Raw genomic sequence first — 115,343 nt, 5'->3', positions numbered from 1 at the left:
TCGCCCACAATGCGTCTTTCGGCCATCGCCTGGAAGAACTGCTCGTCATAGCTGTCTTCGCTGTCTGGATCGTATGAAACAAAATGGTATCTGTCATTGAATTGCGCTTTTTTGAGCTCGTCATCCGTAAACGACCTTTTGAAATACTCCCAGAAACTGATCCCTTCCTCGCCGGACAGGTATTCCATGTTTTGCTGCATGGACTTGATGGGGTGAAAAATGATCCAATTGAGAACGCCTACGTCCGTCTGGGCATATTGCAGGCGATGTGCGTCCGTCACCTCTTCATCGCTTCCAAGATTCAGCTTCTTGCGCACCGCCTCATCCCCGCGTTTATACGCGTAGGCGATCATCTCCTCCTGAAGCCTTTTCTCGGCCGCGACCTCCTCCGGCCACTTTTTTTCAAAGCCCGCCGCGTCCATGGCCGCGTTGATCTCCTGCACGCGCGCCGTATCCCCGCTTTGCAGCGCAATTTCCCGATCGTAGAGCATTTTCAGCCAGCTGGAATCCGCCGTGCTGCGGTAAAACCGCGTTTCGCCGTCATGGGGCTGATGCGCCAGCACCACCGTACTTTGCAGGTTCAATTCCTTCTGCCGGCGCCCCAACTCCGTCTGCGCCGCGTATTTCGCGCTCTCCGGGTCGTCCTTCACCGCGTCCCACAGCTCTTCATCCTCGATGAACGCGCGGTAATCTCCCGCATCAAACTGCGCTTGCAGCGTCTCCCACTGCTCCTGTATGGACTGAACCAGCTCTTCCGCGACCGTCCATTTGCCCACGCCCCGCGCGCGGTCGCTCCGTAATTGCTTCTGGCTCTCTACGAGCTGTTCGCGCTCAGCACTCAGCGCCTCGTTCGGACCTTCTGCGAGCTCCCCATCGATCGCGGCGATCCGCTCGCGTATCTCCTTTAGCTGCGTGTCGATCCCCGCTACGTAATCTGTGTTTGCGCTCCACAAATCTATTTCTTCCGCCGCGTCGTCTGGCTCCGTTTCCTGCTCAGCCGCGGATACCCCGTCTTCGAGGGCTGGCGTCGCCTGCTGCAATGTCGCGCTCTCTTCAAGCGGCTGTTCCGCTGCCAGTTCGGGTGTCGGCTCCTCCGTGGATTCCGTCCGCGTGCCCTGTTCGGGTTCCGGCGTCGGGCCGGGCGTTGGGCCCGGCATGGGCTGAGGCCTCGGCTCTTCCGTCGGCTCTTCCGTCGGGCCGGGCGTCGGCTCAGGTGTCGGGCCGGGCGTCGGCTGAGGCATCGGCTCTTCCGTCAGCTCTTCCGTCAGCGCAGGTGTCGGGCCGTTTTCCTCCGTTTCCGCCTCCGCGTTCGCCCCTTCGACCCTGTCAAGCGCCGCCTCCACAAGCCCCACCTCGTCCGGCTCCTGCGCGGCATCCCCCTGCCCGTCCACGGTTTCAACCGGCTGCACATCTCCGCCGTTCGTCTGGGCAAACAGGGGAGCGGCCGCCGTCTCCTTCGCGCCGCTTCCCGGCGGCGGCAGGGTATCCACCCACGCGGCAAAGGCCTGCGGGCCCCGCAGCCGCGCCTGAATAAAGCTGTCCACAAACTGCCCGTCCATCTCCGGGTCGTGGCGCAAGCCCTCCGGCGGCTGCGGGCCGTATGGCTCCGTCGTTTGCGTTTCTTTTTCCCCGTTGGCGGCGATGCCCGCCGCCTTGGTAGATGTGCCGGTGCTTACCGCCTTTGCCTGCGCGTCCGCGGTTTCGGGGCGCTTGACCCCCTGGGCCGCCGCCTCCAGCGCGGCGTTCGTGTCTTCCTGCCCCGTCGTCGCCCGCGGCGCGTCCGGGCGCGCGCTCGTCTTATGCGCGCCCTTCGCCTTGTTTTCCGCCTGCCGTCTGCGCTTGAGCTCTTCTCCCCTGCGCTTCTTCTCTTCCTCCGTCATCCCGCGCTCTCCCCCTTTTTCCCTCGTGCTGTTAAACCCCGCCCCTGGTGTATGCCCTCCGCTCTTCCTTTCCGTTCCACGCCTCGCAGCACGTTCGCCGCTTACCGTCCAAACACACAATGCGAATATAAGTTCGCATAAGTTTATTATACTACATTTTTTCTGACGACGCGTCACGCAATTTTGCGAAAACCCATTGGACCATAAAGAAGTACCGCTGCCTTAGGTAAACTATCACAGCATTGACCAGCTCGATCATAAAACACCGCGCCAGTCTCCGCCCGTCTTTCAACTCCTTGTCCAAAATCCGCTTTACCTTCGGCACATCAGTGCCCGCTCGTGTGCTCCCGGTGCTTCCCCCAAACTCCTCGAACAGCAAAAGCCGCTGCTTCAAAATCACCTCGTCCTTTGTCTTCGGGGCCTGCGCTTCCAATACTCAACCCTTTCGTCCTCTATAAAATTAAAAAGGGCGACACCGAGGCAGAAATTGCCTTGGTGTAGCCCTTCTACGCTTCTTATTTGGAACCCAATTAGATGGTCTATCTGCTCCTTGACATGTACGGGAATTAACTGCTATGATGATGCCGTAGGCAGGAAGGTCTTACAGGGTAAGTCGCCCCGCCTGCTACGCACGTGGGGTACGGCCCGGCAATTTTTCAAATTGCGCGGGCCTAGTCGGGCTTTGCCCTCCCTGCGGTTTCCCTCCGCAACGCGCTGTACAGAAGCGGAGGTGGTGCAGATGACAAACATCGAGTTGCTCGCGTTTTTCATCTCTATCGCCGGTTTAATGCTTAGCGCTTACGCGCTCGGCAAATCGAACAGACGATAAATTAAAAACCGCCTTGCAGTTTGCCCCTGCTGGCGGTTTTCGTGGCTCTAAACCCTTAAGTCGTTCGGTGGTGTTACCACCCTGAAGGATGCACCCTTCCTGCCTACATTGTACAGCACGCCCGCGCCCTTCGTCAAGAGGGGCGCGGTTCTTTTGTTCACGAAGGCGCAACGGGTTCCCGCCGACTTTGTCAGCCGACGGACTGGATTCCTACCTTGGTGTCGCCTTCAATAGCTTTTTTCTCATGCTAAAGCGAATTCATCATCTAGTTCTTGGATAAAAAATCACTTACAGCTTTATCAAATATCTGTCGATGCTCTTCAACATATTTGTCAACAAGTTTATTGCTTTCCAAACAATATTGATAATTCAACAGATTAGTAATATTGTCTTCCATATAGCTAAGTAAAATTTTAATTCTTTTTAATCTTTTTATATTTGGATCTATTTTGTTTCGTACAAAGGCAATCCAATTTACACTAAATACCTGATTCGTATCAGTGTATCGAATTGTTATGTCGCTCTCATCTATACACGGCGGGAAAGCTACACATATTGATATGTTATCAGAAGTATAATTTATCATGTACTCATAGTTCGTTCGCCTAAACCCTATTTTCTCCAAAAAAGACCCTTGCTTAATAATTTCTTGTTTCTCTAAGTCCAAAATCGCCATCCTTATTCCTCCTCTTTTTTCACCATTTTCCCATTGACAAGTTCATAACCATGAGAACACAAATACTGATATTCTCTTCCATAACCTGTAATTTCTCCAGAGATAAGGTACATTGAGCTATTATTAATAGGTGTCGTCATTACAATATCGTCGCCTCTTTCTATTGCAGCATCAAGAAATGGTTTATTGTATTCCTGCCAAAATTGTTCGCCGGTAATGTAAAAATCATCTGGAACATTTAGTACATTGAAACCTCCCTTTTTTTCTCCGAAATCTGTATTTTTTTCGATATTAAGCTCCTCGATTATCCATTTTATATCAGTTTGATACCTGCCTAAAATAGTTGTGGTTTTATCAGGATTATTAGCAATTGGAATCCCTGAAGTTGGCAAGAATTTAATTACTACTTGCTCTTCATTCGGTTTCTCTATATCATTTTCGCTAGCGCTCTGATCTGTTATTTCTTCTTCTGCCGTCAAATCTGCGAACGTATTTTCGCCTTTATCCTCCTCCATTATATCACCGTCTGCGTCCGTTGTCTCCTGCAAATCACCCGTTTCTTCTGAAATATTCTGAGATTCCGTTTTTTCTGCTTCAACCTCCGCAGCCGCCTTCCGCGCCTCCTGCACGGCCTCCAAGGTAGCCGCCGTGCCCTCGTCTATGCCGAGCGCTTCCACGTTCTTCTGCCACAGCTCGCGCAGGCCCGCCTGCTGCTCCTGCGGCAGCGCGGCAATTCCATCCTGCACCCCGCGGATCGATTCCTCCAGCTTTACCTTATCCTGCTGCGACGTCTTGTAATCCGCATCCGCCTGCTCCTTCTAGCCGTTTACCGCTCGCTGCTGCGCGATCACCTCCTGCTGCGCGCGTTCCAACTGCTGCTGCGCCGCCCTGTGATCCGCCTGCGCCTTTTGGTATGCCTTCAGGTTTTCCGGCGTCGGGTTTTCCTTCAGCGCCTTCTTCATCCCGAGCAGCCACTGCTCCTGCTTCTGTACGTTCGCCTCCGCAATGCTTCTTTTCCCTATCTTTTCCTTCAGCCCGTCTTGCGCCTTCCCCAGTTCCTCGCGCGATTTGGCGGCCTTTCCGCCCGTCGCCTTCGCCGCTATGTCCTCTGTCCGCGCGTCCTCCAGCGCCTTCATCATGTATTCCGGCGCGTCCCCGTTTTCGGTCACCGAATCCAGCACCTTCGTCGCTATGTTCTGCGTCTTCTGGCTGCTGTTCTCGTCTCCTAGCGCCGCAGCGGCTTTTGCCGCTGATTCAATCGCCTTTGTATTTGGATTGCCGGTTTCAACATCCACGCCTCCCTGCGCCTGTATCTGCGCACGGCGCGCTGAAATGCCGCCAAGGCCGCCCAGAATCAGACCGCCGATGCCGCTGATTCTCGCCGCTTCATTCGAGCGCTCCGGGTCGAAGACGCCGTCCTTGCCGTACCACGGCTTGTCCGGGTCGTACAGGATCTTCTGCGCCAGCGCCTGCAGCGGATCCTCGATTCGCGATTCAACGCGCTCCCCTAAGAAGCTGTCGGCCATGCTTTCTACCCATTTCCACTTCTCTCCGCGCCCTTCGAAGTACTTCATCAAGCCCTGGGTGGCGCTGTCCGCGCTTCCCCAATATCGCCCGCCAAGGTCATCGATGCGCTCTACCGCGGCGCTAATGGATGCGCCGACCACGCCGTACCAAAATGCCTCTTCCTGCGTCGCCCCAGCCACAAGCGCCTCCTGCACGCAGCTCTTGTAACCGGTCATCCAAAATCCAACATCCTGCGTTACAAGGCGCACTGTCGTGAACAGCTTGCCTGCCTGCGGTATCGTATGGGCAAAGTTGGACACGAGCAAATTTGCGACTCCGCGGCTCAGCTCATAAATTCTAAGGTTCTGCGCCACCGTATAGGATACGCCCTCCGCCATTCCGACCCACTTGCTGCGCGCCGACACATCCACGTCCATAGAATCCATCACATCGGACGAAAAGTCTCTAACCATGCACATCACGTTGAAGAACCAGTCGTCCATCCGCATCTGTTCCCACGATTCTTCCGTACCCAGTCGATTCTTGTTCACCTGGTAATACATTTCGGTGATGACGAAGGGGAGGGCGTCCGCGATGCTGAGAACGCCCTGTATAGCTCCTCCGCTTACGGAAGGCACCACACTCAAAATGTCCTTTGCGTTTTTTGTCTGTGCGTAGCTTGCGCCATCACCTATAATTATTTGAACCGCCTGATTCAACCGATCTTCATAGCCCTCTTTTGATTTTTCCGTATAGCTGAACAGACCTCCAAAGATGCCATTTTTCCCAATCTCTTCAAACAGATTCACATCGCCGCTAAGAGAGAAAAAATCTGCGATCGCTTTTGGATCATGCCAAAGATTGAACATTGTAAAGTCCCCGTCGATTTGTGCCGCCCGCAGGTAGTCTTCGTCCGTCAGCTTTCGATCTGCCGCGTACCCGAGCTTTTGGCGCGTTACCTCGTCGCCCTGCTCCCGCTGATAGGCGATCATCTCCTCCTGAAGCCTTTTCTCGGCCGCGACCTCCTCCGGCCACTTTTTTTCAAAGCCCGCCGCGTCCATGGCCGCGTTGATCTCCTGCACGCGCGCCGTATCCCCGCTTTGCAGCGCAATTTCCCGATCGTAGAGCATTTTCAGCCAGCTGGAATCCGCCGTGCTGCGGTAAAACCGCGTTTCGTCGTCATGGGGCTGATGCGCCAGCACCACCGTACTTTGCAGGTTCAATTCCTTCTGCCGGCGCCCCAACTCCGTCTGCGCCGCGTATTTCGCGCTCTCCGGGTCGTCCTTCACCGCGTCCCACAGCTCTTCATCCTCGATAAACGCGCGGTAATCTCCCGCATCAAACTGCGCTTGCAGCGTCTCCCACTGCTCCTGTATGGACTGAACCAGCTCTTCCGCGACCGTCCATTTGCCCACGCCCCGCGCGCGGTCGCTCCTTAATTGCTTCTGGCTCTCTACGAGCTGTTCGCGCTCAGCGCTCAGCGCCTCGTTCGGACCTTCTGCGAGCTCCCCATCGATCGCGGCGATCCGCTCGCGTATCTCCTTTAGCTGCGTGTCGATCCCCGCTACGTAATCTGTGTTTGCGCTCCACAAATCTATTTCTTCCGCCGCGTCGTCTGGCTCCGTTTCCTGCTCAGCCGCGGATACCCCGTCTTCGAGGGCTGGCGTCGCCTGCTGCAATGTCGCGCTCTCTTCAAGCGGCTGTTCCGCTGCCAGTTCGGGTGTCGGCTCCTCCGTGGATTCCGTCTGCGTGCCCTGTTCGGGTTCCGGCGTCGGGCCGGGCGTTGGGCCCGGCATGGGCTGAGGCCTCGGCTCTTCCGTCGGCTCTTCCGTCGGGCCGGGCGTCGGCTCAGGTGTCGGGCCGGGCGTCGGCTGAGGCATCGGCTCTTCCGTCGGCTCTTCCGTCAGCGCAGGTGTCGGGCCGTTTTCCTCCGTTTCCGCCTCCGCGTTCGCCCCTTCGACCCTGTCAAGCGCCGCCTCCACGAGCCCCACCTCGTCCGGCTCCTGCGCGGCATCCCCCTGCCCGTCCACGGTTTCAACCGGCTGCACATCTCCGCCGTTCGTCTGGGCAAACAGGGGAGCGGCCGCCGTCTCCTTCGCGCCGCTTCCCGGCAGCGGCAGGGTATCCACCCACGCGGCAAAGGCCTGCGGGCCCCGCAGCCGCGCCTGAATAAAGCTGTCCACAAACTGCCCGTCCATCTCCGGGTCGTGGCGCAAGCCCTCCGGCAGCTGCGGGCCGTATTGCTCCGTCGTTTGCGTTTCTTTTTCCCCGTTGGCGGCGATGCCCGCCGCCTTAGCGGATGTGCCGGTGCTTACTGCCGCCGGGTCGGGGACGCTGGGCTGGCTCTTCTTCTGCCTTTCCTCCTCTGCCTTTGCCCGCGCGCCCTGCGCGGCCATCTGGTCATTGATCTTCTCTTGACTTTTTTAAAGAACTACGTTATACTAATTATGTCAGGAGAAGCATTTGCGTTTCGGACGTTGTGGCCAAGGCCTCGGCATGAGCCGTTTGCGTAACTGACGATGCTCTGTGCTTGCACAGGGCATTTATTTTTTGATATAAGCTGACAAGAGCCAAAGTTTTCGCCAAGCATTAGACCCGACAGCTTCTACCACATAGGCTACACCATCAATCTGCTTTGAGTACTGTATAAGCAAATCAGGTTTTGCATTTTTATCTACATAGGCAATAGTTGTTGTAGGTGTTCCATCATTTTCAACAAGAAGCTTTACATCATCATAATTATTTATGACGTATGTCGCTCTCGCTACGTCGTTTAAATCCGCCATACTTCTATCCTGCTGCCCGTCCGGCCCGTGTCTGCGTTCTACATGCTCAAAGAAGTTACGGTCCACCGCATGTACGTATCCCGACACATCTACACCGGTCAGCGACAGAATGTCCTTCGCCTCGTGTTCGCTCACCTCCGAAATTGTCAAACGCTTGAATTTTGCGTGCTTATCCTCCCTGTACATCTGTGCCATCTCCAGAATGCGGGGATCGACCGCGTTTTTGTAATTCCACATGCGTTCGATTTGCTCCGGCGTGTGCTTCTCGGTCGATTTGTCGATGTAGCTGCTGGGCAGCTTCTTCAACCCCTCTTCCGTTTTTTCCATCGGGGCTTCCGTCTCCGCGGCCTGCTCCATCAGGTTTTCTTCCCCGCCGGTTTCCGTCCGCGCTGTCGCATCGTTTCCATCCTGCGGATTGCCCGTTTCTTCGGGCATTTCTCTGTTTTCCAGGCTTCTGTCTTCCGTCAGCGCATTTGCACTTTCGTCCTCCGTTCCTCCCTCCGCGCCCTGCTCAACAGAAAATTGCTTCCCGGATGCATCTTTTCCGCCGTCCTGCGTAGACTGTGTAGGTTTGTCAAACATCTTGGACAGTGAAAGCAAGAAGGAACTCTCTAGGCGAAGCCCAAAGGAGAGGGCGCATCGGTCTGTTGTTGGTGCGAGCTTGGTGGGCAGCTAGCTGCCCACCAAAGTCATCGAGCGAGAAGAAAGAGTGGGTATTGTAGAATAGCTTTTGGTCTTCTCTGTGACTGCGTTCAACCTTACCGTTGTGGCGAGGTGTGTATGGTTTTATGAGCTTATGACGAATTCCCAGATCAGCAGCCGTTTTCTCAAACAGAGTTACCTGATTGCGTTTGCTGTTGGAAAAGCGGTTGGTGAATTCAAAGCCGTTGTCGGTCTGGACACACTCTACCCGGATACCCCGGCGGGCATACCACTTGAACAGCCTTTTGAGAAAGTCAGCGGAAGAATAAGTAGACTGCTCAGGGTAAGCGGCCAGGAAGCGCAGTCGGGTAAACTCATCCATGGCAGTGTACTGAAACAGGCGCAGCTCCGGGTCCGCGATACAGCGGCGGGGCACCACCTTCACATCCACCTGAACGCGCTGTCCAGGATAGGTCATCTGCTCATAAGGCTTGGGCCTATAAGCCGGCTTCTTCTCTACTTGTGGGAATAACCCTAGTTTCCGCATTACGCGGAAGAGGCTCTCCGGGCGGCGGGTATATCCCCGCCGACGTAAGCGGTGCCACAGTTCCACCATACCTAGTTTGGGATCTCTGCGGCGCATATCCCGGATCAGCTTCAGCTCTGCTTCGGTATGCTGGTTGGGATGACTGTGGGGACGTCGGGACTGGCAGGCCAGGGAGGCCATGCTCCCATCCCAGCGAGCTTTCCAGAAGTAGATATACGACCGGCTCTTGTTGTATTTCCGGCTGGCCCGGCTCACGCCGTATTTCACCGCATACTTCATCAGGGATTGCCGATATGCCATGTCCTGTGTTATACTCTTGCTCATGAAGGATGTGGCCCCCTCTCGTATAGTTGTTGTCCGCAACTCCAACTATAACCGATGAGGCCATATCCTTCATCCTTTTTTTCTTCTACTGTCCAATATGTATTGTACTCCTACACTTTTCCGCCGTCCTGCGTAGACTGGTTATTGACATCCGAAGATATTTGTGGTATCATACGGATGTAGCCGTTCTTAGGTATGGCACCGAGCGATTGGAGCTCGGCTTCCCAGCCGAAGGAGCGGCATTTTTTTGCGTCTACGTAGTAGATTTCATTGTCCGCTATGGCCTGCATAAACATGTTTTCCGCGTGGCTCTTGCCGTAGGCGCTCGCCGCGACGTGCGCATCCACGTACTCTCCGCCCAGGCGCCCCTTTGTATTCAGCTCAATCGGCACGACAATGCTGTTTCCTTTTGCATCCGGCAGCGACGTCATGACGATGATTCTTCCCGGCACGCTCTTCGACCCGATCACGGCCAGCGGCTGCTCCATCGCCTTGGGCAGTTGGCCCAGCTGCCTGATGGTCAGGCCGTGCTGGTTCTTGCCGTCGACGCGCCCTTCCTTGCCCATGACGAGCTTCAGCTTATCGGGCGACATGAGAATCGGCAGCTCCTTCACGCCGAGGACGCGCAGCACTTCGTTTGTATTTGAAATGTAAACCTGATCGTAACGCGGGAACGTGCCCTTCTGCACCTCGTCGATCTGCTGGTAAAAGCTCTTCTCGATCGTATACTGAATTTCGGGCAGGTTCCCGTCTGCTCCCTCGCCGCCGGCGAGGGTTTTCTTTTCGTTCAGCGTGTTTTCAAACAGCTTCTGCGCCTTGCGGATGTCCGCGTACTGCGGGTCGTTCCTGTCCACGCCGAGGCCCTTCACGAAGTCCTTGATTCCGTCGTAGATTCGCTGCGCCGCGTTCCGGTCCGTCCGCACCAGCCGGTCCACCGCCGCGCTGTCCGCGTAGATTACCTCCCGCGTCGCCTGCGCCACCAGCTCCCGCCTCGCGCCGTCCTCGTCCAGCTCGATCCCCGCGCGCGCATACGCTTCCGTCGTCTGCGCTATCGCCTCCGAAAGCGCCGCCTCGTCCGAACCGTACCGGCTTTCCAGCACGAACGCCGCGTACTCGTCGTAGCCCGCCGTCCCTTCCAGGTGGTGCGTCAATTCGTGCACGCTCACCGCCTTCACCGCCGACGCGCCGTCCAGCTTGCTGGAAAGCACCATGCGCCCGTTCTCACGGTCGTAGTACCCTTCGATCCCCGGCCCCAGCTTCTCAAACGTCACCTCCACGCCCGTGCGCCGCGTGAAGTCCCCGATGTACCGCTTCACCTTCCGGTCTTTCGTGTCGAGCCCCTCGTACGCCGCCGCCACGCCGCCCGCGCGCGCTGCCGCCTGCATCTGGATCGTTTCCATCGACAGCACGTTGTTCGCGACCGCCTGTGACAGGCTCTGCCTGCGCAGCTCGTTCATTCCCTGCTGCATCAGATCGTTGAGCTGCGTCTGCGCCTCTTGCGCCAGGCCCCGGTGCTCCTGCTCCTGCGCCCGCAGTCCATCCGCTTTCCCCTGCGCCTCGTCCCGCGCCTCCGCTTCCTTCTGAATCTTTTCGCCCAGCGCTTTCGAATCGCCCTCGCCGCTCAGAAGCTGCTCCGTCGCCTCCTGTACCTGCCGGTCGTGCTGCGCCGCCGTGCTTTCGTACTCCGCCGCCTGCGCCGCCAGCTTGTCCGCCGTCTCCGTCTCCTGCTTGTTCGTCTTCTGCGCAGACAGCACTTCCTCTGTCACCAGGCGCTGCAACGGAAGCAAACAAAAAAGCCCGGCATCTCGGCAAAAGCTTGCCTTGACGTCGGGCCCTGTTTCTTCGTTCTATGCTGCTGGGATTTTCCTTGACACGCGCAGTGGATGCCTGTTAAAATCGTTATGTAGGCAGGAAGGTCTTACAGGGTGGTTCCCCTCCGCAACGTGCTGTACAGAAGCGGAGGTGGTATAGATGACAAACATCGAGTTACTCGCGTTTCTCATCTCTATCGCCGGTTTAATGCTCAGCGCTTACGCGCTCGGCAAATCGAACAGACGATAAATTAAAAACCGCCTTGCAGTTTGCGCCTGCTGGCGGTTTTCGTGGCTCTAAACCCTTAAGCCGTTCGGTGGTGTTACCACCCTGAAGGTTGCACCCTTCCTGCCTACATTGTACAGCACACCCGCGCCCCTCGTCAAGAGGGGCGCGGTTCTTTTGTTCATGAAGGTGCAGCGGGTTGCCGCCGCCATCTTCGGGGCGGCGAGAACCTCCTTTGCCTTCAATCTTCCTTTTTGATAATCACGTCGGGATATTTAACGACGTCGTTGGGGTCATACTGGTCTTTCTTGAGCGACTCCCTATAATGTTCTACAGCAGGTTCTCCTTTGCCTAAGACTTCAAACATTCCGGCAGGGAACATATAGTATTCTTCCGATTCATCGCAGATTGCATACCATTTTGGATGTCTAACCATCGCGTTGTACTCTTTACCTTTTATCAGCGATACCTTGTAGTAATCTCCGATATATCGAACGCGCAGCCATTCATAATCCTCAAGTCTCTTTTTTTGTTTCTTTTCCATAAAACTATTCCTCCGAAATTAGAATTGATTTCACCGACAATTAAACTTCACCATGCTTTAATGTATTCCTGAGTTTCTCAATTTTGTTTTTTAACTTCTCTTCGTCGAGACAAAAAGTCTCAGCCTCCCTGATTGCCGGGCACTTCTCGTACAAGTCACAAGCATAATTCATATCGGAAAGAATATCGTATTGATCTCGCGGCAGCTCTTTATATAACTCATCGTTAAAATCAAAAAACATATCCATAAATAGTTCTGAAAACGCTTCACTCTCTTTCGCATCGTTTTTTTTGTGTAAAAACTCGTCTACAATATTAATAATATTCTTGTATGCGTTCATTTAACTTCCTCCCAAGTATCTTTAATTTTTGCTTTCCCTATTACCGTTGTAATTATCCCGTCTTCAGTTATATGTATAGATATTTCATTCTTATACATAACATAGCCACCATATTCAGGATCCCAATACTTAGTTCCTGTCTGTAATGTATCAATTACATCCTGTAGAGAATCAAATTTCCCTTGTTTCATCCTCCCTAGTATTCTATTCAAACTATGTTCTGTTGGTTTATAACCTAACGGTATGATCTGTTCATATACATTTTGTAACTTATTTTGATATGTTTCAGAATAATTTCCTTTGAGTACAACTGCTTTTGGCAGCACATCATTTGATTCATCGGTGCCTCCCGAAACGTCGGAGGCTCCAGCTTCCATATTCACGAACGTATTTTCGCCTTTATCCACCTCCATTATATCACCGTTTGCGTCCGTTGTCTCCTGCAAATTGCCCGCCTCGTCCATGGTTTCCGGAACGCCATTTTCATCCTCCGCGCCCTGCTCAACAGAAAATTGCTTCCCGGATGCATCTTTTCCGCCGTCCTGCGTAGACTGGTTATTGACATCCGAAGATATTTGTGGTACCATACGGATGTAGCTGTTCTTAGGTATGGCCCCGAGCGATTGGAGCTCGGCATCCCAGCCGAAGGAGCGGCATTTTTTTGCGTCTACCAGGAAGGTCTTACAGGGTAAGTCGCCCCGCCTGCTACGCACGCCGGGTACGGCCCGGCAATTTTTCAAATTGCGCGGGCCTAGTCGGGCTTTGCTCTCCCTGCGGTTTCCCTCCGCAACGTCCTGTACAGAAGCGGAGATGGTATAGATGACAAACATCGAGTTACTCGCGTTTCTCATCTCTATCGCCGGTTTAATGCTCAGCGCTTACGCGCTCGGCAAATCGAACAGACGATAAATTAAAAACCGCCTTGCAGTTTTGAACTGCACCCCCAATGTTAGACAGTATGGTATACTGAAAACGTTGGGGGTGCTTTTTATGCCCAAAGGGAAACCAAACAAGCGATACACGCCAGAGTTTAAGACGATAGTGGTAGAAACAATGCAACAGGAAAGGTTGAGTTACAAGGAAGCAGCGCGACAATTCGAGGTTGGAGACGACAAGCGGGTCGCGGCGTGGGAGCGTATTTACCTAACAGAAGGTCCGGAAGGCTTTTGCGTGGAGCGTCGTGGACGCGGGAGTAAGGGACGCCCACCAAGGCTACCTGAAAAAACAGAAGAAGACTTGCTTGCAGAAGTGCAGCGGCTACGAGCGGAGAATGCGTACCTAAAAAACTTGCAAGCCTTGGTTTTGGAAGACGAGCGACGCCAGCACAAAAAACACTGGTGATTCAAAAACTGAGGCAAGATTTTCGGCTGGATCTGCTCCTTTCCATCGCTCAACTCCCGCGTGCCACTTACTATTACCACATAAAGCGACAGGCCGCGCCAGACAAATACGAATTGGAAAAAGAGTTGATATCGGCCATCTATCATGAGCACAGAGGTCGCTACGGCTACCGCCGTATCACAGACGAATTGCGTGACAAAGGTTTTGTCCTCAACCACAAGACGGTACAGCGACTGATGCGTGACCTGAAACTCATTTGCCGCGTCCGGATGAAAAAATATCATTCCTACAAAGGAGAAATTGGCAAAATCGCTCCAAATCTGCTGGAGCGCAAATTTGAAGCAGAGAAGCCGAATCAAAAGTGGGTGACCGATGTCACAGAGTTCAGTCTCTTGGGGCAAAAACTCTACCTGTCGCCAATCCTCGACCTGTGCAGCCGGGATATCGTCAGCTACACCATTTCGGACAGGCCAGCGCTGTCTATGGTGACAACTATGCTGAACAATGCCTTTGCAAAAATTCCGGATGGAACAAATCTTATCCTACATTCCGACCAAGGCTGGCAGTATCAGCACAAGCAGTACCAAAGAATGCTCAAAGAAAAAGGAATTTATCAGAGCATGAGTCGCAAAGGCAACTGTTTGGACAACGCGGTGATTGAAAGCTTCTTTGGCCTGCTCAAGAGTGAGCTGCTGTATTTGCAGACGTTTCATTCCATGGAACATTTTAAGAATGAACTGACTGACTATCTTGATTACTACAACAACCGTCGTCGCAAGGCAAAGACAATGGGCTTGCCACCTGCGATGCACAGACAGCAAGCCCTTGCGGCTGCTTAATTAAACTATTTGTCTAACTTTTGGGGGTCACTTCATTTGCCCCTGCTGGCGGTTTTATGGTCCTAGTGCTATAGGCCGTTCGGTGGTGTTACCACCCTGAAGGTTGCACCCTTCCTGCCTACATTGTACAGCACGCCCGCGCCCCTCGTCAAGAGGGGCGCGGTTCTTTTGTAGTAGAAGGTGAAGCAGTTTCCTGCCGACCTTTCTAGGTCGGCAGACTGGGTTACATACGCGGGGTACGGCCCGGCAATTTTTCAAATTGCGCGGGCCTAGTCGGGCTTCACACTCCCTGCGGTTTCTCTTTAGTTTTAAATGCTATTGTAAATTTCCACAGGCCAGTTCAATTTATCAATTTCTTCTTGAGTCGGGTCTTCTACCGGACCAATTTCAAGTTTAAACCTAGAATAATTTTTCATCTCAAGTGCATCTATAGGATCTGTCCATTCTGCCATGCATTCGTCACAGATAATAAAAATTTTTCCAGTCTCTTTCTCTTTAAGAAGTTCTAGCACACCCTGCTTACATAATTTACAAGCCCCAAGATTATACATATATTTACTTTCTATCCTTTCTTTTATAGTCTCCGAATGAAGGAAATGCAGATACAATATTTTCTGTATCTTTTTTCACAATAATTGTAACGTAATTCATCGCTCTTCCAGTATTTGTATATCCGCTTTCATAGCCAGCATTATAAAGAGGAATGTTATAGATCATACAGGTATCTTCATCAAAAGTGGCTGTTCCAGTGTGACGACGCTTCCATGCTTCGTTTACAATTTTCTCAGCATCCCCATTAAACACCCCATGACTTTCTTTGTTATTATTAGGTTGCATATGAAGATTAATATGATCCCTTCGGGTTTGCCCCTTACGGCTAACAATCTTATCCCAGTTCAAGTCACCTAGACCATCTTTGGCGTTTGCCCCTACATCGAACGTACTTTCGCCTTTATCCTCCTCCATTATATCACCGTTTGCGTCCGTTGTCTCCTGCAAATTGCCCGCCTCGTCCATGGTTTCCGGAACGCCATTTTCATCCTCCGCGCCCTGCTCAACAGAAAATTGCTTCCCGGATGCATCTTTTCCGCCGTCCTGCGTAGACTGGTTATTGACATCCGAAGATATTTGTGGTATCATACGGATGTAGCCGTTCTTAGGTATGGCCCCGAGCGATTGCAGCTCGGCATCCCAGCCGAAGGAGCGGCATTTTTTTGCGTCCACGTAGTAGATTTCATTGTCCGCTATGGCCTGCATAAACATGTTTTCCGCGTGGCTCTTGCCGTAGGCGCTCGTCGCGACGTGCGCATCCACGTACTCTCCGCCCAGGTGTCCCTTTGTATTCAGCTCAATCGGCACGACAATGCTGTTTCCTTTTGCATCCGGCAGCGACGTCATGACGACGATTCTTCCCGGCACGCTCTTCGACCCGATCACGGCCAGCGGCTGCTCCATCGCCTTGGGCAGTTGGCCCAGCTGCCTGATGGTCAGGCCGTGCTGGTTCTTGCCGTCGACGCGCCCTTCCTTGCCCATGACGAGCTTCAGCTTATCGGGCGACATGAGAATCGGCAGCTCCTTCACGCCGAGGACGCGCAGCACTTCGTTTGTATTTGAAATGTAAACCTGATCGTAACGCGGGAACGTGCCCTTCTGCACCTCGTCGATCTGCTGGTAAAAGCTCTTCTCGATCGTATACTGAATTTCGGGCAGGTTCCCGTCTGCTCCCTCGCCGCCGGCGAGGGTTTTCTTTTCGTTCAGCGTGTTTTCAAACAGCTTCTGCGCCTTGCGGATGTCCGCGTACTGCGGGTCGTTCCTGTCCACGCCGAGGCCCTTCACGAAGTCCTTGATTCCGTCGTAGATTCGCTGCGCCGCGTTCCGGTCCGTCCGCACCAGCCGGTCCACCGCCGCGCTGTCCGCGTAGATTACCTCCCGCGTCGCCTGCGCCACCAGCTCCCGCCTCGCGCCGTCCTCGTCCAGCTCGATCCCCAGCCGCGCCTACGCTTCCGCCGTCTGCGCTATCGCCTCCGCAAGCGCCGCCTCGTCCGAACCGTACCGGCTTTCCAGCACGAACGCCGCGTACTCGTCGTAGCCCGCCGTCCCTTCCAGGTGGTGCGTCAATTCGTGCACGCTCACCGCCTTCACCGCCGACGCGCCGTCCAGCTTGCTGGAAAGCACCATGCGCCCGTTCTCACGGTCGTAGTACCCTTCGATCCCCGGCCCCAGCTTCTCAAACGTCACCTCCACGCCCGTGCGCCGCGTGAAGTCCCCGATGTACCGCTTCACCTTCCGGTCCTTCGTGTCGAGCCCCTCGTACGCCGCCGCCACGCCGCCCGCGCGCGCTGCCGCCTGCATCTGGATCGTTTCCATCGACAGCACGTTGTTCGCGACCGCCTGCGACAGGCTCTGCCTGCGCAGCTCGTTCATTCCCTGCTGCATCAGATCGTTGAGCTGCGTCTGCGCCTCTTGCGCCAGGCCCCGGTGCTCCTGCTCCTGCGCCCGCAGTCCATCCGCTTTCCCCTGCGCCTCGTCCCGCGCCTCCGCTTCCTTCTGAATCTTTTCGCCCAGCGCTTTCGAATCGCCCTCGCCGCTCAGAAGCTGCTCCGTCGCCTCCTGTACCTGCCGGTCGTGCTGCGCCGCCGTGCTTTCGTACTCCGCCGCCTGCGCCGCCAGCTTGTCCGCCGTCTCCGTCTCCTGCTTGTTCGTCTTCTGCGCAGACAGCACTTCCTCTGTCACCAGGCGCTGCAACGGGCGCAAACAAAAAAGGCCCGCATCTCGGCAAAAGCTTGCCTTGACGTCGGGCCCTGTTTCTTCGTTCTATGCTGTTGGGTTTCTCGCTTGACACGCGCGGGGGATAGCTGCTAAAATCGTTATGTAGGCAGGAAGGTCTTACAGGGTGGTTTCCCTCCGCAACGTGCTGTACAGAAGCGGAGGTGGTATAGATGACAAACATCGAGTTACTCGCGTTTCTCATCTCTATCGCCGGTTTAATGCTTAGCGCTTACGCGCTCGGCAAATCGAACAGACGATAAATTAAAAACCGCCTTGCAGTTGCAACCTGCTGGCGGTTTTATGGCCCTAAAGGCATAGGCCGTTTCGGTGGAGCATCCACCCTGAAAGGGAGCACCCTTCCTGCCTACATTGTACAGCACGCCCGCGCCCCTCGTCAAGAGGGGCGCGGTTCTTTTGTTCATGAACGCGCGCGCACTGAACGAAAGCTTTTACTTCTTGACATCCATTTGATTCTGATATATACTTATTAAGCCGATAGAAGCAAAAGCGTTTCGGACGTGCAGGAGGCGGGTTTCGGCATGCACCGTTTGCGTAATCGGCTGGCTCTGTGCTTTGCACAGGGTCATTTTTGCATATATGCTGTAACAAGCCAAAGTTTTTTATAACGGCTTTCACCGACAGCTTCTACTACGTAAATGGTGCCGTCAATTCTTTTCGAATACATAATCAGCCTGTCTGGTTGCCCATATTTGTCTAAATAGCCATATGTCATCTTCTCTTCATCTTTCACATCATGAACTAGTTCTATATTGTCGTAGTTTTTAATCACATATTCTACGCGTGCCACATCGTTTAGGTCGCTCATCGTTCTGTCGTGCTCACCGTTCGATCCATGGCGCCGTTCAACATGTTTAAAGAAGTTTGCATCGACCGCATGAACATATCCTGTATAGTCATCTCCCGTCAATTCTTTAATGTCATTGATCTCTTTTTCCAATACGGGTGAGATCGTAAGCCTTCCAAACTTCGCGTTCTTATCTGCGCGGTACATCTGCGCCATCTCCAGAATGCGGGGATCGACCGCGTTTTTGTAATTCCACATGCGTTCGATTTGCTCCGGCGTGTGCTTCTCGGTCGATTTGTCGATGTAGCTGCTGGGCAGCTTCTTCAACCCCTCTTCCGTTTTTTCCATCGGGGCTTCCGTCTCCGCGGCCTGCTCCATCAGGTTTTCTTCCCCGCCGGTTTCCGTCCGCGCTGTCGCATCGTTTCCATCCTGCGGATTGCCCGTTTCTTCGGGCATTTCTCTGTTTTCCAGGCTTCTGTCTTCCGTCAGCGCATTTGCACTTTCGTCCTCCGTTCCTCCCTCCGCGTCCTGCTCAACAGAAAATTGCTTCCCGGATGCATCTTTTCCGCCGTCCTGCGTAGACTGGTTATTGACATCCGAAGATATTTGTGGTATCATACGGATGTAGCCGTTCTTAGGTATGGACCCGAGCGATTGGAGCTCGGCATCCCAGCCGAAGGAGCGGCATTTTTTTGCGTCTACGTAGTAGATTTCATTGTCCGCTATGGCCTGCATAAACATGTTTTCCGCGTGGCTCTTGCCGTAGGCGCTCGTCGCGACGTGCGCATCCACGTACTCTCCGCCCAGGTGTCCCTTTGTATTCAGCTCAATCGGCACGACAATGCTGTTTCCTTTTGCATCCGGCAGCGACGTCATGACGACGATTCTTCCCGGCACGCTCTTCGACCCGATCACGGCCAGCGGCTGCTCCATCGCCTTGGGCAGTTGGCCCAGCTGCCTGATGGTCAGGCCGTGCTGGTTCTTGCCGTCGACGCGCCCTTCCTTGCCCATGACGAGCTTCAGCTTATCGGGCGACATGAGAATCGGCAGCTCCTTCACGCCGAGGACGCGCAGCACTTCGTTTGTATTTGAAATGTAAACCTGATCGTAACGCGGGAACGTGCCCTTCTGCACCTCGTCGATCTGCTGGTAAAAGCTCTTCTCGATCGTATACTGAATTTCGGGCAGGTTCCCGTCTGCTCCCTCGCCGCCGGCGAGGGTTTTCTTTTCGTTCAGCGTGTTTTCAAACAGCTTCTGCGCCTTGCGGATGTCCGCGTACTGCGGGTCGTTCCTGTCCACGCCGAGGCCCTTCACGAAGTCCTTGATTCCGTCGTAGATTCGCTGCGCCGCGTTCCGGTCCGTCCGCACCAGCCGGTCCACCGCCGCGCTGTCCGCGTAGATTACCTCCCGCGTCGCCTGCGCCACCAGCTCCCGCCTCGCGCCGTCCTCGTCCAGCTCGATCCCCGCGCGCGCATACGCTTCCGTCGTCTGCGCTATCGCCTCCGAAAGCGCCGCCTCGTCCGAACCGTACCGGCTTTCCAGCACGAACGCCGCGTACTCGTCGTAGCCCGCCGTCCCTTCCAGGTGGTGCGTCAATTCGTGCACGCTCACCGCCTTCACCGCCGACGCGCCGTCCAGCTTGCTGGAAAGCACCATGCGCCCGTTCTCACGGTCGTAGTACCCTTCGATCCCCGGCCCCAGCTTCTCAAACGTCACCTCCACGCCCGTGCGCCGCGTGAAGTCCCCGATGTACCGCTTCACCTTCCGGTCTTTCGTGTCGAGCCCCTCGTACGCCGCCGCCACGCCGCCCGCGCGCGCTGCCGCCTGCATCTGGATCGTTTCCATCGACAGCACGTTGTTCGCGACCGCCTGTGACAGGCTCTGCCTGCGCAGCTCGTTCATTCCCTGCTGCATCAGATCGTTGAGCTGCGTCTGCGCCTCTTGCGCCAGGCCCCGGTGCTCCTGCTCCTGCGCCCGCAGTCCATCCGCTTTCCCCTGCGCCTCGTCCCGCGCCTCCGCTTCCTTCTGAATCTTTTCGCCCAGCGCTTTCGAATCGCCCTCGCCGCTCAGAAGCTGCTCCGTCGCCTCCTGTACCTGCCGGTCGTGCTGCGCCGCCGTGCTTTCGTACTCCGCCGCCTGCGCCGCCAGCTTGTCCGCCGTCTCCGTCTCCTGCTTGTTCGTCTTCTGCGCAGACAGCACCTCGTCGGTGATGAGCTGGCCGCTTTGCACTCCCTGCACCGTCAGCGCGTCCGCTTCCGCCTGTACGCTCGCCTTCGACAGTTCTAAAAAGAAGACCTTGTCCACGTTCGGCGCTGCGCTGTCTGTGCTGGTCGCCGCAATCCCGGTTTCGGCCGGCGCGATGCCTGTCCCCGTGACCTCCGTTCCTGACATCACCGCGTCCTTACCCGTTACGTCGAAGTTCACAAACGGCATTCCGGTATTCCTGTTCGGCACCGCCATATTCGCGCCCGAGATTGCGATATCCGTTCCCGCGCTCGCTTCCGCACGCCACTCCGTCATCACGTTAGTGTACATATCCCGCGTGATGGGCTGACCGCTGCGCAGGATTTGTCCCGCAAGGCTTTGGGCTTTCCCGGAGCCCCTCATATAGATTGCCAGCACCGGCATAATGAGCGCCCCCATACAGCTTTCCCGCAGCGCCTGATCGAATATTTCTCCCGGATCTATCTCCTCCCCCAGCAGGTACGCGTCCAGTGTCTGCATCGTCGTCGACTCCACGAACTTAACCCCGCCCCCGGCACCCACCGCGAGCCCTGCGTATCCCAATGTTTTGCCGATCGTGCGCACCGCCGGCGCACCGATGTCGCTCACAGCCTTGTATCCGCCAATCCTCGACAAATCCTTTAGCTGCATCAGCCCCTTATAGCCCTCATAGTACAGCGTATCTGTCACCGCGGTTACGATCGCGTTCGCCACGCCTACCGATTGGCTGAGCTTCCAGTCGTGCGTCTCTCTGTAGACGCTGCCCGTACTCCGCCCGTATTCTATTACCCCGGGAACGCCAGCCGTTCCCGCGATCGTGGAACCCGTGACCGCTATTGTCCCTTTAATTAATGTCAGACACTCTATGCCCTCCGTCACGCCCTGCGCCACCGTATAGCCGAGGTATTCTGTCGGCGTCGCGTTTTCCATCATGTAATAGGAGCTGAGCTTCACTTCGTTTCGCAAATCCCCGCTCTTGTTTCGTATCTTTTCGCCCAGCCAGTTCATGTCCAGCCCCACGTCCGAGATGTCCCGCGCGGTTTCCACTTGATGGGTCCAATAAGCACGCTCGTCCTCGTCCGACATCCTGGCGATGATACTCAACATGTCCTCCCGCAAGTATTCCCGCCACCGCGTTCCGAATTTTCGGCGATATTTGTCCGTGTTGATGCCCGCGTTCTCTTCCGCTGCGCGCCCCCAGGCGCCGAAATAAATCGCATCCAGCACGCTTGCGCCCAAATTCAGCGTGCCGTCCTTTATGCCCCTTGTCATCGTCGTCCACAGTCCGACGCCCTCGTTGTCGCTCGTCTCGCGCACCACGTCCTCGCCCAGCAGGAAGTTCAACGCCGCGATCCCCAGCGTCACCGCGTTCCCGTCAGGCGGCGTATTCCACTTCACCTCCAGCCTTTGCCGCGCCGCCTCGTCGTACTGCGCGATGTTCTGCGCCGCATCCGGGTACGTTTCCCAGTACTCGTCCAGCTTCATCCCCATCGCCGAAGCGTAGCGTTCCTGCTCCTCGATCACCGCGCGCATTTCGTCATAAACCTGCGGATCGTTCATGGCGACGGAGGAAATCTGGTTCATCATGTCGTCGAAGACCTCGTCGCCCATCCCCATGCCGACGGGCTGCGCGTTGACGAAATCCAGCACCTGCTGGTCCTCTTCAGTCGCCATGTCCAGTGCCGTCCGGTGCAGTGCCCCCTCAACCATGGCCCTGAGGTTCGCCTTTTGTTCTTCCAGCAAGCGCTGCCGCTCGCGTTCCTCGTCGGCCTTGTTTTGCGCGGCCAGGTCGATGTAGGGCGTGTAGGCGTCAAGCGCCTCGGGGACCGCCTTGTAGTACGCGTCCAGGTTCTTAAAGCCGCCCTCACGCGCGCGATCCTGATCCTCGCCCATTTGCAGGAGCAGGCGCATCGCGTCTTCTTCGGGCAGGTAGGGATCGTTCGCAAAGTCACGCAGCTTCGCCGCGCCCTCGCCCAAGACATAGATCCCATTGTCATAAAGCTCAACGCCCACCCCATCGTCCTCCCGCAAGGCGATGACTCCGTCGACGAGGTCACGATGGTTTTCATACCATTGCGCGGCCCAGGCGTAGCTGTTGTCGTCCAGCATGTAGGCGCGCCCCTGCGTGTAGAGGAGCAGCGCCTGCTCGTCGGTGTATTCGCGCTCCTCGGGGCCCGCATGCGGGTTGCCCTCCCCGATCCGCCCGGTCTCGCGCTTCTCTTCGATAAACTTATTGGTGTTCTCCCATTCCTCCTTCGCCTTCGCGTTCTTCTCGTCCCGCTCATTTTCCAGCTCGTAGATCCGTTCGTTGATTACGTTCTGGGGTAGCCCCTGCGCGTACAGGGCGTCGATCGCTTCCGTACAGTCCCGTATGTTCTGCTGGCAGGTCTCGTAATAATTTTTATCGTTGTCGGCCTCCATCTCGTCCATAAGATCTTTAAAGGCACTCGGGGGGACACCAAACTTGCTAGAGCTGCCGCGCTCACCCTCCGGCGTCTCCCCGTCGGTTCCCATCTGCGCCGTCCCCGTGCCCGGGCTTGTCATCAGGCTCACCGGCGGCCCCGCGGGCGTGTCGTACATCTTCCCCGGCTTGTACGTGAAAACCGTCCCTTCATCGCCGGTCGCCGCCTGTTCAGTGGCGTCGGACAGGTTCTCCGTCTGCCCGGCTTCTTCCGCTTTCGCGTCGGCGATGTCCGCCGCCTTTGGGAGCACGCCTGCGTCCTCGGCGGATATGCCGCTGTTTCCCGCTGTCTTTGGCGCGCCCGCATTCTTCGGGCGCTTGCCCCCTTGGGCCGCCGCCTCCAGCGCGGCGTTCGTGTCCTCCTGCCCCGTCGTCGCCCGCGGCGCGTCCAGGCGCGCGCTCGTCTTATGCGCGCCCTTCGCCTTGTTTTCCGCCTGCCGTCTGCGCTTGAGCTCTTCTCCCCTGCGCTTCTTCTCTTCCTCCGTCATCCCGCGCTCTCCCCCTTTTTCGCTCGTGCTGTTAAACCCCGCCCCTGCTCTCCGCAGGGGCGGTCTTCGCATCCCTTCGCGCTTCCCTTACGCCTGCCCGGCCTGCATGCTTCCGAGCATCTGCGCCAGCGCCTGCATCTTCGCGTCCGCCTCCTGTTCCGGGCCCGCCGCGTCTCCCTGCGGCGCGGCTTCCGGCATCGGCTGCATTCCCGCTTCCTGCGGTGCGACCTCCGGCGGCTGCATTCCTGCGTCCTGCGGCACGGCCCCCGGTGTCGACTGCCTCCCCGCCGCTTCACCTCGCGGTGGGAGCTCCCCCTCTGGAGCGGCAACATCCTGTCGCCCTGCGGCAGCTTTGTTCTGGGCAGGCTTGATCATATCTTTTTGGGACATGAGCGCCCTCTTCAATCTTTCCGTCTTTTGGGCTTCCTGTTCGAGCATTCCCTGAAGCTGCTCGACGGCTCCCTGCAACTGCTGCATCTGCGTGCGCGTCTGGTCGGCCTCGCGCAGCGCCGAAAGCACCTCCTGCTTGTTGTCGATGCCCTGCAACAGCGACACCACCGCCAGCGGCGGCAGCGGCTGACCCGCCTGACCGCAAATCTGCGCCACCTGCAACACGAACTCGTTGTTCGCCTGAATCTGCAGCGGGCTCCTGCGCTGTATCTGCACGCGCACGTTGTACGGCGGCCGCTCGATCGCGCGCCCCGTGCCCATCGCGGCCATGCCAGCCTCCGCGCCGCCGAGCGCACTTTGCAGCGCCGCCGCAATGTCGGCCTCTGCTCCGTCGCCGTTCAGGCCAGCCAGCGCGCCCATCGCGCCGTCCTGTCCCGCGCCCATCGCGGGCATCGCCTGACCCGGCATCCCGGCCTCCGCGCCGTCCTGTCCCGCGCCCATCGCGGGCATCGCCTGTCCCGGCATCCCGGCCTCCGGCAGGCTCGGCCGCGCGGGCAGCAGCTTCACGTGCCGCGGCCGCAGCGTCCCCGCGCTGTCCTGCCCCGCCACCATGATGACCCGCTCCTCCGTGATCCTGTCCGACAGCACGTAGATCATCTGCTCCACCGCCTGGCGGAAGCTCTCCATGTACCCCGCCGTGTGCAGCCGCGTGATCTTTCCTCCGGCCTCCTGCAAGGCCTGTATCGCGCTCGCCGCCGTCACGCCCAGCCCCGCCTCGCCGCGCGAAAACTGGTTCTGCCCGCTGTCCTGCTTCATCGTGTCCACCAGGTACGCCATGAAGTTCATGATCTGCGGGTTCAGCGGCGCCGCCTGGAAGCTCCGCAGCGCACCCTCGTCGATCGCTCCCCGCGCCCCGATGAAGTCCCGGCTCCAGTCCGCCAGCGCCTTCCCGTCCAGACCGCTGTCCTCCCGGTAGATGAACCGCTGCCGGCTCGACGCCCGCGCGTTCTCGTCGATGTACCCCGCGTACCGGCACGTCGCGCGCCACTGATCCGCGTAGTCGTCCATCAGGCCGATTCCGAACGCCGACTCCTGCTGGCGGCGGTACCGGACCAGCACGACCGGGTAACGCCCGTGGCTGTACACGCTCTCATGGCTCCGGTACAGCAGCGCCCCGCCCGCGATCTGCGCCATGTGCACGCTGTAGCGCTTCGCACGCTTGTCGTACGTCCGCCACCAGTACTCGATCAGCAGGATCGGCGCCCCGCCCTCCGGCGTGTACCCCGCGCGCGGCTCCCAGTACGTGTCGCCCCCGATGTACCGCGCCTTCTCCGGGTAGTGCTGCTCGTACCACTCCCGCGGGTAGAACGCCGTCTTGAACACCGCCCGCCCCTCCTGTATGTCCGAAAACATCGGGTCCGGGTAGAAGCTCTCCATGTCCCACCGCTCGCATCGCGCCATGCCCCGCCCGTCGTCCAATTCTTCGTCCCAGAAGATTTGCAAGACCCCAGAGCCCGTCACCGCGCAGTCCTCCATCAACTGCGCGTACTGCTCGTCAAACGCGCTCTGGTACAGCGCGTAGCGCACCACGTCCGTCAGGATGTCCGCGCTCTCCTGCAATTCCGGGCGCTCCGGCATCATCTTCGCCTCCGGCAGGTTGTCCATCTGATCCGCCACCACGTTGTCCACCGTCGCGTTCAGCGTGTTCAGCCGCGGCGTCTCCCGCGGCGCAACGGCCAAAACAAAAAAACGTCGGGGCATTTTCTGCCTCGACGCCGCTGATGTATGGGGACAAAGTAGAACCGCGTCCCTCTTGATGAAGGGCGCGGTTCTTTTGTAGAAGAAGGTGAAGCGGGTTGCCGCCGCCATCTTCGGGGCGGCGGCAACCCTGCCTTTGTCTCACGAAATCCTTTAGAAGAGGTCTTTTCCCTTCCCATCATCAAATGGATGGTCTTTCAAAACCACCTTGATCTCCTTTAGGTACTTCGCGGCAAAATCCGGGTTAACGACTTCCAGCAGCTCCAGCTGTTTTTTCAAAAATAGCCGTCTAAAGTCCACATCGTCGCTGAAATATTTTTTTTCGGAAGCAACCGACATCGGCCATACGATGTCCTTAAACACCGGATATAGAATATCATTCACATCCGTGCTCTCATATTGTTCACCCGTCCGGCCATGATCCTGTACTACGTAATGATACTTGTTGTTAGCAATATAGACAGTACCTCCTTCGCCAAAAGGAACTGCACGTTTGCTGAACATTGGATATAGCTTTGAATCATCCTCCAAACCGATCTTCCTGCCCAACGTGAAGACGAGCTCCTTTAGCTCTTCAAAACTCAGCATCATCGTTCCTCCTTATAAGCATATCCAATAATATTCAATGTCAAAAGTTGTGATACGTTATACTCCGAAAGGTATTGGGTTCCCCCGCCAGGCTGCCCGAACCAAGGGCAAATCTCCCCCATCTTTATGCGCAGCGGCTCCTTTACGATAAATCTCGCATAGGGAGCCCCTTCCATAAATGGCGGCAGCGCTCTGGCTTCAAACGACGTACCTACCGGAGAAAAATAACTTCCCTTTTCACCGCCATATCTGTCGATGATCGTGCCCGGCTTCAACACCACTTCCACGTATTTGCCGTTGGTAAAGCCGTCGGTATTGGGGTCGCCCCGCTGACCCGGATAAATGGCATCGCCTGTCTCCTGCTCGAAGTACTTCGGGTCGTCGTAAACCGCCTTGTATTTCAGGTATAGCTCGTCGCTGGGCTTATAACCCCAGTTGCTTATCTTCGTCCGGTCGGCCTCGCTGATAACCGGCTTGCCGCCGCCATCATCCCCCTCCGCCGTCTCTGTCGCCTCTGTCGCCTCTGTCGCCTCTGTCGCCTCTTCCGGGTTCTCCCTCTCTTCGGAATCAGCGAACGTATTTTCGTCTTTTTCCATCTCGATTATATCATCTTTTACATTGTTTGTCTCTAGCCTTTCTTCGGAATCGGCAATATTTTTTTCGACGCCGGTTTCCTGCACGTCCTGCGCTTCCAGCGCCTGCACCGTACGCTTGGTTCCCTCTTCCAGACCGTATTGTGCGATATTCTGCCCCCACAGCTCGGTCATCGCCTCGCGCGCCTCCGGCTGAAGCTCCCTCAATTTGTGGTTAACATCCAAAACGGTGGGCAATGTCTTTTCTACTTCTGCCTTCGCCTCCTTATCCTTTTGATCCGCCGTATGATGCTGTTTATTCGCCTCACTCTCCAGCGATCCGGCTAACGCTTCGGCGCTCGCCTGTTCCTGAAGATTGCCCTTCAGCTCTATGATCGCCTGCACGTACCCATCCACGTTGTCATCCGTCGGATTTTGAAGCATCTCGTTCAGCCAGGCGTCCACATTGTCCGATGCCTTAATCGTTTCCTCCGCCAGAGCATCCGCTCGTTTGCGGGCGCTCTGCGCCGCGCCATCCGCTTCCTGTGCGATCGTGTGGCTCGCCTCTGCCTCTCCGTACATCGTAGCTTTCACGAAGTCTTCCAGCTGCGCGTCGTCTAGCGCTATGCGCATCCACTTTGTCGAACCGTCGTCACCTTCTACCACGGAGTCGATCAGCCCGACCGCCATATCATTCGTCTTCGGGCTCGCCTGATCGTTTCCCAGCGCCGCGGCAGCAGCCGCTATGTCCTCGGCCTTCTGTGAACTGCCTTCGTCTATCGGCTTGTCTATCGACTTGCTATTCCCTTTGAGGTATCCGATCGACTCCACGATCAAGCTGCTAAAGGCACCTTCTACGAAGTCATCCCACATCCGCTGTACATCGACGACGCCGCCCTCTCCAACCAATGGACGATCTGGGTCATAAATCAGCTTCTGCTGTAAGGATTGCAGCACAGGCTCTGCAAACTGCTCTACGGTTCCACCCAAGAGCGACACCAGTACCGCCCCTTCGGACTTTATGTTTTTGCCCTTGCTGGTGAAATATTTTATGAGGCCCTGGACTGCGTCTTTCGGCTCAACGCCCGTAAGCCTAGCGCCGGCATCAAAGATTCTCCTTACTACCGGTGAAATAATTCCAGCTACAGCTCCAGACAGTACAGCCTCATCGTAGGACGCGTTCGCCTCCAGCGCCAGCTCCACGCCATTCTTGTATTCAATCACGCCAAACCCGACGTCCTGCACGGCAAGGCGTCCTATCTGTGCCAGCCTTTCTGCCCCCGGCAATGAGTTTGAAAATGTATTGGCAAGAAACTTGCCGAATTTGCTGCCAGTCATAGCCAAAAGTGCCTGCGTCGTTAGATTCTGCGCAATACTCTTTAACGTCTGAACCGCCTTTCCACGTTCGCTTAGGTCTACATCCAGCGCCTCCTGAACGTTGCCTATCACATCGCTCGTAGAGCATATCCTGTCAAAGACGACGTCGAGCGCCCGCATTTGTTCCCACGTGATCGATCCGCCGTACTTGTCCTTGTTCGCCATATAATACAGGCTTGCCGTCGTGTAGGCCAAAGCGTTAACGGGCTCGACTGCCCCCTGTATCGCTCCGGAGGGAGCAGCCACCAACCCGCCCAAAACGTCTTTTACACTTTCCGTCTGATCATAGCCCGCGTCTTTTCCAATGATGGCTCTGGCGTAGAGATCGAGCACCTCCTCCGAGTCTATCGAGGGGAACTCCGGGTTGGTAATCCCCTGTATGATAAACTGTGAAAGTATCTGCTGATTCATTTGGGTGTTCTGAAAACTGTCGAAGTAATCGAACACCGCCCAATCCCAGAAACTTTTGTTCGTTTCCGCCGCTTTCAGATAATCTGCGTCGGTCAGTTCCCGCCCATCTGTAATGTTAAGGATTTCCCGCACCGTGTCGTCGCCGTGCTCCTTTGACAGCTCGATCATCGCTGCGGCCTCTTCCGGCCAGCGCGTCACATATCCAGCTTTCTCCATCCGCTCGTTCAGTTCCTGAACGAGTTCATCGTTCCCGTCTCTTTTTGCGGCTTCGCGTTCATAAAGCAGATCGAGCCATGCGTTGTCTGCGGTATTTCGCGCGTTCAGCGCATCCTGCGTTCGAGGCATGTGCGCCGTGTACAGCGCGCGCTCGCGGTTAATCTCCATGATCTTTTCGTTCAATTCCTCAAACAGGCTGTCTGCCTGCGCCGATAGCTCCCAATACTCGCGCCCTGAACCCCCCGTCCTGTACATTTTCTCGTTCAATTCGTCTATGTTTTGTTGGTACGTTTCGCGTAGGGCGTCTTCCTCCTTTTGCAGAGTATCCAGCTTTTCCCCTTCGTAAGTCCATATGACATACTCCTGCGTTTCCTCTTCCGGGAATGCCAGCACGGCCATTTCCCGCATTAACGAATCGCGCTCGGAGCGCATTTGGTCGATCTCGTTGCCCAGTTTTTTTCTATTTTTCCCGGAAGCACCCCGATACTCTTTTGTAACCTCCTGCAGGTCCGCGTTCAGTTCTTCAAGCGCTTGGTTCATCTCGACGATCTGCTCGCGTACTTGAACGTCCTCGACAAACGAGTAATCTCCCGCCCTGAATGCTTCGCGATTTGCATATCGCTTTTTCTGTTCTTCCACCTCTGAAAGCGGTTCCTCTTTCACGACCAACGAATCCGTCTCTGCGACCGGCAATTCCGCACTTTGATCGTCCTGTGTTTCTATTGGCTGCGTTTCGCTCCACTCCGCGTCCTCTGACGACGCTTCTGTATCGTCCGCTGCCGCGTTCGGGTCGGTCGTTGCCTGGGGCGTCGTGAGTGTTTCCAGCGTAGCCGCTTCCATCGTTTCAAGCGGCTTCGGCAAATCCGACTCGCCCTGGACTTCTTCCTCGCCGGGAACGCTGTCCTCTTCCAACCTTTGGGACGCTTCCTGCTGCTTCATGAGGAAATCCGGCAGCGTCTTCACGTCCGCCTCGCTCGTTGCGTCCGTTGCCTCCGTCGTTTCGCCTTGTCCATCCGCCCAACGCTTCTGCGTGGCGGTCGCCTCCGTCTGCGCAGGCTTCGTCAGCGCGCCGACCCACTCCGCCACCGCCTGCGGGCCCCGCAGCCGCGCCTGAATAAGGCTGTCCACAAACTGCTCGTCCATCTCCGGGTCGTGGCGCAAGCCCTCCGGCGGCTGCGGGCCGTATGGCTCCGTCGTTTGCGTTTCCTTTTCCCCGTTGGCGGCGATGCCCGTTGCCTTAGCGGATGTGCCGGTGCTTCCCGCTGTCTTTGGCGCGCCCGCATTCTTCGGGCGCTTGCCCCCTTGGGCCGCCGCCTCCAGCGCGGCGTTCGTGTCCTCCTGCCCCGTCGTCGCCCGCGGCGCGTCCAGGCGCGCGCTCGTCTTATGCGCGCCCTTCGCCTTGTTTTCCGCCTGCCGTCTGCGCTTGAGCTCTTCTCCCCTGCGCTTCTTCTCTTCCTCCGTCATCCCGCGCTCTCCCCCTTTTTCGCTCGTGCTGTTAAACCCCGCCCCTGCTCTCCGCAGGGGCGGTCTTCGCATCCCTTCGCGCTTCCCTTACGCCTGCCCGGCCTGCATGCTTCCGAGCATCTGCGCCAGCGCCTGCATCTTCGCGTCCGCCTCCTGTTCCGGGCCCGCCGCGTCTCCCTGCGGCGCGGCTTCCGGCATCGGCTGCATTCCCGCTTCCTGCGGTGCGACCTCCGGCGGCTGCATTCCTGCGTCCTGCGGCACGGCCCCCGGTGTCGACTGCCTCCCCGCCGCTTCACCTCGCGGTGGGAGCTCCCCCTCTGGAGCGGCAACATCCTGTCGCCCTGCGGCAGCTTTGTTCTGGGCAGGCTTGATCATATCTTTTTGGGACATGAGCGCCCTCTTCAATCTTTCCGTCTTTTGGGCTTCCTGTTCGAGCATTCCCTGAAGCTGCTCGACGGCTCCCTGCAACTGCTGCATCTGCGTGCGCGTCTGGTCGGCCTCGCGCAGCGCCGAAAGCACCTCCTGCTTGTTGTCGATGCCCTGCAACAGCGACACCACCGCCAGCGGCGGCAGCGGCTGACCCGCCTGACCGCAAATCTGCGCCACCTGCAACACGAACTCGTTGTTCGCCTGAATCTGCAGCGGGCTCCTGCGCTGTATCTGCACGCGCACGTTGTACGGCGGCCGCTCGATCGCGCGCCCCGTGCCCATCGCGGCCATGCCAGCCTCCGCGCCGCCGAGCGCACTTTGCAGCGCCGCCGCAATGTCGGCCTCTGCTCCGTCGCCGTTCAGGCCAGCCAGCGCGCCCATCGCGCCGTCCTGTCCCGCGCCCATCGCGGGCATCGCCTGACCCGGCATCCCGGCCTCCGCGCCGTCCTGTCCCGCGCCCATCGCGGGCATCGCCTGTCCCGGCATCCCGGCCTCCGGCAGGCTCGGCCGCGCGGGCAGCAGCTTCACGTGCCGCGGCCGCAGCGTCCCCGCGCTGTCCTGCCCCGCCACCATGATGACCCGCTCCTCCGTGATCCTGTCCGACAGCACGTAGATCATCTGCTCCACCGCCTGGCGGAAGCTCTCCATGTACCCCGCCGTGTGCAGCCGCGTGATCTTTCCTCCGGCCTCCTGCAAGGCCTGTATCGCGCTCGCCGCCGTCACGCCCAGCCCCGCCTCGCCGCGCGAAAACTGGTTCTGCCCGCTGTCCTGCTTCATCGTGTCCACCAGGTACGCCATGAAGTTCATGATCTGCGGGTTCAGCGGCGCCGCCTGGAAGCTCCGCAGCGCACCCTCGTCGATCGCTCCCCGCGCCCCGATGAAGTCCCGGCTCCAGTCCGCCAGCGCCTTCCCGTCCAGACCGCTGTCCTCCCGGTAGATGAACCGCTGCCGGCTCGACGCCCGCGCGTTCTCGTCGATGTACCCCGCGTACCGGCACGTCGCCCGCCACTGGTCCGCGTAGTCGTCCATCAGCCCGATCCCGAACGCCGACTCCTGCTGGCGGCGATACCGGAACAGCACGAACGGGTAACGCCCGTGGCTGTACACGCTCTCATGGCTCCGGTACAGCAGCGCCCCGCCCGCGATCTGCGCCATGTGCACGCTGTAGCGCTTCGCCCGCTTGTCGTACGTCCGCCACCAGTACTCGATCAGCAGGATCGGCGCCCCGCCCTCCGGCGTATACCCCGCGCGCGGCTCCCAGTACGCGTCGCCCCCGATGTACCGCGCCTTCTCCGGGTAGTGCTGCTCGTACCACTCCCGCGGGTAGAACGCCGTCTTGAACACCGCCCGCCCCTCCTGTATGTCCGAAAACATCGGGTCCGGGTAGAAGCTCTCCATGTCCCACCGTTCGCATCGCGCCATGCCCCGCCCGTCGTCCAATTCTTCATCCCAGAAGATCTGCAAGACCCCAGAGCCCGTCACCGCGCAGTCCTCCATCAACTGCGCGTACTGCTCGTCAAACGCGCTCTGGTACAGCGCGTAGCGCACCACGTCCGTCAGGATGTCCGCGCTCTCCTGCAATTCCGGACGCTCCGGCATCATCTTCGCCTCCGGCAGGTTGTCCATCTGATCCGCCACCACGTTGTCCACCGTCGCGTTCAGCGTGTTCAGCCGCGGCGTCTCCCGCGGCAGCGTGTCGTCCTGCAGCGCCCGCAGCCTTCTGCACAGCCGCGCCTGCTCGTGCACGTTCCGGTGCTTCCCCCGGAATTCCTCGAACAGCGAGAGCCCTTGCTTCAATATCGCCTCGTCCTCCGCGCTCAGCGCCTGCGTCTCCAGCACCCGCGCGCTCTCCCATGTCTCCATCATCTTTTCCGCTCCTTTCGTGTGTCTCCCCGCATCAGGTGCACTCCCGCAGCCCGTGCATGTTCTCGATGCCCGCCGTCAGCAGCCCCTCCGGCCGCAGGCGCAAAAACGCCTCGTAGTACCGCTGGCGGTAAAACTCCGCGCGGTTTTGCCGCCCCGCGCTGCCGTTGGACAATAGCCGCCACGTCGCGTAGTCCGCGAGCGCCCCGTGCACCCACGCGGGCAGGCGCGGCGTGTCCCTATCCGCCAGCAGGTCCGGCTCGTCGTGCACGTACACCACCTCGATTTCCTTCCCGCCGCCCGCCGCGCCCGCCGCGATTTTCAGCATCCCGTCCTCCAGCGAGTACGGCACGCGGCGATCCCCGCAGCGCACGTCCTCCACGCCCAGCGCGCGCGCAAACCGCGCCGCGCTCACGCCCTCCACGGCCTCCCGCGCGTCCAGCACCGCGCGGCTTCGCGGCCTGTACCCCCGCTGCACCGCGTAGTGGTACCCCTCGTTCACGTACTGGTCGATCAGCGCGTCGAACTCCGCGATGTCCTCCGCGTTCTCTCCCGCCTGCTCCAGCACCCGTTTCTTGATCTGCCCGAACGTCATTCTGTCTGCCTCCTCGTCGTTTTTTATCATCCCAGCGGGTCGTAGCCCGCGCGCGGCTGCGCCTGCGCCGCCCCCGGCGCGATGGGCCGGGACATCAGGAAATAGCGCGTCTCGTCGTAGATGTGGTCTTCCCCCTCCGTGTCGATGTCCTCCACGCGCCGCCCGTCGTACACCAGCGCCGGAAACGTCCGGATGAAGTCCCGGCAGGTCGTGAACACCTGCATCATCGGCCGCCCCGCGGCGTCGAACTTCAGCCGCTCGTGCACCTGCGCCTTCCCCGGTATGCGCGCGTTCACCGCGGGCGCGAAGTACAGCCCCGGCGACGCCGCCCGCATCTGCTCGTACACGCTCGTGCCCCGGCTCCCGTCCCAGATGCTCGGGTCCGCCACCCCGAAGAACCGCACGCCCTCCCGCCGCTCGTCCGCGATCCCCTCCTCGATCATCATCGCGATCTCGCCCGGCGAGCGCCGCACCCCCACGTTCGCCGCGCCCGTGCAGCCGTAAATTTCCCGGTAGCGGTACACCTCCCCGCGCTCCCCCACCGCCCACACCCCGCACGAAAACGGCCTGCTGTAGCCGTAGTCGAACGAGAGGTAGCGCGGCCAGTGCGCCGGTATCTCAAACGGCGCGACCACATGCGTTTGCAGCCGGTCGCCGTAGTGCGAGGGATCGTTCACCCATTCCGGGAACGCCTGGCCCTCAAAGGCGTCCCAGCGCCCCAGCAGCAGCGCGTCCCGCAGCGCCGGGGGCTTCTGCTCCAGCTCGAAGATGTAGTCCTTCGTGATGTGCGGGTTGTCCGTCGCCAGCGCCGGGATGTACTGCACCGTCCGCTGCTGCGTCTCCCCCAGCACCTCCGAATACACCGGCATCGCGTGCAGCGTCCCCTGCGGCGCCGAATCCACAAAGCGCTGCCGCACCCACGCGTGCCCCGGCCCTCCGGGATTCGACGTGCACCGCACCACCGGCCGGATGCCCAGGCTCTTCCCCGCTCGCACGCGCGTTCGCAGGTACTCGTACGTCTCCTGCTGAAAGTGCGTCAGCTCGTCGATGTACAGCCAGTGGATCTCCGCGCCCTGATACCGCAGCTTGTCCGTCGCCTCGTGGTTGCAGTGGCAGAACCGCAGCGCCGATCCGTTTACCAGCCGGTACGTGTAGCTCGACGACGTGTACCGCCCCAGCTCCGGCGGGATGATCCGCCGCGCCGTGGCGATCAGGTTCTTTTCCAGCTCCTGGTACGTCTTGCGGAACAGGTACGCCTCCGTCCCCGGGTGCTTCAGGCACCGCAGCAGCGCGTCCCACACGCACGCGTAGCTCTTCCCCCCGCCCGCCGCGCCCCCGTACAGCACCTCGAACGCCGTAGACCCGTGGAACATCCGCTGCTTAGCCGTCGGCTGGTAGCTCAGGCGTATCCGCATGCTCCTCCACCTCCCCGATCATCCCGATCTCGCATCCCTCCAGCTCCACGCGCACCCGCTGGTCCCCCAGCGTCTTCAGCCCCGCCCGGTCCAGCAGGTCCCGGCACGCCGCCAGGCACGCCGTCGGGTTCTCGCTCAAAAGCAGCTCGATCTCCCGCCGCGCCGCCCGCAGGCTCGCCAGCTTCACGATCCGCGCCGTGTCCCGCGTCGCCTCCTCCGTCAGACGGTCCACATACGCCTGCACCGCCGGGCGCCGCAGCATCCGCGACACCGTGCTCTGCGAAATCCCCAGTTCCTCCGCCGCCTCGCGCTGGCTCTTCCCCTCCGCGTAGTACAGGTGCGCCGCCCGCCTCTCCCGCGGGCCCGGCCCCTCCGTCCGCATCGGCTCCTCCCCCTTTCCGCGCCGTCCGCGCTCGCGCTCAGGCGTCGTGATTGCAATTTTTGCGCCCTATGTTTTACCAACATTTCGATTTTTTTCAACCACAAAACAGAAAATTTTCCCACAAATTTTGGTTGACACCCGCCTTTTCGGGCCGCAAAGCCCGCCAGTGCGGATGTCAACCAAAATTTCCGTATTTATTTTCATTTTCGAGTTGAAAAAAGGGGCCTATGTTGGTAAAACACTGGGCGCAAAAAGCGGGCCACCCGAAGGCGGCCCGCAGAGCAGAAAGGATGGGAACCCATGAGAAACTTGAACGACGACAAGAACAAACGCGAACAAATTTTGACCGACGGCGAACAAAAGCAGCGTTTTAGGGAGGGTTTGCACAAATTTCCGCAGAATATTACCGCTGGAAACCCTGCCCAGAAGCGCATGGCGATCGACCAGAGCGTCCTGGCGAAGCGCGGGCGCGACGCGGCGAGGATGCTGGGCGTCGAGCACCTGAACGCAAGCGAGCTGGACGACTTTCTCTTCCACGATCAGCACGACTTCTTGAGCGCCGTGCCGGAAAGGAACGCGCGGGGCGTCTACGTGCCGCGAACGCAGGACGAGCGCCGGTTCGTCGCCTTCAACGAGCTGGCGCGGCTGCAGCTCGCCGCGAAGGACGGGGGCAAGGGACTGTCCGGGGCCTCGGTCTACGCGCCGCAGGAAGAGGAGGATGCCGGGAAAGCGCTGCTGGCGGAGCTCGCCGAAAAGGGCTGGCCCTTCGCGGGCATAGCCTCCCGCAGCAAGACCCCGACGGAGGACGACGCGGCCCCGCAGCCCATGCCGCTGCGCGCGCCCGACCCGCAGGATGTGCACACCCCCGAAGCACCGGCCGACGACACGCCCCCGCGACCCATGCCGCTGGGCACGCCCAGTCCGGTCGCGACGCCCGCCCCGACCGACACGCCCGACCCGACCGAGCAGCAGGAAAACGCAGAGGAACAGGAGGCGACGACCGGCAAGGGCAGCACGTCCGCCAGCGAAAAAAAGGACAAGTTGATCGCAAATCTCGAGTTGTTTCTGGGGCGAAAGCTCACGACCGAGGAAATGACGCTTCTTACGGGGCCCACGTATAAGGGGGAGAGCCTTCAGGCGCCCTCGACGCCATCCTCTGGTGCGGCGCTTGACATTCTTCGACCGGACAAAAACGGGGAGGTGACCTTTTACGACAAGAATCGCTCGCAAAAGCTCGACGACAAATACGCCGGCCTCGCGCAGGAAGTTCGCAAGCATCCGCACGACACCATAAACGCGCTTAGGTCGCTGGGCCAGTCGGAAGACGGCGTATTTTACCACATCCCCAAGACAGAAGAATCGCAGCCCTACATCGATAACATGCTGCTCTTCTTAATCAGCGAAGGCTATGACATCCCCAATCCCTCAGCGTATCAGGATATTCGTTTTCTGGACAACATGGAAAACGGTTTTACGATCGTATTCAACAGCAACGCCGACGCCAACTTCAAGGTCAAGGATGGCGAGAACGCCCCGACCGATGTGTATACTTATTCATTTAAGATCAAGGAACACATCAACCCCGAAGCGGGAGACGTTGCCGATTTTATCGGCAATCCGGCGTTTAGCATCCTTCAATTTTTATACAATGCGTATCGCATGAGCCAGGGTCTGCAGCCGATTGACACGCCTGTCCTGTCACAATTTCTCGATATGGAAAGTCTGGCGCAGATCCTGCCCCGTGCCAAACCGTATGCGTACACCCTCGAGTGCATCGGCGGCACGCACGACCGCTATGAATGGGATTTTGTCCATCACAGATACAAATCGTCCACGGTTGACAAACACGGCTCCGTCAATACGCTGCGTCCCCTTTCCTAAATCCAAAAATAATGTATCGCAAAGGAGGCCCTCCGCCATGTCCACATCCCCGTCCGCTGCCCGCCCCTCCGCCTTCGCGCCCGTGCGCGCGGCCTTTGCCGCCTTCCGCGCGCGCCCCCTCGCGCTGCTGCCCGCGCTGGGCGCGTGCGTGCTCGCCTACGTCTTAAGGTGGGTGTGCAACTACTTCCTGCCCCCGCTGATTCCGGACACGAACCTCCTGCTGCAGCAGGCCGTGCGCTATGCCCTCGCCGCGCTCTCCATGCTCATGGACACAGCCGCCGCGCTGTACGTGCTGCGCGTCTTCGTGCGCGGTGAGCGCCCCGGCCTTTCCACGCTCATAGAGCCCCTGCGCTGGCCCGCCGCCTATCCCAAGGCGCTCTTCGTGCAGATTCTCTTTCCGGTAATCTTCCTCGCCCTCTCCGTCTTGCTTTCGGTTCTCTGTGCCAGCTTTAAAGAATCGACGCAGGTGGTTCTCATTCTCCTGTTCCTCCCTGTGCTCATCACCGTCAGCCTGTGCTGGTTCGAAGGTTCGACCGTGCTGCTCGCCGTCACGCGCGGCAAGTGCCGCCTGCGCGATTTCTTCATGTACCCCGCGCGCTCCATCGCCTCCTTCTTCGCCCTCTTTCTGTGCCTCGATCTGCCGTTCCTCGTCGTCTACTCCATTCCCAATCTGCCCGAAATTCTTGCGGCTTCAACCTTTGAGCAGTTGACTTTCCAGGTTCAATCCCTCGTGCAGTCCAGCGCCGCCCTCACCCCCAGCGCGGTCGTCCCCATCATCCTTTCTCCCCTCCGCTTCCTCCTGTTCTACACCGCGCTCGGCTTCCTCTACGAGCGGGCTGTGCCCGCCTCCACTTCCGAATAAGCGCCTTCCGCGCCCTGCTTCCCTGCGCGCGGCCGCTGCGGGCGCTCTACCTCCGAACGGGCCCCTGCGGGCTGTGCCCGCTGCCGCCTCCAAATAAGTTCCGTCCGCGCCCCCGATTCCCCGCGCGCGGCCGCTGCGGGCGTCTCTCTCCAAAAAACAAATAGCAGGGAAACGTAATCCGTCCTCCCTGCTCCACTGTACACGCCGAACCCCGAAGGAGGCCCCCTCCATGTCCGCATCTGCGTCCGCATCCCAGTCCTCCGCCTTCGCGCCCGTGCGCGCGGCCTTTGCCGCCTTCCGCGCGCACCCCCGCGCGCTCCTGCCCGCGCTGGGCGCGTACCTGCTCACCCAGGCCGTGTGTCTGCCGTGCGGCTTCCTGCTCGATCGGGTGCCGGAATCAATCCCCCTGCTGCATTTGGTCGCGGAGTTCGCCCTTCGCGCCCTCATCGCGCTCGCGGATACAGCCGCCGCGCTGTACGTGCTGCGCGTCTTCGTGCGCGGCGAACGCCCCGGCCTTTCCACGCTCGCGGAGCCCCTGCGCTGGCCTTCCGCCTATCCCAAGCTCCTCCTCGTGAAGTTCGCCTCGCCTCTGTTCTTCTTCGCCGTCACCGTCCCTATCGCGCTCTTCTTCGATGTGGGCCGCTCGTCCTCCTTTGCGTTTCTCTCCTTCCTTTCGCTCCCCCTGTTCATGCTCTATCAGATTTGGACGGAAAGCGCGACTGTGCTGCTCGCCGTCACGCGCGGCAAGTGCCGCCTGCGCGATTTTCTCGTGCGGCCCGCCCGCTCCTTGGGCTCCCTGTTCGTCCTCGCCGTGATCTTTGAGCTGCCGACGCTGCTCCTCCCCCTCGTCTTTGCCCTGCCCCCGACCGCTCTCTTCCAGTCCTACGAGCAGATCGACGCGCTGCTTCCATCCATCCTGCAGGCGGTCAGCGCATCCCCGTCCCGCCGCCTCGCGCTGCTCATTCTCGGGCTCCTACCCCACCTTCTCGCCCTCCCGCGCTACGCCGCGCTCGGCTTCCTCTACGAGCGGGCTGTGCCCGCTGCCGCTTCCGAATAAGCGCCTTCCGCGCACCGATTCCCCTAAAGAAAAAAGTAGGGGGAACGCAATCCGTCCTCCCCCTGCCGCCCACCGATGGCCACCGCACCCTGGCCAACTCTGTCGTTTTTTTCCAGCCAGCCGCGGGCATCCGAGGCGGGGCGCGATCCGGGGGGCGGGGAGATGTGTAGAGGAGCCAGCCCCCCGCCATGTCCGCATCTCCGTCCGCTGCCCGTCCCTCCGCCTTCGCGCCCGTGCGCGCGGCCTTTGCCGCCTTCCGCGCGCGCCCCCTCGCGCTGCTGCCCGCGCTGGGCGCGTGCGCGCTCGCCTACGTCTTGGAGCAGGCGTTCAACTATCCGCCCACGTTGATCCCGGATTCGAGCTTTCTGCTGCAGCAGGCCGTGCGCTACGCCCTCCTCGTGTTCTCCACGCTCGTGGACACAGCCGCCGCGCTGTACGTGCTGCGCGTCTTCGTGCGCGGCGAGCGCCCCGGCCTTTCCTCGCTCATAGAGCCCCTGCGCTGGCCCACCGCCTATCCCCGGGCCCTCTTCGTGCATGTTTTCTACCCGGTGATCTTCCTCGCCGTCGCCATCTTGTTCACGGTTCTCTTCTCCATCTTCGGCAAGTCAGCGCAGATGTTTCTCGGCAGCCTGCTCATCTTTATGATTTCCGCCGTAGACGTGTATTGGTTCAACGGCTCGACTGTGCTGCTCGCCGTCATGCGCGGCAAGTGCCGCCTGCGCGATTTCTTCGTGTGCCCCGCGCGCTCCGTCGGCTCCCTGTGCGCCATCTTTCTGTGCGTCGATCTGCTGATCGTGATCGTCGCCTTTGTCCCAATACTGCCCGTGATTCTTGCAGCCCCGACCTTCGATCAGGCGACTTTGCAGATTCTAGCCCTCGTGCAGTCCACCGACGCCCTCACCCCCTGGACGCTCGTCGCCAACATTCTTTCCATCCTCATCTCCCTCCCGCGCTACGCCGCGCTCGGCTTCCTCTACGAGCGGGCGGTGCCCGCTGCCGCCTCCAAATAAGTTCCTTCCGCGCTCCGATTCCCCTAAAGAAAAAAGTAGGGGGGAACGCAATCCGTCCTCCCCCTGCCGCCGCCATGTCCACATCCCCGTCCGCTGCCCGCCCCTCCGCGCGCTGCGCGCTCGCTTCCGCCCTGCGCGCCCTGTGCGCGCGGCCTGCGGCGCTCGCCCTGCTGCTGCTTCCGGCCCTGATCCGGCTGCTGCCCATGTACGACGTTCTCGACCTCCTGCTTCCGCCGCTCGCGTTTTGGGCCGTCGCGGTGCCCCTCTACCTCGTTTTCACCATCCTGCTGCACGTGGGCACGCTGCGCGTGTGCGTCTGCACCCTCGTTCATGGGGAACCGCCGCGCCTGAAAACCCTCTTCGCCCCCTTCACCTGGGGCCTTCGCCGCGGCCCGCTGCTCGCGCTCGCCAGCCTCCTGCTCCTACTCGGCGTCTTTGTGCTGATCCTCCTTGCGGGCGCGCTGCTGTATCTCTTTCTGCCGGAGCTTAAGCCGCTATGGACGCTGCTGCTCTTCGCGTCGCTCCTGCTCCCCTTCCTCATGGCCGTATACATGCCCGCGGCCTTCGCCCGTTCGGCGGGCGCCTGCGGCGTGCGCGCGCTCGTGCGCGGGCTGTGGCGGCGCAGCGGGCCGCTGCTCGCGCTCCTGCTGCTCCTGCTCGTGCTGCCCTCGCTGCTCTTCCTGCTGCCGTACCTGCCGGGCGTTCTGCGCGCGGGCGTCTCCCTGGCCGACGCGCAGGCGGCGGCGCTCGCCGCCCCGAGCGCCTATTCCCCCATCGGCATCCTCCGCTATCTCGTCACCTGCCTGACCTCGCTTCTGCTCGACGCCTCGCTCGCCTTCCTGCTCGAGCAGCCCGCGGCAGCAAAAAAAAGGGCGCGGGCCTTCCGCCCCTGCCCAACCCGCCTGTCCCCGCTCGACCCGCTGCGCGCGGCGCTGCGCTCCATTGCCGCGCGGCCCCTCGCGCTGCTCGCCGCGCTCGCCCTGCTGCTCCTGCCCTGGTACCTGTCCAGCAGCGACATCTTCCTGTACTTCCTGCCGTTCTACTCCCCCTCGCTGTACGCAATCGCTGAATTCGCGGTGCGCCTGCTCGGCCTGATGACCACGCTGTGCGCGCTTCACTTCCTGCGCGCCGCGTTCGTGCTCCGCGAGCGGCTCACCGCGCGCGCGTTCCTCGCGCCCCTCGCCTGGCCGCGCGCCTGGCTGCTCTGCGCCGTCGTGCAGCTCGCCCGGGCGTTCCTTTCGCGCGTGGGCCATCAGCTCTCGGACCTTTTCTACACCGCCCCCGCGCCGCTGAGCCTGCTGCTCTACCTCGCGCCGCTGCTGCTGCCGCTCCTCCTGCAGTCCTTCGCGCTGCCGCTCATCGAGTTCACGCGGGGCAAGGCGCGCCTGCGGGATGCCGCCGCCTGCCTGCGCCGCCGCGCCCCGGCGCTCGTCTCGACGCTGCTGGTGACGGACGGGCTGTTCTTCCTGCTGCTCAGCATGCCCCACATCGAACGGCTGCTGGCCTCCCCCGACGATCTCTACCTCGCCTTCACGCTTTCCCCGCTGTATCCCCTCAAGCTGCTCGTCGCAGCGCTGCGGTTCACCGCCCTGGTCTTTTTCTATCAGCAGGCGGCGCTTCCCCGCGCCCGCGCCCGCTTCCCCGCCCTGCGCCCCCGGCCGCTCATGGCTCAGGGGCGGCGTCCGCGCGCGTGAGCAGCCGCCGGCTGCTTGCGTCCATGCCCAGCGCCCCCAGCGGCGCGGTCAGCAGGATGGCGATCACGGCGCAGGAGAGCACCAGATTGCCGCAGGACAGGCCCGCCGCCAGCGGCACGCCCCCGATGGCGGCCTGCACCGTGGCCTTGGGCAGGTAGGCGAGCACGCAGAACAGCCGCTCGCCCGGGCGCAGCGCGGTGCCCGCAACGCAGCAAAGCACGCCCGCCGCGCGGAAGAGCAGCGCCAGGGCGATCAGCAGCAGCGCGCCCGGCCCCGCGCCCAGCGTGTAGCGCACGTCCACCGCCGCGCCGACCAGCACGAAGAGGAGTACCTCCGCCGCGAGCCAGAGCTTGCCGAACCTGTCCGCGAGCTGCCGGACGACGCGCCCCCGGCAGCGCAGCTTCAGCGCGCAGGCCATGCTCATCACCGCCAGCAGGCCGGACATGGGCACGGGCAGCCTGTCCTCCAGCGCGGCCAGCAGGAACGCAGCGGCCAGCACCACGATGACCTTCACGCTGCCCCGCACCCCCGCGCCGCGCGCGTGCCGCCGCTCAAACAGCGCCGCGAGCAGCAGGCCCGCGCCCGCCCCGGCCGCGACGCCCAGCGCGATGGCCACGGGGATGCCCGCGAAGTCCGCCGCCCGCGCCGAGCCCCCCTGCGCGACCCGCAGGAACGTGGAAAACAGCACGATCACGAACACGTCGTCCAGCGACGCGCCCGCGAGCAGCATCTGCGGGATGCGCTTTTGCGTGCCGTAGCCCGCCTCCATCAGGGCGACCATGCGCGGCACGACGACGGCGGGCGACACGGCGGCGAGCACCGCGCCCAGCAGCGCCGCCTCCGCCGTCGTGACGTGCAGCAGCGGCCGGGCCAGCAGCACCACCCCGGCGATCTCAAAGCACGCGGGCAGAAAGGCGAGCAGCAGCGCCGGGCGGCCGACCTCGCGCAGCTCCCCGGCGTCCAGCGACAGCCCGGCCTTGAGCAGGATGACGACGAGCGCCATCTGCCGAAGGTCGCCCGACACCGAAAGGAGCTTTCCCGACAGCAGGTTCAGCGCGCAGGGGCCCAGCAGCAAGCCCGCGGCGAGCATCCCGACGATGCGCGGCAGGCGGGCGCGGCGGCAGATCGAGGCCGCGAGCAGCCCCACGAGAAAGACGAGCGCGAGAGATTCGAGCATTTTGTATTCCTCCCCTGCTCCCATAGACGCAAAAAAGGCCGACGCCCTCTGCGACGCAACATCACAGAAGTCATCAGCCGAATCGGCAGTTCAGGCAAAGCCTTGGGAGCACTTCATTCCCAAGCGGAGTATACCACGTCCGCCGCCGCGGCGCAAGCCCCTTTTCGCCCGCCTACCGCCGCTTTCCGCGCGGCTCCGTCATCTCCTGGCGCAGCTTTTTCAGCGCGCGCAGCTCCACCTTGCGCACGCCCTCGTAGCTCATGCCCATCACAGCGCCCAGCTCGCGCAGCGTCGTGCGGTTCACGACGTGCTCGATCACCACGTAGCTTTCCGCGTCCGTCAGGCAGCGCATCGCCTCAGAAAGGTCCATGCGCAGGTCCGCCAGCTCGATGGCCCGGTCGTACAAGCCGATCCCCGCGTCCGCGTTCTCCAGCAGCAGCACGCCCGCCTGCAGGCCGCACAGCGCCGCGCGCTCGCAGGGGGCGATGCGCATCAGCGCCGCCTCCCCGTCCTCGTCGTAGATCAGGTGCGCGTAATCCCTGCGCCGCCTGTGCGGGATGTGCACCCGCCCAAAGCCCGCGCGCACCCCGTGCGCGACGGCGTTGCGCACGTAGGGATAGGCCATCGTGCCAAAGCGCACGCCGCGCCCCGGCTCGAAGTCGCGCGCGGCCTTCACCAGCCCCACCACGCCGAAGTGGTAGAGCTCGCCCTGCTGCTCCGGCGCGAAGTGGCCGTAGTGCTCGCGCACCACCGCCCAGACCAGCCCCAGCGAGCGCAGCACCAGCGCGTCCCGCTGCGCCTGCGAAAGCGGCCCGGCGAAGACCGCCTGCGCGCTCCGGCGGCGGCCCCTCGGCTGCGCGTGCGTCCGCGTCGGGCGCGGCCTGCGCCATTGTGCCTCGTTCAATCCAATCCCCCCTCTCTGAAAGCGTCCCGCAGTGCGGTTCCACCCCGCGGTGCGGTTCCGTCCCGCGGTGCGGTTCCACCCCGCTCTGCGGGCTCGCCGCGCAGGCCGACGCCCGCCCAGACGTTGCCCGCGCGCGTGTGCCGCGCCTCGAACCCCCGGCTCCTCAGCGCGGAGGCGAACTCGCGGCTGCGGCGCGGGTAGCGCTCGCCGTTTTCGAGCGACCACTGGTGAAACGCCTCGTACAGCAGCCCGCCGGGCACGGCCTCCTCCTCGCCCAGCACGCAGCGCTCCGTGAGGAAGCCGCGCAGCCAGTCCTCGCCGCTCAGGTACTCGCGCGAGGCGGCCTGCACGGCCTCGGGCTTTCTCAGCTTCATGTGGTCCTCGTAAAACATCCGCGCGCCCTCGATCATCCAGCGCAGGATCTGCGGGCCCTCGCTTTGAAGCAGGCGCGCGCGAAAGTCCGTCACCATCTCCGCGCGGCCGATGGGGTTCGTCAGCGGCAGCACCGCGATGCGCCTGCGCGTGCCCTCGTCCACAGAGCGGATGCGCGGCAGGTGGTTGGTGTGCATGATGAGCGTGTGCGACGGGCGGAAGCTGAACGGGTCGCGCCCCTTGGGGTTCGCGCTGATCTGGTCCTGCGAGGCCAGGCGCTTGAGCACGCTCTGGTTGAGGCCCAGCCCCTCGTCCGTCTCGCTGGCGACGACGAGCCGCTTGCCCCGCACCTGCTCCAGGCCGAACGGCTCGGAGCTGTCGCGCCGGGGCACCAGCAGCTCCGGGCGGATCGTGCCCGCGTAGTCGCCCAGCACGTCCTGCCACAGCCCGAAGAGGGTGGACTTGCCGTTGCCGCCCGGCCCGTGGCAGATGGTGATGCCCTCCTCGTACACCTCGCCCACGAGCGCCATGCCCGCCACGCGCTGCAGGTAGTCGCACAGCTCCCCGTCCCCGCCCGTGATGCGGTAGAGGAACTGCGTGTAGCGCGGCGCGTCCGCCTCCGGCGCGGGCGCGAGGTGCGTGATGGCCGTGCACAGCGCGGCGGGGTCGTGGGGGCGCATGCGGCCCGTGCGCAGATCGACCATGCCCCCGGGCGTGTTGAGCAGCCAGGGGTCCGCGTCGAAGTCGCTGAGCGCGTGGCGCTTCATCAGCGCCTGCGCGAGGCGCAGCGTCCGGCCGATGCGCGTGGCGCTGCGGCAGCTCACGGCCCAGCGCAGGGCGGCCTCCGCCTCGCGCGCCTGTGCGCTGCCCATCGGCGCGCCGTCAAGCCCCGCCTTCGCGCGCGCCATCATCTCGTCGGTGAAGCGCATCATGCACAGCGTCGCCTCGGCCTGCGCGTCCGGGGCCCAGCGCGTGCCGTCCCAGGCGACCCAGCGCAGGTCGTCCTGCCAGCACAGCGCGTCCGCGTAGGCGTCCGCGAAGGCCACGGCCGTGCCCTGCTCCGTGTAGTCGTCGGGGCTGCGCGAGAGCGCGACGGCGGCTTCCCGGACGGACACGCGCGCCGCGCCCTCCTTCGCGCCCGCCTCCGGGGGGACTGCGGCTCCATCCGCGCAGGCGGGTTCCCCCGCGCTTTCCCCCGCGTTTCCCCTCTGCGCGGTCTGTTCCTTCCGCTCCCCGCCGGGCTCCGTCCCCGTTCGCCGCGCCGCGCGTTCCCCGGCGTTCTCCCCCGCGCTTGGCGGCGCGCCTTCCCCGCTTGCCGCGTGGCAAAGCGCCTGCATCGCGGCGTAGGAGGGCAGCGCGCGCATCGGCGTGCCCGGCGGCGTCCCGGCGTCCCGCTCCCCGAACAGGTGCACGCGCACCAGGTCGAAGGCGTTCAGCAGCCGGCCGCCCGCCGGGTCCGTGTCGTGGTAGCTGTACAGGAACCGCCCGCCGTCGTAGACCACCGCGCCGCCGTAGGCGCTGCCCGCGCGGTAGGTGTAGCGCCCCGGCTCCCGCGCGGGGGCGTACACGTGCGAAAGGAACCTGCCGATCGCGGCGGGCACGTCGTAGGCCCGGCAGAACGCGCCCACGGGCCCGGGCTTCAGCCCCGGATCGCCCAGCCGTCCGGCGCGCGCGGTCAGCGCCCGGCTCTGGCGGCTGCTCACGGGCCAGCGCGCGGTGTCGCGCCAGTCCGCGTAGCGCGCGAGCACCGCGTCCGGGTCGAGCCACGGCCCCTCGCAGAGCCGCAGCACGTACTCCCCGTCCCGGCAGACGCTGGGCCAGAACATCAGGCGGCCCGGCTGGTAGGTCGTGTCGTCGAAGGCGTCGATGCCCAGGTCGAACGCCACCCGGCGCGCCACCGCCTCGTATTCGTCCGGCGCGACCGGGCGGCTCAGCGGGATCAGCAGGCGAAGGCGCGGGTGCGCCCGCGTGTGGCTGTGGGTGCTGTGCAGCGCCGCCGCAAAGCCGTAGCGCGCGCGCCAGTTTTCCCAGAGCGCGAAGCGCGCCTCCCCCGCGCCCTCCCATTCCTCCTCCGCGTACATCGCGTGGTCGGCGTCCAGCGCGAGCAGGCAGCGGCTCTCCACGCTCCCCGCCCGCCGCGCGCCGCCCGAAAGCACCCCGCCGACGAAGCCGCCAACGTCCTTGGCCCGCACCCGCTCCCCGGGCGGCATCGCCGCGTACTGCACGGCCGTCTCCGCCGTGCGCACGGGCCTTTCGAGCCGCGCGGTAAATTCCGCCCACGTCAGGCGCAGCGTCCGCCAGCTCGTCTCGCACCGGCTCGTCCCGGCGCTGATCGCAAGCTCCTCCACCGTTCGTCCCTCCCCCCCGCGCCGTCCCGCGCGCATCCGCCGCCGAAGCCGCCCGGCCTCAATCCCGCCCGTCTCCGCGCTTCATCCGCTCAAGCGCGCGCTCCTGCGCCGCCTCCACGCGCTCCCGGTCCACCACCAGGTAGATCATCAGCGCCAGCAGCAATACGCCCCCAACGTTCACGCCGTTCCCTCCCGTTCCGCGCGTCCATTCGCCCTCGTCTATCGCTCCGCCCCGCGCGGCCCGTCCGCACGCCCCCGTCTTCCTGCGCTGCCTGCGCTGCCCGCGCGGCCCGTCCGCGCCCGGCCTCTACGCCTCGTCCACCTCGTTTGCATCACATGCGACATCCGCCGCAAAAAAAATGGCCGCCGCCTGCTTCCCGCTCAGCCCCATCGCCTCCCGGATCGCCCCCGCTTCCCGCAGGGTGATGGGCTCGCCCGCGTCCTTCAGCTTCCGGTAGAGCGTAGACGGGTGCATCTGCACCTTCTCCGCCAGCGACGTGACGGTCTCCCCCCGTTTTTTCATCGCCTCGCGCAGCCGCTGCACGTCCATCTCCAGACCGCCTCCCTTTGCATTTCGCATTTTGTGCGACAACAGCAGTATAGCACGTCCGCATGTGGCCGTCAAGCCATTTTTCGCATTTAATGCAATAAATCCTGCCATTTCGCCTAAATTAGTTGCAAATATGCGAATATCGTGGTATACTGAACCCACAATCAACGCAAGGGGGTTCAGCCAATGAAGCCGGGATCAAGAATACGGGAGCGCCGCCTCCTCCTGGGGCTGTCGGTCGCGGACGTCGCGGCCGCCCTGGGAAAAAACCGCGCCACGGTCTACCGATACGAAAGCGGCTACATCGAGGATCTGCCCACGACGGTGCTCGAGCCCCTGGCCCGGGTGCTGCAAACGACGCCCGCGTACCTCGCCGGGTGGACGGACGAGCCCGCGCCGCTCGCCCACCCCGACCTGCTGCCCATCGCGCGAAGGCGCAGGATCCCGCTGCTGGGCGAGATCGCCTGCGGCGAGCCGATCTATTCCCCGGCGGAGGCGGAGCTGGTGGACGTGGACGAGGGCCTCGCCTGCGACAGCGCGATGATCTGCCGGGGCGACAGCATGATCGGGGCGCGCATCTACGACGGCGACCTGGTGTACGTGCGCCGTCAGGACGACGTGGACGACGGGCAGATCGCCGCGGTGGCCATCGACGGGGAGCTGACGCTCAAGCGCGTGTTCAAGCTGCGCGACCTGGACGACGAGGGCAACGTCGTCTACCGGGTGGAGCTGCGGGCGGAGAACCCGCGCTACGCGCCGATCCGCATCGGCGGGCCGGACGAGACGCGCCAGGTGAACATCGTCGGCCGGGCGGTCGCGTTCCGCAGCGTCCTGCCGTAAGCGCGTGAACGCTGTGAAGGCTGCGCAGGCCGCTCTTATTATCCCTTTTTTCTCTATGCGCTCTCACTCCGTCAGCCTTCACAGCGTTCACAGCCTTCACGCAAACCTTCTCTCCCCAGCCGCTTCCCGCAAAAGCGAAAAAGCGCGGGGGCGCCGCCGGTTCCGGGTGCCCGCGCACCTGCCGGCAGCGCTCCCGCGCTGACTTTTTTTCCGCACCCCACGGCGCGCATCCGCCCTGGGCTCTTGCCCCCCCGCCCCGCCGGCCCGCACACCCTCCGACCGCCCGGAAGACGGCGCCCGCCCCGCGGCCTCAGCGCCGCGCAGCCTCAAAGCCCATCTGGAAGTAGTAGCGGCACTCGGCCTCCGCCTCTTCGTACATCACGTCCGCGTAGTCCTCCACCAGCCCCCGGTCCTTCGGGCCGACCGCCGCGAGCAGGCGCTCCATGAGCTCGATCTTCCGCGCGTAGATCGCGTCCACCTCCGCCGTCCGGTACATGTCGCTCTCGTCAAACCTCGGGCACGCCTCGTACGCATCCTGCCATGTCCTCATCCTGAACAGCCCCCTAAATGTTTTATCTCTACGTATAAACAGTGACGTTTTTGCCGTAATACATTATACATTTTCACCTTCTACATATCAAGCGTGAAATAAGAGATAATAGGGAAAACAGCGAAGAGGGAGTGCAGGGCATGTCCGTTTTTAACTACGACCGGAAGCGTTCCGGCGCGTTCTTACAGGGGAAGCGCATGGAATGCAAGCTGTCGCAGGATAAGCTCGCTGAAAAGGCGGGCTGTTCCGTACGCACGATTACGGACATCGAAGGGGGCACGGTGGGCATGTCGATCGAGCGGCTGCTCACGCTGTGCCAGCTCCTTCACACCACGCCGGACGAGGTGCTGCTGGGCGCGGACACGGGCGGCGAAAGCTGGCTGCACGCGGAGCTGGCCCGGCTGACCCCGGAGCAGCGGCACACCGCGCTGGCGATCGTCGCCCCCTACATCGAGTCCCTGCGCCGGGAGCCCGCCGCGCCGAAGGAGCCCCTGCCGTAGGGAAACAAAGGCTTGATCCTTCCCCCAGGGGGCGAGAGCGGCGCGGCTTTCGCCCCTTTTGCCGCTTGCCAGGGCGGTGTATAATGAGGGGCAGAACTTCCCCCGCGCTTTGCGGGACGGCGGGAAGACGGATGAAAGGTCGGGAAACCCATGAAGGAAAGCAATCTTTGGGTCGGGACGGACGCGGAGCTGGTGGCGGCGGCGGACGGGCTGCGCAGGCGGGTCTTTATCGAGGAGCAGGGCGTGCCCGAGGACGAGGTGTTCGACGGCCGCGGCGGGGAGGTGATCGCCCGTGGATGACTGGTTCACGATCGAGACGATCGCCCCGGACACCTTTGCCCTCAGCGAATACCGGCACTGGGAGGAAACGCACTGCTACCTCCTGCTGGGCACGGAGCGCGCCCTCCTGATCGACACGGGGCTGGGCGTCTCCGATATTCGCCGCGCGGTGGACGGCCTGACCGCGCTGCCCGTGCTCGCCGTCACCACCCACGCGCACTGGGACCACATCGGCGGGCACCGGCACTTCCCAAACATCGCGGTGCACGAGGCGGAAAGGGACTGGCTGGCCGTCCGCTTTCCCGTGCCGTTGGAGGCGGTCCGGCAAAACCTGCTGCTCAGGCCCTGCGCCTTTCCGGCGGGCTTCGACCCGGACGCCTACCGGCTCTTTCGGGGCGAGCCGCAGCGGCTCCTTCGGGACGGCGACACGCTGGACCTGGGCGGCAGGTCGCTCCAGGTCGTGCACACGCCCGGCCACTCGCCGGGGCATTGCTGCTTCTACGAGCCGGATCGGGGCTGGCTCTACACCGGCGACCTGATCTACGGCGGGTGCCTGGACGCCTTCTACCCCACCACGGACCCGCGGCAGTTCTACGACTCCGTGAAGCGGGTCTGCCGCCTGTCCGTTCAAAGGGTGCTGCCCGCGCACCACGCGCTGAACCTGCCCGTTGGCATCCTCCGGGACGTCGAGGCCGCGTTTGGGGAGCTCGACGGGCGGGGCCTCCTGCGGCAGGGGCAGGGCCTGTTCGCATTCGAGGGCTTCCAGATACACCTGTAAGCATCCGGGCCGGCCGGGCAACGGAAGCGTTTCAGGATTTTGCGCTCCGGTATTCCGCCACCACCAGCGGCATGACGACGGCAAAAATCACCCTGTCCCTATTTCGGATGTTGAGCTTCAGCTCATTTTGCTTCGCCTCCCTTCTGTTTCTTTCCCGTCCGGATACCCATAATATATCGCAAAAGCATTCGTGGGAACGTGATAGGATTGATCTGCTTAAAACCATTTAGAACGAAGGAGAAATTCACGTGATATTTCAAGATAACGTATTGAAAGAATATTTAAAAAATGTATATTTCATAACGGGAACCCCCTGCGGCGGGAAGACGACGATTTCCTGTGAATTGGGGAAAAAGCATGATTTGATGGTGTACCATATGGATGAAGAATTTCAAACCCATCAACAGATGTCCCATCCCAAATTTCAACCTTCTATGAACAAAAAATTCAAAGATGCGGATGAATTCTTTGGACGGACCGTTGAGGAATACAGGAAATGGCTTCTTGATAATACAAGAGAGCAATTCGATTTTGTTCTGCTGGATTTAATCCGGCTTTCACAAAATCGAATTATCCTGTGCGACTGCCATTTGACTGTTGAAGAAGCAGATCAATTGACTGAACCCTCAAGGGTTGCTTTTTTGATAAAAGATCCTACGGATTTGATCGACGATTATTGCAAGCGTCCAGATCATGCGGGATTTCATAACTTCATTAACAGTGCCTCTCATGTGAAAAAAGCGAAAGCCCTTTTTAACGCGACCTTAAAGGATATCAACCTGGAAAGATGCGAACAAATCAAGTCCAGTAAATATTTTTGGCTTGAAAGGGATGCAGAAAGCCCTGTGAATGAAACAACAAGGAAAGTGGAACATCATTTTGGATGGTCGCGTTAATTGAAAACAGGTCGTCTATCAGGTTTTTTCTGCCAGGCTTATTCCCAGTTTGCCGGGGAGATTATGAGAACCAAAGCAAACGGACGCGCCGTCATCGACCCTTTCGCCCGCCCAGTTCGTGATCTAAATAGGGGCGCAAAAGCGACTTGATTTGCAAGGGCTCCGCCGTCCCCATATAAAGGCTGGCTTTAAAAGTTATCAGCCGATTTTCATCTGCAAAATCAGCAAAAGACCCCCCGGCGTTTCGCTTTACGGGTTGAAAGGAGGGCCTCACCATGGCCAAGCGGAGCGGGCGGACCGGCACGCGCGTCGTGCTGTCGGCCCTGATGAAGAACGGCAGCGTGCTGCTGCTGTTTGAAATGCTCTACCGGGCCCTGGGCGCGGCCGTGCTCTACCCCGCCGTGCACGCCGTCCTCTCCGCCCTGCCGCGCCTCGCGGGGCAGGGCTTTCTGGGGCAGGAAAACCTGGGCCGGGTGCTCGGCAGCCTGCCCGCCGTGCTCGCGCTCGCGGCTGTGCTGCTCGCCCTGGGGCTGTTCGTCTGCTTCGAGCTTACGGCGCTCGTGCTCTACGGCGAGGCGGGCTACCGCGGCGAGCGCCTGACGTTGCGCGCCCTCACCGTCCGCGCGGCGAAGCGCACGGCCTCGCTGCTCGCGCCAAGGCGCCTCGCGGTGCTGCTCATGCTGCCCGCGATGGCGCTCTCCGTCTTCGCGCTGCTCGGCAGCTCCCTGCAGGCGGTCCGGGTGCCGGAGTTCATCCTCGACTTCCTGCGCGAGCGCCCGCCGCTGCACTTCCTCTTCGGCGCGCTGGTCGCGGGCCTGTGCGCGCTCGTCTTCCTCTACCTGCCCGGCTTCCCGGCGCTCGTGCTGACGGGCTGCTCGTTCCCGGAATCCTGGCGGACGGGGCTTCGGCTGCTGCGCGGGAAAAAGCTGCGCGCCCTCGCGGCGCTCGCCGCCGCCATGCTCGGCTACCTGCTCTCGCTGCTGCTCGTCACCCTCGGCCTCGCGGGGCTCGCCGCCGCCGGCGTGCGCCTCCGCTTCGGCGCGTCCGGCGGCGCGGACTACCTCCGGCTTCTCGGCGCGTGGGCGGGCGTGTGGCGCATCGCGGCGGGCGCGTTCCTCTCCGCCTGCCTGTTCACGGGGGCGACCGTGCTCTACCACCGCCTGCGCGGCGACGCGCGGCCCGCGCCGGAGCGCGCGGAGCGGACGGCGCGCGCGCGGCTCCTGCGCGCGGCGCGGCTGGCCGCGGTGGCCCTGCTGCTGCCCCTGTTCAGCGAATCGGAGCTGGGCGGGGCCGCGTACTACCCCCATTCGCCGGAAACGATCGTCGTCGCCCACCGCGCGGGCGCGGCCTTCGCGCCGGAAAACACGGTGGCCGCGCTGCGCCTCGCCGCGGAGCACGGCGCGTCCATGGCGGAGATCGACGTGCAGCAGCTTCGCGACGGCGCGCTCGTCGCGCTGCACGACACGAACTTCCGCCGCACCACGGGCGTGGACCTGAACGTGTGGGACGCGACGCTTGCGCAGGTGCGCGCGCTCGACGCGGGCGCGTCCTTCAGCTACGCATACGCGGGCGAGCCGGTGCCGGAGCTCTCCCAGATGCTGGAGGCGGCGAAGGGGCGCATCCGGCTCATGATCGAGCTCAAGGCCACGGGGCGCGAGCAAAACCTCGTGGAGGCGACGCTCGGCGAGATCGACCGCTTCGGCATGCGGGACGAGTGCGTCATCGCCTCGATGAACCTCGACCTGCTGCGGCGCGTCAAGGCGCTCGCGCCGGACGTTCAGACGGCCTACATCTCCGTGCTGCTGCTCTCGGAGCAGTACGACCTCGCGGACATCGACGCCTACAGCGTGGAGACGACCTCGCTCACAGGCGAGTTCGTCGCGGAGGCGCACTTTCAGGGCAAGCAGGTCTACGCCTGGACGGCGAACACCGAGCGGAACATGCTGAAGATCGTGCGCATGCAGGCGGACGGCCTCGTGACCGACAACCCGCTGTTCGCGGACTACTGCCTCAGCAACGCCGGAAGGGACCTCTCCATCGAGTCCCTGAGGGACCTCTTCTTCCCGGAGAGCCTGTAGCCGGGAGCCTTGTGCCGCGCGCTTTTTTGTTCGCCATCCCGATATACAGGTTCGCTTCTCCGTACAAAAGCGCGCTGGAGGCTTATCCCCCCGCGCGCTTTTCGTTCGCTATCCCGATATGTAGATTCGCTTCTCCGTACGCTTGCGCTTCTTTTGTTCGCCATCCCGATACACAAATTCGCTTCGCCGTACGCTTGCGCGCTTTGAGTTCGCTATCCCGATATACAAGTTCGCTTCTCCGTACGCCCCTGCGCTTTTTGCGTTCGCCATCTCGATACACAGATTCGCTTCTCCGTACACGCGCGAGCCGCTTTCGTTCGCCATCCCGATACACAGATTCGCTTCTCCGTACACGCGCGAGCCGCTTTCGTTCGACATCCCGATATACAGATTCGCTTCGCCGTACGCCCTTGCGCTTTTTCGTTCGCTATCCCGATATGTAGATTCGCTTCTCCGTATGAACGCGCGCTTTTTCATTCGCCATCCCGATATACAGGTTCGCTTCTCCGTACGACCGCACGCTTCCGCCGCGCGCCTTTTGTTTGCTATCCCGATATACAAGTTCGCTTCTCCGTACACCCGCGCGCCGCTTTCGTTCGCCATCCCGATACACGGATTCGCTTCTCCGTACACGCACGCGCATCTTTCGTTCGCTATCCCGATACACAAGTTCGCTTCTCCGTACACACGCGCTCTGGAGGCTTATCCTCCACGCGCTTTGCGTTCGCTATCCCGATATACAAGTTTGCTTCTCCGTACGCTTGCGCTTTTTTTGTTCGCCATCCCGATACACAGGTTCGCTTCTCCGTACGCACACGCGCTTTCCCCGCGCTTTTCCGTTCGCCATCCCGATACACAGGTTCGCTTCTCCGTACGCCCCCGCGCTTCCCCCGCGCTTTGCGTTCGCCATCTCGATACACAGGTTCGCTTCTCCGTACGCCCCCGCGCTTCCCCCGCGCGCTTTGCGTTCGACATCCCGATACGCAGATTCGCTTCTCCGTACGCCCCGCGCTTACCCCGCGCCCCTTTCGTTCGCCATCCCGATATACCGGTTCGCTACTCCGTACGCCCGCGCGTTTCCCGCGCCCTCATTCCTCGCCCGATTTCGGGCAGACGTACCGCGGCAGGCCCCGGCTGTGCTTCCCGTACTCGATCGCCTCCGTCGGGCAGCGGCAGATACAGGCCATACAGTGGGTGCAGTCCTTGCCCCACACGGGCCTGCCCGCCTCCAGCCGGACGTTGCCGAGCGGGCAGACGGCGGCGCACTTCCCGCAGGAGACGCACGCGTCGGTGGCGTAAAACTTCCCCGCGTGCACGAACGCCGGGTAGAACGCGGCGTTGACGGGGCCGCTGCTCAGCCTGTCCCGCCACGTCGGGGCGCTTTCGGGCAGCGCCTCGCCGCCCCCGATCCGCCGGGCGGCCTCGTCGATCGCGCCGTCCGCCTCCCGGATGATCTCAAGCGCCTCCGCCCGCGTGGGCGTGGTGAACAGCGCGACGTAGTTTTCCGGCATCCTGATCCCGGCGCAGCCCCGGTAGCGCAGCCCCTTTTCCGCGCAAAGCGCCCGCAGATACCTGCCCGCGTCCCCGATGCTCCCGCCGCAGGTCATCACGAAGTACAGGTCCCGGCTGCCCGCAAGCTCCGTCCGCGCGAGCCACGCCTGCACGACGCGGGGAATCCGCCACGCATAGGTCGGGACGACGACGACCCACGGGCTGTCCGAGTGCATCCGCGAAAAATCGCGGCCGCGAATCCGCTCAAACAGGTCGGTCACGCCGTCCCCCACGGCCCGCCCGATCCGCCTCGCGGCGTACGCGCTGTTCCCCGTTCCCGAGAAATAAAGAATCATGGCCCTCGCCTCCGTTTCGTTTCAGGTGGGCGCGCTGATGTGCAGGATGCTCGCGTAAATGAGGTCGATCAGACCGGCGATCTCCTTCCACTGCGTGCCGTCCACGCTCAGGTAGTAAAAGTTGCGGGTGCCCTCGCGCCGCATCGCGACGATGCCGGCCTCCCGCAGGATTTGCAGGTGGTGCGAGACGGAGGGCCGCGTCAGGTGCGCCTTTTCCGCGATCTCCCCGACGCGCACGCCCGTCAGGTCGCTTTGCAGCAGCACGAGCAGGATGAGCTGCCTCGTCTCGTCCCCGATGGCCGTAAACGCGCGCCTGCACGAGCGAAACCCCTCCACGATCTCCCGCAGCGCCTCTTCGCATTCCTTTGCCATGCCTGCCTCCTCTACATGTACCGGACGTCCAGCGCATCGCGCGGCGCGGCGCGCAGGAACCGCACGTCCGGGTAGCCCAGCACCAGCGTCATCGCCACGCGCTTGCCCCGGGGCATCTGAATCGCGCGGCGGATTGCGCGCGAGGCGTTCGCCGCCGTCGTGAAAAAACCGCTGTACAGCACGCCGAGGCCCTCGGCCTCCGCGACGAACTCCATGTTCTGCGCCGCGAGGACGCCGTTCGTCCTGTCCCTTGCCAGAATCACGATCGCGGTGGGCGCGCCAAAGAAGAAGAAGCGCTCGTCGATCTCGCGGTTTCGCGCCATCGGGCTAAACAGGTTCGCCAGCGGCTTGAGCCGCCGGAACAGGCGAACCGCCATGCGCTCGACCCGGTCCTTCTCCTGTTCGAGCACGACGAAGGACACGTCCTGCGCGTTTTTCGCGGTATGCGTCAGCCTGCCCGCCTCCAGGATGCGCGCGAGCGCTTCCCTGGGGATCTCCCGCTGCTCGAACCGGCGGATGCTTCGCCTGAAGCGAATGACCTCCAGCACCTCCCGCGGGTTCAGGCGCGCTTCCCCGCGCCTTTCGGCGGGCTCCTCCGCGCAGCCGCTGATCGAAACCGCCCGCTTCGGGCAGATCGCGGCGCACTGACCGCACATCAGGCAGTCCTCCGACAGGGTCTTCGCTTTGCGATTCTGGATCGTGAGGTTGTGCGCGGCGCACACGCCCGCGCACAAGCCGCAGCCGACGCACCTGCCCGCGTCGATTGTCACCCGGTGCTGCTTCATATCTTTCCGCCTTTCGTTAAGGATTATGAACCATTATACCGGGCGCGGGCCGCGCGGACAACATCGGTAAAGAAATTCGTTACCATTCCGGGCGCACTCTCCAACAAAAAAGGCCGCCCAAAAGGGACATGAAATAAGGAAACACAAAACGGTGAAGGGAGAACCCTTTACCGTTTTGTAGTTTATTGGCCTTATGGTCAAAAGATTGACGTAGAAAATGTTGATTAGCTGTGTTAGATAGACTTTAGGTTATCCAACAATGCGGCAATCCTGTATGTGCAATCGGTCTTTCTGTTTTCAGCCTTTCGCCAGGAATCTGATAGTGGAAAATATACTCCATCATTAGATTTTGAACCTAAATCCCATTGTCCATTTTCATCTTTATGATTATTTAACCAATCAACTACAAACGCCAGTTTTTCATGAGCAATGCTGTATTGCGATAACAATTCAATCATAGCAAGATAGCGGCTTGTTTCAAGCGAAGCAAATACAGGAGGAAAATCAAAAACTGAGCGTGAACAGCCAATATAATAAATGCCGTTCGGATAATTCAAAACATAATCAAGCATTCGTCTCTCTGTTTCGAAGGACAATGTGTTTGGTAATAGTACAAGTGGATAAAAGTTTACAAAGCTCTTAAAATAGTGTATTTTTTTGCCTTGCGAGCGTAGAGTGGTTCTATATGCTTCTTCATAAAGAATTCCTTCAAACATACCTTTTGAAAAGGCTTTTTCGATTACATCCGCCCATTGAGCGGCAACCATGACTGCTAATTTGTGTTTCGGCAAAAAGAGTCTTATGTTCGCTGCAAACATCGTTCTGAGAAAAAGTGACCAGTCAGGCTTTACTTCGTTGCGGTCAGGTATGGAAAGTTCGCCTATCAAACATTTTTCCATATATACAAGAGCACGACGAACAGGTTCATCTTCTGCTGTAAAGCCAAGGATGCGCAACCGCCTAAGCGCTTGTTCGGTTGTCATCGGTTGTTCTTTCGTGGGCTTACTGAGCGAATGAAAATATCCCCAACTTCCATCTTCATGTTGAAGCTCGATAATTTGCTTTGCCCACTTCCCATCTTTATACTTCACTTCAGTTATATCCTCCACGCTAGAAAATGCAAGTTCTCTTCGTCAGCCTTTTATCTCTTTCACTAACTAAATGTTTTGTGGCCACAGTATGAAATAAATTATCAGGGGTTTGGGTGCTCCCAACAAGACGTTTTTCGGAAGTGTGGCCACGCTTCCTATGCTTGCTATTCCTTTTAATCATTAATATTTGATACGGATACAACTTACAATCGTTGTATCCGTATCTGTTTTCTTATCTCACCGCGCCCCAAGCAGCCCTTTCTTTCCTATCGGATCACCCCGCACGCGCGCAGGGCCTGCCCGATCGCCTCGATGGAGATGGGCTTGCCCACGTGGGCGTTCATGCCCGCCTGGCGGGCCGACTGCACGTCCTCGGTGAAGACGTTCGCGGTCATGGCGATGATGGGCACGTCCTTCGCCTGCGGGTGGGCGCTCGCCCGGATGGCGCGCGTGGCGTCGTAGCCGTCCATCACGGGCATCTGCACGTCCATGAAGACGGCGTCGTAGGTGCCCGGCGGCGATTCCTGAAAGGCGCGCAGCGCCTGCTCGCCGTCCTCCGCGCAGGAAACCTGCGCGCCCGCCGTCTCCAGCAGGTTCTTCGCGATGAAGAGGTTGACGGGGTGGTCCTCCGCGAGCAGAAAGCGCCTGCCCGAAAGGTCGGGCGCCTCCGCCTCGCCCGCCCCGTCCGCGGCCTCCGGCGCGCGGCAGCTCTCCCCGACCTTGAAGTGCACCGTCGCGGTGAACGTCGTGCCCTGGCCGGGGCTGCTCTGCAAGCGGATCGTGCCGCCCATGGCCTGCACGATGCTGCGGGCGATCGAGAGCCCCAGGCCGGTGCCCTCCACCCGGTTCACCGTGGAATCGATCTCGCGCTCGAAGGCGTCGAAGATCTTCTCCTGGTTTTCGGGCGCGATGCCGATGCCGGTGTCCGCCACGCTGATGACGAACGCCGCGTAGGCGCCGCCCTCGCGCGCCCCGCCGTCCGGGCGTTCGGGCGCCTCCTCCACCCGCAGGCGCACGCTGCCGCCCGCGGGGGTGAACTTGCTCGCGTTGTTGAGCAGGTTGATGAGCACCTGGTTGAGGCGCAGCATGTCGCCCACGAGGCATTCGTGCTCGATGCGCACGAGCTCCACCGAAAAGTCCTGCCCCTTCTCCCGGCACAGCGGGCGGATGATCGACTCGGCGCGCGCGACGGCGGCGCGCAGCTCGAACGGCTCCTCCGTGAGCACCAGGTGGCCGCTCTCGATCTTCGCCACGTCCAGCACGTTGCCGATCAGGGAAAGCAGGTGCTCCGACGAGGCCGTGATGACCTCCAGCCCCCGCTTCACCTCCTGCGGGTCGTCCGCGTGCGCGCGCGTGTAGCGCGCCATGCCCACGATGGCGTTCATGGGCGTGCGGATGTCGTGCGACATGTTCGACAGGAAGCGGGTCTTCGCCTGGTTCGCGCTCTGCGCGTCCTCCAGCGCGGCCTGCAGGGCGTCGCGCGCCTGCACCCGCGCCGTCACGTCCTTGCTCAGGAGGTAGGCGTAGCGCTGGCCGTCCTGCTCCCCGAAGAACGCCGTGCACCCAAACCAGAACGTCTGCCCGCCGCTCGTGATGCGGTAATCCAGGCTCCGCGCCTCCGCCCCGGCGCGGGCGATGCGCTCCGGCCCGCAGAAGCCGCGCAGCGCCGGAACGTCGCGCGGGTCGATCAGCTCGCGGCAGGCGCGCTCGAAGTAGGCCGGGTAGTCGGTGTCGGAAATCGGCAGGAACGCGCGCGCCTTCTCGCTGTAGATTTCCTGGCGGCAGGCGAGCGTCGAAAGGTTCACGATCACCTGAAAGTCGTACGCGCGCATGGTGATCTCCGACAGCCGCTTTTCGCGCGCGCGCACGCTCGCCTCCGCCTCCTCGCGCAGCCGCCGCGTGTGCTGGCGCTGGCGCTCGCGCCCGTAGGCCGACAGCGCGAACAGCGACAGCGCGATGCCCAGCGCCATCACGCCCTGGATCGCGAGCAGCATCACGCGCACGTCGCGCGCCTGCCCCGTCACGCTGCTCGCGGGCACCACCGCCGCCAACCGCCAGTCCGCGTCCGTCTCGCAGGGCACGAGGCACAGGTAGGCCTCCTCCCCGCCCATCCGCACGCCGTACATCCCGCCGGCGCCCGCCTGCGCGTCCCGCGCGATCCGGTTCACCCGCTCCTTTTCGCAGCCCATGGCGAGCAGCGCCTCGTAGAGCGTGCCGCCCGCGCCGTCCAGCCCGTCCGCGTGCGCGCCCCGCACCGTGAATCGCCCGTCGCGCGCGGAAAAGACGTACGCGCGGCCCGCGCCGTCCCGGAACGTCAGCAGCTCGTCCGCGTAGTAGCGCGCCGAGGGCAGCAGCGCATAGACGGCGCCGACGATCTGCGTCCCCAGGTACACGGGCGACTGAATCAGCACGTGCGCGTACGCGCCGTCCTCCGCGTCGCAGGAGGACACCGCCTCCTCGCCCAGGGAGAGCGCGCGCTCGGTCGCGGGCAGCATCGAGATGTCAAAGGGCTCGCCCTCGCTGGAAAAGCCCACGCCCGTCCCGTCCGCGTAGTACAGGGCCGAAAGCTCGTTGCTGTAGCGAAACAGCGTCATCGAATGCACCAGCGCCTGCTCCGAATAGCCGCCGACGCGCGCGGCGAAGCGGCGCACCATCTCCATGTCCGCCGAAAGCGCGCTGTCCACCCCGCGCCGGATCACCTCGGCGGAGGTCTTCAGGGCGTCCACGGCGTTTTTTTCCAGCCCCGCGGTAATCCGGCTGCAAAGCAGCGGCACGAACAAAAGCATGCCGCAAAGCAGCGCGGCGGCGCAAAGCAGCGCCACGCTCCCCCTCGCGGGGCGCGTATTTTTTCTCTTCATGGCGTTCTCCCAAGCCCCCGCGCGCTGCCGCCCGTTCGGGCCCGCGCAGGGTAATTCCCAGCCATTATAGCATTTTGGCAGCGAGATTTCGACGCCTTCAGCAAACTTTCATCGGATCGTGTTTTGGGCGCCCCTCCGGCCAAACGGGCGGGGGCGGCCGCTCCCTCCTTTCCCCGCCCGCGTATCGGATATTTGGACGATTGTGCCGGATATTCCCTGTAAGGGCGTCCCTGCACTCGGAAATTCCGGGCGCCTGTGCCGGAATTTCCATAGCACTCCATGATTTCTTATTTATAATGAATGCCAAGTGGCAACCGTCCGGCGGCCTATCCATTACCGCCGTCCATCGGTGCCCGGCGGGGGCGCGGGTCATCGGCCGAGGCCTTTCGCGCCCGCCAAGCGTTGGAACACTCCTAAGCGACATCATGAGGGAGAAACGAACATGAAGAAATTCTCATTGTTCATGGCGTTGGTCATGGCGATCTCCATGGTCAGTCTGACGGGCCTGGCGGAAGAGCCCCTCGTCAAGGAAAGCGCGTCCGGCTTCTACTACATCGAGCAGAGCGGCGACCAGGCGAGGCTGAGCGCCGCGTCCAAGGACGCCTTCATCCAGGCGGACGGCCTGACCTTTAAGGACCTGAACGGCAACGGACAGCTCGACGTCTACGAGGACTACCGCAGGCCCACCGAGGAGCGCGTCAAGGACCTGCTGTCCCAGATGAGCGAGAGCGACAAGGCCGGCACGCTGATCTTCGCCTGCATCGCGGGCAAGAACGGCAGCACGGTCACCGACTTCAATGCCGCCGTGACGGGCTTCCAAAATGACGTCGGCAGCGCGAACACCATCACGCCCGAGCATCCGGCCATCGTCAGCCGCGAGCCCGTCGTCAAGGTGGGCGAGGCCACGTACCTGCCCACGGCCTATCAGATCCAGGACATGCACGTGACGACGTTCATCGCCGCGCTGACCGGCGCGCCCAAGGATCAGCTCGATCTTTTCAACAAGATCCAGTCCATCGCCGAGGACACGCCGCTGGGCATCCCGGCGACCTTCTCCGGCGACCGCAGCTACAACACCTGGGGCGGCATGATCGACATGCCGCACTACGCGCTGGGCGTCGCCCACGACCCCGATCTGCTGTATAACCTCGTCTCCGAGTACGCCAAGGAGTCGGTGGCCCTGGGCTACCATCAGGTCTTCCACGGCTACGGCGACGAAATCGGCAGCTGGTACGGCGACGACGTCAACTACATCGCCGAGATGTCCGCCGCCGAGACGAAGGCTTACGAGGACCAGGGCTTCCAGTCCCACTCCAAGCACTTCATCGCCCGCGGCGGGCGCAACGCCTACGTGAACGCCAAGTCCCCGGCGAACCTGCTCGACAGCTGGCTCGTCGGCTGGAAGGCGGTCGTGGACGCGGGCACGCAGTGGGTCATGACGAACAACAACGAGGGCGTCACCCCCGGCGTGCAGGGCTACATGGACAAGGACACCTACGACATCCTGCGCGGCACCCTGGGCTACAAGGGCGTCGTGTGCCTCGACTGGCCGCTGGACATCGCGAGCCTCATGACCAAGACCGGCGTCCTCGCGGACGGCACCGACGTGTCCACGCTCAGCGCGGTGGAGCGCTACGCGCTGATCCTCAACGCGGGCGTAGACATGTTCAGCTGCTACGGCGCGATCCCCGGCACGGACATCGAAGCCTACAGCGACAACAGCAACCGCGCGCTGCCGGACCTGATCGTCCAGGCCGTAAGCGACGGCCTCGTCACGGCGGAAAGCCTCGACGAGCACGTGGGCCGCGTGCTGACGCAGAAGTTCAACCTGGGCAGCTTTGAAGACCCGTACCGCGACTGGGCGGACGCGCTCGCGCTCATCGGCAGCGACGCGTACAAGGCGGAGCAGACCGTGCCCCTGAGCAACGCGGAGATCAACGCCGCCCGCCGCCCCGAGATCACCGAGATGGAGCAGCAGGTCATGGTCGAATCCTCCGTGCTGCTGAAGAACGACGGCGTGCTGCCGCTCGTGAAGGGCGCCAAGCTGTACGTGGACAGCAACAACGGCACCATCAAGGACGCCGACCTGGCCGCGCTGGCCGCCTACGGCACGGTCGTGGAAACCTTTGAAGAGGCGGACGTGTGCGTCTTCCACATCACCGCCTTCGACGACGCCTACGATTACATGATGGAGGACGCGATGGCGGCCGGCAAGCCCGTCGTGGTCATCACCGAGAGCACCAACGTCGCCTCCACCGAGCCGCGCCTCTTCGAGGCCGCGAACTGCGGCGCGATCCTGATGCAGACCTACCGCAACACGCCGGACCACGGCGCCTCCGTCGGTTCCTTCTACCGCTACGTGGACGCGGACATCACCGCGGACATGCTCTTCGGCGTGAGGGAACCCAAGGGCACCACGCTCTTTGAAATCGGCAAGAGCACCGACGACTACAACCTCTCCTGGGGCGAGCTGCAAATGGACATCGGCGTGGACGACGCGACGCGCCTGTACATGGCGATGATGGCCCGCGAGAATCCCACCCTCGACATGCCGACCAACCTGGGCGACGTGCTGTGGACGGCGAACTTCGGCATGGGCTATTCCGCCGCCGCGGACATCGAGCTGTGCCTGCTCACCGTGCCGCAGGAAGCCACGGTCGTCGAGACCGAGACCAACGGCCGCGTGCGCACCTCCGTGGACGTGCACAACGCGACGCTGAAGGCGGGCGAGCCCTTTGAGCTTCACTACGTCGCCAAGAACCACGGCGCCGACGGCCACGTGACCGTGCAGGTGCTGGACGGCGACAAGGTCGTCAGCGAGAAGTTCGTCGCGCTGGACGAGGGCCAGTTCCGCGTCATCAGCACCGAGCTGGCGCTGGAGGCGGGCGAGCACGTCCTCACCGTGGGCGGCATGAGCACCACCGTCACCGTCGAATAAGCGGGCTGTGCCGCAGCGGGCTGTGCCCGCACCCCTCTTCCGAACGGTTCCTTCCGCGCCGTGCTTTTGCGCACGCGGCCGCGGATTCTACCTCCTTTTGTGGGGGGCGGGCTGTGCCCGCACCCCTTTCGCGGGCTGTACCGCACCTACTTCGCGGGCTGTACCGCACCTACTTCGCGGGCTGTACCGCACTACTTCGCGGGCTGTACCGCACCTACTTCGCGGGCTGTACCGCACCTACTTCGCGGGCTGTACCGCACCCTTTTCCGAACGGTTCCTTCCGCGCCGCGCTTTTGCGCACGCGGCCGCGGATTCTACCTCCTTTCGTGGGGGCGGGCTTGCGACCGCCCCCACCCTCAAGCGGTTCCTTCCGCGCCGCGCCTTCGCGCGCGGGTTCCTACGGACATCCGAGATTCCCCCAAACCTTGCGGGCCGCCGGTTTGACGCTGTCAGACCGGCGGCCCCTTTTCGCCTTCATTCCCACGCATCCATCGCCCGCGGTTCCAGCACGCGCGGGGCGTTCCCCAGGTCGATCACGGTGACGCCCCGCTGCCCCTCGACGCTGCGCCGCACGCGGACGCCGGGGAGCGCGCGCATGTCGCATATCAGGTAATCGCACCGCTCCAGCACCGCCCGGACGGCCCGCAGGGTGCGCGCCCACGCCGGTTTTCCCTCCGCCTCGACGTACAGGTACCGCACGGGGGACAACGCGGGCTGCCCGGCCCGCGCGTCCTCCGCCTCGCGGGCCAGCTCCGGGTCGTGGGTCACCACCGTCCATTCCAGCGCCCGCCCGTGAAAGCGGCTGAACATGCGCTCGGGCGCGCAGCTCCCCCGCAGCGTCATGAACGCGCGGACGTCCAGGTCCACTGCGAGGATTTCCGCCATCTGCCGGAACCGCTCGCCGCCCATGGCCCCATCCGGCAGGAGGACGCCGCAGACCGCCGGGACGTCCGCCTTCCGCTTCCCGCGCATCCGCTTCAGCCGCTCCCCGGCCATTTTCCGCAGGCGTCTTCTGCCCCTGTCCGCCTTCACATGGATCGCCGCCGGCGAAACGCCCGCCTCCTGCGCGATGGCGCGGAACGTGCGCCCCGCGTCGATCTGCTCTACGATGGAGCGCTCCGCCGGCGGCAGCTTTTGCACGGCCTCCCGAATGAAGCTTTCCGTCTCCCCGCACGCGAGGTTCACCGTGCGCACGTTCCGCCGGTGCGCCGCGTACCTGAGCAGCTCGTATCCACCGTCCCGCAGCCCCGCGTAGCAGGAGCCGATGACCACGTCCGACCGGCGCACCATCCATCGCTCGATCCGCTTCCACGGGCAGGCGGAACGCTCCGCCTCCCCCGGCTCCATCCGCACGGGCGCCACCCGGTCAAAGGCCCAGCACGGCAGCTCCCGCCACATCCACCCGTATAAGTCCTCCGTCTTCGCCTCGCCCGCCCGGACCAGCAGCGTCAGGCTGATCTTCTTGCTCGGATAAAGCCGCTTTGCCCGCAGCGCCGCCATGTAGCACAGGTGGCTGAACGCCGCTCCCCGCCGGTAAAACAGGAATTCGACCTCCTCCGCCTCGCGAACCGCCTCTTCCACCGCGCCTTGAAGCCGCTCGTACAGGTCGAGGTCGTACACCTCGCTCCCCACAAATGTGCAGGTTGTCATGCCACCTGTCCCTCCCATAACAAAATGTTTTGGATTGCCTCCGTATCGAAACATTCGATAGAATAGAGGGTACAGGATAACTTTTAGAAAGGTTAACCCTTTTGAGTTAAATTGCTCTGAGAAAAAAATCGACGGTATGTATATGCCCTTCGGAATATAAAAAAATGGCCCCCGCGCAAGCGGGAACGGCCTATTGACGCAGTCACCTTTTATCTGTTATGATGGGTTCGTAGGCAGGAAGGTCTTACAGGGTGGTTCCCTCCGCAACGTGCTGTACAGAAGCGGAGGTGATGCGTATGTCGATCGTTGAGTTGCTCAACGTTCTTCTCGCAGTCGCCGGTTTAGTGCTGGGCGCATACGCGCTTGGTAAATCAAACAGACGATAAAATAAAAACCGCCTTGCAGCAGGAACCTGCAGGCGGTCTTGGTCTTTAGAGCAAAGACCGTTGCGGTGGATATCCACCCTGTAGGCAACACCCTTCCTGCCTACATTGTACAGCACACCCGCGTCCTTCGTCAAGAGGGGCGCGGTTCTTTTTTGCGCTTCATCGGCTCCCGCGTTCGCGGGAACGGCCTATTGACGCTGCTGCCTTTTATCTGTTATGATGGGTTCGTAGGCAGGAAGGTCTTACAGGGTGGTTCCCTCCGCAACGTGCTGTACAGAAGCGGAGGTGATGCGTATGTCGATCGTTGAATTGCTCAACGTTCTTCTCGCAGTCGCCGGTTTAGTGCTGGGCGCATACGCGCTTGGTAAATCAAACAGACGATAAAATAAAAACCGCCTTGCAGTCGCACCTGCTGGCGGTCTTTGGTTTCGGACAAAAGCCGAAGCGGAGGCTATCGCCCTGAAAGGTGGTCCCCTTCCTGCCTACATTGTACAGCACGCCAGCGTCCTTCGTCAAGAGGGACGCGGTTCTTTTTTGCGCTTCATCGGCCCCGCGCAAGCGGGAATCGGCCTATTGACGCTGCTGCCTTTTATCTGTTATGATGGGTTCGTAGGCAGGAAGGTCTTACAGGGTGGTTTCCTCCGCAACGTGCTGTACAGAAGCGGAGGTGATGCGTATGTCGATCGTTGAGTTGCTCAACGTTCTTCTCGCAGTCGCCGGTTTAGTGCTGGGCGCATACGCGCTTGGTAAATCAAACAGACGATAAAATGAAAACCGCCTTGCAGTCCGAACCTGCAGGCGGTCTTGGTCTTTAGAGCAAAGACCGTTGCGGTGGATATCCACCCTGTAGGTAGCACCCTTCCTGCCTACATTGTACAGCACACCCGCGTCCTTCGTCAAGAGGGGCGCGGTTCTTTTTTGCGCTTCATCGGCCCCGTGCAAGCGGGAATCGGCCTATTGACGCTGCTGCCTTTTATCTGTTATGATGGGTTCGTAGGCAGGAAGGTCTTACAGGGTGGTTCCCTCCGCAACGTGCTGTACAGAAGCGGAGGTGATGCGTATGTCGATCGTTGAATTGCTCAACGTTCTTCTCGCAGTCGCCGGTTTAGTGCTGGGTGCATACGCGCTCGGTAAATCAAACAGACGATAAAATAAAAACCGCCTTGCAGCTTGCCCTGCTGGCGGTTTCGTGGCCCTAATGCCATAGGCCGTTCGGTGGTTGAACCACCCTGAAAGGTAGACGCCTTCCTGCCTACATTGTACAGCACGCCCGCGTCCTTCGTCAAGAGGGGCGCGGTTCTTTTTTGCGCTTCATCGGCTCCCGCGCAGGCCGTCACGGCAGGGCCCGGCACAGGGGGGCCTTCGCGGCGGGCGTATCCCCGCACGGAGCGGCCCACCAGAAGGCCGTCCGCTCGCGCGCGCTTTCAAATAGGGCGCCCACGGAGACGTCCCGGTCAAGCGTGAACGCGCACGAGCCCTGCGCGGCGACCGCGTCCCCGGGCAGCCCCAGCCACCCGGCGAACCGGGCTCCCCCGTCCGCCGAGGCCGTGAGCCGCACCCGCGCCGTCGCGGGCTCGTAGTCGGAAAGCGATACCGCGCCGCCCGCCGCCCGGAGATGCAGCGCGTGCCCCTCGCGCGTGACGAAGCGCTCCAGTGCGAGCTCCCCGCAGGCGAACTCCCGCAGGTTCGGGCAGCCCGAAACGTCCAGCTCCCGCAGCCCCGTGCCCCCGCAGGCGAGGTAGCGCAGCGCCGCCTGCCGCCCCAGCCGCAGCGTCCGCAGGTCCCGGCACCCGTCGCACTCCAGCCACTCCAGCGCGCCGCAGCCCGAAACGTCCAGCTCCCGCAGCCCCGTGTCCGCGCAGCGCAGGTATTGCAGCCGCCCGCCGGGGGTGAGCGCCCGCAGCGCCGGGTTGCCCGCGCACTCCAGCCATTCCAGCGCGCCGCAGCCCGTGACGTCCAGCTCCCGCAGCCCCGTGCCGTAGCAGTATAGCTCCGTGAGCGCCGCCTGCCGCCCCAGCCGCAGCGTCCGCAGCCCCGCGCTCCCCGCGCAGTTCAGCCGCCGCAGCCGCGCGCAGCCCGAAACGTCCAGCTCCCCGATGCCGGTGCCCGCGCAGTCCAGCCATTCCAGCGCGCCGCAGCCCGAAACGTCCAGCGCCGAAAGCCCTGTGTTGCAGCACGCGAGGCTCAAAAGTGCCCCGTTTTCCCCCAGCCGCAGCGCCCGCAGCCCCGCGCTGCCGCTGCAATTCAGCCCCGTGAGCGCCGGGCAGTCCGACACGTCCAGCTCCCCGATGCCGGTGTTCGCGCAGTCCAGCTTCGCCAGCGCTTCCTGCCGCCCCAGCCGCAGCGTCCGCAGGCCCGCGCTGTCGGAGCACCTGATCTCCTGCAGGCGCGGGGAGTCCGACACGTCCAGCGCCGCGAGCCCCTCGCCGCCGCAGTACAGCTTTGTCGATTGAAGCAACGCCTTTTCCTCCCTTCGGGCCGAGCGGACGCGCTCAGGCCCCGCCCCGCAAAAACCCGGCGAGCGCCCGCTCCACCTTGCCGTACGTCACGGGCTTTTTGCAAAAATAGGGCACGCACAGGCGGTAGGCCTGCACGCCGAAATCCAGGTCGGAAAACCAGACGATCCTCCCGCACAGCGCCCCCGCGCTGGTGACGGTGTCGAGCCCCTCCACCCCGTCCTGGGCCACGACCACGACGTCCGGCTCCTTCAGGAGAACCCGCCCCGCCAGCCCTTCCCAGTCCGCGCAGCCCTCCGCCGACACCGGGACTCCGCTCTGCGTGCCCGCGCGGCGAACAAGGTCCATCACCGCTCTCCGCTCCGCTTCGTCGCCGTCGCATACGATCACGTTCAACATGGGCCGCCTCCCTTCCGGTCGCCTTCCTGTCCCCAGCATAGGCCGGGGCGGGGGCGCTTACAAGGGGTTGGCGTCATTTTGCGCATTTTGGCGACGAATTGCGTTGCCGCGCCCGGGGATTGGGTTTAAAATAAAGGGACAGAAGAGAACGGATGCCGGAGGGAGGGACGCCCCATGAAGATCGCCGTCGTGGACGACCTGGCCGCGTGCCGCGCGCAGGTGTGCGCGTGCCTGCGGCGCTACCTCGCGCAAAGATACGCCGGGGAAGCGCCCGTGGTAGACGAGTTTTCCAGCGGGGAGGCGCTGCTCGAGCGCTTCGCGCCGGCGGCCTACGACCTGATCTTCCTCGATCAGTTCATGGAGGGGCTCTCCGGCCTCGACACGGCCCGGCGCATCCGTGCGCGGGACAACCTGGTGCCGCTGGTGTTCGTCACCACCAGCCGCGACCACGCCATCGACAGCTTCGGCGTGCGGGCCTGCGGCTACCTGGTGAAGCCCTTCGCGGACGAGGACTTCGCGCGCACGATGGAGGCCGCCGGGCTGGCGCGCATTCGGGCCGCGCGCTTTATCCGCCTGGATCGCGAAAAGCTCCTCCTGCGCGACATCCTCTACTGCGACCAGGACGACCACTACGTGCAGCTCCATACGGGGGGCCGCGGCCTGCTGCGCCTGCGCCTGCCCTTCGCGGAGCTGACGCGGACGCTTTCGCCCTACCCGCAGTTCCTGAACTGCTACCGGTGCTGCATCGTCAATCTGGACCGGGTGGAGCGCATGGACAGCCTGTCCTTCGTGATGGATACGGGCGAGCGGGTTCCCTTCTCCCAGCGGGACCGCAAAAAGATCGAGGCGCTGTATCACGACTACCTGTTTGCGCGCGAGAGGGAGGAAGAGCTGCTGTGATGCGACTGGTCGATTCCCTGATGGTGCTGCTGTTCCCGTTTCTCGATTCCCTGCCCTTCACCCTGCCCCGGTACTGGCTCTTCCGGGACAGGCTGCGCATCCCCCTGCGCTTCGTCGTCCTGCTTCAGGTGCTGCTCGCCTCGCTCAACAGCGCGGTCTTCTACCTCATAAACCTGGACGGCTACGCGGCGGCGGCGCGGTGGACGACGCTCATCCGCTACGCCTTCCTGCTGGTCTACATGGCCCTGGGCTTCGCGCTGATCCGCGACAGCTTTCCCAAGCTGATGTTCACCTACCTGCTGCTGCTCTCGTGGTCGTTCTTCGTGTACGGCAACGCCAACTACGTCGAAAGCCGCTTCTTCTGGGACTTCTCGGACCGGCATCCGTACCTCGTCTACAACGCCGCCCGCGTCGCGGTTTACCTCGTCACCTGCCCGTTCCTGCTGCACTTTTACAGCCATACGGTGGCGGACGCGCTCAGGATCAACGACCGGACGCTCTGGCGCTACCTGTGGGTTATCCCGCTGTTTTCCGCGTTGTTCGGCATGCTCTACTGCACCACGCAGGACGTGTACGCCTACGCCTCCTGGCAGTTCCTCGTCAGCCGCTACCTCATGCTGCTGGGCTCCTGCTACGTATCGTACGTCGCCCTGCGGGTGCTGACGATCTCCCGCAGCCGCGCGCAGCTCGAGGAGGCGCTCCGCTACGCGGACCGCAGCCTGATCGCCCAGAAGAAGCAGTTCGACAGCCTCTCCGCCCACATGGACGAGATGCGCAGGGCGCGCCACGACCTGCGCCAGCACCTGGCGGTGGTGCAGTCCTTCATCGACCGGGACGACAAGGCGGGCCTTTCGGAGTACATCGACATCTACAAGAGCGAGCTGCCGCCCGACACGCTGGAGCTGTACTGCCGCGACGACGTGGTGAACGCCGTCCTGTGCTACTACGCCTCGCAGGCGCGGGGCAGCAGGATTCGCTTCGAGGCGAAGGTGGACTACCCGGCGGACTGCCCGGTCTCCGCCACGGACATCACGGTGCTGCTGGGCAACCTGCTGGAAAACGCGGTGGAGGCCTGCCGCCGCGAGCCGATAGAGCGCCGCCTGATTCGCCTGAAGGTGGCGCGGCGGGGCGGGGCGGCGCTGCTCGTGCTCGCGGACAACCCCTGCCTCGCGCCCGTGTCCTTCGAGGACGGTCTGCCCCTGTCCTCCAAGCGGGCGGGCCACGGCATCGGCGCGGCCTCCGTGCGCGAAATCGCCGTCCGCTACGGCGGCGAGGCGCGCTTTGAGCAGCGCGACGGCATGTTCCGCGCCTCCGTCTTCCTCAGCCTCGCGCAGGAAAAGGAAGCGGCCGTGTAAACCGAGCGACAAAAAAAACCGCCTTGCAGTCGCCTGCCGGCAGTCTTGCGCCCGGTTTTTCCCTTCCGCCGCCCCTTCGCCCGGACGTCCTGATTTACTTTTTCTTTCTGCCTATAAGCGCACAGCCGACCGCGGCGATCAGGCCGATCAAAATCCACGGAAAGGCCGCTTTCAAAAAATCAGAAATCATCTTTCCTCCTTTTCCGAATGGACGCGCTTCGCTTCCCCTCCAGGGCGAGCAAGCGCGTCCTTTTTTGTTCATTACATTGTGCCCGTTTGGGCTCGTTTTGTTTCTTGCCGCGCCGCTTTAAGCGGCGCGTATTCGTGCGTGCCCCGCCCCATCGGGGGAACCTCTTCCTCCTCGAAAAGCCACATGGCAAGGCTCGGCGCGCAGGACGGTGTAAAAACAGACGCGCCGCCGCCGAAGGCCCCTCCGGCGGCAGCTTCCGGTCCAGGCGGCGCGCCCGCAGCCGAAGCGCGCGCGGCCGTGCTTTCGCGGCGTCCGCCGCGTCCTTCTTCCCGCGTCAGTTGCGCAGGTCCACGACCTCGTCGAAGAGCTCCGCGTTTTCCGTCAGCTGCTTTTCCGTGCCCAGCACCACCAGCGCGGCGTCTTCCATCGCGCGCGCAAAGGCCTGCGCGGCCTCCTCCTGATCCTCCACGCGCGCGTTTCGCATGTCCGCGATCGTCTCGCGGAGCGCCTGCGCGTCGTAGCCCCGCATGTCTACCCAGGCGGCCATCTCCGCCAGGGTCAGCGGGCCCATGGGAACCGTCTGCATGCCGTAAGACATCTGCGTATAGCCGTCGAGCGCCTCCTGCGTCAGGCTCAGGCCGCGGATGTTCTCCGGCAGCGCCTCGAAGAGCGCCACCGTGTTCGCGAGGCCCACGTCGTTCGCGGTATACTGGCAGGCGTACAGGGACAGCGCGAGCCCGGTGCCTGCGGAATAGACGTAGCCCGCGTAGCGCAGTTCGGGCGTCAGCACGCGGTCCTCGACCGCCGTCAGGAAGGGCAGGAAGCGCCCCTCGACCACGCCGTCGATCGGTACGCTCATCGCCACGGACTGATCGGCGGCCTCGGTGATGCCGCCCCAGCGGCGCGCGCTCTCCCGTATCAAGCTGTAGTCGTGCGCGGGGGTCTCGCGCTCGCGAAGGGCCGCGAGCTCCGGCGCGAGCGCCTCCCGCAGCGCCTGCGCCTGCGCCTCCTCGCCGCAGATCACGACGTCCACGCCGCCCCGCCGCAGCAGCTTCTCCCTGATATCCTCCAGCTTCGCCCGCAGGGCCTCAAAGCCCTCGGGCGATTCCTTGGCCGCGGACAGCGCCGCCTTGAGGACGCGATAGCTCTCCACCTTCAGGTACCGGGTGTAGGTGAGCGGCTTCTCAAGCCCTCCGTAGCTCCCCGTCACCACCCAGCCAAAGGGATCGTCCGGGCGCGCGAGGTTCAGCCCCAGCAAAATCTGATCCGCCTGCGCGAGCAGCGCGTCGCGCTCGTCAAAGCGGGTCTGCGAAAGCAGCGCGAGGCAGAGCCGCGCCCCCTGCGCGGCCTCCTCCGGCTCCGCGATGAATTCAGCGCACAGCATGGGACGCAAGCCGTCCGCCGATTCGTCCGCGAACCCCGTGGAAGAGATGCTCAGCCCGTACGCCTGCCGGGCGACCGCGAGCTCCGTCTCCTCCTTCGTCATCGTCTGCGTGGCCAGCCCGCCCACCAGGCGCGTGTACAGCACAAGGTAGGGCAGGTCCTCCTCCGCGACGAAGTCCGTGTCGAAATAGAGCTGCACCTTCAGCACCTCGGCCTTGGCGGGCACGGTGCGCCAGGTCACGCCGTCCGCCGTCTCCCTGCGCACCTCCGGGTACTCCTGCGGGTCGGGCAGATCCTCCACCGGGATGGAGAAGTTGTAGTTGACCGTCTCCTCCGCGTTCCAGGCGTCGAAGGCCGCCGTCTCCTCGATCAGCGCCTGAATCTCATCGTCCGTCATCGCGCGCTTCATGTCCGCGAGGTAGTCCTCGCGCTCCTGGTCGAGCGCCTCCGCCAGCCCGGGCCGGGGCGTGCCGCACACGAGCGCGCGCCGGGGCGCCTCGATCAGCAGCGCAGCCACCGCCCGCAGGGGGGCGTCGCCCTCCTCCTGTATGGTTCTGAACAGCGCCTCGTCCGTCTCCAGCACGTCCGCCCGCTCGGTGATGGCCCAATATCTCCCAATCGTTTCCGCCAACGCGATGCCGAGCGAGTTCGCCTCGCGCTGCAGCTTGTTTCCGAGGCTCAAGCTGTGCAGCGCGCCGTCCAGGAACGTCGGGTCGAAGCCACGGTCCGACACCTCCTGAAGCGCCCCGTCCACCGCCGCGCGCAGCGCCTCCTGCTGCTCAGGCCGCGCGTCCACGAGGCTGAACATGATGGTCGGCATGGCGCTTGTCTCTATCGTGCCCTGCGCCGCCTGCGCTACGCCCGCCTCGCGCATGCGCTTTTGCAGGGGCGAGCCGTCCCGGTTCAGCAGGTTGACGAGCAGGGCTGCCGCGACAAGCTGCTCCTGCGTCGCGTCGGGGCAGGTGAAGCCATAGAGGATCGTCGAGGCGTCCTCCGTCGCGCTGCCCTGATAGGCGGGCGTGTCCAGCTCCTGGCGCACGAACCCGGGCTCCACGTCCTCGTGAAAGTACCCCGTCAGGTCGGTGCCCCGCGCGGGCGACTGCGCGAGGTAGGCCTCGTCCAGAAAGGCCGTCACGCGCGCAAAGTCCATGTCGCCGTAGAGGACGATCAGCGCGTTGTCAAAGGCGTAGGCGAGCTCGTACACCTTCATCGTGTTCTCGTAGGTGAGGTCCCGGTAATTCAGGTTCGCCCGGCCGAGCATATTGCCCGCCGCCTTTCCCGGATAGAGCGCCCGCAAAAGCCCCCTGGAGGTTTCCCACGTGGTATCGGTCAGAGAGCCGGTGTCCTCGTTGAGAACGGTGCCCGACAGGGTGATGGGGCCGTCCGGCTCGTACAGCGAATAGCGGATCGCCTCGCGCTTGAAAAAGTTCTCCTCCTCCAGAATCCCCGGAGCCGTCAGGCAGCTCAGGTACGCGTCCATCATCTTGAGCAGCTGCTCCTCGCTCAGCGACGCGAGCGGGTATGTGGTGTTCACCAGCGTCGTCTGCGCGTTGACGAACGTGCTGTACGTGCCGCCGGCCAGGTTGAAGAATAGGTTTTTGCTCGGATACTTGTCCGAGGAGGCGAGCACCGCGTGCTCGAAGACGTGGTTCGCGTCCGTCTCGTCCAGATAGGGCGTGCGGTAGCCGATCTGAAAGGCCAGCTCCGGGTCGTCATTTTGAATGAGGTAGAGCGTCGCCCCGCTGACCTCGTGCGTAAGCGTGCGCGTCTCCGCCCCCGCCGAGGGGATCTCGCCCGCCGCCGTCGTCACAAAGCCGTTCATGCGCTCCCCCACGTCCGGCAGCGTCCCCTTTGTCCCGTCCGCCTGCGCCCCCAGCGCGCAAAACGCGAGCGCCGCCGTCAGGCACAGCGCGAAAAGCAGTCGTCCCGTCCTCTTCACTCTCAAATCCCCCTATTTGTTTGTATCCCTGCGCTTACTATAGCGCCTCGCGTCCGGAATTGCAAGCGCCGGAGCGGGGACGAACGACAGCGCGGCTTGCAGACGCAAGGCGCATTGCCAGGCGGCATGCCGAAAACTGTCGATGAAACATCGGCCGATGCATGGAAAAAAGCCGGCCGATATGGTAAAGTAATCCTATCAAATCAATCCGCTTCAGTAGAGGAACGTATGAAAATATCTGAATTTTTACGTCTTGTGTTCCGCAAGGAAGATAGGATGAACGCCACTCTCGCCTTGGCGATGGCTGTTCAGGCTTTGATTTCCGTTCTTGGCCCGACAAGCGTTCAGTTGCTCGGCAATATCGTGGACTTGGCCTTTGCAAGAGAACGCGTCGGCATGCAGGTCATTTGTTATATTCTTATATGCGCCTTGAGCTTTCTGTTGGCGCTGGTCAAGTCGAAAGCAAATAGCTCCATCAAGTGCAGCATAGAACGCACATTGCGGGAATCGGTGATTCACCGGCTTTATTCCGACATGAAAGGGAAGCACAAGCATGGCGAAGATGGTGACGACAAAATTCGACATTATCTGCATTGAAATTTGTAAAACAGCATCTAAATGTTAATTCATGCTCGTATTGTTATTATCAAGAGGTAATGATATAATAATTAATATTCATTGCTTTAAGGAGGTCTGACGAATAGATGGAAAGATACACAGATCAAATGTCAGGAATGTTGTCAGATAATGACATAAAGCATTATTTTAAAAATGGAATAGACATTTTTACATCTGAAACTGGAGATTTAGCATTTAATTTGGAATAATATTTTTGGTTATATATATATGGACAAAAAAAGGAGATAGCGAATGAAAGTTTATATTGCTTCAAAATATTTAAAACACAAAGAGTTAAATAGGGAAATATATAATATGTTAAAATCCTCTGGAATTATTGCATTCTTGCCAGAAAGTATTGATAATAGATGCTATAAACTGTGAGGAAATGCTTGAAGTATCACAAATCTGTTTTGATGAAATTGATAAGTGTAATATTTTATTAGTAGTAACTCCATTTGGGAAAAGTGTATCAAGTGAGATAGGTTATGCAATCGGACTAAAAAGAAAACTCAAAAAGGACTTGAAAATCATTTTGCTTAATATAGGGAATCATGATGATGTTTTACAGACCGAGGCAATGATAGCTCCATATGTCGATACGGAAGTTAATAGTATTGCTGATCTTATTGATAAACTTTATGATTTGAAGTTACAAAAGACAATTTAAAAGCAGATATAATGCTAACTAAAATTAATTTTTAAAACAAAATGTCGCCGTAATTTGTTTGCTGGTCTGGCTAATCGTTGCCGTGGGGCTGCTCATTCGGAAGATAACCGTTTATCAAAGTTTTGTAAAGTACATAAATGCCGGACGGATTGAAATATCCGATATGCAGCTTTGGGAGCGTGTGGGAAAGCTGGTGGAGCAAACCGGCATAAAAGGGTCTGTGGGACTTTATACAAACAGCCTGATTTCGTCCCCGCTCCTGATTGGATTTTTCCGGCCCTGTATCATGTTGCCAACTACCGAGCTTTCGGTATCAGATTTTGAAAATACGATCCTGCATGAGCTGATGCATTACAAACGGCGGGATATGTTTTATAAGTGGCTGGTGCAGGTTACGATCTGCCTCCATTGGTTTAACCCGCTTGTTTACTTTATGGGCCGGGAAGTGGGCAGGGCCTGTGAGCTTTCCTGTGACGAGGCAGTGATACGATCAATGGACGTGAGAGGGCAACGGGCCTATGGAGATACCCTGCTAAACGCTATGGGTATGGGAGGCAACTACAAAGATTCTCTTGCTTCTGTGACACTGAACGAGGGCAAGGAACTATTAAAAGAAAGGTTAGATGCTATTATGAAATTTAAGAAAACAACTCGATTGACTGCGGCAATTTCGGTTGCGCTCGTTTTTGCCCTCTGCTTTGGAGCAACGGCGGCTGGTGCATATGCAGCTCCGTTTGTTGCTAAAAGTGAGCTGTCTACCAGCGATACAAACACAAAAGCTAAAGATGACAGCATAGGCGAAACTTCTTCGTCAACGCCGCCTGCTATTCAGTCAGACGATAATGTAACGGTAAGTTTCAGCGGTGTTTCCGTAACAGGACAAGGCCCCGTGGGTGTGGAACTTGTAAAGTCGCAAAACTCAAATGTAACTTTTGAACTTCTTAATATGGACAAGGAAAATACTTGTGCGACTGACGCTAACATCGTAAATGGCATTATGCAAATTACTGTCAACAATGATGTGCCGAACGGTATAGACGTAAACTTCGGCCCTGAATATAAAAATGTTGTGCGCGTCTATATTCCTGATGCAGTATACACACGATTTGACATACAGACAACCGAAATGGTCGTTCAAATGCAAGACTTTAATGCGCCCGTTCATGTGGAATCAAATAGAGCCGGTTTTTGGCTGATTGATGATATTGTGTCGCAAGGAACGTATGACATAAAAGTTTCCTCTGGCCCAATCTACATTGAAGCGGATACTATACTAAACGATATTAGCGCCAACGCGCTTAACGGTCCCCTCACGGTGCGTTTTAACAAAACTCCTACAAATCTTTATCTTGATACCACAAATTGCGGGCCAAGCGTGAAGCGCCCTGATGATTGGCCCGCAATCTATAAAATTGGTAACGAAAGCCCTAAAATCATTTTGAGTAATACGGGCAACACTGTTATAGCTGTTAAAAATAAGGATAATAAGAATAATTCAATAACGGAAATGGAAACTTTCAACATCGGCGATAAAGTATATTATCTGGTCGTAAACGAAACACAACTGCGCTCTATCGGTCAAGGAGAGTATAGTCTTGATAAGGATTACGTTCAAGGAGCAGATATACAATTGTCATCAAATGAATGGATTCCGATCGGAACGGTGGATAAACCATTTACAGGTAGTTTCAGCGGAAATGGCTGTGAAATTATTGGCCTTACAATGACAGACCCGAACGCAAAAATTATTGGACTATTCGGGGTTGCTGAAGGCGCTAATATCCATAATATAATTTTGCGCGATTATGACATTCAATCTGCGGGGCGGAATGTAACAGGAAAATCCGCTGCGCCAATTCTCGCATTGGCATTGAGAGGTACCCGTTCCTATGATAATCAAGTTTATCCAAAAGAAAAGTAATTTCCCTTTTTCAACTAAACACAGTCAAAAGTTTACAAGATTTCTCCGCCGCTCCAACGTCGAAAGAAAAAAGCCGTTACTGCGGAGGGTATTTCGTGTTGTCTTTGTGAACGAGCGGCGGTTTTGAAATAACAATTTCAAGCCGCCGTAAGCAAAAGCTGGGGCGTCAAAAGGCGTCACGGAAAAAGTGGAAAAGAAACGCAGAAATGGAGCGGTAAACTTATAAACGCTTACCGCTCTTTATCACTTCTTATTACTGTTTATGCAAGTCGGGCGGGATTTTGAAAATTTCACCTCGAAAAAACCGCGAAAATCACGGGCACAAAAAGCCCGCAAACGCCTTATCTATCAGGCTTTCAAGCCTGTTCGCGTTTTTATAGAACACTCCGAGAGGAACACAAACAGTATCTATTTTTTATTGCCTGAAAGCAAAAAAAAACGCTTAAAAGGCTATGTAAGTTTTTGCGGGATACCCCGCAAACCCGCATGAAATCAAGGTTTGCGCATATACCCTTAAAAAGTCCCGTTACGCTTTGCAAACTGCGCTTGTAAAGTTGGGCGGCATTGGGGCGGCAAAAAAGTAAAATCAGCAAGCCCTTGTCCGGCCTGCTGACAGTCCTATTATACAGCATATGCCCCTAAAAAGCAATCCCTGAAAGCTGTTGATGATGGGTTACAGGCACGGGCCGAAAAGAGCCTGCCAACGGAACATTAGGCCCTTAAATCCCCTGATAGAATGGGCCTTTGCGTACGCGAAACCGAAGGGGCCTGTATGATTTATCCTAAACCCCCGAAAACGGGCTTCTATCGTTCCGCATAACCGCCCCGGCATGAGACTGGCCCCGTCTCATGCCGGGGCTATTTTCATGCGCGGCAGGAAGCCCAATCCCACACAAAACAATCGTGGCAAGCAGGGCAGGAGTATATACACTCGCGCAAAACGCTTGTTGGGAGCTGGACCCCAAACCCCGGAAAAGGACCGCCAGCGACACCCCTTTTCATCGCCCCCACAGGGCGGGTACGCATCTTGCGGACGCTTTCAAGTATGAGAGGCATACCTTTTCCCCGCCGGTAAATCCCTTCGTCTATCAGCGCCCGCAAGGGCGCGTGGCCGCTCCACTTGTGGAGCGTTTGGCAAGGATCCCTTGCCGGGGGATTGGGGGCCTCCCCAACAAGCAGATTTTACAGGTTTTCGCGGAGGCGAAAAAGTGGAAAATTGCAGAGTGTGTACCACTCTGCCCTGCTTGCCACTATTGAAAACAACTAGATAGCATAGTGCGCCATATCCTAAGAAGACGAAGTAAACCAGAGCGGTAAGTGAAACTTTGAACGCAGTTTAATCGATGTAAATTTGCTTTCCAAACTCATACGCTTTCTGCAAATGAGAGGTTTTATCAATCTGTGGCTTTCCATTCGTATCGCCACATCCACCAGCCAGTATCATGCCTTTATCATGAAAGCCTATGTAGTTTATTATTGCAAATTTATAATAGGATACAGCCTGCTCATATGTCCAAAAAAACTCATCCGCAGATGTCATAAGTAATGCCGCATCTTTTACAGGATATTTTTCATACCTGCCATATGGTGGGTTATTATCTTCTTCCGCAATACAATAAAAGCGCTCAATAAAAGCCTTTAATTGAGACGAAATTGTCCAAAACAATAACGGTGATGCAAACACTATTAAGTCAGATTTTCTAATTTTTGGAACAAGGTCGTTAAAGCTATCTCTCTGAATACAAGGCTTTCCATAGCGGCACGCATTGCATCCAACACATCCCTTTACTTCATATTTTTGCAATGAAATAAGTTCTACATTATGTCCAGCCTCGGTTGCGCCTTTCGCAAAGGCACTCACCAACTGCGCTGTATTTCCGTGAGGTCGCCCACCGCCTTGGACCACAAAAATGTTCTTCATATCGCAGTACTCCCTATTTCGATTTGTTGAGTACACCTTTTTCGCCAAAGGTGTATTTGTTTCTATTCTAAAGCTACGCTTCATAAAAGTTAAATTTAGAACGGCATAGTTAAAAACTGTTACTTGTTTCTACAAGCCTTTATAACGCTTTAGTAAATATGGGCGGCATTTGGGCGGCAAATCGGCCAATATATAAACTGATACATTCGGCTAAAACCCAGTAGCCATGCGCTTTCCAGCTTATTGGGAAGCCTTAACCGGCTGGAAAAATAACTATTTTTTATATCCTTATCGTTCGCCTTGCGTTGTGCCGGGGTTAAAGCCATTTCGCCACGTCCCTGGATTCCTTTTAGCCTTTTTCTGTATTGCGCGCAATGTGTATGGCACGACTTCACGCGTCCTCCACCCGGCACTGCGCCAGGTGCAGCGCGCGGAAGGCCGCGTATTCCTCCGCGAGCGCCGCAAGCTCCCCGCTGCGCGCGCGGACACCCGCCTCGAAGGGCGTCAGCAGCACGTCCAGCCGCTCCCCGCGCACGCGCGCCGTCCACACCCCCGCGACGCGCCCGCCGCGCAGGATGACGCCGGGGTTGCCCACCGTCCGCCAGACGATAAGCTGCTGCGCGCGCTCCTGCAAAATAACCTCCCGGTCGCGCAGGTCGAGGTACGGGTCGTGCGGCCCCAGCAGCCGCAAGCGGTCGTCCTCCTGCGCGCCCAGGCGCAAAGCCTCCGCGTCCTGCGCGAGCACGAAGCGCCGCTTCCCCTCCACGCGCACCGCCTCCACGCCGTCCGCCGCGGCGAAGATGCGCCGGGCCTGCGGGCGCGTGCAGCCGAGCCAGGCCATCAGCGCGCTCTCGTCCGTCGGGCCGTAGCAGTGCAGGAACTTGCGCGCAAGCGCCCGCGCCGCGTCCGGGGCCTCCGACGGCGCGCGGCCCGTCCAGCGCGCGAACGACGTGAACGTCGGGCTCGCGCCCTCCCGCTCCCCGAACACGACGAGCGAGCAAAACGAGCAGGGCCGCAGCAGGAACGAGACGACCGCGCCCCCGACCGTCTGCCTGCCCTGCCCCCCGTACATCGAGGGCGCGCGCCACAGCGCCCGCTTCCCGGCCGGCAGCCCCGGCTCCACCGCGTCCGCCAGCGCCTGGTCGAGCGCCTCTTTGCCGCGCACCGTCCGCCCGTCCAGCAGCGCGCACGCGTCCTTTACCCGAAAGAGCAGGTCGTCCGCGTCCATGCCAAGGAAGTCCAGCGCCAGCCCGATGCCCTGGGTGTAGATCCACGGCGCCTCGCCCTCGCGCGCGATCAGCGCGGTCAGGAACGCGCCGCTCTCCTCCGCCGGGAACACGACGGGCGCGCCGCGGTAGCTCCACGCCTGCAAAAGCCGCCTTTCCTCGTACAGCGCGCGGCGCAGCGCCTGCGGGCTGCACCCCTCGACCCGGTTAAACATCGCCGTCTCAAACGCGCCGGGCGGCGAGTTCTGGATGCCGCACGCGCCCGCCGCCGCCAAAAGGCCCTCCGGCGGCAGCCGCCTGTCCAGGTGGTGCGCGCGCAGCCGAAACGCGCGCACCTGCGCCCTCGTGACCTCCATAGCCGTCCCCTCCCGTCGCCGCCCTTTTGCCTTTACTATAACCGCCCGCGCACAAAAATGCAAGCGGCGGACAATAGCACAGACCTTCAAGGGGGCCCGCTAACCATCCTATCCGAGTGGATCGAGGAAAACGAACATCCAAATCAAGCATGGCGTTCAGGCGCAAGGACGGCGCGCCCGCTCCCATCCAAACCCCCCCCCGCCCCGCGCAAACGGGCGGCATCCAGGCGAAGCCCCTCGCCTGAATGCCGCCCGTTATTTGATTCCGGCAGCGTTCCTCTTTACAGGAAGTACCGCACGCCGGAGACGAAGAGCTTCTGGTCGTGCGCGCCGGGGATGTTCTTGCACACGCCGTCGCCGATGCGCTCCGAATGGCCCATCTTGCCCAGCACGCGCCCGTCGGGCGAGCAGATGCCCTCCACCGCCCAGCACGAGCCGTTGGGATTCTGCGGCATGTCCGCCGCGGGGATGCCGTCCGGCCCGCAGTACTGCGTCACGATCTGGCCGTTCGCGAGCAGCGCCTTGAGCTGCGGCTCCGCGCACACGAAGCGCCCCTCGCCGTGGCTGATGGCCACCGAATGCACGTCCCCGACGTTCACGCCCGCCATCCACGGCGACTTCACGGAGGAGACGACCGTGCTCACGTGCGTGGCCGCGTGGCGGCCGATGGTGTTGTAGGTCAGCGTCGGGTCGTCCTCGCGCAGCACGCGGATGTCGCCGTAGGGCAGCAGGCCCAGCTTGATCAGCGCCTGGAAGCCGTTGCAGATGCCCAGCATCAGGCCGTCGCGCCTGCCCAGCAGGTCGCGGATGGCCTCCGCCACGCGCGGATGGCGCAGGGCTGTCGCGATGAACTTGCCGGAGCCGTCCGGCTCGTCGCCCGCCGAGAAGCCGCCGGGCAGCATCACGATCTGCGCGTTTTGAATGCCGCGCTCGAGCGCGCGCGCCGATTCCTCGATGCCCGCGGGCGTCAGGTTCTTGAAGATGAACGTCTCCACTTCGGCCCCCGCGCGCCTGAACGCGCGCGCGCTGTCCATCTCGCAGTTCGTGCCGGGGAAGGAGGGGATGAACACCCGCGGCCGCGCCACGCGCACCGCCGGGCGCTTCTCCTCGCGCCGCTCGTAGGGCACGTAGGGCGCGGCGGTCATCGGGGCCGCGGCCCGCGTCGGGAACACGCTTTCCAGCGGCTCCTTCCAGGCGCGGCGCGCCTCGCACAGCGAGACCTTGACCTCGCCCACGGTGATCGCGCTCTCCTTCACCGTCTCGCCCAGCGCCTCAAAGCGCGCGGGCACGTCCTCGCCCGCGGCCATCTCCACGACGATGCTGCCAAACAGGGGCAGGAACAGGTCCTCCGCCGTCAAATCCCCGCGCAGCCGCACGCCGATGCGGTTGCCCAGCGCCATCATCGTGACGGCTGCCGCCACGCCGCCGCGGCCCACCGTGTGCGCCGCTACAACCTTGCCCGCCTGCACGAGCGCGTGCAGCTCGTCGTAGAGCGAGAGCAGCGCCTGCGCGTCGGGCAGCAGCGCGTCCGTCATCGGGCAGCGCAGCAGCGCCAGCTTGTGCCCCGCGCTCTTGAGCTCGCCGGAGATCACGTCGCCTGCGTTCAGCACGTTCACCGCGAACGACACCAGCGTCGGCGGCACGTGAATGTCCTCGAACGTGCCGGACATCGAGTCCTTGCCGCCGATGGACGCCGTGCCGTAGGCGAGCTGCGCCCACAGGCCGCCCAGCATCGCCGCCACGGGCGCGCCCCACTTCTCGCTGTCCTTGTTCAGCCGCTCGAAGTACTCCTGGAACGTGAGCCGGCACGTGCGCGCGTCGCCGCCCGCCGCCGCGATCTTGGCGAGCGATTCGGTCACCGCCAGCGCCGCCCCGTGGAAGGGGCTCCAGCTCGAAAGGTACGGGTCGTAGCCGTGGGCCATGAGCGTCGCGGTCGTCGTCTCGCCGTCCACGGGCAGCAGCGCGGCCATGGCCTCCACCGGCGTGTCGCGGTAAAGGCCGCCGTAGGGCGCCAGCACCGTGCCCGCGCCGATGGTGCCGTCAAAGCACTCCACCAGCCCCTTCTGGCTGCACACGTTCAGGTCGGAAAGCGTCCCCAGCCAGGCCGCGCGCAGGTCGCCGCCCCGCGCGAAGTCCGGCAGGGTGGTCAGGTACGGCGCGTCCTCGTCCGGCGCCAAGACCTGCGCCCGCGCGTGCTGGGTGACGCCGTTGGTGTCCAGGAACGCGCGCGAAAGGTCCACGATGGTCTTCCCGCGCCAGCTCATGCGCAGCCGCGCAGGCTCCGTCACCACGGCCACCTGCGTGGCCTCCAGGTTCTCGCCCGCCGCCAGCTCCATGAAGCGCGGCACGTCCTGCGGCGCGATGACGCAGGCCATGCGCTCCTGCGATTCGGAGATCGCCAGCTCCGTGCCGTCCAGGCCCTCGTACTTCTTGGGCACCGCGTCCAGGTCGATTTCGAGGCCCGGCGCCAGCTCGCCCACCGCGACGCACACGCCGCCCGCGCCGAAGTCGTTGCAGCGCTTCACCATCCGCGAAAACCGCGCGTCGCGGAACAGCCGCTGAATGCAGCGCTCGGTCGGCGGGTTGCCCTTCTGCACCTCCGCCCCGCAGGTGGAGAGCGAATCCAGGTTGTGCGCCTTGCTGGAGCCCGTCGCCCCGCCGCAGCCGTCGCGGCCGGTGCGCCCGCCCAGCAGGATCACCACGTCGCCCGCCGCGGGCGTCTCGCGGCGCACGTGGTCGCGCCGCGTCGCGCCGACGACCGCGCCCAGCTCCATGCGCTTGGCGACGAAGCCGGGGTGGTAAATCTCCTGCACCTTGCCCGCCGCCAGGCCGATCTGGTTGCCGTAGCTGGAAAAGCCCGCCGCCGCGGTGGTCGTGATGCGCCGCTGGGGCAGCTTGCCCGGGCGCGTCTGGTCAAAGGGCGTGCGCGGGTCGCCGCTGCCGGTGATGCGCATCGCCTGGTAGACGTAGCTGCGGCCGGACAGCGGGTCGCGGATCGCGCCGCCCAGGCACGTGGCCGCGCCGCCGAAGCCCTCGATCTCGGTCGGGTGGTTGTGCGTCTCGTTCTTGAACATGACCAGCCATTCCTGGTCCTCGCCGTCCACGTGCGCGGTCACGACGATGGAGCAGGCGTTGATCTCGTCCGAGGCGTCCAAATCGCAAAGCTTGCCCTGGCGGCGCAGCTCCTTCATGCCCAGCACGGCCATGTCCATGAGCGAGATGTCGCGCTGCTTCTCGCCGTAGACGTTCCGTCGCGCGTCCAGGTAGGCGTCGTAGGCCGCGCGGATGGGCGCGCCCAGGCGCGTCTCAGGGAAGGAAATGTCGTCGATGGCGGTCAGGAACGTCGTGTGGCGGCAGTGGTCGCTCCAATACGTGTCGATGGCGCGCAGCTCCGTGATCGTGGGGTCGCGGCGCTCCTCGTTCCGGAAGTAGCGCTGGCAGAAGCAGAGGTCCTCCGCGGTCATCGCCATGCCCAGGTCGCGCACCATCCGCTCAAGCTCCGCCTGCGGCAGGGCGATGAAGCCCTCCACCGTCTTCACGTCCTCGGGGCGCTCGGCCTCCATGCGCAGCGTCGCGGGCTTGTCCATGGACGCCTCGCGCGCCTCCACCGGGTTGATGAGCTGGCCGACCACGCGCGCGCGCAGCGCCTCGTCCACGTCGCCCAGCAGCGCGTAGACCTTCGCGCAGGCGACGCGCGGGCGCTCCCCGGCCGTCAGCAGCTGCAGGCACTGGGCGGCGGAGTCGGCGCGCTGGTCGTACTGGCCGGGCAGGAACTCCACGGCGATCAGGCAGGCGCCGGGCATTTCGGGCAGCCGCTCGTCGTAGACCACGTCCTGGTTCGGCTCGGAAAAGATGACGCCGCGCGCCTGCTCAAAGGCATCGTCCGGCAGGTTTTCCACGTCGTAGCGCTGAAAGATGCGCAGCCGCTCGATCCTGTCGGTTCCCAGCACCTCCGAAAGCTCGCGGCGCTTCCCCTGCGCCGCCACGTCAAAGCCCGGGCGCTTCTCCACGTAAATTCGTCTTACACCGTTCATCCGGCAAACAACCTCCTTGGTCGTCGTAAAAAACCAAACAACAAGCTCATTATAGCATTGAACGTTCGGCATTTCAACCGACTTTCCAAAAGAAAAGCGTCCATTTCAAAAACAGCTCAGAAAAAGGCGAACATTCCGGTGCGCTGCGCCGCCCCCGCTTTTCCCCTACCCGTACGCGCCCGTCTGCGGTATAATGGAAGCAGCAAATCCAGCAGCAGATGAAGGAGGGATATTCCATGAAAAAAGCCCTGTGTGTCCTGCTCGCGCTCCTGCTCTTCCCGGCGCCAGCCCTCGCGCAGGAGGGCCCGCTGTGCGTGGAGGTGATGGGCTATCGGCCCATGGTCGTAGTCTACGAGGTGGAGGATGGAAAGATCGCGTCCTTCGAGGTCGTGGAGCACCAGGAAGCGCCGGGGCACGGCGCGGAGGTCATCGCGGCGGGCTTTGACAGCCTGATCGGCCAGGACGTCCAATCCGCGCGCTTCGACGCGGTCTCCGGCGCGACCCGCACGTCCAACGGCATCAACGGCGCGCTGCGCCTCGCCGCCCGGGGCGCGGGCAAGCCGTACCCGGGCGCGGCCCCCGCCCCGGCCGTTGACCTGGCAGCGGCTCAGGAAGCGCCCCCGCCCCCGGAAGCGGCCGCCTTCCCCGGCGACAGCTTTACCTTCCGAGACGGCATCTCCTTCGGCATGTCGATAGAGCAGGTGCGCGCCCTCGAGCCGGGCGATTGCTTGCAGACGGAGAATGGCCTGGTATATTTAGACCGTCCGTTGGACGGGCTTTATGCGAACATCGATTATTGGTTCAACGACGACGCGCTGACGGAGGTCTACGTCTCCTTCCGTGAGGTGCCAGAGGACGAAGCCCAGTACCTCGCGGACTTCGCCGAAGTCGATGCGTCGCTCACGTCGAAGTACGGCCCCGCGTATCTTTTACAGGCGGATGGTTCGGACGACCCCTCGTCCGGCCAGCCGGAGCCTTACTCCGTGTGGTTCATGGACGGCTACACCATCTATCACAAAATTTACATCGATAGCAACGTGCGCAGCCACCACATTTTCTTCACCTCCGCCGCTTACGAAGACAATGCGGACGAATCCTCCGCGTCCAGCTTCACCTTCCGAAACGGCGTCTCCTTCGGCATGACGATGGAGCAGGTGCGCGCACTCGAGCCGGACTCCCCTTCCCAGACGGAGAACATCCTGCGGTATTTCGACCAGCAGTTTGCCGGGCTTGATGTGTACATCCGGTATTGGTTCAATGGCAACGCGCTGACGGAGGTCTACGTCTCCTTCGAAGAGGTCTACGCAGACGACACCCCGTACTTTGTAGATTTCGACAAAGCGGAGGCGGAGCTCACGCTGAAATACGGCCCCGCGTCGGTTACAGAGGAGGATACGCCGGGCGTCCCCTTGTCGGGCGAGCCGGAGCTTTACTCCATGTGGCTCATGGACGGTTACACCATCTATCACGATTTTTACGGCGACAGCGACGGTCGCTACCACTACATTTTCTTCACCTCCGACGCTTACGAAGACGAGGAGGACGACATCCCGAAGGCGCCCCCGGAAGCGGCCCCCGCGCCCGTCTTTTTCAGAAGCGGCGTCGCCCTCGGCATGTCGATGGAGCAGGTGCGCGCCCTCGAGCTGGGCGACCCCTCGCAGACGGAGGATTCCCTGACGTATTACGGCCAGCGTTATGCCGGGCTTGAGATGTATGTCTGCTATTCTTTCTCCGCAAACCGGCTTTCCAGCATCCTGGTTTCCTTTACAGCATCGCATGCGGACGACGCCCTGTACCGCGCGGATTTCGCCGAAGCGGAGGCGGTGCTCACGGAGAAATACGGCCCCGCGTCGCTTTCGAGATCGGACGGCACGAACCGCCCCTCCATTTGGTTTATGGACGGCTGCACCCTGTTGCACGAGCTTCACGGCGATAGCGGCAGCCTCGTCCACAGCATCCGCTTCACCGCCGACGCTTTCGACGACGAGTAGGCCGAAACCCCGAAGACGGTCCCCCGCCCCGGCTTCGGCAGACGCCGCCGCATCCAACACGGAGAGCATCTGAGCGCTCCGTGCGCCCCAAAGCAGGGGGCGAGGCCCGCGTCGCGCGGCGTCTCGCCCCCTGCTTTGTCGTTTTCCGCGCCCTTACGGGGTCCAGTCCTCGCCCGCCTCGCAGGCGGCGCCGGTGTGCGCGTCCACGTAGCGCGTGCCGCTGTACGCGTAGCCGCCCACGTAATCCGCCTCCAGCACGACGCCCCAGACGGGGAACGTCCTGCCGGTGGGCGAGATGGCGATGCAAAGCTCCGCCCCGGCGACGCGCTCCCGCTCGACCTCCGCCCACGCGGATGCCGTCCCGCCGCCCTCCGGCCCGTCAATCGTCCGCGGGTCCGCCGCCTCCGCGCGCACCGCCGTCATGACCGCCTCGCGCCATGGAATCACGGGCGCTGTATCCGGCTCCAGCATGCGCACGACCTCGTGGGCGTTGGATAGCCGCAGCGAGCGAATCCGGCCCGCGTCCGTCACCGTCGCCTGGCCGTAGCGCTCGTAGTACACGTCCCGCCGCCCCTCGACCTGCGGATCGTAGATTCCCTGCTCGGCCACCGGCAGGCCGCCCAGCGTGAAGCGAAAGGCGATGCCCGTCGCGTCCTTTACGAGCGGAATCGTGCGGAGGGAGTCGTCCTGTTCGCACAGGCCCGTCAGCGACGTATAGAGCCCGTCGCCGTCCCGCCCCACCCTGTAGAAGGGATACTCGAACTCGATGCCCGCCTCCGTGAGGAACGCGCGCAGCACGTCGGACGCTTCGTCCAGCGTCTCCTGCATCGGGTGGTTCGGGTAGGGCAGGCGGACGCCCGCCGGAAAGAGATAGACGTCCCGGTACGTGCCGCCCTCCTTGGACCAGTACAGATAGTTCATCCGGTTCAGGTCGTCGCGCCCGTTCAGCCAGCGCCGCTCCACGGGCTCCTCCGCGTACGCAGCCATCGCCCTGCGGATCGGGCCGAGGGGGAGCGTCGCGTAGCGCGTCTGCGCCTGCGGAATCCCGGCGGGCGGTTCGTCCGGCGCTTCCATGTCGATGTCCCAGACGACGTGCGCGCACCAGGGCGTCTTATGCGGGTCCAGCTCGATCTGCTCCTGAACCCGTTCCGCACGCGCCGCGCCCGTCAGCGCGAACAGCAGCAGGGTGCAGGCGGCGAGGCGGCGAAGCCGCCGCGCCGCGCCTCCTCTCCCTTCTTTCCTCATCTTCCCATACCCCCCGCCGCGCGCAGCGCTTCGTGAAAGTCCGGCGCGGGCAGCTTCTCCGCCTCGCCCTCGTAGAACGCCTCCGTGCCGTAGCGCGGCGCGGCCAGCATCGCCCCGGGGTATTCCTCCCGCGCGCTGCCCTCAAACGAGACGGCCACGCGCCCGTCCGCAAGCGTCTGCGCGCCGGTCGGGTGGGCGATCTCGTCCGCGTCCCCGGGCACGACGTCCGCGAGCCCCTCGGGCAGGATCGTGCCCTCCAGCCAGGCGTCCACGATCTCCTGCCGCCGCGCCGGCGCGGTGTCCGCGTCAAAGCGCAGCTCCACCTCCGCGTAGGTGCCCAGCGCCGCCGCGCGCAGCTTCGTCAGCCGCGCCGCGTAGCCCTCAAAGCGCGCTTCCTCCGGCAGGTCAAAGTCCACGTGCGTGCCCGCGTCCGCCGCCGTCAGCGAGAGGCGCTGCTCCAGCGGCCCCCACGTGCATCCCACGGGCAGGATCAGCTCGAACGCCTCCCCCTGCCCCTTCACGCGCGCCTCGAAGCTGTAGACCACTTCGTCCGCCCCCTCGCCGGGCGCGAAGTCCTGCGCGATGCGATAGAGCGTGCCCTCGCTGACGTCCGGCGTGCGCAGATTTTCCAGCGCGTACAGGTCGAAGGGCGACATGCCCTCCTCGTCCTGCTCGCGCCCGAGCTGGGCGATCCGCGGGTCGCGCACCGCGTACACCGCCGCCAGCCGTTCGCCGTCGTAGACGACCTCGCGCAGCTCGATCACGCAGTCGTTCACCTCCGTGCGCGCCACGTCCTGCTTTAAAATCTCCCGCGCCTGCGGGACGATGCGGTTCACCGCCGCCGTGTCCGTCAGCCATTCCAGCGCGCCGCCGATGCGCCCGGCATAGGCCGCCACCGCCGCCGTCGCCAACAGCGCCAGCATCAGCGCCAGCAGCGGCGCCCACTTCATCTTGCGCTTCACAGGTCTTTCCTCCCTTTCAAGCGTGCGCAGCGTCTGCCGCACCGCGTCGTGAAAGGCCTCCGGCGTCCTTTGGAACGCCCCGTCCAGGTACTCATCGGGCCGCATGCTCGCGCACCTCCCCTTCGTCCTCCATCCATTCCGCCCTGAGCGCGGCGCGCGCCCGGGATAGCCGCCACTTCACCGTGCCGGACGGGATGCCCAGCAGCTTCGCCACTTCCTCCACGCGGAAGCCCTCCAGGTAGTGCAGCACGAGCGGCAGGCGCCATCGTTCGTCCAGCGCCTCCAGCGCGTCCCGCAGCGCCTCGTCCGGCGGCGGGGCCTCGCGCTCCGGCAGCACCTCCACCGGCGTCACGCGCCGGTTTCTGCGCCTGAGCATCCTGCACTCGTTGATGAGAATCCGCACGAGCCACGTGCGGAAGTAGGCCGCCTCGCGCAGGCTGTCCCGCCGCTGCCAGGCCTTCAGCAGCGCCTCCTGCACCGCGTCGCGGCAGTCCGCGTCGCTTGAGAGCAGGCTCCGGCTCACGCGGTACAGCGTGCGCTCGGCGCGCTCCACCTCCTCCATGAACGTCCTCTCGTCGATCATCGCGCTCTCCCTCTTCGCCCTTCGGCGCTTCCTTTGAAGATATCTTCACCCTTTAGATGCCGCGGCGGGGGCGGACGGTTGGCGAAAAAAGAACTTTCCCCCAAGCCCCGCGTCATTCCCCGGCGTCCCGTTCCGATGCTCCGGGCATTTCTTCCTCCAGGCTCGCCAACGCCGCGCGCACCGCCGCGACCGTGAAAGCGGAAAACGTCGTCTGCCTGCCCGCGATCGCCCGCTCTACCCCCTCGATCACGTCGTTTGGAAACCGGACGCACTTGTTCGTCGTCGGTTCGGCCACAGGCACGCTGAACCTCATTTTCATCCCCCCGCGCACAGCATAATACAAACGCGCTCCCCCGTGGGCGTTTTATCTGGAATTCAGATAAAACAAACGGAAAATGCGGTCATGCGGGCGGCCCGAGGACGGACGATTGCGCGCTCGCGCGAGAAGCCCCAAGGCGAACGCGCGAGGATGAAAAAAGCCGTTTGACATTTCCCCGCGTTCCCCCTAGAATGGATTCAATGGCGTCTTCGGAAAATGAGACGAAATCTTGAATGGGGATGAGGGGGATCGTATGTACGAGCGAATGCTGAACAAACATGCCGTGCCGACCCTGGCGGATATGACGGCCTTTTGCGGGGAGAACGCCGAACGGTTTGCGCAGATCAACGAATGGCTGACCCGGACATACGGCACCGAGCAGAAGATCGTATTCCCGTACGGAAATCAGTACGGATGGGGCATTGCCCACCGGAAAAAGAGCGGCCTTCTGTGCAACATCTTTGCCGAGCGCGGCGCCTTTACCGTCATGCTGCGTCTCTCCGACAGGCAGTTTGAATCCGTTTACAGCCGGCTGCAAGCGGACACGCGGGAGCAGATCGACCGGAAATATCCGTGTGGCGACGGCGGGTGGATTCATTATCGCGTCACATGCAGGGCGCAGTACGACGACATCCGGACGCTCTTGTCGGTCAAATGCGCGCCCGGAAAGACAGCGGGGAACGGCCGCGCGCCGTCGGATTTCTAAGGGAGCAAAGGAACGCCGGGAAGGAAGCTTCGCGCTTCTTCTCCGGCGTTCCTTTTGATCTCTTTATCGGCCGTCCTTCGCCGCCTCCCCGTCAGCGCTCGCGCAGGAGCCGCCCCGCCCGATAAACGAACCGCGCGCCCTGCGCGTCCTCGAAGAAAAGGGTGGAGGCGTCTTCGCTCGCCCCGTACAGATACAGGGACGGCGCTTTTTGCCGCAGCGCTTCGCGTTCTTCCGGCGTCGTGCGCGAAAGCAGGCGAAAGCTTCTCTCACAGCGTCCAATCCAAAGCCGCTCGTACGCTTCACGCGCGACGATCCGGTCCTGCAAATCGCTGACGTCCTTCAAATGAAACCGCTCGCACCATTCGATGTCCGTGCGGTACAGCAGCCCGCCCATTTCCCCCGTGACCAGATCGTCCGTGTCGTAGACGACCGGCAGGCAGGCGATTCCGCGCTGAAAGGCGACATAAGCGCGTGTGTGCCCGTCGGTGAGGGTGTAGCGCCCATTGCCGAAGTCGTACACCGGAAGCGGCTCCATCCCCCGCACGGCCGCCGGGTCGAGCCACGCCTCGACCGCCCGAACCTTGTCAACGCTCAGATATATCTGGCTGATTCCCAGCTCCAGAATCGGGATCTCTCGCGCCCCCTCAAACGCCATCCGGCAGCCGCGCCCCTTCCTCCCCGCCGGGGAACCTGCGGCCGAGCTGGCGCACGCGCACGACGATCATCGGAATCAGCAGGAAGCAGGCGAACAGCCACGCCAGGGGGTTGGCGAAGCACACGGCGCCGTAGCCGAAGGGGGCGACGAACGCGAAGGCGACCAGCGCGCGGGCGACCATCTCGAAGATGCCCGCCAGCATCGCGGACATGCTGTAGCCCAGTCCCTGCAAAGCGTTTCTGAGCACGAGCAGCGCCATCAGCAGGATGAAGCCCGCCGCGTTGCAGGCGAGGAACAGGTCGATGTTTTGCAGAAGCTGCGTCTCCTCCGCCTTGATGAAGAGCAGGGAGATGGTGCTGCCGAACCGGAAGGAGACGAGCATCGCCACCACCGTGTAGGCTGCGCCCAGCAGCAGGCTGGTGCGCAGGCCCCAGCGGATGCGGTCCACGCGCTTTGCGCCCAGGTTCTGCCCGCAGTAGGTGGCCATGGTCGCGCCCAGCGCCTCCATGGGCTGGGTCATGATCATCTGCACCTTGCTGCCCGCGGTGATGGCGGCCACGGCGTCCGAGCCCAGGGTGTTCACCGCGCTTTGCAGCACCACGGAGCCCACGGCGGTCAGCGAAAACTGCAAGCCCATGGGAATGCCGATGGCAAGGCCCCGGCCAGCGCTCTTCGCGTCGAACTTCCACTCGCCCTTCTCCGGGCGCAGCACCGGGAAGTGGCGCACGATGTAGCGGATGCACAGCGCCCCGGACACCGCCTGCGCGATCACCGTCGCCCAGGCCGCGCCCGCCACGCCCATGTGAAAGGCGAGGATGAACAAAAGGTCGAGCGCGATGTTCAGCAGCGACGCGATGATGAGGAACAGCAGCGGCGTCTTGCTGTCGCCCAGCGCGCGCAGCAGGCCCGCGGGCAGGTTGTACAGCAGCGTCGCAAACGTGCCGCCGAAGATCACGATGATGTAGTCGTAGCTCTGCTCGAAGATGTTTTCCGGCGTCCGCATCACGCGCAGCATCGGCCGGGTGAAGACCAGCATCGCGGCGGTGATGACCGCCGTCACCCCCAGGGTGATGTAGATGGCGTTCACCAGCGCCCGGCGCATGGCGTACATGTCGCCCGCGCCGAAGTGCTGCGACACCGGGATGCACAGCCCGCTGCACAGCCCCAGCGCGAAGCCCAGCACCAGAAAGTTGAACGAGCCCGTCGCGCCCACGGCCGCCAGGGCGTCCTTGCCCACGATCTGGCCGACGATGATGCTGTCGGCCATGTTGTACATCTGCTGAAAGAGGTTGCCGATCAGCAGCGGGAAAAAGAAGGAGAGAATCAGCCGGATGGGCCGGCCCTCTGTCATGTCTCTGACCATCTTACGAACTTTCCTCTTTGCTTTCTTGATTTTGTTCGCACTATTCTAGCGCAAAAAGCGCGGTTTGACTAGCCCCATTTCCGCCGCGCGCCAAAATTTTTGCCCGTGGGCTGTGCCCACACCCATCTCCGAACGGCCGCTCCCTCGCCCTGCGCTTCTCCACGCGGCCGGGCGGGCGGTGGTGGGCTGTGCCCACGCCCATATCCGAACGGCCGCTCCCTCGCCCCGCGCTTCTCCACGCGGCCGGTGGGCGGTGCCCGGCGGGCGATGCCCGCGCCCCGCGCTTCTCCACGCGGCTGGCGGGCGGTGCCCAGTGGGCGGTGCCCACGCCCATATCCGAACGGCCGCTCCCTCGCCCCGCGCTTCTCCACGCGGCCGCGGCTTTTGCGCTCCGGTCTTCAGAAAAAGGGCGGGGCCCGCCCTCCGGCGCGACCCCGCCCTCCGTCATCCTTCGTCGATGACCACCCGCACGTCCGTGCGCGGCAGCCTGCTTCGCAGCTGCTCCGCGAAGTCCTGCGCGCCGCGCCCTCGGGCCGCGCCCAGCACCACGCAGTCCACGTCGTGCTGCATCGCGAGGCCGCAGATCGCGTCCACCGCGCTCTCGGCCCGCACGACCTCCATGTCCGCGCCGCATTCCTGCGCGCGGCGGAAGAGGTATTCCAGCGCCTCGGCCTCCTGCGCGGGGCTGACGCCCATGAACGGCGCGCCGCCGGTCGCCACGTGCACGACCTTCACCTCGCCGTCGATCTCCCGCGCGATGCGCGCGCCCTCGTGAATCAGGCGCTCGCAGGTCTTCTGCCCGGTCACGCAGACCATGACCCGCAGCGCCCCGCCTTCGTCCCGGGGCGTCAAAGTATGCTCACCCGTTTCCATGAGACTGTCCTTCCTGCCTCAGGCGCGCGAAAGGCCGATCACGAAGTTGCTGTGGCTCGTGACGTTCACGCGCTCGCCGGGCGTGAGCCCGGGCTGCGGCTTGTAGTGGTCAAAGTAAAAGATTCGGTCGTCCTCCTCGTCCCCGGTCTGCCCGACGTTGACGGTGAGCACGTGAAACTGCACGCCCTCCTTGAACGTCAGGTCCTCCGCGTAGGAGACCACCACGCCCTGCGTTTCCCGCGACAGGCCGCTCGTGACCTCGCGCAGGTAGCGCCGGTAGGCGTACACAGGGCCGAGCTTCAAGCTTCCCAGGAAGATCGCGAGCGCGCCCCATACAATGGTAACGAGGATCGTCGCCATTTCCATCCGCCGTACGAGAGAAAAGATGAGCAGCAAAAGCAGCGGAAGGGAGAGGATCGCCAGGCGTACCCATTCCCGCCGGAGCTGTCTCTGGTTTGACGCAAAGTCTTCCTGACCGTATAATTTCGTGCCGTCCATCGTGTCCATCCTTTTTTCATGCGAGTGCGATTTGTCCTAAGCAGATTATGACGCCTCCGGCCCCGTTTGTAAAGGGGGCATTTCGCGCTTTTCGTCCGACTTCACGCCGGGTCAGTCTTCTTCACAAACGAGACCTGCTTCCCGTCCCAGACGAGCGCGCCCGTGCTGCCCACGAGCCGCTTTTTCTCCATCACCGCGCGCAGCAGCTTCTCCGTGATCTCCGGCCCGCCCGCACGCGCGCAGCAGTCCTTCCAGACGGTGAACCCGCAGCCCTCGCGCCAGCGCGAGCAGCCGAAGGCCCGGCTGTTTTCCGTGACCGTGCCCTGCCCGCAGAGGGGGCAGGGAATCTTTAGGTCCTTCTGGCCCTTCCTGCCCTTGCCCCGCCGGGCCTCCGGCTCAAAGGCCACGTCCGGCGCGCCGCTTGCGGCGTACTGCGTCATCGTCCGCGTCAGGCGCGCGATGCCCTCCATGAAGCGCGTCCCGTCCGCCTCGCCCCGGGCGATGCGCGCGAGCTCCCGCTCCCAGCGGCCGGTCGTCTCCGGCGAGGCGATGGATTCCGGCACCGCCTCGATGAGCCGCATGCCCTTGGGCGTCGCCGTGAGCGTGCGCCCCTTGCGCGCGGCGTAGCCCACGTCGATCAGCCGCTCCAGGATCGCGGCGCGCGTGGCGGGCGTGCCCAGGCCGCTGTCCTTCATGCTCTCGCGCAGCTCCTCGTCCTCGACGCGCCTGCCCGCGTTCTCCATCTCGCGCAGGATCGAGGCGTCCGTGTGCTCGCGCGGGGGCTTCGTCTTTTCCTCCTTCACCGTCGCGCGCCGCGCGGTGCGCGCATCCCCGACCGCGAGCGGCGGAAGCGGCGCTTCCTCCTCCTCGCCCTTTTTCTTCTTCGGCTGCTGGTCGCGGTACACGTCCTTCCAGCCGCTCTGCGTCACCGCGCGCCCGGTGCTCAGGAAGGCGTGCTCGCCCACCTGCGTCACCACGCGCAGCGCGTCGTACTCGTAGGCCGGGTAAAACGCCGCGATCAGGCGGCGGCAGACGAGGTCGTAGAGCTTCCCCTCGTCCGCGGGCAGGGCGCTCGCGTCCGTCCGCCTGCCCGTGGGCACGATGGCGTGGTGGTCGCTGATCTTCGCGTCGTCGAACACCCGGCGGCTCATGGGCAATTTCTCCGGCAGCCGCGCCGTCAGCGGGGCGTAGGCGGCGGGCAGCGCCCGAAGCGCCTGCGCGGCCTTGCCCGCCATGTCGTGGGGCAGGTAGCGGCTGTCCGTGCGGGGGTAGGTGATGAGCTTGTGCTTCTCGTACAGGTTCTGCGCGGCCTTCAGCGTGCGGCTGGCGGTGAAGCCCAGGGCCGTGTTGGCGTCGCGTTGCAGGCTCGTCAGGTCGTAGAGCAGCGGGGGTAGCTCGCGTCGCTGCTCGCTTTTGCATTCCGTGACGGTGCCCGCGCCCCCGCGCGTCTTTGCGGCGATCTGCTCCGCGCGCTCGGCGCTTTCGATGCGCTTCTCGCCGCCCCGCGCGGGGTCAAACCACGTGCCCCGGTAGTCCCCGAAGTCCGCCTGCACGATGAAGTAGTTTTCCGGCACGAAGGCGTCGATCTCCCGCCGCCGCGCCACGAGCATTTGCAGCGTCGGCGTCTGCACGCGCCCGACGCTGAGCAGCACGTCGTAGCGCAGGGTGAAGGCGCGCGAGAGGTTCATGCCCACCAGCCAGTCGGCCTGCGCGCGGCACCTCGCGGAGAGGTAGAGCGCGTCGTAGGCGCTGTCCGGCATGAGCCTTGAAAAGCCCTCGCGGATGGCTTCGTCCGTCATGGAGGAGATCCACAGCCGGTCCACGGGCCGGGTGCACTTCGCCATCTCGTAGATGTAGCGGAAGATGAGCTCGCCCTCGCGCCCGGAGTCGGTCGCGCACACGATGCGCGCGGTCTCCGGGCCGTTCATCAGCGCCTTCACCACTTTATATTGCGGCCGCGTCTTGGGGATGACCTTGAGCGGAATTTCGTCCGGCAATATGGGCAGGTCCTCCCGCCGCCAGCGCTTGAACCGCTCGTCGATCTCCTCGGGCTCCTTGAGCGTGACGAGGTGCCCGACGGCCCAGGTGACGATGTAATCCCCGCCGGAGAGGTACCCTTCCCCGCGCCCCTTCGCGCCCAGCACGCGCGCGATGTCCCGCGCGACGGACGGCTTTTCCGCGACGACGAGCGTTGCCATGCGATCCGCTCCTTTCATGCTCTGCAATTTGCCATACGTCCAAGGGCCGGGCGGCGCGCCGCGCCTGCCCGCCGGGACGCCGCAAGCGGGGGCCGCGAACGTCCGCAGCCTCCGCTTTTTTGTGCCGGCTATTCCCGCCCCTACTGCTGTTGAAGGGAGGCAAAGCGCGTGTACTGGCCGAGCCAGGCGAGCTTGACCGTGCCGAGCGGGCCGTTTCTCTGCTTGGCGACGATGACCTCCGCGATGTTCTTGTCCTCGGTGTTGGGGTCGTAATACTCCTCGCGGTGCAGGAACATGACGACGTCGGCGTCCTGCTCGATCGAGCCGGAGTCGCGCAGGTCGGACAGGATCGGCCGCTTGTCGCTGCGCTGCGCGCCCGCGCGCGAGAGCTGGGCGAGCGCGAGCACGGGCACGTTCAGCTCCTTGGCGATGCCCTTGAGCGCGCGGGAGATCTCGCTGACCTCGTTTTGGCGGTTTTCCACGCGGCCGTCGGCGCTCATGAGCTGCAGGTAATCGACCATCACCAGGTCGAGCCCGCGCTCCATCTTGAGGCGGCGGCAGCGCGAGCGAAGCTGCGAGGGCGTGATGCCGGAGGTGTCGTCGATGTACAGGCCCGCGGCGGCCATGGGGCCCAGCGCCTTGGAAAGCGCGAGCCAGTCCTCGTCGCGCAGCGTGCCGTGGCGCACGCTCTGCATGTCCACGCGGGCGTCGGCGCACAGCAGGCGCATGGCGAGCTGGTCGCGCGGCATTTCCAGGGAAAAGGCGGCGACGGTGCGCCCGGCCATGACGGCCGCGTGCGAGAGCACGTTCATGCCGAACGACGTCTTGCCCATGGAGGGGCGGGCGCCGACGAGCACGAGCTCGCCGCCGTGCAGGCCGGTGAGCAGGTTGTCCAGGTCGATGAAGCCCGTGGGCACGCCGTCGATGCCGCCCTTGAGGCGCGAAAGGTTCTCGATGCGCTGATAGGTGTCGGGCAGGATGTCCGCGATGTGCACGAGGGTGGAGCCCTCGGTTCGGCGCATCACGATGTCGAAGATCGCCTTTTCCGCACGGCCGAGGATCTCGGCCACGGGGTCCTGCTGGGTGTAGGATTCCTGCGAGATGTCGCTGGAGGCCTTGATGAGCCTGCGCAGGGTGGCCTTCTCCGCGACGATCTGGATGTAGGCCTTGACGTTGGCGGTGGTCGGCACGTACTGCGAGATTTCCACCACGTACTGAATGCCGCCGACGCCCTCCAGCGTGCCGCGGCGCGAGAGCTCCTCGTCCACGGTGACGATGTCCACGGGCTGGCCGGAGCTGTTCAGCGCGTGCATGGCGTCGAAGAGCTCCTTGTTGGCGGGGTGGTAGAAGTCCTCCTCGATGAGCGCCTCCAGCGCCAGGGAGAGCGCCTCGTGGTCCTGCATCATCGCGCCCAGCACCGAGCGTTCGGCGTCCAGGTTGTTGGGCGGCACGCGGCCCACGCGTTCCTCATCCAAAGCTTTCACCTCGCGACCATCAATTCTTTGTTAAAGCATACATTCAGGAAGGGATTCCCAAGGGCAAAGCCCTTGGGCGAGGGGCGCGGGGGCCGGGCCCCCGCCTCCCCAACCAGTCCCCAAGGGCCGGTTCGCCCCGCGCGGCGAAGCAAGCCGCGAATCCCCGGGAAAATCAAAAAAAGTACCCTCTCCATCGCAATAAATGCTTCATAAAAACGTGGTTATTGCCCGTCGGGATCTGTGTTTCTTCAATCAACCGTCGTCCAAACGCGCAGGCCTGTCCCGCGCAGGCCCTTACGCAGCGCGGAAAGGATGGAGCTTTTCGCCCCATCCCCCGCAGGCCGCGCTTACTTGGTCGTGTCGATCTTCACCGTCATCTTGGCGGTGATGCCGGGGTACAGCCACACGGAGACCTCCGTGTCGGAGGCCGTGCGGATGGGCTCCGGCAGCTCGACGCGGCGCTTCTCGATCTTCACGCCGTGCTGGCTGTTCAGCGCGTCCGCGATCTCCTGCGCCGTCACCGAGCCGTACAGCCTGCCGCCCTCGCCCGCGCGCGCGCTCACGCGGATCACGCGGCCCGAAAGCTTCCGGGCGAGCTCCTGCGCCTCCGCCTTGCGCACGTCCTCGCGGTGCTGTTCCGCGGCCTTCGCCTTGTTCACGGCGTTCAGCGCGGCGGGCGTCGCCTCCACCGCGAGCTTCTTGGGAAACAGGAAGTTGCGCGCGAAGCCGTCCGAGGCCTCGATGATCTGATCCTTCTTGCCGGTTCCCTTCACGTCCTGCAGCAAAATAACCTTCATTTAAAAATCATCCTCTCCATCGTCGCCGCCGTCCGGCGGAAACGGTATTTTCTTCTGTCCCCGAAGGCCGATGAACTCGTCGAGCAGCCCCAGCCCGGGCAGTATGAGCGTGAGCCCGAGCAGGTTCGTGAGCACGAACGCGCCCACGATCAGCGCGGCCCGGCCCCCTCGCCGGACGCCGTGGGCGTGCGCGTGAAAGTCGATCACCGCCAGCCCCTGCAGCGAGACGATCAGGCAGGCCGCCTCCCACACGACGTACAGCGCGCTGGCGAACGTGCCGGCGCCCGTCAGGCCCAGCAGCAGCAGCACGCCCAGCGTAGCCCCCAGCAGGCGCACCGTCCCCTTCGGAAGCGAGAGCGAACGCAGCGGCGTAAAGTCCACCGCCTCGCCCCGCTGCCTCGCCGCGTACCGCGGCAGCAGCGCCAGCAGCAGCCCGCCCAGGATCGATCCGGTCACCCACTGCGCCGGCATGGCCAGGCGCAGGCTCCCGTCCAGGTAGAGCATCAGCGAGCGCGTCAGCTCCGCGCGCGCCGCGTCGGTGAGCTGGGCGTACTCGCCCGCCTGCTGGACGGCCTCCATGCCCTCCGGCAGCGTAAACAGGCCGTTTTGGTACATCGAGAAGAGCATCATGTCCGTCTGCGGCATGTGGGGCAGCAGCGTCTCCAGCGCGCCGATGAGCCCGCCCACCAGGTCGCCCCCGGCCACCGCGCTGCCCAGCAGCAGCGCCAGGCCGCCGCAGAGCAGCAGCAGCGCCGCGCCGATGCCCGCGGCCTTTGCGTAGGCGATGCCGCGGTCCATGGCGATCAGGGCGAAGGCGCTCGCCGGCAGCAGCACCAGCGCCACCACGAGCGCGGCCTGCGCCCCCAGCAGCCAGCCCATGAAGGTGACCGCCAGCGCCGCGCACCCGGCGTAGCAGACCGGCCCCGCCTTGACGCCCATGTAGCCGAGCAGCGCGGGCAGCGTCAGCGCCACCGCGGGCAGGACGAAGAGCAGCCCGCCAAAGAGCCATGCGAGCGCCCACAGAAGCGTCAGCGCCGCCGTCCAGCCCCATCGATTCGTTCGTCTTAAACTATTCATATCCTCTCCGATGCCCGCCGTCGCTTTCGCGGACGACCTGACCGCCGAACGGGCAAACCTCCGGTTCATTCTATAGTTATTCTGCGCTTCTCCCGTTGTTCCTGCAAATGATTCAAAAAAAGACCGGCGGGCTGTGCCCGCACCCACCTCCGAGCGGGCTGTGCCCGCACCCATCTCCGAAGCGCTGGTTCCTCGCCGTGCTTTCCCCCACGCGGCCGGTGGGTCATGTCCGCGCCCACCTCCGGGCGGGCTGTGCCCGCTCCCACTTCCGAAGCGCTGGTTCCGCGCCGCGCTTTCCCCCACGCGGCCGGTGGGTCATGTCCGCACCCACCTCCGAGCGGGCTGTGCCCGCGCCCGCCTTTAAAAATCTTCTTGCTCCCCGCCGCGCCGCCCATCAAAAAGGCGGGGAGTCCGCCTCCCCGCCCGGATTACCCCGCCTCTTGCCGGTCAAATCGCCCGCCGCGCGCGCCACTTCCCGCTGCGAAAGCGCAGCACGAACGCGATCGAGCGCCCCAGCCAGTCCATGCCCATGGCGGCCCATACGCCGTACACCCCGAGGCCAAGCCCCGCCCCCAGCAGCGCCGCCGTGCCCAGCCGGAAGAGCAGCATCGAGCCAATGCCCACAAACATCGTGTAGCGCGCGTCGCCCGCCGCGCGCAGGCCGTTGGCGAGGTTGAACGCGGTCGGGTGCAGCGCGGTCGCCATCAGGTTGTGCGCCAGAATGAGCTGATAGCTCAGATGCCACGTCTCCTCCGAGAGCGAAAACAGGTTCAGGATCGCGGGCAGCAGCAGGAAGATCAAAAGCGTCAGCGCGCCCGTCGCGGCGTAGGAGACGCCCATCAGCTTTTTGAGAAGCCGCTCCGCCTCGTCGTAGGCCCGCGCGCCCACGCACTGGCCCACCACCGTGATGACCGCCAGGTTCATCGCGTTTACGATGACGATCGCCAGCATGTCCACGCTCTGCGCCACGCCGTTCGCCGCGATCTGCGAGGTGCCGAACATCGCCACGATGCTGGTCACCAGCACCCGTCCCAGCGTGAACAGTCCGTTTTCCACGCTGCTGGGCACCGCGATGCGCAGGATTCTCCGCGCCATCGCCCCGTTTCGCGCAAACATCCTGCTGGGGCGCACGCGCACCGCGTTTTCGCGGCGCAGCGCAAGCCGGAACATCAGCACGCCCGCCACGGCGCGCGAAATCAGCGTCGGCACCGCGACGCCCATCACCCCCGCCCGCAGCACGAAGATGCCGATCGCGTTGCCCGCGACGTTGATCGCGTTCATCAACAGGGAGACGAGCATCGTCGTGCGCGTGCGCTCCATCGAGCGATGCAGCGCCGCCGAGGCGTTGTAGATTCCGAGGAACGGGAACGAGAGCGCCGTCACCAGAAAGTAGGTGTCCGCCGCGCGCATCACGTCCCCTTCCACCGCGCCGAAGAACAGGCGCAGGATGCCCCCGTGCAGGAGCAGGCACAGCGCCGTCAGCCCCGCGGAGACCAGCAGGGCGATGCCGTGCAGCTGGCTCGCCGCCTCGTCCGCGCCGCTCTGCTCGCGCCCGCCCAGGTACTGCGACACGATCACCGCGCCGCCCGTCGCCAGCGAGGTCAGCAGCGTGATGACGAGGTTGGACACCATGTCCACCAGCGCCACGCCGGAAATCGCCGCCTCCCCCGCGTAGGAGATCATCATCGTGTCCGCCATGCCCACCAGCATCGTGAGCAGCTGCTCCGCGATCAGCGGTAGGATCAGCCTGCGCAGGCTCCTGTTTGTAAACACCGCGCTCCGCCCCTTTTTTGCGGGCGCCGCGCCCGCCGTCGTGCTTCCATTATACCGCGCGGCGCGGGCGATGTAAAATGCCTGGATCGCAGCGCCGCCCATGCCTGCGCGGCATGGGTCATGCGGCCCTCAGGGGGAGGGCCGCCCGCCGCGCGCGCTTAGGGGAAACGCCGCCCGAACCTCCAGCGTGCCCTGCGCAAGCCTGGCTGAGCACCCGCCGCCCATCCGCTCCGACAGCAGGCGGACCACCGCCAGCCCGAGGCCGGACGCCTTGCCCCGCGCGCCGTCCGCCGTGTAAAAGCGCTCAAAGAGCCTGTCCGCGTCGATCGCGCATCCCTCCTGAACGGGGTTTTGCACCGACAGGACGGCGAAGGCGCCCTCCCGGATAAGCCGCACGCTCGCGTCGCCCGCCGCGTGCTGGAGGCAGTTTTGCAGGAGATTGTGGACGATGCGGGCGCAGTATTCCGCGTCGGCCATGACGAAGACGGGCGCGTCCTGCGAAAAGACGACCCTTTGCCCCTTGCGCTCGAACTGCGAAACCCGGTCGGCAATGCACTGCGCGGTAAGATTCGTGAGGTTGACCTCCCGCAGGGCCATGTGGGCGTCGTCCGCAGAGTAGAAGGAATACGCCCAGAATTGATCGACCAGCGTTTCCATGTTGCCCGCATGGCGCTGCGCCGCGCGGAGCCGTTCCCGCTGCGCGTCGCTCAGCTCGCCTTGCGACAGCAGGTACAGGCTGCCCTTCATGGCCGTCAGCGGCGTGCGCAGGTCGTGGGAGATGGCCTCGATCATCTCCTTCAGGCGCCTTTCCCTGCGCCGCGTCCGCTCGGCCGCGCGCTCCGTCTCGCGAAGCTGCTCGTTGATCTGGGCGACCAGCCCGTTCAGCTCCCCGCTGACCAGCTCCAGCGAAAGCGGCGCGCGCGTAGAACCGGCCTGGCGCTCCGCGAGCTGCCGCCGCACCGCCCGGATCTGGCGGCCGATCAGCCGCAGCCGCACGAGAAGGACCCCCGCCGCGAGGGCCAGCGCCGCCGCCGCCCAGCCGGTCATTTCAGCTCCGCCCGGCGGAAGAGGCCGTAGGCGATCCCCGCCGCGGCCCCGATGTAGAGCAGGCTCAGGGCCGCGACCTGAAGGAGCGCCTCGGGGCGGTAGCCGCAGGCGGCCAGGGCCCGGAAGAAGCCCGCGGGCACGTGGTCCGCCAGCGCGGAAAGCGCGGGCAGGGAGTAGGTGAACGACAGGAACGCGGTCCCGCCCAGCACCACCGCGACAAAGCCGGCGGAGGTCACCAGGATGGACCTGCGCAGCGCGAAGGCCAGCAGAAACACCGCGCCGTTCGCGGCGACGGCCGCCAGAAGCACCGTCAGGAACGCCGTCAGCATCCGCAGGAGGACGCCCGCCGACAGGGGCGCGCCGAACTCGATGAGAACGCCCTGCAGCACGGCGCGGCCCACGGGGTAGGGCAGGTAGGCGATCAGGTAGGCGAGCGAAAACGCGAACAGCTTGCTGAGCAGGACGGAAAACCGGCTGTGCCCCGCGGCGATCTCCGACTGGATCGCGCGGTTTTCAAAGTCCGCGCAGATGACAAAGGCGATGACGATCGTTCCGATCATGACGATCGTGGGCATGTCGCGCAGCGAGGAAAAGAAGGCGTCGTAGCCGCTCAGGGCGATCTCCATCTCGCGCTGGTAGGGCGAGTCCACGTAGCTCAGGCTGGAAAGGGAGGTCACCGCCGCGAAGATCAGCATCAGCCCGGAGAGGATTCGCAGCGGCAGAGATCTCTTCAGCTTCATGACCTCGCATTTCATTAGGTTATACATCGCGTTCTCCTCCGATCGTCTCCAGAAAGTAGTCCTCCAGGGTGGTCCCCTCCACGGAAAGCTTCGTGATCAAAAGGCCGTGCGCCTGAAAGAGCCTCGCCGCCTCCTCGACGCGATCGTTGCAGTCGAAGAGCCGTATGGACCTGTCCGGCATGACGAGGAAGTGATCGGTCCCCATTTCGCGCTCGATCAGGCCGACCGCCCGCGCGGGGTCGTCCGCGCGGATGCTCAGGTACTGCCTGCACTGCTCCTCCAGCGCTTTGAGCGTGACGGTCCTGCGGATGACGCCCCGGTCGATGATGATGTAATCGGTGGCCGTCTGATAGAGCTCCGGCAGGTTGTGGCTGGACAGCAGGAGGGTCATCCCCCGCTCTTCGCACAGCGTTTGCAGCAGCCGCCGCACCTGCGCGATGCCCATCGGGTCCAGGCCGTTGATGGGCTCGTCCAGCGCAAGCAGCTCCGGGTTCCCTACGAGGGCCTGGGCGATCCCCAGCCGCTGCTTCATCCCGAGGGAAAAGTGCCTGGCCCTCTTCTTCCCGGCGTCCGACAGCCCGACCAGCTCCAAAAGCTGCCGGTCCTGCTCCCGGTTCGGAATGCCGCGGATCATCCGGTGCAGCGCGACGTTTTCCTCCGCGGTCATGGACGGGTTGATGCTGGGCGCCTCGATCATGATGCCCAGCCGTTTGCGCGCCCTGTGCAGGGCGGCCTCGCCCCGCTGGCCAAAAAGGCGGATTTCGCCTTCCGTGGCGAAGGAAAGCCCGGCGATCAGCCGAAGCAGGGTGGTCTTCCCGGCGCCGTTTCGCCCGATCAGGCCGTAAATCCGGCCCGGCTTCAGCGCCAGGTTCACCCGATCCAGTACCGTGCGGCGGCCCAGGCGCTTCGTCAGGCCGTCCGTTTCCAGAGCATACTCGAACACGTCCTCACCTCATCCATCATGATGGCCCCATTCTAACGGACAAAGGTTTAGAAAAGGTCAAGATTCCGGACAAACGCGCCGGCATTTCCGTCCTTCATTCCCGGTACAGCCGGTATCCCAGCCCCCACACCGTCTCGATGTACTCCTCGTCCGGGTTTACGGCCTTCAGCTTGGCCCGCAGGTTGCTGACATGCGTCTTCACCGCGTTGTCGTCCCCCAGGTAGTCCCCGCCCCAGAGCGTCTCGTAGAGGTTCGCCCGGGTGAAGACCTTGTTCCTGTTTTCCATCAGCAGCGCCAGCAGCCGGAACTCCGTCGCGGTCAGCTCGACCTCTCTTGCGCCGACGCTCACGCGCTTCTCCTGCCCGTACAGGGCCACGTCCTTGTAAAGCAGCCGCTCCGGACGCCCGCTTCCGGCGGCGCGGCGGCGCAAATGGGCCTCCACCCTGGCGATGACCTCCTCCAGGTCGAAGGGCTTTGTGACGTAATCGTCCGCGCCCAGCCTGAGGAAATCGACCTTCGTTTCCACCCGGCTCTTGGCCGACAGGACGATGACGGGCACGTCGGACCTCTCGCGGATCGCCCGCAGGACCTCGTCCCCGCTCTTCAAGGGCAGCATGATGTCCAGCAGCACGAGGTCAAACGCCTGCCGGAGGAAAAGGCCCACGCCGTCCGTGCCGGTGTACGCGGCGTCGACCGAATAGCCCGCCCCCGATAGGGCGTCCGCGAGCATCCGGCAGATGTCCGGGTTGTCCTCGATCAGCAGAATTTTCCGGCCCAATGTTCTTCCCCCTTTGCCGTCGGCTGCTTTACAGTATAGCCCGTACACGCGGCGTTTGCAATGCCGCCGGGAGACGCCGCCCCGCGGCCTTCGCCGCAAAGAAGGCCTGAAAAAAGGACGCACGCAAGTCCGTGCATCCCTGTTTGCGATTGCCGCCCCTCAGTCCCCCTCCACCATCCGGTAGCCGACGCCGATCTCGGTGACGATGTACTCGGGATAGGAGGGGTCCTTCTCGATCTTGCGGCGGATGTTGCCCATGTTCACGCGCAGAATCTGCGCGTCGCAGTTCGCGTAGGGCCCCCAGATGTTCTTGATCATGTACTCGTAGGTGAGCACGCTGCCCGCGTGCTGGCACAGGAGCGCCACGATCTTGTATTCGTTCTGCGTCAGGTGCACGGGGTCTCCCTCCACCTTGACGACGCGCTTCTCCAGGTCGATCGTAAGGTCGCCCGAACGGTAGACGCTCTCCTGCGCGCTCTGCGAGCTCTCGCGGTAGCGGCCGTTGCGCAGCGCCGCGCGGATGCGCGCCAGCAGCTCGGCGGTGTTGAACGGCTTGGTGATGTAGTCGTCCGCGCCGTTGTCCAGCGCCATCACCTTGTCGCGCTCGTGCCCGCGCGCCGAGACGACCACGATGGGCCGGTGCGACCAGGCGCGCAGGCTCTTGATGATCTCCTGCCCGTCGCGGTCGGGCAGCCCCAAGTCCAGCAAAATCAGGTCCGGGTTGTGGGAGGCCGCCATGCTCAGCGCACACTGGGCGCTGTCCGCCTCCAGCACGTCGTATCCGCCGGAGGACAGCACCGTCAAAAGGTAGTGGCGAATGCGCGTGTCGTCTTCCACGATCAGAATCTGCATGGGGTTCCTCCTTCGGTTTTTGTCTATTATAGCATGCCCCCGCGCGGCGCCCTATAAAGGTTTTATAAAGCAATCCCCCGCGCCTTGCCCGCTCCGGCCGTCCCCTCTATAATGAGAAAATACCATCATACGGAGGGATGCAGTCTTATGGCCTCATTTTTAAACGACCTCTTCGGGAACGCCCTGAACATCACCCTGCCCATGGTCGTCATGTGGTGCATCGGCGCCCTGCTCATCTATCTGGCGATCAAAAAGGACATGGAGCCCACGCTGCTGCTGCCGATGGGCTTCGGCGCGATCCTCGTCAACCTGCCGATGTCCGGCGCGGTCACGCAGGTCGTGGACGGCGCGCGCGAAATCGGCGTGATCGACGTGCTCTTCGACGCGGGCATCGCCAACGAGCTGTTCCCGCTGCTGCTGTTCATCGGCATCGGCGCGATGATCGACTTCGGGCCGCTGCTGCAAAATCCCAAGCTCATGCTCTTCGGCGCGGCGGCGCAGTTCGGCATCTTCTTCACCCTGGGCATGGCCTCGCTCCTCGGGTTTGAGCTCAAGGACGCCGCCTCCATCGCCATCATCGGCGCGGCGGACGGCCCGACGGCCATCTTCGTGGCCAACTTCTTCGATTCCAACTACCTGGGCGCGATCATCGTGGCGGCCTACTCCTACATGGCGCTGGTGCCCATCGTGCAGCCGCCGGTCATCAGGCTTCTCACCACCCCGGAGGAGCGGCGCATCCGCATGCCCTACGAGCAGAAACGCGTCTCAAAGACCACGCGCATCCTCTTCCCCATCCTCATCACCATGATCACCGGCATCGTCTCCCCGCGGTCGGTCGCGCTCATCGGCTTTCTGATGTTCGGAAACCTGCTGCGCGAGTGCGGCGTGCTGGACAGCCTCTCCGACACCGCGCAGAAGGTGCTCGCCAACCTCATCACCCTGTTCCTGGGCATCACCATCGCCGCGCGCATGCAGGCCAGCGCGTTCCTGAACCCCCAGACGCTGCTCATCCTGGGCCTGGGCCTCGTCGCCTTCGTGATGGACACGGCCGGCGGCGTGCTGTTCGCCAAGCTGCTCAACCTCTTTTCCAGGCGCAAGATCAACCCGATGATCGGCGCGGCGGGCATCAGCGCCTTCCCCATGAGCGCGCGCGTGGTGCACAAGCTGGGCCTGGCGGAGGACAACCAGAACTTCCTGCTCATGCACTCCATCGGCGTCAACGTCTCCGGGCAGATCGCCTCCGTCATCGCGGGCGGCCTGATCCTCAACTTCTTCGGCTAAGGAGGGAACACAGATGCACCTGAACGTCTCCGCCTTTCTTTACACCCTGCCCTATATCGCCAAGGGCATGCTGGGCATCTTCCTCGTCACCGGGTTGATCGTCCTGACCATCACCCTGCTGGGCAGGCTTGGCAAGGACGCGAAGTAAAGACCCGCGTGTACGCCAAAACGCGGAGGAATCCTCCTTCCCCCGCGTTTTTTTTGCGTTCGCTTCGCGGTCAGGCCGCGCGCAGGCCGTCCGTTCGCATCAGCTTCCTTTTGACGGCCAGGTAGCAGATAAAGTGCACCGCCGCCGTGATGATCCACGACACCGGGTAGGAGATGTACAGCGTCGTCAGCGTGCGGTCCATCGCGAAGATGGTGTAAATCCACACGATGCGCAGCACGCACGCGCCGAGGATCGAGACGACCATCGGCAGGATGGAGCTGCCCATGCCGCGCAGCGAGCCGACCATGACGTCCATCCAGCCGCACACGAAGTAGGTGGTCGCGATGATCGAAAGCCGCTTCATGCCCATCTCCACGACCAGCGGATCGTTCGTGTACAGCCGCAGCAGCTCGGGCCCGAGGGCGTAGACGAGCCAGCCCAGCGCCGCGCCGACGACGGTGACGGTGAGCTGGCAGCGGCGGAGGATCAGCCCGACGCGCTCCAGCCTGCGCGCGCCGACGTTCTGGCTCGTGAAGGTGAGGTTCGCCTGGTAGATGGCGTTCATCGAGGTGTAGACGAAGCCCTCCAGGTTGGCGGAGGCGGCGTTGCCCGCCATGACCACCGATCCGAAGGAGTTGACGGCGGACTGGATCAGCACGTTGGAGATCGAGAAGATGGAGCCCTGCAGCCCGGCGGGCAGGCCCACGCGCATCATCTGCGCAAACTTGTCGCGGGAAATCCGCACGCGGCGCGGGTCGAGGCGGATGCAGCCGTCCGAGCGCATCAGGCACAGGACGATCAGCACGACGGAGACGCACTGGGAGATGACCGTCGCCAGCGCCACGCCCGCGACGCCCATGTGAAAGACGATGACGAAGATCAGGTTGAACAAAACATTGATTGCGCCCGCGATGAAGAGGTAGTACAGCGGCCTTCTCGTGTCGCCGATCGCGCGCAGAATCGCCGCGCCGAAGTTGTACATCATGGTGGCGGGCATGCCGGCGAAGTAGATCTTCATGTACAGCGCCGCCTGGTCGAGCACGTCCTCCGGCGTGCCCATCGCCTGCAGCAGCGGGCGGGAGAGCGCGATGCCGAAGACCGTCACGATCACGCCGCACACGAGGCTGAGCCCCATGGCGGTGTGCACGGACTCGCTCACGTCCTTATAGCGGCTCGCGCCGTAGTGCTGGGCGACCACGACGCTCGCGCCGATGGACATGCCCATGAAGACGTTGACGATCAGGTTGATGAGCGCGCTGGTCGAGCCCACCGCCGCCAGCGCGGTGCTGCCCGCAAACTGGCCGACGACGACGATGTCCGCCGCGTTGAACAGCAGCTGCAAGATGCCGGTCAGCATCAGCGGGATGGAGAACATCAGAATCGGCCGCACCAGCGGCCCGTTCAGCATGTCGACCTCATAATGCTTTCGTCTCACGGGTCTGCGCCTCCCTCGTTTATGCCTTTCATCATAGCACAACCCCGCCCCAACATCAATCCTGTAAAATCGACGCAAAGCGGCAGGATGGGATGAGCAGGCGGGGCGCGGCCCTGAACGTGGGGCGTGTTCAGACCCCGACCCTATTTCAACCCGCGCGTTCCACGCGGAACGCGACGCGCTTAGAAAAGCTGATGTCAACCGGCTTTGTGCTTTCAATCCACGCGCTCCGTGCGGAGCGCGACGCATCATCGCCTACGGCGTGCAAAACGGCGCGAACAAATTTCAACCCACGCGCTCCGTGCGGAGCGCGACGTCTCATCTGGCAGGCGGTGACGACCTGGGGGCCATTTCAACCCACGCGCTCCGTGCGGAGCGCGACGAGATCGCGGAGCTGGTCGCGAGGAAAACCGATCTGATTTCAACCCCCGCGCCCCGTGCGGAGCGCAACTTCGCCGGAGACGCCGAGGCGACAAGCGAGCAAATTTCAACCCCCGCGCTCCGTGCGGAGCGCGACTGGACGGACTGGCTACCTGCGGTGACACGCTCGAAATTTCAACCCCCGCGCTCCGCACGGAGCGCGACCGGAACTGATTGAGCTGCACCACAAATGCGAGGACATTTCAACCCCCGCGCTCCGCACGGAGCGCGACAACCCGCACGGGGCGTTGACGCCCGGTTCTCCGTATTTCAACCCCCGCGCTCCGCACGGAGCGCGACCCATTTACATCCCCCTCCTACGCTCAGCTCTCCGCATTTCAACCCCCGCGCTCCGCACGGAGCGCGACTACTCCGGTTCTACGCCATCCACACCAGCATAAAAATTTCAACCCCCGCGCTCCGCACGGAGCGCGACGCATTACTGGGGCCATCGCCGGGCCGATTGCAGAATTTCAACCCCCGCGCTCCGCACGGAGCGCGACTGCAAGATAAACCCAAAATTCCTTCTTCGTTTCTCTCAATTCCACCAAATCCCGCGCCGCTTGGCTGCGCACCCATGCGGGCATCCCTGGCGGCGCGCCCCATGGCCTCGCCCTGACGAACGCCTGCGGGTGCGAACCTCCCGGCAAAAGTCCGCCCGCTATACGTTCGCACCGCGCGTGCGCGGCCTTGCCAGAGGCCGCCTCACGGCCCCATCGGCCCCGCGTCCTGCGTGCTGACGTCGTAGGTGATGAGTACCAGCATCTGTTTCCCCTCACTTCCAGAAAAACGGCGGGTAGTCGTTCAGGTCGCCGCGCAGGCATCTGGCAAGCAGCAGCGCCTGCGCGTGCGGCACCAGCCCCCAGGGGAGCTTCTCCTGCAAAAACGGGTGTACGATCTCCTCGCGCTTTCGCTCCTGCCAGGCGGCGAGCACCTGCTTGCGCGATTTCGCGCTCAGATAGACCGCGCCGTTTTCCAGCGTTTCAAAGTCCTGGTCGCGGATGACGCGGTTGTTCACCAGCGTCAGGCAAAGGCGCTCCGCCAGGACGCCGCGCAGCTCCTCCATCAGGTCGAGCGCGAGCGACATGCGCCCGGGCCGATCCCGGTGCAGAAAGCCCACGTAGGGGTCCAGCCCCACGCCCTCCAGCGCGGCGGCGCAGTCGTTTGAAAGCAGCGTGTACACAAACGACAGCAGCGCGTTCATGGGGTCGAGCGGCGGGCGGCGCGTGCGTCCGTCGAAGCGGAACACGTCCTTGTTTTGCAGCACCATTTCGTCAAACACCGAAAAGTACTGCTCCGCGCACGCCCCCTCGAGCCCGCGCAGCGTCTCCAGGTCGCCGCACGCCTCGATGCCCGGCAGCGCGGCGGCCAGCGCGCCGGAAACGCGCCGCACGCGCTCCGCATCCACGCGCGGCGCGTGATCGCGCGTGCAGCGCTCCAGCATCCAGCGGGCGTTGTACACCTTGCCCAGGATGAAGCAGCGGGCGACGCGCGCGCTCTGCCCGGGATCGTCCGCCAGGCGGTACTGGTGCCTGCGCAGCACCACATTCCCCCGGTTCTCGCCGCAGGCCGCGGCCAGGAAGCGGCCGCTCGGCGTCAGGAACGCGAGCCGGACGCCCCGCTTCGCGCACGCGCCCATCAGCGCGGGGCTCGCGCCCCTGTAGCCGAAGTAGAGGATGCCCTCCAGCGTGTGCAGCGGCAATCGCAGCAGCGTCTCCTCGCCCTGCAGCACCAGCACGTTCTCGCCCTCCAGCGCCAGGTAGCTGTCCTCCGTCGTGACATACAGGGTGTTGAGCAGCTTCTTCAAGGCGCCTCCTCCTCCGTGTGCACGCGGATGTACGCGTCCGCGTCCCCGCGCTTTTGCAGGCCCGGCAGGCAGGTCTCCTTCAGCGAGCAGCTCCGGCACGCCTTGCGCGGCTTCACGCGCGGCGTGTAGCGCCGCGCATAGTATTCGTGCATCTGACGGAGCATTTCCTCCACCCGGCCGCGCAGCGCCTGCCCCAGCTCCACGCTCTCCCGCCGCCGGGTCTCCCCGTAAAAGAGGAAGCCCTGCGGCACGTCCGTCCCCAGCATCTCCTCCAGGCACATCGCCTGGCAGCAAAGCTGCAGCCGGTCTTCGTCGCCCGCCTTGGGCTTCCCGTGCTTGTACTCCACCGGCGCCGGGCGGTACAGGCCCTCCCGCCCCCTGAGGGGGATGCCCGCCTCGTCCCGGCGCCATTCCAGCACGTCCAGCACGCCGCTCACGCCCAGCCGCGCGGAGCTCACGGGCATGGCGCGGGTGACGTACAGCTCGCCCTGCCTCTCCAAAAAATCCCGCTCGTGCGCGCGCTCGTGGAGGATGCCGCCCTCCACGGTCAGCAGGTTTTCCGCCCACTGCTGCTCGATGTGAATCAGCGCCCACTGGCGTGGGCAAAAGCAAAAATGCTGCACGCCCGACAGGGCGAGGTAGTCCTCCTCCCGGTACGCGCTCACACCCTTCGCGTCAGGGTGACGCCCTCCGGCACCGCGCCCTCGTCCACCGTCACCTCGTAGTCCGCGTAGCTGCGCGGGGCCGTCACGCCCTCCTTCTTCTTGACGCGCACCGTCTCAAACAGCTTGTAGGAGGGCGCGTTGCCCAGCTCGCTGTCGTGCTTGAAGACGATGAACTCCCGCACCGCCATCTTGCCGCGCGCGGCGGAATGGTCGTGCTCGAACATGTTGGCGATCGCCTCAAAGAGCAGCTCCAAATCCGCCTGCGAAAAGCCCGTCACCCGGCGCGCGAGGTTCGCGCTCACGTAGCCCTCGCAGCGGTAGAGGCCGTAGGGCACGATGAACTTGTTGCCCATCTCGGTCTTCTTGTTTGCCCGGTCCTCGTCCTTGGTGATCGCCACGCGCGTGAGGGTCACCTGCTGCTGGAAGATCGGGTCGATGGAGCGCGCGAAACCGAGCTGCACCGGGCCGCGCACCTGGCCGCAGTTGAGCGACATCTTCACGAACGTCGTCATCACCGCGCCGAACGTGCGCACGTCGTAAAAATGGCTGCACATGAAGTCCCGCAGCTTGCGGTCCGTCTCCGGGTCGTCCTTTTTGAGCTTCTTCTCGTCCACGTTCAGCGCGTCCAGCGCCAGATGGTCGTTCGCGTTGAGCGAGGTGTCCTCGCTGATGTAGATGTTGCAGGTCGGGTCGCCCTCCCTGGCGATCTTGACGTAGTTGCGGATCTTGCGCTTGAGGCACACGTCCGTCACGAGGCCGAGGCCCGTCTCCGGGTCGATGCGCGGCATGTTGCCCGCGTCCGGGTCGCCGTTGGGGTTGCCGTTTTCCACGTCGAAGAGCACCACGAAGTCGTACCGGTTTTTGATCGCTTCCATCTTACTTTTCCTCCTTGGCGGTTTGCTCGTCCTTCTTCTGGTAGCGCGCCTGGTTCTGGTGGTAATAGCCCAGGTAGAACATGCCCTCCTCCTCGAGCGTCAGGCGCGCGGGCAGGGGCTGCGCGGGCAGCAGGTCCATGATCCGGCTGATCGCGATCTCGTCCGCCTTGCCGTACTCCGCCTTGGCGATGTGGCTGCGGGCAAGGCGCAGCAGCGTCGGGAAGACCGCCCGCGGCGTCGCGCTGGCCGAGGCGAAGTAGCGGTCCTTGATCGTCGTGTTGATGCCGGGGTTCGCGTCCTGCTGCGTCTTTTCCAGCACCGCGAACAGCCTGCCGAGCACGTACGCCCGATCCGTGCAACTCTCGTTAAGTCCCATTTTGATTTCCCCCTTGCTTCTCTTCTTGTTCTTCAGCAGATAGGCCTTGATCATCGCCGCCTTGGCGTACGTCACCTCTTGCTCCGCCCAGATGCGCAGCAGGAGCATCGAAAGCAGCTCCTCGGGATAGTCGCCGTCCGTCCACACCGCGCGCAGCATCGCGCCCGCCAGCGGCTCGGGCGGCTCGGGCGTGGTCGCGTTCGGGTTGGCGGTCTCGCGCAGCAGCATGGCATTCGTCAGGATGTCCGGCTCGTAGGGCGCGTGGACGATTTCGAGCTGCACGTAGTGGTTCATAATGTTTGTAATCACGCTGCCGAACTCGCTTTGCAGGAACATCCGCACCGAGGCGCGCCCCGCGTTGGGCGAAAGCCCCAGGATGTAAAAGGGCATCGCGCTCTCCAGCCCCGGAAGCTCCGGCGGCAGGCCCCGCTTCACGCGCGAGAGCATCGCGCCGATCTTTTTCTCGTCCCCGCTCTGCGGCCCGCACGCCATGTCGAAAAGGTCCGGGTAGCCCTCCTCCGCGCTCCTCGCCCAGTAGACCACCGTCATGTCGCCCAGGCGCATCCTGTGCTTCCCCGCGAGCAGCCGGTTGAGCGCCGTGGTGTAGGCAAAGGCCGCGTAGCAGCTCACCGGCGCGTTGAGCCCCTTCGCCTGCACGCAGCCGTAGGACTCGAACGCGGGCGCGTTGAAGCCCACGAGCGACTCGCCCATCGTCGGCGCGCCGTAGATGCCCTTGATCTTGTTGTGGATGAGCGCCACGGGCTGGTCCGCCTTGCCCGTCACCAGGCAGGGCGCCCGCACGTCCGCGTCCGCCTGCGCGGCCGCGCGGGCGCTCCACGCGGCTTCGACCGCCGGGCGCCTGTGCACGAAGAAGCCCTCCTCCGCCTCGCCCTGCAGGCAGAAGACCAGCATCGCGCCGCCCTGCACGTCGTCCCAGCATTCCCAAAGCGCCGGGTGCTCCCTCGCCTCCTCCGGCTTCCAGCGCCGAAAGAACGCGCAGACCGCCTGCGCGCCGGGGTCGTCCACGCCCTCCAGCAGCTCCAGGTGCAGCGCCCGGCTGGCCGCAAAGCTCTCCGCCGTGCGGGCGGGGTTTCCCTTGTCGTCCACGCCCAGGAAATAGGCGCTCTTGTCGCACAGAAAGTAGGGCGCGACGCCTGAGCTGCGCGTCGCGTGCTCGGGGACGGTCATGCGCTGCGGCGCCATCACCGTCTTCTTGCCGCGCTGCTCCGGGTTTTTCAGGGAGATCGCCCGCTGCAGCGCCCCCTCGCGGGTGAGCACCAGCGCGCAGGAAACGTTCTCCTCGCCATAGCCGATGCGGGCGATCTCGCCCTCTTTTGCCGCGGCCTCGTAGTACTCGCACAGCGCCTGAAGGATCATCGTACCACCTCGCAGTCCGTCAGGTCGATCACGCCGTCCCGCATGACGCACCGGAAGAACGTCGGCGTGATGCGGTCGGGCCTCGTGTAATCCATGTCGTAGAGCATGAAGCCGAAATCCCGCTCCTGCCCGGCGAAGTCCGGATGCACGGGCGGCTCGTCCCCCTCGAAGAGGCGGAACTTCGCCGGGAACTCCCGGCAGCCGAAGTAGGGGGTGTGAAAGCACTTGCCCGCGCGCAGGCGGTTGCAGGCGATGGCGTAAAACTTTTCCGGCGTGTCCTCCGCACCCGCCCTGTCCGTCATGTCAAAGTGCGCCTCGATCACGTAGCGCACGTCGCGCAGCAGCAGCGAGGCGCGCTGCTGAATGTCCTTTCCCCTGTCCAGCACCGGCAGCGGCCCCGTGCCCACCATCGCGGCGCGAACCGAAGAGGCCAAAAGCTTGCTGGCCACCTCGTTTCGGCGGATGTTCGCGTAGCGGATGGGCGCGCACACCCAGATGCGGTCGATCCTCCATTTCATCCCAGGATGCCAATATATGGCTTCCAGCAGGCCGCGCGCGGCGGAGGGCGTGATCACGTCGTACGTCACGCGCTCCACCTTCATCTCCGGCCGGCTGAAGAGGGCGAAATCGCCCCAGACCTCCATGCGGATTCCATAGCCCATCTCATTCGCCTCCGTTTTATATCATGATCCCGGCGCCCATGCCCGGCACGCAAAGCCCCTTGTCCGGGTCGTAGCAGGCCGCGTCCAGCAGCACGGCGATCTGCTCGTCCAGCACGTCGAGCTTCCCCGCCGCATGCAGCGCCTGAAAGTCCCCCTCGTACACGCTGACGCTGCACCGCGCCGCTTGGCGCCATAGCTCCCGGCTTCGCTCGCCCGCGCCAAGCCGCTCGGCGCAGGTTCGCGCCTCCTTCGTCGTGGGGATCAGCACCGCGCGCGTGCCCTCCTCGATGAGGCGAAACGCCCGCGCGGCCTCTTCAAAGGGCGGCGCACTGCCTCCGTCGTCCAGCATCTTCTCGATGCCCTTCACGTCCAGGCCGCTGCCCGTAAGCGCGTAGAGCCGGGTGAAGTAGCGCCCGACGGCCTCCGGCGAGGCGATGTCCGCCTCCGTCTCCAGGATCTCCGCCGCCACGTCCGCGGGGCGCTTGAGCGCCTTGGGCACCTTGTCCCGCCACTTCTCCCCGGAATGGAAGACGGTGACCACGCTCTCCTGCGCGCTGTGCCCTCCCTCGCGGTTGCAGCGGCCCGCCGCCTGAATGACGCTGTCCAGCCCCGCGGCCTCGCGGCACACGCGCGGGAAGTCCACGTCCACGCCCGCCTCGATGAGGCTGGTGGAGACGACCCGGCAGGTTCGCCCGCCCTTAAGGCGCGCGCGGATTTCCTCCAGCTTATCCTCCCGGCTTTGGGGCGTCAGCAGCGTCGTCAGGCAGAAGACGCCCTCGCCCGCCATGCCGTCGTAAAGCGCCTGCGCGTGCGCGCGCGAATTCACGACGGCGAGCATCTGCCGCTGCGCGCGGAACTCCGCCCAAATGCGCTCATCCTCCCATACGCCCGCGACCTCGTAGCGCACGCGCCGGAAGAATTCGTACAGCCCCGCCGTATCCCGGCAGATCTCCGTGGCGTTAAGGCCGCCAAGGTACCTGCCCAGCGCGGGCTGCGTCGCCGTGCACAGCACCGCGGTCGCCCGGTAATTCACCGCCAGCTCCTCGATCAGCCGGGTGCAGGGGATCAGGTAGCCGGTCGGCAGCATCTGCGCCTCGTCGAAGATCACCACCGAGCGGACGATGTTGTGCAGCTTGCGGCAGCGCGCGGGCCGATTCGCCATCAGCGATTCAAAGAACTGCACGTTCGTGGTCACGATCACCGGCGCGTCCCAGTTCTCCGCGGCCAGGCGGCGGGCGCGCACGGCCTCGTCCTCCGCGTCGTCCCGCTCTGCGTCGTCCCGTTCGCACGTCGCCCGTTCGCACGTCGCCCGTTCGCACGTCGCCCGTTCCGCATCGTCCGCTCGCACGCCGCCCGCCTCCGCGATGCTGGTGTGCTCCAGCACGTTTTCCTCGCCCAGCGCCTCCCGGAATTTCTTCGCCGTCTGGCTGATGATGCTGGTGTAGGGGATGACGTAGATGACGCGCCGAAGCCCGTGCTTTTCCGCGTGGCGCAGCGCGAAGGCCAGCGAGGCCAGCGTCTTGCCGCCGCCCGTGGGCACGGTCAGCGTGTACAGCCCCTGCGGCCCCTCCGCCGCGCGGCGGCAGTCCGCGAGGATGGCGCAGCGCTTTTCGTCAATGGGGTTCTTCGGGTGCGAATACTGCTCCATGTACGCGTCCAGCCGCGCACGCAGCGTCTGAACGTCCTCGCCCCGCCCGCGCGGCTGCGGGCCCTGCATGAACGCCTCGGTGTCAAGAAAGTCCGCGTCCACCAGGCAGGAGAAGAGCATGCGCTGCCAAAGGGCGAACGAGAAGCCCTGCCCCTTCCGCGCGCCGGTCGGGCGCATCTTCGGCCCCGCCGCCGGCCAGCGCACCG

88 protein-coding genes, 1 pseudogene and 1 riboswitch (2 of these 90 cut by a window edge) are annotated in these 115,343 nt (G+C 62.8%); of the genes and pseudogenes, 24 read left to right on the top strand and 65 right to left on the bottom strand.

Going from position 1 to position 115,343, the window contains the following annotated elements; genetic code table 11:
* The 10 genes from C1725_RS04020 to C1725_RS03970 form a co-directional block, all read right to left on the bottom strand.
* Positions 1-1,880, bottom strand: partial view of an ADP-ribosyltransferase-containing protein gene (locus C1725_RS04020; protein ID WP_102410388.1) — the beginning only. 2,983 nt of this gene lie to the left of the window's left edge; 1,880 of the gene's 4,863 nt are visible here — the first part of the coding sequence; it begins with the start codon at positions 1,878-1,880; its stop codon lies beyond the left edge, outside the window.
* A gap of 1,094 nt (positions 1,881-2,974) precedes the next feature.
* Positions 2,975-3,385 carry a hypothetical protein gene (locus C1725_RS04010; RefSeq protein ID WP_102410386.1) on the bottom strand — a complete coding sequence of 137 codons (411 nt, stop codon included), beginning with the start codon at positions 3,383-3,385 and terminating at the stop codon, positions 2,975-2,977.
* A 2-nt stretch (positions 3,386-3,387) separates the two neighbouring features.
* Positions 3,388-4,131: a hypothetical protein gene (locus tag C1725_RS19155; protein WP_346026322.1), complete on the bottom strand. Its 744-nt coding sequence runs from the start codon at positions 4,129-4,131 to the stop codon at positions 3,388-3,390.
* Positions 4,132-4,203: 72 nt separating this feature from the next.
* Complete coding sequence (locus C1725_RS19150; protein WP_346026321.1) at positions 4,204-7,287, bottom strand: hypothetical protein; 3,084 nt, start codon at positions 7,285-7,287, stop codon at positions 4,204-4,206.
* Between the two features lie 147 nt (positions 7,288-7,434).
* Positions 7,435-8,277: a PBECR3 domain-containing polyvalent protein gene (locus C1725_RS03995; protein WP_346026320.1), complete on the bottom strand. Its 843-nt coding sequence runs from the start codon at positions 8,275-8,277 to the stop codon at positions 7,435-7,437.
* A complete protein-coding gene (locus C1725_RS03990) occupies positions 8,252-9,190 on the bottom strand; it encodes a DDE-type integrase/transposase/recombinase (RefSeq protein WP_102410384.1) in 939 nt (312 codons plus the stop codon). Before C1725_RS03990 ends, C1725_RS03995 begins: the two co-directional genes overlap by 26 nt.
* 110 nt (positions 9,191-9,300) lie before the next feature.
* Positions 9,301-10,977: a MuF-C-terminal domain-containing protein gene (locus C1725_RS03985; protein WP_346026319.1), complete on the bottom strand. Its 1,677-nt coding sequence runs from the start codon at positions 10,975-10,977 to the stop codon at positions 9,301-9,303.
* A gap of 491 nt (positions 10,978-11,468) precedes the next feature.
* Complete coding sequence (locus tag C1725_RS03980) at positions 11,469-11,771, bottom strand: hypothetical protein (protein ID WP_102410382.1); 303 nt, start codon at positions 11,769-11,771, stop codon at positions 11,469-11,471.
* Positions 11,772-11,811: 40 nt separating this feature from the next.
* Positions 11,812-12,111 (bottom strand): hypothetical protein, encoded by a 300-nt coding sequence (locus C1725_RS03975; protein ID WP_102410381.1) that lies wholly within the window; start codon positions 12,109-12,111, stop codon positions 11,812-11,814.
* Positions 12,108-12,941, bottom strand: a complete 834-nt coding sequence (locus tag C1725_RS03970; protein WP_102410380.1) for a hypothetical protein — start codon at positions 12,939-12,941, stop codon at positions 12,108-12,110. Before C1725_RS03970 ends, C1725_RS03975 begins: the two co-directional genes overlap by 4 nt.
* Positions 12,942-13,101: 160 nt before the next feature.
* On the opposite strand from C1725_RS03970, the gene C1725_RS03965 reads away from it, so the two are divergent.
* Together C1725_RS03965 and C1725_RS03960 are read left to right on the top strand one after the other, a co-directional pair.
* Entirely contained in the window at positions 13,102-13,452 is a 351-nt protein-coding gene (locus tag C1725_RS03965; RefSeq protein ID WP_102410379.1) for a helix-turn-helix domain-containing protein, read from the top strand.
* The gene (locus tag C1725_RS03960) at positions 13,449-14,291 is read left to right on the top strand and encodes an IS3 family transposase (protein WP_102410378.1); all 843 of its coding nucleotides are present in this window, start codon (positions 13,449-13,451) and stop codon (positions 14,289-14,291) included. Before C1725_RS03965 ends, C1725_RS03960 begins: the two co-directional genes overlap by 4 nt.
* 308 nt (positions 14,292-14,599) lie before the next feature.
* On the opposite strand, the gene C1725_RS03955 is transcribed toward C1725_RS03960, so the two are convergent.
* From C1725_RS03955 to C1725_RS03905, 11 genes are all read right to left on the bottom strand, one after another.
* Positions 14,600-14,842, bottom strand: a complete 243-nt coding sequence (locus tag C1725_RS03955) for a hypothetical protein (RefSeq protein WP_102410377.1) — start codon at positions 14,840-14,842, stop codon at positions 14,600-14,602.
* 4 nt (positions 14,843-14,846) lie between these two features.
* Positions 14,847-16,238: a MuF-C-terminal domain-containing protein gene (locus tag C1725_RS03950; RefSeq protein ID WP_102410376.1), complete on the bottom strand. Its 1,392-nt coding sequence runs from the start codon at positions 16,236-16,238 to the stop codon at positions 14,847-14,849.
* Positions 16,239-16,286: 48 nt separating this feature from the next.
* Positions 16,287-17,045 (bottom strand): hypothetical protein, encoded by a 759-nt coding sequence (locus C1725_RS03945; protein ID WP_346026318.1) that lies wholly within the window; start codon positions 17,043-17,045, stop codon positions 16,287-16,289.
* A 598-nt stretch (positions 17,046-17,643) separates the two neighbouring features.
* Positions 17,644-23,037, bottom strand: a complete 5,394-nt coding sequence (locus tag C1725_RS03940) for a MuF-C-terminal domain-containing protein (protein ID WP_102410374.1) — start codon at positions 23,035-23,037, stop codon at positions 17,644-17,646.
* A gap of 87 nt (positions 23,038-23,124) precedes the next feature.
* Entirely contained in the window at positions 23,125-25,188 is a 2,064-nt protein-coding gene (locus tag C1725_RS03935) for a portal protein (RefSeq protein WP_102410373.1), read from the bottom strand.
* A gap of 150 nt (positions 25,189-25,338) precedes the next feature.
* Positions 25,339-25,776, bottom strand: coding sequence for an Imm63 family immunity protein (locus tag C1725_RS03930; protein WP_102410372.1), 438 nt, complete (start codon positions 25,774-25,776; stop codon positions 25,339-25,341).
* Positions 25,773-29,813, bottom strand: a complete 4,041-nt coding sequence (locus C1725_RS03925; protein ID WP_102410371.1) for a glycohydrolase toxin TNT-related protein — start codon at positions 29,811-29,813, stop codon at positions 25,773-25,775. Before C1725_RS03925 ends, C1725_RS03930 begins: the two co-directional genes overlap by 4 nt.
* A gap of 87 nt (positions 29,814-29,900) precedes the next feature.
* The gene (locus C1725_RS03920; protein WP_102410370.1) at positions 29,901-32,108 is read right to left on the bottom strand and encodes a portal protein; all 2,208 of its coding nucleotides are present in this window, start codon (positions 32,106-32,108) and stop codon (positions 29,901-29,903) included.
* Between the two features lie 31 nt (positions 32,109-32,139).
* On the bottom strand, positions 32,140-32,700 hold the full coding sequence (locus C1725_RS03915) for a hypothetical protein (protein ID WP_102410369.1): 561 nt from the start codon (positions 32,698-32,700) through the stop codon (positions 32,140-32,142).
* 26 nt (positions 32,701-32,726) lie between these two features.
* Positions 32,727-34,115 (bottom strand): phage terminase large subunit, encoded by a 1,389-nt coding sequence (locus tag C1725_RS03910; protein ID WP_102410368.1) that lies wholly within the window; start codon positions 34,113-34,115, stop codon positions 32,727-32,729.
* Positions 34,081-34,497 (bottom strand): helix-turn-helix domain-containing protein, encoded by a 417-nt coding sequence (locus C1725_RS03905; RefSeq protein WP_102413233.1) that lies wholly within the window; start codon positions 34,495-34,497, stop codon positions 34,081-34,083. The genes C1725_RS03910 and C1725_RS03905 overlap by 35 nt, the downstream gene beginning before the upstream one ends.
* 300 nt (positions 34,498-34,797) lie before the next feature.
* Between C1725_RS03905 and C1725_RS03900 the strand changes: the two genes are divergently transcribed.
* The 5 genes from C1725_RS03900 (at position 34,798) to C1725_RS03880 (ending at position 41,001) form a co-directional block, all read left to right on the top strand.
* On the top strand, positions 34,798-36,378 hold the full coding sequence (locus C1725_RS03900; RefSeq protein WP_102410367.1) for a hypothetical protein: 1,581 nt from the start codon (positions 34,798-34,800) through the stop codon (positions 36,376-36,378).
* A 37-nt stretch (positions 36,379-36,415) separates the two neighbouring features.
* Positions 36,416-37,240, top strand: coding sequence for a hypothetical protein (locus C1725_RS03895; protein WP_102410366.1), 825 nt, complete (start codon positions 36,416-36,418; stop codon positions 37,238-37,240).
* 229 nt (positions 37,241-37,469) lie between these two features.
* Positions 37,470-38,297 carry a hypothetical protein gene (locus C1725_RS03890; protein ID WP_102410365.1) on the top strand — a complete coding sequence of 276 codons (828 nt, stop codon included), beginning with the start codon at positions 37,470-37,472 and terminating at the stop codon, positions 38,295-38,297.
* Positions 38,298-38,485: 188 nt separating this feature from the next.
* Positions 38,486-39,307, top strand: coding sequence for a hypothetical protein (locus C1725_RS03885; protein WP_102410364.1), 822 nt, complete (start codon positions 38,486-38,488; stop codon positions 39,305-39,307).
* 74 nt (positions 39,308-39,381) lie between these two features.
* On the top strand, positions 39,382-41,001 hold the full coding sequence (locus tag C1725_RS03880) for a hypothetical protein (RefSeq protein ID WP_102410363.1): 1,620 nt from the start codon (positions 39,382-39,384) through the stop codon (positions 40,999-41,001).
* Here the strand turns inward: C1725_RS03880 and C1725_RS03875 are convergent.
* The 5 genes from C1725_RS03875 to C1725_RS03860 all read right to left on the bottom strand — a co-directional run bounded on the left by C1725_RS03875 (position 40,970) and on the right by C1725_RS03860 (position 46,352).
* Positions 40,970-42,178, bottom strand: a complete 1,209-nt coding sequence (locus C1725_RS03875) for a cation:proton antiporter domain-containing protein (protein WP_102410362.1) — start codon at positions 42,176-42,178, stop codon at positions 40,970-40,972. The genes C1725_RS03880 and C1725_RS03875 overlap by 32 nt on opposite strands.
* A 57-nt stretch (positions 42,179-42,235) precedes the next feature.
* Positions 42,236-42,308, bottom strand: a riboswitch (Fluoride riboswitch).
* A 42-nt stretch (positions 42,309-42,350) separates the two neighbouring features.
* Positions 42,351-43,082 (bottom strand): sigma-70 family RNA polymerase sigma factor, encoded by a 732-nt coding sequence (locus C1725_RS03870; protein WP_346026317.1) that lies wholly within the window; start codon positions 43,080-43,082, stop codon positions 42,351-42,353.
* On the bottom strand, positions 43,079-45,802 hold the full coding sequence (locus C1725_RS03865; protein WP_146009129.1) for a phage/plasmid primase, P4 family: 2,724 nt from the start codon (positions 45,800-45,802) through the stop codon (positions 43,079-43,081). Before C1725_RS03865 ends, C1725_RS03870 begins: the two co-directional genes overlap by 4 nt.
* Positions 45,803-45,860: 58 nt before the next feature.
* Positions 45,861-45,983 carry a hypothetical protein gene (locus tag C1725_RS19145; protein ID WP_346026316.1) on the bottom strand — a complete coding sequence of 41 codons (123 nt, stop codon included), beginning with the start codon at positions 45,981-45,983 and terminating at the stop codon, positions 45,861-45,863.
* A 126-nt stretch (positions 45,984-46,109) separates the two neighbouring features.
* Complete coding sequence (locus tag C1725_RS03860; RefSeq protein ID WP_102410360.1) at positions 46,110-46,352, bottom strand: helix-turn-helix domain-containing protein; 243 nt, start codon at positions 46,350-46,352, stop codon at positions 46,110-46,112.
* A gap of 186 nt (positions 46,353-46,538) precedes the next feature.
* Here C1725_RS03860 and C1725_RS03855 point away from each other — a divergent pair, with 186 nt between their 5' ends.
* Positions 46,539-47,192, top strand: coding sequence for a S24 family peptidase (locus tag C1725_RS03855; protein WP_102410359.1), 654 nt, complete (start codon positions 46,539-46,541; stop codon positions 47,190-47,192).
* Positions 47,193-47,502: 310 nt separating this feature from the next.
* On the opposite strand, the gene C1725_RS03850 is transcribed toward C1725_RS03855, so the two are convergent.
* Positions 47,503-47,742, bottom strand: coding sequence for a hypothetical protein (locus C1725_RS03850; RefSeq protein ID WP_102410358.1), 240 nt, complete (start codon positions 47,740-47,742; stop codon positions 47,503-47,505).
* Between the two features lie 140 nt (positions 47,743-47,882).
* Between C1725_RS03850 and C1725_RS03845 the strand changes: the two genes are divergently transcribed.
* From C1725_RS03845 to C1725_RS03830, 5 genes are all read left to right on the top strand, one after another.
* On the top strand, positions 47,883-48,242 hold the full coding sequence (locus C1725_RS03845; RefSeq protein ID WP_102410357.1) for a helix-turn-helix domain-containing protein: 360 nt from the start codon (positions 47,883-47,885) through the stop codon (positions 48,240-48,242).
* 150 nt (positions 48,243-48,392) lie between these two features.
* Entirely contained in the window at positions 48,393-48,542 is a 150-nt protein-coding gene (locus tag C1725_RS19140; RefSeq protein ID WP_346026315.1) for a GNAT family N-acetyltransferase, read from the top strand.
* On the top strand, positions 48,535-49,299 hold the full coding sequence (locus tag C1725_RS03840; RefSeq protein WP_102410356.1) for an MBL fold metallo-hydrolase: 765 nt from the start codon (positions 48,535-48,537) through the stop codon (positions 49,297-49,299). The genes C1725_RS19140 and C1725_RS03840 overlap by 8 nt, the downstream gene beginning before the upstream one ends.
* Positions 49,300-49,547: 248 nt before the next feature.
* Positions 49,548-50,195, top strand: coding sequence for a DEAD/DEAH box helicase family protein (locus C1725_RS03835; RefSeq protein ID WP_102410355.1), 648 nt, complete (start codon positions 49,548-49,550; stop codon positions 50,193-50,195).
* A gap of 275 nt (positions 50,196-50,470) precedes the next feature.
* Entirely contained in the window at positions 50,471-52,273 is a 1,803-nt protein-coding gene (locus C1725_RS03830) for a glycerophosphodiester phosphodiesterase family protein (RefSeq protein ID WP_102410354.1), read from the top strand.
* 1,088 nt (positions 52,274-53,361) lie between these two features.
* Here C1725_RS03830 and C1725_RS03820 read toward each other — a convergent pair.
* The 5 genes from C1725_RS03820 to C1725_RS03805 all read right to left on the bottom strand — a co-directional run bounded on the left by C1725_RS03820 (position 53,362) and on the right by C1725_RS03805 (position 59,226).
* Positions 53,362-54,120 (bottom strand): EFR1 family ferrodoxin, encoded by a 759-nt coding sequence (locus C1725_RS03820; protein WP_102410352.1) that lies wholly within the window; start codon positions 54,118-54,120, stop codon positions 53,362-53,364.
* Between the two features lie 21 nt (positions 54,121-54,141).
* Positions 54,142-54,492, bottom strand: coding sequence for a metalloregulator ArsR/SmtB family transcription factor (locus tag C1725_RS03815; protein WP_102410351.1), 351 nt, complete (start codon positions 54,490-54,492; stop codon positions 54,142-54,144).
* A gap of 11 nt (positions 54,493-54,503) precedes the next feature.
* The gene (locus C1725_RS03810; RefSeq protein WP_102410350.1) at positions 54,504-55,277 is read right to left on the bottom strand and encodes a nitroreductase family protein; all 774 of its coding nucleotides are present in this window, start codon (positions 55,275-55,277) and stop codon (positions 54,504-54,506) included.
* A gap of 233 nt (positions 55,278-55,510) precedes the next feature.
* Positions 55,511-56,368 carry a hypothetical protein gene (locus C1725_RS18885; protein ID WP_146009127.1) on the bottom strand — a complete coding sequence of 286 codons (858 nt, stop codon included), beginning with the start codon at positions 56,366-56,368 and terminating at the stop codon, positions 55,511-55,513.
* Between the two features lie 266 nt (positions 56,369-56,634).
* A complete protein-coding gene (locus C1725_RS03805; protein WP_102410349.1) occupies positions 56,635-59,226 on the bottom strand; it encodes an ATP-binding protein in 2,592 nt (863 codons plus the stop codon).
* A gap of 442 nt (positions 59,227-59,668) precedes the next feature.
* On the opposite strand from C1725_RS03805, the gene C1725_RS03800 reads away from it, so the two are divergent.
* Positions 59,669-62,164: a glycoside hydrolase family 3 N-terminal domain-containing protein gene (locus C1725_RS03800; protein WP_102410348.1), complete on the top strand. Its 2,496-nt coding sequence runs from the start codon at positions 59,669-59,671 to the stop codon at positions 62,162-62,164.
* Between the two features lie 474 nt (positions 62,165-62,638).
* Here the strand turns inward: C1725_RS03800 and C1725_RS03795 are convergent, their stop codons facing one another.
* From C1725_RS03795 to C1725_RS03785, 3 genes are all read right to left on the bottom strand, one after another.
* The gene (locus C1725_RS03795; protein WP_102410347.1) at positions 62,639-63,814 is read right to left on the bottom strand and encodes an RNA polymerase sigma factor; all 1,176 of its coding nucleotides are present in this window, start codon (positions 63,812-63,814) and stop codon (positions 62,639-62,641) included.
* A 1,719-nt stretch (positions 63,815-65,533) separates the two neighbouring features.
* Entirely contained in the window at positions 65,534-66,658 is a 1,125-nt protein-coding gene (locus tag C1725_RS03790; RefSeq protein WP_102410346.1) for an InlB B-repeat-containing protein, read from the bottom strand.
* Positions 66,659-66,692: 34 nt separating this feature from the next.
* Positions 66,693-67,055 carry a hypothetical protein gene (locus tag C1725_RS03785; RefSeq protein WP_102410345.1) on the bottom strand — a complete coding sequence of 121 codons (363 nt, stop codon included), beginning with the start codon at positions 67,053-67,055 and terminating at the stop codon, positions 66,693-66,695.
* A 174-nt stretch (positions 67,056-67,229) separates the two neighbouring features.
* On the opposite strand from C1725_RS03785, the gene C1725_RS03780 reads away from it, so the two are divergent.
* Together C1725_RS03780 and C1725_RS03775 are read left to right on the top strand one after the other, a co-directional pair.
* Positions 67,230-67,955 (top strand): response regulator, encoded by a 726-nt coding sequence (locus C1725_RS03780; protein WP_102410344.1) that lies wholly within the window; start codon positions 67,230-67,232, stop codon positions 67,953-67,955.
* Entirely contained in the window at positions 67,955-69,310 is a 1,356-nt protein-coding gene (locus C1725_RS03775) for an ATP-binding protein (protein ID WP_346026866.1), read from the top strand. The genes C1725_RS03780 and C1725_RS03775 overlap by 1 nt, the downstream gene beginning before the upstream one ends.
* A 94-nt stretch (positions 69,311-69,404) precedes the next feature.
* Here C1725_RS03775 and C1725_RS19135 read toward each other — a convergent pair whose 3' ends face one another.
* Positions 69,405-69,572, bottom strand: coding sequence for a hypothetical protein (locus C1725_RS19135; RefSeq protein WP_346026314.1), 168 nt, complete (start codon positions 69,570-69,572; stop codon positions 69,405-69,407).
* Between the two features lie 262 nt (positions 69,573-69,834).
* Positions 69,835-72,822 (bottom strand): insulinase family protein, encoded by a 2,988-nt coding sequence (locus C1725_RS03770; protein WP_102410343.1) that lies wholly within the window; start codon positions 72,820-72,822, stop codon positions 69,835-69,837.
* A gap of 96 nt (positions 72,823-72,918) precedes the next feature.
* Between C1725_RS03770 and C1725_RS03765 the strand changes: the two genes are divergently transcribed.
* The 4 genes and pseudogenes from C1725_RS03765 to C1725_RS03760 all read left to right on the top strand — a co-directional run.
* The gene (locus tag C1725_RS03765; protein WP_146009126.1) at positions 72,919-73,419 is read left to right on the top strand and encodes a hypothetical protein; all 501 of its coding nucleotides are present in this window, start codon (positions 72,919-72,921) and stop codon (positions 73,417-73,419) included.
* A gap of 107 nt (positions 73,420-73,526) precedes the next feature.
* Positions 73,527-73,649 (top strand): hypothetical protein, encoded by a 123-nt coding sequence (locus tag C1725_RS19130; protein WP_346026313.1) that lies wholly within the window; start codon positions 73,527-73,529, stop codon positions 73,647-73,649.
* A gap of 179 nt (positions 73,650-73,828) precedes the next feature.
* Positions 73,829-74,110: a hypothetical protein gene (locus C1725_RS18880; protein WP_346026312.1), complete on the top strand. Its 282-nt coding sequence runs from the start codon at positions 73,829-73,831 to the stop codon at positions 74,108-74,110.
* A gap of 46 nt (positions 74,111-74,156) precedes the next feature.
* Positions 74,157-76,031, top strand: a pseudogene (locus C1725_RS03760) (M56 family metallopeptidase); the annotation flags it as partial.
* Positions 76,032-77,367: 1,336 nt separating this feature from the next.
* On the opposite strand, the gene C1725_RS03755 reads toward C1725_RS03760, so the two are convergent.
* From C1725_RS03755 to C1725_RS03745, 3 genes are all read right to left on the bottom strand, one after another.
* Positions 77,368-77,952, bottom strand: a complete 585-nt coding sequence (locus C1725_RS03755; RefSeq protein ID WP_102410340.1) for an NAD(P)H-dependent oxidoreductase — start codon at positions 77,950-77,952, stop codon at positions 77,368-77,370.
* Positions 77,953-78,343: 391 nt separating this feature from the next.
* Positions 78,344-79,534: a DNA glycosylase AlkZ-like family protein gene (locus C1725_RS03750; protein WP_102410339.1), complete on the bottom strand. Its 1,191-nt coding sequence runs from the start codon at positions 79,532-79,534 to the stop codon at positions 78,344-78,346.
* Positions 79,535-79,815: 281 nt separating this feature from the next.
* Positions 79,816-83,568: a phosphoribosylformylglycinamidine synthase gene (locus tag C1725_RS03745; protein ID WP_102410338.1), complete on the bottom strand. Its 3,753-nt coding sequence runs from the start codon at positions 83,566-83,568 to the stop codon at positions 79,816-79,818.
* A gap of 236 nt (positions 83,569-83,804) precedes the next feature.
* Here C1725_RS03745 and C1725_RS03740 point away from each other — a divergent pair, with 236 nt between their 5' ends.
* Positions 83,805-85,559: an FMN-binding protein gene (locus C1725_RS03740; RefSeq protein ID WP_346026311.1), complete on the top strand. Its 1,755-nt coding sequence runs from the start codon at positions 83,805-83,807 to the stop codon at positions 85,557-85,559.
* Between the two features lie 153 nt (positions 85,560-85,712).
* Here C1725_RS03740 and C1725_RS03735 read toward each other — a convergent pair whose 3' ends face one another.
* From C1725_RS03735 to C1725_RS03720, 4 genes are all read right to left on the bottom strand, one after another.
* On the bottom strand, positions 85,713-86,804 hold the full coding sequence (locus C1725_RS03735) for a hypothetical protein (RefSeq protein ID WP_102410336.1): 1,092 nt from the start codon (positions 86,802-86,804) through the stop codon (positions 85,713-85,715).
* The gene (locus tag C1725_RS03730) at positions 86,801-87,871 is read right to left on the bottom strand and encodes a hypothetical protein (RefSeq protein ID WP_102410335.1); all 1,071 of its coding nucleotides are present in this window, start codon (positions 87,869-87,871) and stop codon (positions 86,801-86,803) included. Before C1725_RS03730 ends, C1725_RS03735 begins: the two co-directional genes overlap by 4 nt.
* Positions 87,858-88,349 carry a sigma-70 family RNA polymerase sigma factor gene (locus C1725_RS03725; protein ID WP_102410334.1) on the bottom strand — a complete coding sequence of 164 codons (492 nt, stop codon included), beginning with the start codon at positions 88,347-88,349 and terminating at the stop codon, positions 87,858-87,860. Before C1725_RS03725 ends, C1725_RS03730 begins: the two co-directional genes overlap by 14 nt.
* A 112-nt stretch (positions 88,350-88,461) precedes the next feature.
* Positions 88,462-88,662 (bottom strand): YlcI/YnfO family protein, encoded by a 201-nt coding sequence (locus C1725_RS03720; protein WP_346026310.1) that lies wholly within the window; start codon positions 88,660-88,662, stop codon positions 88,462-88,464.
* 259 nt (positions 88,663-88,921) lie between these two features.
* On the opposite strand from C1725_RS03720, the gene C1725_RS03715 reads away from it, so the two are divergent.
* Entirely contained in the window at positions 88,922-89,374 is a 453-nt protein-coding gene (locus tag C1725_RS03715; RefSeq protein WP_102410333.1) for a DUF3788 family protein, read from the top strand.
* A gap of 91 nt (positions 89,375-89,465) precedes the next feature.
* On the opposite strand, the gene C1725_RS03710 is transcribed toward C1725_RS03715, so the two are convergent.
* The 14 genes from C1725_RS03710 to C1725_RS03645 form a co-directional block, all read right to left on the bottom strand.
* The gene (locus C1725_RS03710; protein ID WP_102410332.1) at positions 89,466-90,029 is read right to left on the bottom strand and encodes a hypothetical protein; all 564 of its coding nucleotides are present in this window, start codon (positions 90,027-90,029) and stop codon (positions 89,466-89,468) included.
* On the bottom strand, positions 90,019-91,392 hold the full coding sequence (locus C1725_RS03705) for an MATE family efflux transporter (RefSeq protein ID WP_102410331.1): 1,374 nt from the start codon (positions 91,390-91,392) through the stop codon (positions 90,019-90,021). The genes C1725_RS03710 and C1725_RS03705 overlap by 11 nt, the downstream gene beginning before the upstream one ends.
* 444 nt (positions 91,393-91,836) lie before the next feature.
* The gene (locus C1725_RS03700) at positions 91,837-92,265 is read right to left on the bottom strand and encodes a universal stress protein (protein WP_102410330.1); all 429 of its coding nucleotides are present in this window, start codon (positions 92,263-92,265) and stop codon (positions 91,837-91,839) included.
* Positions 92,266-92,283: 18 nt separating this feature from the next.
* Entirely contained in the window at positions 92,284-92,763 is a 480-nt protein-coding gene (locus C1725_RS03695) for a hypothetical protein (protein ID WP_102410329.1), read from the bottom strand.
* A gap of 101 nt (positions 92,764-92,864) precedes the next feature.
* Entirely contained in the window at positions 92,865-94,961 is a 2,097-nt protein-coding gene (locus C1725_RS03690; protein WP_346026309.1) for a DNA topoisomerase 3, read from the bottom strand.
* A 140-nt stretch (positions 94,962-95,101) separates the two neighbouring features.
* Positions 95,102-96,436, bottom strand: a complete 1,335-nt coding sequence (gene dnaB / locus C1725_RS03685) for a replicative DNA helicase (RefSeq protein WP_102410327.1) — start codon at positions 96,434-96,436, stop codon at positions 95,102-95,104.
* Positions 96,437-96,783: 347 nt separating this feature from the next.
* A complete protein-coding gene (gene rplI, locus C1725_RS03680) occupies positions 96,784-97,233 on the bottom strand; it encodes a 50S ribosomal protein L9 (protein WP_102410326.1) in 450 nt (149 codons plus the stop codon).
* Positions 97,234-98,310 (bottom strand): YybS family protein, encoded by a 1,077-nt coding sequence (locus C1725_RS03675; protein WP_346026308.1) that lies wholly within the window; start codon positions 98,308-98,310, stop codon positions 97,234-97,236.
* 447 nt (positions 98,311-98,757) lie between these two features.
* Positions 98,758-100,083, bottom strand: coding sequence for an MATE family efflux transporter (locus C1725_RS03670; RefSeq protein WP_102413229.1), 1,326 nt, complete (start codon positions 100,081-100,083; stop codon positions 98,758-98,760).
* A gap of 129 nt (positions 100,084-100,212) precedes the next feature.
* The gene (locus C1725_RS03665; protein WP_102410324.1) at positions 100,213-101,130 is read right to left on the bottom strand and encodes a histidine kinase dimerization/phospho-acceptor domain-containing protein; all 918 of its coding nucleotides are present in this window, start codon (positions 101,128-101,130) and stop codon (positions 100,213-100,215) included.
* Positions 101,127-101,897 carry a hypothetical protein gene (locus tag C1725_RS03660; protein WP_102410323.1) on the bottom strand — a complete coding sequence of 257 codons (771 nt, stop codon included), beginning with the start codon at positions 101,895-101,897 and terminating at the stop codon, positions 101,127-101,129. The genes C1725_RS03665 and C1725_RS03660 overlap by 4 nt, the downstream gene beginning before the upstream one ends.
* Positions 101,890-102,813, bottom strand: coding sequence for an ATP-binding cassette domain-containing protein (locus C1725_RS03655; RefSeq protein ID WP_102410322.1), 924 nt, complete (start codon positions 102,811-102,813; stop codon positions 101,890-101,892). The genes C1725_RS03660 and C1725_RS03655 overlap by 8 nt, the downstream gene beginning before the upstream one ends.
* Positions 102,814-102,907: 94 nt before the next feature.
* On the bottom strand, positions 102,908-103,591 hold the full coding sequence (locus C1725_RS03650; protein WP_102410321.1) for a winged helix-turn-helix domain-containing protein: 684 nt from the start codon (positions 103,589-103,591) through the stop codon (positions 102,908-102,910).
* A 159-nt stretch (positions 103,592-103,750) separates the two neighbouring features.
* The gene (locus C1725_RS03645) at positions 103,751-104,443 is read right to left on the bottom strand and encodes a response regulator (RefSeq protein ID WP_102410320.1); all 693 of its coding nucleotides are present in this window, start codon (positions 104,441-104,443) and stop codon (positions 103,751-103,753) included.
* 147 nt (positions 104,444-104,590) lie between these two features.
* Here C1725_RS03645 and C1725_RS03640 point away from each other — a divergent pair, with 147 nt between their 5' ends.
* Entirely contained in the window at positions 104,591-105,724 is a 1,134-nt protein-coding gene (locus C1725_RS03640) for a sodium ion-translocating decarboxylase subunit beta (RefSeq protein ID WP_346026307.1), read from the top strand.
* 13 nt (positions 105,725-105,737) lie between these two features.
* Complete coding sequence (locus C1725_RS19125) at positions 105,738-105,872, top strand: hypothetical protein (RefSeq protein WP_346026306.1); 135 nt, start codon at positions 105,738-105,740, stop codon at positions 105,870-105,872.
* A 70-nt stretch (positions 105,873-105,942) separates the two neighbouring features.
* Here C1725_RS19125 and C1725_RS03635 read toward each other — a convergent pair whose 3' ends face one another.
* The 7 genes from C1725_RS03635 to C1725_RS03605 form a co-directional block, all read right to left on the bottom strand.
* Positions 105,943-107,307, bottom strand: coding sequence for an MATE family efflux transporter (locus C1725_RS03635; RefSeq protein WP_346026305.1), 1,365 nt, complete (start codon positions 107,305-107,307; stop codon positions 105,943-105,945).
* A 1,195-nt stretch (positions 107,308-108,502) separates the two neighbouring features.
* On the bottom strand, positions 108,503-109,534 hold the full coding sequence (gene cas1c, locus C1725_RS03630) for a type I-C CRISPR-associated endonuclease Cas1c (protein ID WP_102410319.1): 1,032 nt from the start codon (positions 109,532-109,534) through the stop codon (positions 108,503-108,505).
* The gene (cas4, locus tag C1725_RS03625) at positions 109,531-110,199 is read right to left on the bottom strand and encodes a CRISPR-associated protein Cas4 (protein ID WP_102410318.1); all 669 of its coding nucleotides are present in this window, start codon (positions 110,197-110,199) and stop codon (positions 109,531-109,533) included. The genes cas1c and cas4 overlap by 4 nt, the downstream gene beginning before the upstream one ends.
* Entirely contained in the window at positions 110,196-111,074 is an 879-nt protein-coding gene (gene cas7c / locus C1725_RS03620; protein ID WP_102410317.1) for a type I-C CRISPR-associated protein Cas7/Csd2, read from the bottom strand. The genes cas4 and cas7c overlap by 4 nt, the downstream gene beginning before the upstream one ends.
* Position 111,075: 1 nt before the next feature.
* Positions 111,076-112,827, bottom strand: a complete 1,752-nt coding sequence (gene cas8c / locus C1725_RS03615; RefSeq protein ID WP_102410316.1) for a type I-C CRISPR-associated protein Cas8c/Csd1 — start codon at positions 112,825-112,827, stop codon at positions 111,076-111,078.
* Entirely contained in the window at positions 112,824-113,489 is a 666-nt protein-coding gene (cas5c, locus tag C1725_RS03610; RefSeq protein ID WP_102410315.1) for a type I-C CRISPR-associated protein Cas5c, read from the bottom strand. Before cas5c ends, cas8c begins: the two co-directional genes overlap by 4 nt.
* Positions 113,490-113,505: 16 nt before the next feature.
* On the bottom strand, positions 113,506-115,343 hold the 3' portion of the coding sequence (locus C1725_RS03605) for a CRISPR-associated endonuclease Cas3'' (protein ID WP_346026304.1). Its footprint extends 778 nt past the window's final position; only the last 1,838 of its 2,616 coding nucleotides appear in the window; the start codon falls outside the window, past its right edge; the stop codon is at positions 113,506-113,508.

The sequence above is a fragment of the Beduinella massiliensis genome, from assembly GCF_900199405.1.
GTDB classification, from domain to species: domain Bacteria; phylum Bacillota; class Clostridia; order Christensenellales; family Aristaeellaceae; genus Beduinella; species Beduinella massiliensis.
This window is presented reverse-complemented; position numbering and strand designations above follow the sequence as displayed.

Bases quoted from the DNA above. Each gene is read 5' to 3' on its own strand.
- C1725_RS03930 (WP_102410372.1), bottom strand. From the start codon at position 25,776: ATGATGCTGAGTTTTGAAGAGCTAAAGGAGCTCGTCTTCACGTTGGGC.
- C1725_RS03810 (WP_102410350.1), bottom strand. From the start codon at position 55,277: ATGAAGCAGCACCGGGTGACAATCGACGCGGGCAGGTGCGTCGGCTGC.
- C1725_RS03730 (WP_102410335.1), bottom strand. From the start codon at position 87,871: ATGCGGCCCGATGAGTACCTGGACGGGGCGTTCCAAAGGACGCCGGAG.
- cas5c (WP_102410315.1), bottom strand. From the start codon at position 113,489: ATGGGCTATGGAATCCGCATGGAGGTCTGGGGCGATTTCGCCCTCTTC.
- C1725_RS03845 (WP_102410357.1), top strand. From the start codon at position 47,883: ATGTCCGTTTTTAACTACGACCGGAAGCGTTCCGGCGCGTTCTTACAG.
- C1725_RS03815 (WP_102410351.1), bottom strand. From the start codon at position 54,492: ATGGCAAAGGAATGCGAAGAGGCGCTGCGGGAGATCGTGGAGGGGTTT.
- C1725_RS03705 (WP_102410331.1), bottom strand. From the start codon at position 91,392: ATGGTCAGAGACATGACAGAGGGCCGGCCCATCCGGCTGATTCTCTCC.
- C1725_RS03990 (WP_102410384.1), bottom strand. From the start codon at position 9,190: ATGAGCAAGAGTATAACACAGGACATGGCATATCGGCAATCCCTGATG.
- C1725_RS03980 (WP_102410382.1), bottom strand. From the start codon at position 11,771: ATGGAAAAGAAACAAAAAAAGAGACTTGAGGATTATGAATGGCTGCGC.
- C1725_RS03895 (WP_102410366.1), top strand. From the start codon at position 36,416: ATGTCCACATCCCCGTCCGCTGCCCGCCCCTCCGCCTTCGCGCCCGTG.
- C1725_RS03860 (WP_102410360.1), bottom strand. From the start codon at position 46,352: ATGGACGTGCAGCGGCTGCGCGAGGCGATGAAAAAACGGGGGGAGACC.
- C1725_RS03890 (WP_102410365.1), top strand. From the start codon at position 37,470: ATGTCCGCATCTGCGTCCGCATCCCAGTCCTCCGCCTTCGCGCCCGTG.
- C1725_RS03875 (WP_102410362.1), bottom strand. From the start codon at position 42,178: ATGCTCGAATCTCTCGCGCTCGTCTTTCTCGTGGGGCTGCTCGCGGCC.
- C1725_RS03740 (WP_346026311.1), top strand. From the start codon at position 83,805: ATGAAAAAAGCCCTGTGTGTCCTGCTCGCGCTCCTGCTCTTCCCGGCG.
- C1725_RS03820 (WP_102410352.1), bottom strand. From the start codon at position 54,120: ATGATTCTTTATTTCTCGGGAACGGGGAACAGCGCGTACGCCGCGAGG.
- C1725_RS04010 (WP_102410386.1), bottom strand. From the start codon at position 3,385: ATGGCGATTTTGGACTTAGAGAAACAAGAAATTATTAAGCAAGGGTCT.
- C1725_RS03720 (WP_346026310.1), bottom strand. From the start codon at position 88,662: ATGAGGTTCAGCGTGCCTGTGGCCGAACCGACGACGAACAAGTGCGTC.
- C1725_RS03885 (WP_102410364.1), top strand. From the start codon at position 38,486: ATGTCCGCATCTCCGTCCGCTGCCCGTCCCTCCGCCTTCGCGCCCGTG.
- C1725_RS03880 (WP_102410363.1), top strand. From the start codon at position 39,382: ATGTCCACATCCCCGTCCGCTGCCCGCCCCTCCGCGCGCTGCGCGCTC.
- C1725_RS03700 (WP_102410330.1), bottom strand. From the start codon at position 92,265: ATGGAAACGGGTGAGCATACTTTGACGCCCCGGGACGAAGGCGGGGCG.
- C1725_RS19125 (WP_346026306.1), top strand. From the start codon at position 105,738: ATGCACCTGAACGTCTCCGCCTTTCTTTACACCCTGCCCTATATCGCC.
- C1725_RS03795 (WP_102410347.1), bottom strand. From the start codon at position 63,814: ATGACAACCTGCACATTTGTGGGGAGCGAGGTGTACGACCTCGACCTG.
- C1725_RS03935 (WP_102410373.1), bottom strand. From the start codon at position 25,188: ATGCCCCGACGTTTTTTTGTTTTGGCCGTTGCGCCGCGGGAGACGCCG.
- C1725_RS03710 (WP_102410332.1), bottom strand. From the start codon at position 90,029: ATGGCGTTTGAGGGGGCGCGAGAGATCCCGATTCTGGAGCTGGGAATC.
- C1725_RS03830 (WP_102410354.1), top strand. From the start codon at position 50,471: ATGGCCAAGCGGAGCGGGCGGACCGGCACGCGCGTCGTGCTGTCGGCC.
- C1725_RS03940 (WP_102410374.1), bottom strand. From the start codon at position 23,037: ATGACGGAGGAAGAGAAGAAGCGCAGGGGAGAAGAGCTCAAGCGCAGA.
- C1725_RS03850 (WP_102410358.1), bottom strand. From the start codon at position 47,742: ATGAGGACATGGCAGGATGCGTACGAGGCGTGCCCGAGGTTTGACGAG.
- C1725_RS03955 (WP_102410377.1), bottom strand. From the start codon at position 14,842: ATGTATAATCTTGGGGCTTGTAAATTATGTAAGCAGGGTGTGCTAGAA.
- C1725_RS03965 (WP_102410379.1), top strand. From the start codon at position 13,102: ATGCCCAAAGGGAAACCAAACAAGCGATACACGCCAGAGTTTAAGACG.
- C1725_RS03775 (WP_346026866.1), top strand. From the start codon at position 67,955: ATGCGACTGGTCGATTCCCTGATGGTGCTGCTGTTCCCGTTTCTCGAT.
- C1725_RS03660 (WP_102410323.1), bottom strand. From the start codon at position 101,897: ATGTATAACCTAATGAAATGCGAGGTCATGAAGCTGAAGAGATCTCTG.
- C1725_RS03900 (WP_102410367.1), top strand. From the start codon at position 34,798: ATGAGAAACTTGAACGACGACAAGAACAAACGCGAACAAATTTTGACC.
- C1725_RS03735 (WP_102410336.1), bottom strand. From the start codon at position 86,804: ATGAGGAAAGAAGGGAGAGGAGGCGCGGCGCGGCGGCTTCGCCGCCTC.
- C1725_RS19135 (WP_346026314.1), bottom strand. From the start codon at position 69,572: ATGAACAAAAAAGGACGCGCTTGCTCGCCCTGGAGGGGAAGCGAAGCG.
- C1725_RS03800 (WP_102410348.1), top strand. From the start codon at position 59,669: ATGAAGAAATTCTCATTGTTCATGGCGTTGGTCATGGCGATCTCCATG.
- C1725_RS03725 (WP_102410334.1), bottom strand. From the start codon at position 88,349: ATGATCGACGAGAGGACGTTCATGGAGGAGGTGGAGCGCGCCGAGCGC.
- C1725_RS03975 (WP_102410381.1), bottom strand. From the start codon at position 12,111: ATGAACGCATACAAGAATATTATTAATATTGTAGACGAGTTTTTACAC.
- C1725_RS03910 (WP_102410368.1), bottom strand. From the start codon at position 34,115: ATGCGGATACGCCTGAGCTACCAGCCGACGGCTAAGCAGCGGATGTTC.
- C1725_RS03855 (WP_102410359.1), top strand. From the start codon at position 46,539: ATGAAGCCGGGATCAAGAATACGGGAGCGCCGCCTCCTCCTGGGGCTG.
- C1725_RS03695 (WP_102410329.1), bottom strand. From the start codon at position 92,763: ATGGACGGCACGAAATTATACGGTCAGGAAGACTTTGCGTCAAACCAG.
- C1725_RS03665 (WP_102410324.1), bottom strand. From the start codon at position 101,130: ATGACCGGCTGGGCGGCGGCGGCGCTGGCCCTCGCGGCGGGGGTCCTT.
- C1725_RS03745 (WP_102410338.1), bottom strand. From the start codon at position 83,568: ATGAACGGTGTAAGACGAATTTACGTGGAGAAGCGCCCGGGCTTTGAC.
- C1725_RS03905 (WP_102413233.1), bottom strand. From the start codon at position 34,497: ATGCGGACGGAGGGGCCGGGCCCGCGGGAGAGGCGGGCGGCGCACCTG.
- cas8c (WP_102410316.1), bottom strand. From the start codon at position 112,827: ATGATCCTTCAGGCGCTGTGCGAGTACTACGAGGCCGCGGCAAAAGAG.
- C1725_RS19140 (WP_346026315.1), top strand. From the start codon at position 48,393: ATGAAGGAAAGCAATCTTTGGGTCGGGACGGACGCGGAGCTGGTGGCG.
- C1725_RS03915 (WP_102410369.1), bottom strand. From the start codon at position 32,700: ATGACGTTCGGGCAGATCAAGAAACGGGTGCTGGAGCAGGCGGGAGAG.
- C1725_RS03750 (WP_102410339.1), bottom strand. From the start codon at position 79,534: ATGGAGGTCACGAGGGCGCAGGTGCGCGCGTTTCGGCTGCGCGCGCAC.
- C1725_RS03715 (WP_102410333.1), top strand. From the start codon at position 88,922: ATGTACGAGCGAATGCTGAACAAACATGCCGTGCCGACCCTGGCGGAT.
- C1725_RS03675 (WP_346026308.1), bottom strand. From the start codon at position 98,310: ATGAATAGTTTAAGACGAACGAATCGATGGGGCTGGACGGCGGCGCTG.
- C1725_RS03690 (WP_346026309.1), bottom strand. From the start codon at position 94,961: ATGGCAACGCTCGTCGTCGCGGAAAAGCCGTCCGTCGCGCGGGACATC.
- C1725_RS03755 (WP_102410340.1), bottom strand. From the start codon at position 77,952: ATGAAGAACATTTTTGTGGTCCAAGGCGGTGGGCGACCTCACGGAAAT.
- C1725_RS03925 (WP_102410371.1), bottom strand. From the start codon at position 29,813: ATGACGGAGGAAGAGAAGAAGCGCAGGGGAGAAGAGCTCAAGCGCAGA.
- cas7c (WP_102410317.1), bottom strand. From the start codon at position 111,074: ATGGAAGCGATCAAAAACCGGTACGACTTCGTGGTGCTCTTCGACGTG.
- C1725_RS03920 (WP_102410370.1), bottom strand. From the start codon at position 32,108: ATGATGGAGACATGGGAGAGCGCGCGGGTGCTGGAGACGCAGGCGCTG.
- C1725_RS18880 (WP_346026312.1), top strand. From the start codon at position 73,829: ATGCTTGAAGTATCACAAATCTGTTTTGATGAAATTGATAAGTGTAAT.
- C1725_RS19150 (WP_346026321.1), bottom strand. From the start codon at position 7,287: ATGGCCGCGCAGGGCGCGCGGGCAAAGGCAGAGGAGGAAAGGCAGAAG.
- C1725_RS03780 (WP_102410344.1), top strand. From the start codon at position 67,230: ATGAAGATCGCCGTCGTGGACGACCTGGCCGCGTGCCGCGCGCAGGTG.
- C1725_RS03970 (WP_102410380.1), bottom strand. From the start codon at position 12,941: ATGTTTGTCATCTATACCATCTCCGCTTCTGTACAGGACGTTGCGGAG.
- C1725_RS03645 (WP_102410320.1), bottom strand. From the start codon at position 104,443: ATGCAGATTCTGATCGTGGAAGACGACACGCGCATTCGCCACTACCTT.
- C1725_RS19130 (WP_346026313.1), top strand. From the start codon at position 73,527: ATGGAAAGATACACAGATCAAATGTCAGGAATGTTGTCAGATAATGAC.
- rplI (WP_102410326.1), bottom strand. From the start codon at position 97,233: ATGAAGGTTATTTTGCTGCAGGACGTGAAGGGAACCGGCAAGAAGGAT.
- C1725_RS03640 (WP_346026307.1), top strand. From the start codon at position 104,591: ATGGCCTCATTTTTAAACGACCTCTTCGGGAACGCCCTGAACATCACC.
- C1725_RS03805 (WP_102410349.1), bottom strand. From the start codon at position 59,226: ATGAAGAGAAAAAATACGCGCCCCGCGAGGGGGAGCGTGGCGCTGCTT.
- C1725_RS03785 (WP_102410345.1), bottom strand. From the start codon at position 67,055: ATGTTGAACGTGATCGTATGCGACGGCGACGAAGCGGAGCGGAGAGCG.